This is a genomic window from Amycolatopsis sp. lyj-23 (assembly GCF_046549135.1).
Taxonomy (GTDB): Bacteria; Actinomycetota; Actinomycetes; order Mycobacteriales; family Pseudonocardiaceae; genus Amycolatopsis.
Genome location: NZ_JAJPWN010000018.1, coordinates 1 through 110462 on the forward strand (window position 1 = coordinate 1; position 110462 = coordinate 110462).

General features: G+C 70.6%; 114 protein-coding genes, 1 tRNA gene and 2 pseudogenes (1 of these 117 running past the window's edge). 64 read left to right on the plus strand and 53 right to left on the minus strand.

Annotation, left to right across the window (positions count from 1 at the left end):
• Positions 1-122 precede the first annotated feature (122 nt).
• Complete coding sequence (locus tag ACLJPY_RS37025; RefSeq protein WP_410595660.1) at positions 123-500, minus strand: nitroreductase family deazaflavin-dependent oxidoreductase; 378 nt, start codon at positions 498-500, stop codon at positions 123-125.
• An 87-nt stretch (positions 501-587) separates the two neighbouring features.
• Here ACLJPY_RS37025 and ACLJPY_RS37030 point away from each other — a divergent pair, with 87 nt between their 5' ends.
• Entirely contained in the window at positions 588-1238 is a 651-nt protein-coding gene (locus tag ACLJPY_RS37030) for a hypothetical protein (protein ID WP_410595661.1), read from the plus strand.
• Here the strand turns inward: ACLJPY_RS37030 and ACLJPY_RS37035 are convergent.
• Both ACLJPY_RS37035 and ACLJPY_RS37040 read right to left on the minus strand, forming a co-directional pair.
• Positions 1184-1576 (minus strand): cytochrome P450, encoded by a 393-nt coding sequence (locus tag ACLJPY_RS37035; protein ID WP_410595892.1) that lies wholly within the window; start codon positions 1574-1576, stop codon positions 1184-1186. The two genes, ACLJPY_RS37030 and ACLJPY_RS37035, sit on opposite strands and share 55 nt — an antisense overlap.
• Positions 1522-1689, minus strand: a pseudogene (locus tag ACLJPY_RS37040) (cytochrome P450); the annotation flags it as partial. The pseudogene ACLJPY_RS37040 and the gene ACLJPY_RS37035, both read right to left, overlap by 55 nt.
• 32 nt (positions 1690-1721) lie before the next feature.
• On the opposite strand from ACLJPY_RS37040, the gene ACLJPY_RS37045 reads away from it, so the two are divergent.
• The 4 genes from ACLJPY_RS37045 (at position 1722) to ACLJPY_RS37060 (ending at position 4603) form a co-directional block, all read left to right on the plus strand.
• Entirely contained in the window at positions 1722-2093 is a 372-nt protein-coding gene (locus tag ACLJPY_RS37045; RefSeq protein ID WP_410595662.1) for a hypothetical protein, read from the plus strand.
• 339 nt (positions 2094-2432) lie between these two features.
• Complete coding sequence (locus ACLJPY_RS37050; RefSeq protein ID WP_410595663.1) at positions 2433-2783, plus strand: YciI family protein; 351 nt, start codon at positions 2433-2435, stop codon at positions 2781-2783.
• A complete protein-coding gene (locus ACLJPY_RS37055; RefSeq protein ID WP_410595664.1) occupies positions 2780-3988 on the plus strand; it encodes an RNA polymerase sigma factor in 1209 nt (402 codons plus the stop codon). Before ACLJPY_RS37050 ends, ACLJPY_RS37055 begins: the two co-directional genes overlap by 4 nt.
• A 126-nt stretch (positions 3989-4114) precedes the next feature.
• Entirely contained in the window at positions 4115-4603 is a 489-nt protein-coding gene (locus ACLJPY_RS37060) for a hypothetical protein (protein ID WP_410595665.1), read from the plus strand.
• 5 nt (positions 4604-4608) lie between these two features.
• Here ACLJPY_RS37060 and ACLJPY_RS37065 read toward each other — a convergent pair whose 3' ends face one another.
• A complete protein-coding gene (locus ACLJPY_RS37065; RefSeq protein ID WP_410595666.1) occupies positions 4609-6093 on the minus strand; it encodes an SEFIR domain-containing protein in 1485 nt (494 codons plus the stop codon).
• Positions 6094-6787: 694 nt separating this feature from the next.
• A tRNA-Gly gene (locus ACLJPY_RS37070) sits at positions 6788-6858 on the minus strand.
• 111 nt (positions 6859-6969) lie between these two features.
• Here ACLJPY_RS37070 and ACLJPY_RS37075 point away from each other — a divergent pair.
• Together ACLJPY_RS37075 and dcd are read left to right on the plus strand one after the other, a co-directional pair.
• Positions 6970-8163: an oxygenase MpaB family protein gene (locus ACLJPY_RS37075; protein ID WP_410595667.1), complete on the plus strand. Its 1194-nt coding sequence runs from the start codon at positions 6970-6972 to the stop codon at positions 8161-8163.
• A 22-nt stretch (positions 8164-8185) separates the two neighbouring features.
• Positions 8186-8767 (plus strand): dCTP deaminase, encoded by a 582-nt coding sequence (dcd, locus tag ACLJPY_RS37080; RefSeq protein ID WP_410595668.1) that lies wholly within the window; start codon positions 8186-8188, stop codon positions 8765-8767.
• 36 nt (positions 8768-8803) lie between these two features.
• Here dcd and ACLJPY_RS37085 read toward each other — a convergent pair whose 3' ends face one another.
• Complete coding sequence (locus tag ACLJPY_RS37085) at positions 8804-9994, minus strand: FAD-dependent oxidoreductase (protein ID WP_410595669.1); 1191 nt, start codon at positions 9992-9994, stop codon at positions 8804-8806.
• A 73-nt stretch (positions 9995-10067) separates the two neighbouring features.
• Between ACLJPY_RS37085 and ACLJPY_RS37090 the strand changes: the two genes are divergently transcribed.
• Together ACLJPY_RS37090 and ACLJPY_RS37095 are read left to right on the plus strand one after the other, a co-directional pair.
• Positions 10068-10535 carry a MarR family transcriptional regulator gene (locus ACLJPY_RS37090; protein WP_410595670.1) on the plus strand — a complete coding sequence of 156 codons (468 nt, stop codon included), beginning with the start codon at positions 10068-10070 and terminating at the stop codon, positions 10533-10535.
• Positions 10536-10740: 205 nt separating this feature from the next.
• Positions 10741-11445 (plus strand): CAP domain-containing protein, encoded by a 705-nt coding sequence (locus ACLJPY_RS37095; RefSeq protein WP_410595671.1) that lies wholly within the window; start codon positions 10741-10743, stop codon positions 11443-11445.
• On the opposite strand, the gene ACLJPY_RS37100 is transcribed toward ACLJPY_RS37095, so the two are convergent.
• The 3 genes from ACLJPY_RS37100 to ACLJPY_RS37110 all read right to left on the minus strand — a co-directional run bounded on the left by ACLJPY_RS37100 (position 11439) and on the right by ACLJPY_RS37110 (position 15430).
• On the minus strand, positions 11439-12452 hold the full coding sequence (locus ACLJPY_RS37100) for a cation diffusion facilitator family transporter (RefSeq protein ID WP_410595672.1): 1014 nt from the start codon (positions 12450-12452) through the stop codon (positions 11439-11441). The two genes, ACLJPY_RS37095 and ACLJPY_RS37100, sit on opposite strands and share 7 nt — an antisense overlap.
• A 17-nt stretch (positions 12453-12469) precedes the next feature.
• A complete protein-coding gene (locus ACLJPY_RS37105; RefSeq protein WP_410595673.1) occupies positions 12470-12898 on the minus strand; it encodes a DUF742 domain-containing protein in 429 nt (142 codons plus the stop codon).
• A 318-nt stretch (positions 12899-13216) separates the two neighbouring features.
• Positions 13217-15430 carry a (Fe-S)-binding protein gene (locus ACLJPY_RS37110; RefSeq protein ID WP_410595674.1) on the minus strand — a complete coding sequence of 738 codons (2214 nt, stop codon included), beginning with the start codon at positions 15428-15430 and terminating at the stop codon, positions 13217-13219.
• A gap of 156 nt (positions 15431-15586) precedes the next feature.
• Between ACLJPY_RS37110 and ACLJPY_RS37115 the strand changes: the two genes are divergently transcribed.
• Positions 15587-16147, plus strand: coding sequence for a TetR/AcrR family transcriptional regulator (locus tag ACLJPY_RS37115; protein ID WP_354811512.1), 561 nt, complete (start codon positions 15587-15589; stop codon positions 16145-16147).
• A gap of 75 nt (positions 16148-16222) precedes the next feature.
• A complete protein-coding gene (locus ACLJPY_RS37120) occupies positions 16223-16660 on the plus strand; it encodes a GNAT family N-acetyltransferase (RefSeq protein WP_410595675.1) in 438 nt (145 codons plus the stop codon).
• Here ACLJPY_RS37120 and ACLJPY_RS37125 read toward each other — a convergent pair.
• The 3 genes from ACLJPY_RS37125 to ACLJPY_RS37135 all read right to left on the minus strand — a co-directional run bounded on the left by ACLJPY_RS37125 (position 16657) and on the right by ACLJPY_RS37135 (position 18276).
• Positions 16657-16818, minus strand: a complete 162-nt coding sequence (locus ACLJPY_RS37125) for a DUF397 domain-containing protein (RefSeq protein WP_410595676.1) — start codon at positions 16816-16818, stop codon at positions 16657-16659. The genes ACLJPY_RS37120 and ACLJPY_RS37125 overlap by 4 nt on opposite strands.
• 1 nt (position 16819) lies before the next feature.
• The gene (locus ACLJPY_RS37130; RefSeq protein WP_410595677.1) at positions 16820-17659 is read right to left on the minus strand and encodes a helix-turn-helix domain-containing protein; all 840 of its coding nucleotides are present in this window, start codon (positions 17657-17659) and stop codon (positions 16820-16822) included.
• A gap of 83 nt (positions 17660-17742) precedes the next feature.
• Positions 17743-18276 (minus strand): YbhB/YbcL family Raf kinase inhibitor-like protein, encoded by a 534-nt coding sequence (locus ACLJPY_RS37135; protein WP_410595678.1) that lies wholly within the window; start codon positions 18274-18276, stop codon positions 17743-17745.
• A 174-nt stretch (positions 18277-18450) separates the two neighbouring features.
• On the opposite strand from ACLJPY_RS37135, the gene ACLJPY_RS37140 reads away from it, so the two are divergent.
• The 5 genes from ACLJPY_RS37140 (at position 18451) to ACLJPY_RS37160 (ending at position 23727) form a co-directional block, all read left to right on the plus strand.
• Positions 18451-19221 carry a DUF4097 family beta strand repeat-containing protein gene (locus tag ACLJPY_RS37140; RefSeq protein ID WP_410595679.1) on the plus strand — a complete coding sequence of 257 codons (771 nt, stop codon included), beginning with the start codon at positions 18451-18453 and terminating at the stop codon, positions 19219-19221.
• Between the two features lie 290 nt (positions 19222-19511).
• The gene (gene dnaK / locus ACLJPY_RS37145) at positions 19512-21386 is read left to right on the plus strand and encodes a molecular chaperone DnaK (RefSeq protein ID WP_410595680.1); all 1875 of its coding nucleotides are present in this window, start codon (positions 19512-19514) and stop codon (positions 21384-21386) included.
• Positions 21383-22090: a nucleotide exchange factor GrpE gene (grpE, locus tag ACLJPY_RS37150; protein ID WP_410595681.1), complete on the plus strand. Its 708-nt coding sequence runs from the start codon at positions 21383-21385 to the stop codon at positions 22088-22090. Before dnaK ends, grpE begins: the two co-directional genes overlap by 4 nt.
• Positions 22091-22123: 33 nt before the next feature.
• Complete coding sequence (gene dnaJ / locus ACLJPY_RS37155; protein ID WP_410595682.1) at positions 22124-23296, plus strand: molecular chaperone DnaJ; 1173 nt, start codon at positions 22124-22126, stop codon at positions 23294-23296.
• Positions 23297-23301: 5 nt separating this feature from the next.
• Positions 23302-23727 carry a heat shock protein transcriptional repressor HspR gene (locus ACLJPY_RS37160; RefSeq protein ID WP_308677897.1) on the plus strand — a complete coding sequence of 142 codons (426 nt, stop codon included), beginning with the start codon at positions 23302-23304 and terminating at the stop codon, positions 23725-23727.
• Positions 23728-23832: 105 nt separating this feature from the next.
• Here the strand turns inward: ACLJPY_RS37160 and ACLJPY_RS37165 are convergent, their stop codons facing one another.
• The 5 genes from ACLJPY_RS37165 to ACLJPY_RS37185 all read right to left on the minus strand — a co-directional run bounded on the left by ACLJPY_RS37165 (position 23833) and on the right by ACLJPY_RS37185 (position 28693).
• Positions 23833-24366, minus strand: a complete 534-nt coding sequence (locus ACLJPY_RS37165) for a DUF305 domain-containing protein (RefSeq protein ID WP_410595683.1) — start codon at positions 24364-24366, stop codon at positions 23833-23835.
• Positions 24363-25133 (minus strand): lytic polysaccharide monooxygenase, encoded by a 771-nt coding sequence (locus ACLJPY_RS37170; protein WP_410595684.1) that lies wholly within the window; start codon positions 25131-25133, stop codon positions 24363-24365. The genes ACLJPY_RS37165 and ACLJPY_RS37170 overlap by 4 nt, the downstream gene beginning before the upstream one ends.
• 146 nt (positions 25134-25279) lie before the next feature.
• Complete coding sequence (locus tag ACLJPY_RS37175; RefSeq protein ID WP_410595685.1) at positions 25280-25996, minus strand: dienelactone hydrolase family protein; 717 nt, start codon at positions 25994-25996, stop codon at positions 25280-25282.
• A gap of 74 nt (positions 25997-26070) precedes the next feature.
• The gene (locus ACLJPY_RS37180; RefSeq protein ID WP_410595686.1) at positions 26071-27174 is read right to left on the minus strand and encodes a globin domain-containing protein; all 1104 of its coding nucleotides are present in this window, start codon (positions 27172-27174) and stop codon (positions 26071-26073) included.
• Between the two features lie 343 nt (positions 27175-27517).
• Positions 27518-28693, minus strand: coding sequence for a globin domain-containing protein (locus ACLJPY_RS37185; protein ID WP_410595687.1), 1176 nt, complete (start codon positions 28691-28693; stop codon positions 27518-27520).
• Positions 28694-28947: 254 nt separating this feature from the next.
• Here ACLJPY_RS37185 and ACLJPY_RS37190 point away from each other — a divergent pair, with 254 nt between their 5' ends.
• From ACLJPY_RS37190 to ACLJPY_RS37205, 4 genes are all read left to right on the plus strand, one after another.
• Entirely contained in the window at positions 28948-29433 is a 486-nt protein-coding gene (locus ACLJPY_RS37190; protein WP_410595893.1) for a MarR family winged helix-turn-helix transcriptional regulator, read from the plus strand.
• A gap of 100 nt (positions 29434-29533) precedes the next feature.
• The gene (locus tag ACLJPY_RS37195) at positions 29534-30721 is read left to right on the plus strand and encodes an MFS transporter (RefSeq protein WP_410595688.1); all 1188 of its coding nucleotides are present in this window, start codon (positions 29534-29536) and stop codon (positions 30719-30721) included.
• A 96-nt stretch (positions 30722-30817) separates the two neighbouring features.
• Positions 30818-33412 carry an ATP-dependent chaperone ClpB gene (clpB, locus tag ACLJPY_RS37200; protein WP_410595689.1) on the plus strand — a complete coding sequence of 865 codons (2595 nt, stop codon included), beginning with the start codon at positions 30818-30820 and terminating at the stop codon, positions 33410-33412.
• 162 nt (positions 33413-33574) lie between these two features.
• Positions 33575-34357, plus strand: coding sequence for a hypothetical protein (locus ACLJPY_RS37205; protein ID WP_410595690.1), 783 nt, complete (start codon positions 33575-33577; stop codon positions 34355-34357).
• Here the strand turns inward: ACLJPY_RS37205 and ACLJPY_RS37210 are convergent.
• The gene (locus ACLJPY_RS37210; protein WP_410595691.1) at positions 34354-35295 is read right to left on the minus strand and encodes a hypothetical protein; all 942 of its coding nucleotides are present in this window, start codon (positions 35293-35295) and stop codon (positions 34354-34356) included. The two genes, ACLJPY_RS37205 and ACLJPY_RS37210, sit on opposite strands and share 4 nt — an antisense overlap.
• 69 nt (positions 35296-35364) lie before the next feature.
• Between ACLJPY_RS37210 and ACLJPY_RS37215 the strand changes: the two genes are divergently transcribed.
• The 10 genes and pseudogenes from ACLJPY_RS37215 (at position 35365) to ACLJPY_RS37260 (ending at position 43348) form a co-directional block, all read left to right on the plus strand.
• Positions 35365-36132 (plus strand): SDR family NAD(P)-dependent oxidoreductase, encoded by a 768-nt coding sequence (locus ACLJPY_RS37215; RefSeq protein WP_410595692.1) that lies wholly within the window; start codon positions 35365-35367, stop codon positions 36130-36132.
• Positions 36133-36241: 109 nt separating this feature from the next.
• Positions 36242-36997 (plus strand): ABC transporter ATP-binding protein, encoded by a 756-nt coding sequence (locus ACLJPY_RS37220; protein WP_410595693.1) that lies wholly within the window; start codon positions 36242-36244, stop codon positions 36995-36997.
• A pseudogene (locus ACLJPY_RS37225) lies at positions 36997-39445 on the plus strand (FtsX-like permease family protein). The gene ACLJPY_RS37220 and the pseudogene ACLJPY_RS37225 overlap by 1 nt, the downstream one beginning before the upstream one ends.
• A gap of 27 nt (positions 39446-39472) precedes the next feature.
• Complete coding sequence (gene pyrE / locus ACLJPY_RS37230; RefSeq protein WP_410595694.1) at positions 39473-40036, plus strand: orotate phosphoribosyltransferase; 564 nt, start codon at positions 39473-39475, stop codon at positions 40034-40036.
• Between the two features lie 105 nt (positions 40037-40141).
• Positions 40142-40693, plus strand: coding sequence for an RNA polymerase sigma factor (locus ACLJPY_RS37235; protein WP_410595695.1), 552 nt, complete (start codon positions 40142-40144; stop codon positions 40691-40693).
• On the plus strand, positions 40684-41238 hold the full coding sequence (locus tag ACLJPY_RS37240; RefSeq protein WP_410595696.1) for an Asp23/Gls24 family envelope stress response protein: 555 nt from the start codon (positions 40684-40686) through the stop codon (positions 41236-41238). Before ACLJPY_RS37235 ends, ACLJPY_RS37240 begins: the two co-directional genes overlap by 10 nt.
• A complete protein-coding gene (locus ACLJPY_RS37245; RefSeq protein ID WP_410595697.1) occupies positions 41235-41606 on the plus strand; it encodes an Asp23/Gls24 family envelope stress response protein in 372 nt (123 codons plus the stop codon). The genes ACLJPY_RS37240 and ACLJPY_RS37245 overlap by 4 nt, the downstream gene beginning before the upstream one ends.
• Positions 41603-41914 (plus strand): hypothetical protein, encoded by a 312-nt coding sequence (locus ACLJPY_RS37250; protein WP_410595698.1) that lies wholly within the window; start codon positions 41603-41605, stop codon positions 41912-41914. Before ACLJPY_RS37245 ends, ACLJPY_RS37250 begins: the two co-directional genes overlap by 4 nt.
• A 379-nt stretch (positions 41915-42293) precedes the next feature.
• Positions 42294-42683, plus strand: coding sequence for a DUF2784 domain-containing protein (locus tag ACLJPY_RS37255; RefSeq protein ID WP_410595699.1), 390 nt, complete (start codon positions 42294-42296; stop codon positions 42681-42683).
• Positions 42684-42697: 14 nt separating this feature from the next.
• Positions 42698-43348 (plus strand): TrmH family RNA methyltransferase, encoded by a 651-nt coding sequence (locus ACLJPY_RS37260; RefSeq protein WP_410595700.1) that lies wholly within the window; start codon positions 42698-42700, stop codon positions 43346-43348.
• Positions 43349-43351: 3 nt separating this feature from the next.
• On the opposite strand, the gene ACLJPY_RS37265 is transcribed toward ACLJPY_RS37260, so the two are convergent.
• Entirely contained in the window at positions 43352-44320 is a 969-nt protein-coding gene (locus ACLJPY_RS37265) for a cellulase family glycosylhydrolase (protein WP_410595701.1), read from the minus strand.
• Between the two features lie 68 nt (positions 44321-44388).
• Positions 44389-46527 (minus strand): molybdopterin-dependent oxidoreductase, encoded by a 2139-nt coding sequence (locus ACLJPY_RS37270; protein WP_410595702.1) that lies wholly within the window; start codon positions 46525-46527, stop codon positions 44389-44391.
• Positions 46528-46578: 51 nt separating this feature from the next.
• Between ACLJPY_RS37270 and ACLJPY_RS37275 the strand changes: the two genes are divergently transcribed.
• On the plus strand, positions 46579-47568 hold the full coding sequence (locus ACLJPY_RS37275; RefSeq protein WP_410595703.1) for a glycoside hydrolase family 76 protein: 990 nt from the start codon (positions 46579-46581) through the stop codon (positions 47566-47568).
• A 1-nt stretch (position 47569) separates the two neighbouring features.
• On the opposite strand, the gene ACLJPY_RS37280 is transcribed toward ACLJPY_RS37275, so the two are convergent.
• Positions 47570-48436, minus strand: a complete 867-nt coding sequence (locus ACLJPY_RS37280; protein ID WP_410595704.1) for a LacI family DNA-binding transcriptional regulator — start codon at positions 48434-48436, stop codon at positions 47570-47572.
• 69 nt (positions 48437-48505) lie between these two features.
• Positions 48506-49543, minus strand: a complete 1038-nt coding sequence (locus ACLJPY_RS37285) for a LacI family DNA-binding transcriptional regulator (protein ID WP_410595705.1) — start codon at positions 49541-49543, stop codon at positions 48506-48508.
• A gap of 107 nt (positions 49544-49650) precedes the next feature.
• On the opposite strand from ACLJPY_RS37285, the gene ACLJPY_RS37290 reads away from it, so the two are divergent.
• The 8 genes from ACLJPY_RS37290 to ACLJPY_RS37325 all read left to right on the plus strand — a co-directional run bounded on the left by ACLJPY_RS37290 (position 49651) and on the right by ACLJPY_RS37325 (position 55796).
• A complete protein-coding gene (locus ACLJPY_RS37290; RefSeq protein ID WP_410595706.1) occupies positions 49651-50667 on the plus strand; it encodes a substrate-binding domain-containing protein in 1017 nt (338 codons plus the stop codon).
• Entirely contained in the window at positions 50664-51659 is a 996-nt protein-coding gene (locus ACLJPY_RS37295) for an ABC transporter permease (protein WP_410595707.1), read from the plus strand. Before ACLJPY_RS37290 ends, ACLJPY_RS37295 begins: the two co-directional genes overlap by 4 nt.
• On the plus strand, positions 51656-52465 hold the full coding sequence (locus ACLJPY_RS37300; protein WP_410595708.1) for an ATP-binding cassette domain-containing protein: 810 nt from the start codon (positions 51656-51658) through the stop codon (positions 52463-52465). The genes ACLJPY_RS37295 and ACLJPY_RS37300 overlap by 4 nt, the downstream gene beginning before the upstream one ends.
• Positions 52466-52467: 2 nt before the next feature.
• Positions 52468-53295 carry a PfkB family carbohydrate kinase gene (locus ACLJPY_RS37305; protein ID WP_410595709.1) on the plus strand — a complete coding sequence of 276 codons (828 nt, stop codon included), beginning with the start codon at positions 52468-52470 and terminating at the stop codon, positions 53293-53295.
• The gene (locus tag ACLJPY_RS37310) at positions 53292-53927 is read left to right on the plus strand and encodes a nucleoside/nucleotide kinase family protein (protein WP_043787338.1); all 636 of its coding nucleotides are present in this window, start codon (positions 53292-53294) and stop codon (positions 53925-53927) included. Before ACLJPY_RS37305 ends, ACLJPY_RS37310 begins: the two co-directional genes overlap by 4 nt.
• Positions 53924-54664: an SDR family oxidoreductase gene (locus ACLJPY_RS37315; protein WP_410595710.1), complete on the plus strand. Its 741-nt coding sequence runs from the start codon at positions 53924-53926 to the stop codon at positions 54662-54664. The genes ACLJPY_RS37310 and ACLJPY_RS37315 overlap by 4 nt, the downstream gene beginning before the upstream one ends.
• A 136-nt stretch (positions 54665-54800) precedes the next feature.
• On the plus strand, positions 54801-55217 hold the full coding sequence (locus ACLJPY_RS37320) for a hypothetical protein (protein WP_410595711.1): 417 nt from the start codon (positions 54801-54803) through the stop codon (positions 55215-55217).
• 165 nt (positions 55218-55382) lie between these two features.
• Complete coding sequence (locus tag ACLJPY_RS37325; protein ID WP_410595712.1) at positions 55383-55796, plus strand: VOC family protein; 414 nt, start codon at positions 55383-55385, stop codon at positions 55794-55796.
• 1 nt (position 55797) lies between these two features.
• On the opposite strand, the gene ACLJPY_RS37330 is transcribed toward ACLJPY_RS37325, so the two are convergent.
• The 4 genes from ACLJPY_RS37330 to ACLJPY_RS37345 form a co-directional block, all read right to left on the minus strand.
• Positions 55798-56466, minus strand: coding sequence for a DedA family protein (locus ACLJPY_RS37330; protein WP_410595713.1), 669 nt, complete (start codon positions 56464-56466; stop codon positions 55798-55800).
• A gap of 130 nt (positions 56467-56596) precedes the next feature.
• On the minus strand, positions 56597-57418 hold the full coding sequence (locus tag ACLJPY_RS37335) for a YceI family protein (protein WP_410595714.1): 822 nt from the start codon (positions 57416-57418) through the stop codon (positions 56597-56599).
• Positions 57415-60012: an MFS transporter gene (locus tag ACLJPY_RS37340; protein WP_410595715.1), complete on the minus strand. Its 2598-nt coding sequence runs from the start codon at positions 60010-60012 to the stop codon at positions 57415-57417. Before ACLJPY_RS37340 ends, ACLJPY_RS37335 begins: the two co-directional genes overlap by 4 nt.
• Complete coding sequence (locus ACLJPY_RS37345; protein WP_410595716.1) at positions 60009-60539, minus strand: MarR family winged helix-turn-helix transcriptional regulator; 531 nt, start codon at positions 60537-60539, stop codon at positions 60009-60011. The genes ACLJPY_RS37340 and ACLJPY_RS37345 overlap by 4 nt, the downstream gene beginning before the upstream one ends.
• A 187-nt stretch (positions 60540-60726) precedes the next feature.
• Between ACLJPY_RS37345 and ACLJPY_RS37350 the strand changes: the two genes are divergently transcribed.
• Positions 60727-61152: a PPOX class F420-dependent oxidoreductase gene (locus ACLJPY_RS37350; protein ID WP_410595717.1), complete on the plus strand. Its 426-nt coding sequence runs from the start codon at positions 60727-60729 to the stop codon at positions 61150-61152.
• An 87-nt stretch (positions 61153-61239) separates the two neighbouring features.
• Complete coding sequence (locus tag ACLJPY_RS37355) at positions 61240-62631, plus strand: FAD-binding oxidoreductase (protein ID WP_410595718.1); 1392 nt, start codon at positions 61240-61242, stop codon at positions 62629-62631.
• Between the two features lie 158 nt (positions 62632-62789).
• Here the strand turns inward: ACLJPY_RS37355 and ACLJPY_RS37360 are convergent, their stop codons facing one another.
• The 4 genes from ACLJPY_RS37360 to ACLJPY_RS37375 all read right to left on the minus strand — a co-directional run bounded on the left by ACLJPY_RS37360 (position 62790) and on the right by ACLJPY_RS37375 (position 65773).
• Complete coding sequence (locus tag ACLJPY_RS37360) at positions 62790-63491, minus strand: DedA family protein (RefSeq protein WP_410595719.1); 702 nt, start codon at positions 63489-63491, stop codon at positions 62790-62792.
• Between the two features lie 46 nt (positions 63492-63537).
• A complete protein-coding gene (locus tag ACLJPY_RS37365) occupies positions 63538-63930 on the minus strand; it encodes a hypothetical protein (RefSeq protein ID WP_410595720.1) in 393 nt (130 codons plus the stop codon).
• Positions 63931-63954: 24 nt separating this feature from the next.
• Complete coding sequence (nagA, locus tag ACLJPY_RS37370) at positions 63955-65106, minus strand: N-acetylglucosamine-6-phosphate deacetylase (protein WP_410595894.1); 1152 nt, start codon at positions 65104-65106, stop codon at positions 63955-63957.
• 91 nt (positions 65107-65197) lie between these two features.
• Positions 65198-65773, minus strand: a complete 576-nt coding sequence (locus ACLJPY_RS37375) for a SigE family RNA polymerase sigma factor (protein WP_410595895.1) — start codon at positions 65771-65773, stop codon at positions 65198-65200.
• A 201-nt stretch (positions 65774-65974) separates the two neighbouring features.
• On the opposite strand from ACLJPY_RS37375, the gene ACLJPY_RS37380 reads away from it, so the two are divergent.
• Positions 65975-66259, plus strand: a complete 285-nt coding sequence (locus ACLJPY_RS37380) for a YciI family protein (protein ID WP_410595721.1) — start codon at positions 65975-65977, stop codon at positions 66257-66259.
• Between the two features lie 6 nt (positions 66260-66265).
• On the opposite strand, the gene ACLJPY_RS37385 is transcribed toward ACLJPY_RS37380, so the two are convergent.
• From ACLJPY_RS37385 to ACLJPY_RS37400, 4 genes are all read right to left on the minus strand, one after another.
• The gene (locus tag ACLJPY_RS37385) at positions 66266-67735 is read right to left on the minus strand and encodes a flavin-containing monooxygenase (RefSeq protein WP_410595722.1); all 1470 of its coding nucleotides are present in this window, start codon (positions 67733-67735) and stop codon (positions 66266-66268) included.
• 80 nt (positions 67736-67815) lie between these two features.
• Positions 67816-68289 (minus strand): pyridoxamine 5'-phosphate oxidase family protein, encoded by a 474-nt coding sequence (locus ACLJPY_RS37390; RefSeq protein ID WP_410595723.1) that lies wholly within the window; start codon positions 68287-68289, stop codon positions 67816-67818.
• Between the two features lie 2 nt (positions 68290-68291).
• The gene (locus ACLJPY_RS37395; protein ID WP_410595724.1) at positions 68292-69203 is read right to left on the minus strand and encodes an SDR family oxidoreductase; all 912 of its coding nucleotides are present in this window, start codon (positions 69201-69203) and stop codon (positions 68292-68294) included.
• A gap of 55 nt (positions 69204-69258) precedes the next feature.
• The gene (locus tag ACLJPY_RS37400) at positions 69259-70185 is read right to left on the minus strand and encodes an aldo/keto reductase (protein WP_410595725.1); all 927 of its coding nucleotides are present in this window, start codon (positions 70183-70185) and stop codon (positions 69259-69261) included.
• A 63-nt stretch (positions 70186-70248) separates the two neighbouring features.
• Here ACLJPY_RS37400 and ACLJPY_RS37405 point away from each other — a divergent pair, with 63 nt between their 5' ends.
• Both ACLJPY_RS37405 and fbaA read left to right on the plus strand, forming a co-directional pair.
• On the plus strand, positions 70249-71073 hold the full coding sequence (locus ACLJPY_RS37405) for an LLM class F420-dependent oxidoreductase (protein ID WP_410595726.1): 825 nt from the start codon (positions 70249-70251) through the stop codon (positions 71071-71073).
• A 154-nt stretch (positions 71074-71227) separates the two neighbouring features.
• Positions 71228-72259, plus strand: a complete 1032-nt coding sequence (fbaA, locus tag ACLJPY_RS37410) for a class II fructose-bisphosphate aldolase (RefSeq protein ID WP_410595727.1) — start codon at positions 71228-71230, stop codon at positions 72257-72259.
• Positions 72260-72310: 51 nt separating this feature from the next.
• Here the strand turns inward: fbaA and ACLJPY_RS37415 are convergent, their stop codons facing one another.
• Entirely contained in the window at positions 72311-73492 is a 1182-nt protein-coding gene (locus ACLJPY_RS37415; protein WP_410595728.1) for a hypothetical protein, read from the minus strand.
• Positions 73493-73778: 286 nt separating this feature from the next.
• Here ACLJPY_RS37415 and ACLJPY_RS37420 point away from each other — a divergent pair, with 286 nt between their 5' ends.
• Positions 73779-74189, plus strand: coding sequence for a DUF3151 domain-containing protein (locus tag ACLJPY_RS37420; protein ID WP_410595729.1), 411 nt, complete (start codon positions 73779-73781; stop codon positions 74187-74189).
• A gap of 42 nt (positions 74190-74231) precedes the next feature.
• Here the strand turns inward: ACLJPY_RS37420 and ACLJPY_RS37425 are convergent, their stop codons facing one another.
• Positions 74232-75455, minus strand: a complete 1224-nt coding sequence (locus ACLJPY_RS37425; RefSeq protein WP_410595730.1) for a lipase family protein — start codon at positions 75453-75455, stop codon at positions 74232-74234.
• A gap of 87 nt (positions 75456-75542) precedes the next feature.
• On the opposite strand from ACLJPY_RS37425, the gene ACLJPY_RS37430 reads away from it, so the two are divergent.
• Positions 75543-76187, plus strand: coding sequence for a TetR/AcrR family transcriptional regulator (locus ACLJPY_RS37430; RefSeq protein WP_410595731.1), 645 nt, complete (start codon positions 75543-75545; stop codon positions 76185-76187).
• A 13-nt stretch (positions 76188-76200) separates the two neighbouring features.
• On the opposite strand, the gene ACLJPY_RS37435 is transcribed toward ACLJPY_RS37430, so the two are convergent.
• From ACLJPY_RS37435 to ACLJPY_RS37445, 3 genes are all read right to left on the minus strand, one after another.
• Entirely contained in the window at positions 76201-77364 is a 1164-nt protein-coding gene (locus ACLJPY_RS37435) for a GGDEF domain-containing protein (RefSeq protein ID WP_410595896.1), read from the minus strand.
• Between the two features lie 322 nt (positions 77365-77686).
• Positions 77687-78946, minus strand: coding sequence for an MFS transporter (locus ACLJPY_RS37440; RefSeq protein ID WP_410595732.1), 1260 nt, complete (start codon positions 78944-78946; stop codon positions 77687-77689).
• A gap of 314 nt (positions 78947-79260) precedes the next feature.
• Complete coding sequence (locus ACLJPY_RS37445; protein ID WP_410595733.1) at positions 79261-80406, minus strand: LLM class flavin-dependent oxidoreductase; 1146 nt, start codon at positions 80404-80406, stop codon at positions 79261-79263.
• A 159-nt stretch (positions 80407-80565) separates the two neighbouring features.
• On the opposite strand from ACLJPY_RS37445, the gene ACLJPY_RS37450 reads away from it, so the two are divergent.
• Positions 80566-82446, plus strand: a complete 1881-nt coding sequence (locus tag ACLJPY_RS37450) for an FAD/NAD(P)-binding protein (RefSeq protein ID WP_410595734.1) — start codon at positions 80566-80568, stop codon at positions 82444-82446.
• Here the strand turns inward: ACLJPY_RS37450 and ACLJPY_RS37455 are convergent.
• From ACLJPY_RS37455 to ACLJPY_RS37465, 3 genes are all read right to left on the minus strand, one after another.
• Positions 82430-83536 (minus strand): glycosyltransferase, encoded by a 1107-nt coding sequence (locus ACLJPY_RS37455; protein WP_410595735.1) that lies wholly within the window; start codon positions 83534-83536, stop codon positions 82430-82432. The two genes, ACLJPY_RS37450 and ACLJPY_RS37455, sit on opposite strands and share 17 nt — an antisense overlap.
• A gap of 18 nt (positions 83537-83554) precedes the next feature.
• Positions 83555-84193, minus strand: a complete 639-nt coding sequence (locus ACLJPY_RS37460) for an HNH endonuclease family protein (RefSeq protein WP_410595736.1) — start codon at positions 84191-84193, stop codon at positions 83555-83557.
• A 90-nt stretch (positions 84194-84283) separates the two neighbouring features.
• Positions 84284-84928, minus strand: a complete 645-nt coding sequence (locus ACLJPY_RS37465) for a hypothetical protein (RefSeq protein WP_410595897.1) — start codon at positions 84926-84928, stop codon at positions 84284-84286.
• Positions 84929-85040: 112 nt separating this feature from the next.
• On the opposite strand from ACLJPY_RS37465, the gene ACLJPY_RS37470 reads away from it, so the two are divergent.
• Positions 85041-86327 carry an adenylosuccinate synthase gene (locus tag ACLJPY_RS37470; RefSeq protein ID WP_410595737.1) on the plus strand — a complete coding sequence of 429 codons (1287 nt, stop codon included), beginning with the start codon at positions 85041-85043 and terminating at the stop codon, positions 86325-86327.
• Here the strand turns inward: ACLJPY_RS37470 and ACLJPY_RS37475 are convergent.
• Positions 86324-86821 carry an OsmC family protein gene (locus tag ACLJPY_RS37475; RefSeq protein ID WP_410595738.1) on the minus strand — a complete coding sequence of 166 codons (498 nt, stop codon included), beginning with the start codon at positions 86819-86821 and terminating at the stop codon, positions 86324-86326. The two genes, ACLJPY_RS37470 and ACLJPY_RS37475, sit on opposite strands and share 4 nt — an antisense overlap.
• A 116-nt stretch (positions 86822-86937) precedes the next feature.
• On the opposite strand from ACLJPY_RS37475, the gene ACLJPY_RS37480 reads away from it, so the two are divergent.
• The gene (locus tag ACLJPY_RS37480; RefSeq protein ID WP_410595739.1) at positions 86938-87846 is read left to right on the plus strand and encodes a TIGR03564 family F420-dependent LLM class oxidoreductase; all 909 of its coding nucleotides are present in this window, start codon (positions 86938-86940) and stop codon (positions 87844-87846) included.
• Here the strand turns inward: ACLJPY_RS37480 and ACLJPY_RS37485 are convergent.
• From ACLJPY_RS37485 to ACLJPY_RS37500, 4 genes are all read right to left on the minus strand, one after another.
• Entirely contained in the window at positions 87827-89461 is a 1635-nt protein-coding gene (locus tag ACLJPY_RS37485) for a Na+/H+ antiporter (protein WP_410595740.1), read from the minus strand. The two genes, ACLJPY_RS37480 and ACLJPY_RS37485, sit on opposite strands and share 20 nt — an antisense overlap.
• A gap of 106 nt (positions 89462-89567) precedes the next feature.
• Positions 89568-91109: an amino acid permease gene (locus tag ACLJPY_RS37490; protein WP_410595741.1), complete on the minus strand. Its 1542-nt coding sequence runs from the start codon at positions 91107-91109 to the stop codon at positions 89568-89570.
• A gap of 70 nt (positions 91110-91179) precedes the next feature.
• The gene (locus ACLJPY_RS37495) at positions 91180-92100 is read right to left on the minus strand and encodes a serine hydrolase domain-containing protein (RefSeq protein ID WP_410595742.1); all 921 of its coding nucleotides are present in this window, start codon (positions 92098-92100) and stop codon (positions 91180-91182) included.
• A gap of 40 nt (positions 92101-92140) precedes the next feature.
• Positions 92141-93277, minus strand: coding sequence for a glycerophosphodiester phosphodiesterase (locus ACLJPY_RS37500; protein ID WP_410595743.1), 1137 nt, complete (start codon positions 93275-93277; stop codon positions 92141-92143).
• 371 nt (positions 93278-93648) lie between these two features.
• On the opposite strand from ACLJPY_RS37500, the gene purD reads away from it, so the two are divergent.
• From purD to ACLJPY_RS37545, 9 genes are all read left to right on the plus strand, one after another.
• Positions 93649-94923 carry a phosphoribosylamine--glycine ligase gene (gene purD, locus ACLJPY_RS37505; protein ID WP_410595744.1) on the plus strand — a complete coding sequence of 425 codons (1275 nt, stop codon included), beginning with the start codon at positions 93649-93651 and terminating at the stop codon, positions 94921-94923.
• A gap of 123 nt (positions 94924-95046) precedes the next feature.
• Positions 95047-95427 (plus strand): hypothetical protein, encoded by a 381-nt coding sequence (locus tag ACLJPY_RS37510; protein WP_410595745.1) that lies wholly within the window; start codon positions 95047-95049, stop codon positions 95425-95427.
• A gap of 16 nt (positions 95428-95443) precedes the next feature.
• The gene (locus ACLJPY_RS37515; protein WP_410595898.1) at positions 95444-96010 is read left to right on the plus strand and encodes a DUF3558 domain-containing protein; all 567 of its coding nucleotides are present in this window, start codon (positions 95444-95446) and stop codon (positions 96008-96010) included.
• 9 nt (positions 96011-96019) lie between these two features.
• Positions 96020-97633 carry a hypothetical protein gene (locus ACLJPY_RS37520; protein ID WP_410595746.1) on the plus strand — a complete coding sequence of 538 codons (1614 nt, stop codon included), beginning with the start codon at positions 96020-96022 and terminating at the stop codon, positions 97631-97633.
• 2 nt (positions 97634-97635) lie between these two features.
• Positions 97636-98394: an ESX secretion-associated protein EspG gene (locus tag ACLJPY_RS37525; protein ID WP_410595747.1), complete on the plus strand. Its 759-nt coding sequence runs from the start codon at positions 97636-97638 to the stop codon at positions 98392-98394.
• Positions 98395-98524: 130 nt separating this feature from the next.
• Positions 98525-98836 carry a hypothetical protein gene (locus ACLJPY_RS37530; protein ID WP_410595748.1) on the plus strand — a complete coding sequence of 104 codons (312 nt, stop codon included), beginning with the start codon at positions 98525-98527 and terminating at the stop codon, positions 98834-98836.
• A gap of 13 nt (positions 98837-98849) precedes the next feature.
• Complete coding sequence (locus ACLJPY_RS37535) at positions 98850-99995, plus strand: transglycosylase SLT domain-containing protein (protein WP_410595749.1); 1146 nt, start codon at positions 98850-98852, stop codon at positions 99993-99995.
• Positions 99996-100004: 9 nt separating this feature from the next.
• The gene (locus ACLJPY_RS37540; protein WP_410595750.1) at positions 100005-101186 is read left to right on the plus strand and encodes a pyridoxal phosphate-dependent aminotransferase; all 1182 of its coding nucleotides are present in this window, start codon (positions 100005-100007) and stop codon (positions 101184-101186) included.
• 97 nt (positions 101187-101283) lie between these two features.
• Positions 101284-101475, plus strand: coding sequence for a hypothetical protein (locus ACLJPY_RS37545; RefSeq protein ID WP_410595751.1), 192 nt, complete (start codon positions 101284-101286; stop codon positions 101473-101475).
• Here ACLJPY_RS37545 and ACLJPY_RS37550 read toward each other — a convergent pair.
• The 3 genes from ACLJPY_RS37550 to ACLJPY_RS37560 form a co-directional block, all read right to left on the minus strand.
• Positions 101472-102287 (minus strand): SAM-dependent methyltransferase, encoded by an 816-nt coding sequence (locus tag ACLJPY_RS37550; RefSeq protein WP_410595752.1) that lies wholly within the window; start codon positions 102285-102287, stop codon positions 101472-101474. The genes ACLJPY_RS37545 and ACLJPY_RS37550 overlap by 4 nt on opposite strands.
• Before the next feature lie 86 nt (positions 102288-102373).
• A complete protein-coding gene (locus tag ACLJPY_RS37555) occupies positions 102374-102952 on the minus strand; it encodes an HAD family hydrolase (protein ID WP_410595753.1) in 579 nt (192 codons plus the stop codon).
• Positions 102953-102968: 16 nt separating this feature from the next.
• Positions 102969-103991, minus strand: coding sequence for a threonine aldolase family protein (locus tag ACLJPY_RS37560; RefSeq protein ID WP_410595754.1), 1023 nt, complete (start codon positions 103989-103991; stop codon positions 102969-102971).
• Between the two features lie 136 nt (positions 103992-104127).
• On the opposite strand from ACLJPY_RS37560, the gene ACLJPY_RS37565 reads away from it, so the two are divergent.
• Genes ACLJPY_RS37565 through ACLJPY_RS37575 form a run of 3 tightly spaced genes read left to right on the plus strand, consistent with a single transcriptional unit; the run spans position 104128 to position 105968 of the window.
• Positions 104128-104637 (plus strand): SigE family RNA polymerase sigma factor, encoded by a 510-nt coding sequence (locus tag ACLJPY_RS37565; RefSeq protein ID WP_410595755.1) that lies wholly within the window; start codon positions 104128-104130, stop codon positions 104635-104637.
• Complete coding sequence (locus tag ACLJPY_RS37570) at positions 104630-105340, plus strand: hypothetical protein (protein WP_410595756.1); 711 nt, start codon at positions 104630-104632, stop codon at positions 105338-105340. Before ACLJPY_RS37565 ends, ACLJPY_RS37570 begins: the two co-directional genes overlap by 8 nt.
• Positions 105341-105374: 34 nt before the next feature.
• On the plus strand, positions 105375-105968 hold the full coding sequence (locus ACLJPY_RS37575) for a TetR/AcrR family transcriptional regulator (protein ID WP_410595757.1): 594 nt from the start codon (positions 105375-105377) through the stop codon (positions 105966-105968).
• 7 nt (positions 105969-105975) lie between these two features.
• On the opposite strand, the gene ACLJPY_RS37580 is transcribed toward ACLJPY_RS37575, so the two are convergent.
• Genes ACLJPY_RS37580 through ACLJPY_RS37590 form a run of 3 tightly spaced genes read right to left on the minus strand, consistent with a single transcriptional unit; the run spans position 105976 to position 108336 of the window.
• Entirely contained in the window at positions 105976-106674 is a 699-nt protein-coding gene (locus ACLJPY_RS37580; RefSeq protein WP_410595758.1) for a FadR/GntR family transcriptional regulator, read from the minus strand.
• 47 nt (positions 106675-106721) lie between these two features.
• The gene (locus ACLJPY_RS37585) at positions 106722-107726 is read right to left on the minus strand and encodes a lactonase family protein (protein WP_410595759.1); all 1005 of its coding nucleotides are present in this window, start codon (positions 107724-107726) and stop codon (positions 106722-106724) included.
• Positions 107719-108336 (minus strand): bifunctional 4-hydroxy-2-oxoglutarate aldolase/2-dehydro-3-deoxy-phosphogluconate aldolase, encoded by a 618-nt coding sequence (locus ACLJPY_RS37590; RefSeq protein WP_410595760.1) that lies wholly within the window; start codon positions 108334-108336, stop codon positions 107719-107721. Before ACLJPY_RS37590 ends, ACLJPY_RS37585 begins: the two co-directional genes overlap by 8 nt.
• Positions 108337-108403: 67 nt before the next feature.
• Between ACLJPY_RS37590 and ACLJPY_RS37595 the strand changes: the two genes are divergently transcribed.
• The 3 genes in view from ACLJPY_RS37595 to ACLJPY_RS37605 are tightly spaced (at most 40 nt apart) and all read left to right on the plus strand, a layout consistent with a single transcriptional unit that may run on beyond the window.
• The gene (locus ACLJPY_RS37595; RefSeq protein WP_410595761.1) at positions 108404-109081 is read left to right on the plus strand and encodes an SDR family NAD(P)-dependent oxidoreductase; all 678 of its coding nucleotides are present in this window, start codon (positions 108404-108406) and stop codon (positions 109079-109081) included.
• A gap of 14 nt (positions 109082-109095) precedes the next feature.
• Positions 109096-110241 (plus strand): galactonate dehydratase, encoded by a 1146-nt coding sequence (gene dgoD, locus ACLJPY_RS37600; RefSeq protein ID WP_410595762.1) that lies wholly within the window; start codon positions 109096-109098, stop codon positions 110239-110241.
• Between the two features lie 40 nt (positions 110242-110281).
• A protein-coding gene (locus ACLJPY_RS37605) for an N-acetylmuramoyl-L-alanine amidase (protein ID WP_410595763.1) crosses the window boundary here: on the plus strand, positions 110282-110462 show its beginning. It continues 1157 nt past the right edge of the window; 181 of the gene's 1338 nt are visible here — the first part of the coding sequence; the start codon lies at positions 110282-110284; its stop codon lies beyond the right edge, outside the window.

A 110462-nucleotide genomic window follows, 5' to 3' on the forward strand; every position in this document is an offset into this window, starting at 1 on the left:
TCAACCGCCTCAAACGCCACCGCGGGGTGGCCACCCGCTATGACAAACTCGCCGCCCGCTACGAAGCCATCATCCACATCGCCGCCATCAACGAATGGCTCTGACCCACTTCGATACAGGCCCTAGTCCCGCTTCAGCAGCAGGAAGTCGTGGACGTTCAGCAGGCCGAGGAACTGGCGCACGGGCGCCGGCATCGCTCCGCGTGACTCATCATGCGCGAGCTCCGGGGAGTGCACGCGGTAATTTTTCCGCTGCGTGATGAGGGTGCAACTCTCCGCGGCCAGTACGTTCTTCACCCAGTCGGAGTCCGGGCCGTAGGTGAGCGCGACGACGAAGCCGTTGTCGGTGCGGAAGACGTTGAGCGGCGTGCGGTACTCCTTGCCGGACTTCCGTCCTTTGTGGACGAGCAGGCCGAAGCCCGGCGCCCAGTTCACGAAGTACTTGTTGATCCGGTTCGTCACCACGCGGTTGAAGCGGGCGAGTCCTTTGGGCAGCACCATGACCCGACAATATCTACGTCCGATGAATTTATCGAGCGGTGACCCCCGGCTCGCGGCCCGAGGTCGCCCGATGGTGGGATATGGCGCATGTCGACCGATTGGCTGCTGCGCCAGGACCCGGAAGGGCCGGTCATCATCGCGCTGGCCCTGGTGAACGACCCCGACGCGCTGGGCTTCGTCGTGCTGGACGACGAGGACGACTGGTTCATCAGCGACGGCACCGAGCTGTCCGACGACGTGCTGGTCAACCGCGAAAGCTTCGGCAAGATGTCGCTGCGCGAGGCCGTCGAACTGCTGCCGCAGCTGGCCGCGCTGGCCGCCCTGCCGACCGGGATGGCCGCCGACTGGGACCCCGAGCGCCGCACGTGGCTGCTGTCGTCGGTGACCGGCTCCGACGACGAAGACGAGGACGTCCGGCTGCTCGCCCAGCGCCGGGCGAACTGGAAGTACGAAGGCTCGCCGGACGACGAGGCCCAGGTCAGCACCGGCCTGACCGAGATCCCGACCGGGCCGCAGCAGCCGGTGCGCGCGGTCCGCCAGGTCGTGCGCGAGCAGGACGGCACCTGGCTGTTCGTCGGCTTCGAGGTGCCCGAGGCGGAGGACTTCGAGGTCGAGGGCCTGGAGCTGGAGCACGTGGCGAACCTGTACCCGGACGTGCGGACGGTCCTGAAGGCCGCGCCGGGTCAGGTGTACGACCGCGAGACGCCGGAGTCGGATTGGGAGCTCGTCGAGGGCTGAACCTCGATCGGCAGGTGGAAGAGCCCGCGCGTGATCGGGCTCGGCCACCAGGTCAGTTCGTCTTCGGGGACCGCGAGCCGGGCCGTCGGCAGACGGCGGAGCAGGGTCTCGAAGGCGACGTCGGCCTGCAGCCGGGCCAGCGCCGCGCCGATGCACAGGTGCGGGCCCGCGCCGAAGGCGATGTGCCGCCGTTCCGCTGTCCGCTGTCCCGGCCGGAAGGCGTCGGGTTCGCGAAGACCGCAGGATCGCGGTCGGCGGCCAGCACGGAGACGAGGATCGGGTCGCCTGGCCGCATGAGCCGGCCGCCGATCTCGACGTCCTCGGTGGGGAACCGCCAGGTCGCGTTCTGCAGCGGCGCGTGCAGCCGGAGCGTCTCCTCGATGACGGCGGCGCGGTGGGCGGGGTCGGTCCGCGCTTTCGCGGCTGCGCCGCAGGTCGCAATCAGGCCCACGGTGACCTCGTGGCCGCCGATGAGGATCAGGAATGTCTTCGTCCGGGGAGAGCATGCCGGTGGCCTCCTGCGCGACGAGGTCGCTGATCAGGTCGGTGCCGCGCGTCGCGCTTGGCCTCGACGACCTCGGTGACCAGTTGTTCCAGCACGTCCGTGGCTTCGCGGACCTCGCAGCCGTCACGTCGTCGCGGTTGGACTCGGGTACGCCGAGTAGGTCGCAGGTGATCGCGATCGGCGGGGTAGGCGAGGTCTGTGACCAGGTTGCGGTGCCCGCGCGCTTCGAGGGCGTCGCGCAGCCCGTCGGTCACGTGTTGGCCGCGTTCGCGCAGCTTCTGTGCCGGCGCGGGCCGAACGCGCCGGCACAGGCGCGGCGCAACCGCGTGTGCTCGTGCAGTCGGTGTTGATCATGCCGGCGGCAAGCGAGGGCCGGTGGTCCAGCGGCAGGTCAATGCTCGAGCGCCACTCCACGTTGCCGGCGGACGGGCTCTCGACCAGGTCAGCGTGGTTGAGCGCGGCGACGGCGTCGGCGTACCGGGTGATCAGCCACGCCCAGGTGCCGGTCGGGAACTCGAGCAGGTGCGGGGTCGCGGTCGAAGTCCGGACCGAACAGCGCGGGCTCCCCCATGACCCTCACCCTGCCCGCCGGACTTTCTCCGCGACAAGTGTCCCGGCGCGGCTTCGCCCGTTCGTCCTTACAGTGAGACAGGCGATCGGCGCCGGTCAGGACCCGCGAGGAGCACCTCATGCCCAAGTACGCCGCGATCATCTACGCCACGGACATCGACCCGACCACGCCCGAGGCCACGGACATGATGAAGGACTACGACGAGTTCGGCGCGGGCGCGGCCGCGGTGATCCGCGGCGGCGCGGCGCTGTACCCGACGGCGACCGCGACGACGGTCCGCGTCACCGGCGGCAAGGGCGGCGACGTCGTCACCAGCGACGGCCCGTACGCGGAGACGAAGGAAGCGCTCACCGGCTTCTACCTGCTCGAATGCGCGGACCTCGACGAAGCGGTCAAGGTCGCGGCCCGGATCCCGGGCGCCTGGGACGGCGCGATCGAGGTCCGCCCGGTCGTCGACTTCGGCCAGTGACCGGCGCCGGGGACGCGGTCGCGCGGCTGGTCCGGGACGAGGGCACCCGGGTACTGGCCACGCTGGTCCGCGTCACCGGCAGCGTCGACCTGGCCGAGGACGCGGTCCAGGACGCCGTCGTGCGCGCGCTGGAGACGTGGCCGCGCGACGGCGTCCCGGCCAACCCCCGTGGCTGGCTGCTGGTCGCGGCCCGCCACCGCGCGGTGGACGTGCTCCGCCGCGAGGCGAAGCGGCTCGGGAAGGAGGCGGTGGCGATGCCCGCGGTCGACCCGTCCCCGGACCCGCCCTCGGTCCGCGACGACCTCCTGCGGCTGGTGTTCACGTGCTGCCACCCGGCGTTGTCCCTGGACGCGCAGGTGGCTTTGGCGCTTCGGACATTGGGCGGTTTGTCGACCGCGGACGTGGCGCGGGGGTTGCTGGTCCCCGAAGCGACGATGGCGAAGCGCCTGACGCGGGCGAAGCAGAAGATCGCCACGGCTTGCATCCCTTATCGCGTGCCTTCGGCGGACGAACTGCCCGCTCGCTTGGCCGGCGTGGCGTCGACGATCTACTTGATCTTCAACGAGGGCTACACGGGCCGGCTCTCGCTGCTCGCGGAGGGCGTCCGGCTGGCGCGCCTGCTGGTGTCACTGATGCCGGACGAGCCGACGGCGTTGGGCCTGCTGGCGTTGGTGCTGCTCCAGGACGCCCGCCGCGCGGCGCGGTTCCGCCCGGACGGCTCGCCGGTGTTGCTCGCTTCGCAGGACCGTTCGTCATGGGACTTCGCGCTGATCAAGGAGGGCGTCGAGCTGGTGGGCCAAGGGCTGCGCCGGACGCCGTCGACCCCGAACGCGTACGTGGTCCAGGCGGCGATCGCGGCATGCCACGACTTGGCGCCTTCGTACGCGGAGACGAACTGGAACGCGGTGATTTCCTGGTACGACGTGCTGTTGACGGTCACGGACACGCCGGTGGTCAGGTTGAACCGCGCGGCGGCGGTGGCGGAACGGGATGGTCCTGCTGCGGGGTTGGCGCTCGTGGACGCGTTGACCGGCCTGGAGGATTACCCGTGGTGGCACGCGTCTCGGGCGGAGTTGTTGCACCGCTTGGGTTCGGCGTCGGCCTTCGAAGCGTTGGAGCGTGCGCAGGAGTCGGGCCTACCGGCCGCGCACGTGGCGCATTTGCGAGCCCGGGTACGACCGTGTGGCTCCCGGCGTGTCAACTGACGTATCAATTGACGCCCGTGCCACCATGTCCCCGAGCGGGTCGAGCCAGGATTTCATATGCTGATCTTGATCTGAACGGTGCAGGAGGTTGTTTTGCCGAGTACTGGACCCGAAGGGGGTTCACACGTGGCCGGTGGTCGCCGTCAGCGTGGAACCGTGGTCATCTGCGGATCGATGAAGTCACTCGATCTCATGTCGCGGATAGCCTCAGTGATCGAAGACGCTGGTGTTCAGGTTGTCATCCCGTCTCCGGACAACTTTCACGCGGACTCGAGCGCCGAGGTCAGGAATAGTCGCAAAAGGAAAGCGTCGCGGGACCATATGAATAAAATCCGCAGCGAAGATACTGCCGCAATACTTGTCGTTAATGTGCATCGGCCTGACGCGGCCAATTACATCGGTCCGAACTCGTTCGCCGAGATTAGCGTCGCTTTCGCGGACGATCGAAAGGTGTTCCTCTTGCACGGGATGCCGGACGCATATCTTGAAGAGCTCAGCGCGTGGGGCGTTCATTGTCTCAATGGCGACGTTCAACCATTGCTGGCGGAAGTATCCGCGCCCCGCCCGGTTGATCTCGACACCTGGCAGACGGCACTTCAACCGGAATTGGTGTGAATCGCTTATCTGAGAGTGTTGATGAATGATCGGGTGATCAGGCTGTCCGCTCGTAAATTGACCAGTTCGATCGAAGAAGCATTGAACACCTTCTCTGCGGCTCGAGCCTCTGTTAGTGCGCGAACCGCAGCTTTGAAAGGCAAGTCCACGCCTGCCGAAGGCACGTGTGGACTGTGCAAGTAATTGAGGTCGGTCACTACGCCGACCTGTAGTTCATCGACGTAGCTTTGCGTGTAGTTGCGGTTGATGTACGAGCCGGCGCGTTTGGCTATGATTGCTTGCGCGCTTGAAACCTGAGGTGCTTCGTAGAGTGCCAATATGGCGTACTCTGGCGTAAATGCTCGTCCAGTCAGCGCTGCAGGTACGTCGGCCCAACGCCCTTCGAGGTCTGATACCTGAGAGGGATCTATTCCCTCCGTGAATCGCCCGAGATCGTTGAGACCGTGCCACCAGGCGCTACGTATATCGGCGGTCGCTGACCTTTGTCGTGTTCGAAAGGGCGGAGTTCCCTCTTGTCGTTCAAGTGCTGCTCGGTACTTCGAATGGCGCTGCCCGCCTTCTTCGTACTGGAGCATCTTCATGGTTGCGAAATCGATCAAGTTTGCTTCGCTGCCCACTAGGACGATCTGCCCGAACTCGAACAGTGGTTGATAGTTGTCGACGATTTTCGTGCACAAATCTGATTCCAGATAGCTTGCGGCCGGTATGTACACCGTCTGTGCCGCCAGGACGGCCAGCTGGGTAGCTCGTGTCGCTTCGGCAGCGACTCGATCGACGTTCCTGCCTGCGGAGACCTCATGAAGGAAATGTGGATCAAAATAATGCAAGAATATTCCGGCAAGTGGGGCTATCAGGCTGGGATCTTCGGTCGCATGGATGGCCCTCTGCAGCGTTTTCCTGTGCTCTTGAGGTGTGATGGAAGGTGGGCTCAATCTGGGAGTGATCGCGCCAATGTCGATCGCTTGGTCTTCTGGCTGATCGGTTATGACTCGAAGAAGTTCTACTACTCCGTTGTAGCTCAGCTCTTCGACTGAGTATGAAGTCGCGGTCCTCGGATTGAGCCAGGCTGGTAGGTCGTCGACCGAGTGGCCCGGCAAGACGACTGGAAGATACTTTCGCAACGCGACTTGACGATCACGATAGATATCCTCGCGAATCAGGAGAGATTCCCAGGAAACGCTGCGTCCTTGGCTTGGTGGGCCCTGGCCTTCAGCTTGTTCTTTGTATTCGGGAGACGCGATGACAAGAACGAAGTCTGCCCTGGTGATTTGCTGCTGGTACCAAGCTGCCCAGTCTTGCCGGTGTCGCGCTGCGTAAAGATCGAGTTCTGCCTCGACACCGTTGCTCCGAAGAAGTTGCGCCAAATGCCGCACCGCTTCGTTGTGGGTTTCGTCCTCCTGTGCATAGGAGATTAAGACGTAAGGTATCGCGGTCTGTTCGGTGCTCGGACGGTGACGGCTTCTTGATTCTTCCGCGCCTTCGCCGGCCATCGCACCACCTCCCTACGAGGATGGTACCTCGGCTGCGGTTCGACCGCGATCGTTAGCTCAGTGTGCCCAACTGTCAAGTGTCCAGGTAATCGCCAGTGAGGAGGCGCCTTTCCCATTCGGCGTGGGGCCCGGGTTCATCTACGTAGAGGGGTTGAATCTCCCTGCGTAGGACCAGATCGGCCAGCTGCGATGGCGTAGCGACTCGGTCTGGACCCACTCGTACGGGGAGATCGTTCGGCAACTCGCTGAAGTAGAGTGCTTTCCGGGCCTGAATTATCCGCCCGATTTCGTAGCAGGTTGTTCTTCCGACGTAGCCGGAGGGTGCGACGACATAAACGACGTCGGCGCGCAGGATTCGATGGAGAGCCAGCGTTTGGATCGTAGCGTCGTCCAACGCTTCGTTATCGCTCTCGAAGCGAACGAAGGGAATTCCTGCTGTTGTTATTCGTGAGCCGAGAGGGCTGGTAACGGTTATGCCGCTGGTGCTGATGGTTCGCCACGCATCCAGTACCTGCTCGTAGAACTGGCGAAAACTACCGATTATGGCGGCGGTGGGGGCGCGATCGGCAGACGGCATGATCCTCCGGTCATGGGCGGTCCTTCACCGTAGCGCCTGTTCGATGTCCGGTCTGGATAGGAGCGCTCACTAGAAGACCCCGACCGGCGTTGGCTCGGTCGGGGTCTTCTCTATGAGAGCGGATGACGGGAATCGAACCCGCGTATTCAGCTTGGGAAGCTGATGTTCTACCATTGAACTACATCCGCAGTGCGCTGTAAGCATACACGGCACCGTGATCCCCTTGTCCAGGACCCTCCTCCTTGACTCCTGCTCCTCAAGTGACAACACTTGTTGTCGACTGGCGGAGGTGAGCTGTCGTGGATGAGCCAGAGCTGTTCCGGCAAGGCGGGTTCCGGCTGGCCCAGCGGCTGTTCATCGAGGGTGACATCCGCGGTGACGAGCGCCAGCTCGCCCGGATCCGGGAGTTCGCGCAGGTGCAGGACAGGCTCGCGGACGACGTCGTCGCCTGGATGGCGCAGCAGCCCAAGGGGCAGGGCCGCGCCCTCTTCGAAGAGGCGCTCAACGACCGGAGCAAGGCCGGCGGGCCGCTCAAGGACTTCTTCGAGCAGGTCGACGCCAAGCCCTACTGGGTCGATGACGAGCGGCTCGAGCGCGGCGCGAAAGCCATCACCCGGGCCGGGCTGCTCGGGCTCTTCCCGCTCGGCGACATGTCGCTGATGGGCGGCTACCTCGCCTCGCGCGCCACGAAATCGCTGGTCGGGACCGGTGAGATCGAATACAAGGCGACGCGGCGGCTCGTCGAAACCGCCGCCTGGTGGATCGACGTCACCACGCCCGGTGCCCTCAAGCACGGCGGGAAGGGGTACGCCGCCGCGCTGCGGATCCGGCTCGTGCACGCCCACGTCCGCGCCGCCATGAACCGGCGGGAGGACTGGGACTACGCCGCCTGGGATCGGCCGGTCAACCAGGTGCAGACCGCTGGGACGTTGCTGCTCTTCTCGCTCGTCTACGTCTTCGGCACGCAGCTGCTCGGCCTCCGGTACTCCGCGCGCGAACGCGGCGACATCCTGCACCTCTGGCGCTACATCGGCTGGCTCATGGGCGTCGACGACGAGCTGCTGCCCACCTCCGAGGAGGACGCCTGGCGCCTGCTGTGGCTGCTCGCCGCCACCGAGTTCATCCCGGACGACGACTCGAAGCGCCTCGCCAAGGCCTTGATCGAGGCCAACGCCGCCGTCGGTGAGGGGCGCGGTGCCGTCGGGAAGGTGCTTTCGCACGTCTCCGTCGCCGTGCATTCTTCGATCAGCCGGCTCGTGCTCGGGAAGACCAACGCCGACTTCCTCGGGCTGCCGAACGACCCGGTCGCGCAGGCCGCGATCGTTGCCGTCGCCGGGGTCAACTTCGCCGCCGAGACCGTGCGGCGGTTCATCCCCGGCGCCACCGCGCTGCAGGAACGGCTCGGTGAGGCCGGGCGGCGCGGGTACGTCAAGCGGCTCGAGAAGATCTTCTCGCCCGATACCACCTACGCGCAGCACATGCGAGCCGCCTGAGCCCACCGGATAGGCTTCGGCCGTGCTGCTCAGTGACCGTGACCTCCGCAAAGAGCTCGACGCCGGCCGGCTCGGCATCGACCCCTTCGATGCCGGCATGGTCCAGCCGTCGAGCATCGATGTCCGGCTCGACCGGTTCTTCCGCGTCTTCGACAACAGCAAGTACACCCACATCGACCCGCAGCTGCAGCAAGACGAGCTCACCTCCCTGGTCGAGAAGGAGGGCGATGAGCCCTTCGTGCTGCACCCCGGCGAGTTCGTGCTCGGGTCGACGTTCGAGCTCGTCACCCTCGCCGACGACCTGGCCGGCCGCCTCGAGGGGAAGTCGTCGCTCGGCCGGCTCGGGCTGCTCACGCACTCGACCGCCGGGTTCATCGACCCCGGCTTCTCCGGGCACATCACCCTGGAACTGTCGAACGTCGCGAACCTGCCGATCACGCTCTGGCCCGGCATGAAGATCGGCCAGCTCTGCATCTTCCGGCTCTCCAGCTCGGCCGAGCACCCGTACGGCTCCACCGAAGCCGGGTCCCGCTACCAGGGGCAGCGCGGCCCGACCCCGAGCCGGGCGTACAAGAACTTCCACCGCGTCGACACCTGGCGGTAGTGGATTCGCCCTCGGCGGGGAAGAGTGCCTCGGGCGCTAAACGCTGACCTTCTCGTCCCAGTCGATGCGGTGGTTCCACATGAAGGCGTTCGGGTCCTCCTCGAACGGCTTCGCGAACGCCCGCTTGATGAAGAAGTCACGGACGACGCGCCCGACCGGGCCGATCACCTTCTGCTCGCCGTTGCGCTTGCCGGCCGCGACCACGGCCTCCACGCGCCCGCGGCGCAGACGCTCGTACGTCGTCAGCGCGCGCTCGAGGTCAGGCACGTCACGCAGGCATTTGCCCAGCGTGACGGCGTCTTCGATGGCCATCGAGGCGCCCTGGCCCGCCGCCGGTGACGTCGCGTGCGCCGCGTCGCCGATGATCACCATGCGGCCGCGGTGCCAGACCGGGACCGTCGGGAAGTCGTACGTCGGCCAGGCCGGGTAGATCTCGCGCGTCGCGCGGATGATCTCGGTGGCCGGCGTCCGGTCGGGGGCCACCAGGTGCAGGAGCTCGGCGCGCAGTTTCTCCCCGGCGAGCGTGACGAGCTCGGACGCGGTCGGCTCGGTCTTGCGGGCCGGGTTCGCGAACCACCAGACACGGCCGTCCGCGCTGACGACGTGGCAGAAGAACACGCGCTTGCCGAAGACCATGTTCAGCACGCCCGGCTCGTCCGGCAGGTCCAGCCCTTCGGCGAAGCCGCCGGTGTTCAGCAGCGGGACGTACCGCGGTGCCGGCGCGTCCGGGTCGATGATCGTGCGGACGCGGGAGCGGAGACCGTCGGCGCCGATCAGCAGGTCGCCCTCCGTGTGCGAGCCGTTGGCGAAGTCCGCTCTGACGTGCGTGCCCGTCTGGCTCGCGCCGATCAGGCGCTTCCCGAACTCGATGCGGATGCCGCGCCGCTCGGCCTCGTCGCGCAACGCGACGTAGAGGTCGGAGCGCAGGACGGTCCGGCTCACCGTGCCGTTCGCGAGGGCGCCGCCGGTGAGTTCGGCCAGCCGGGTGCCGTTGCCGAGCCCGATGGACATCCGCGGCGAGTCGAAGCCCAGGCGGCGGACCACGTCCTTGAGGCCCAGCGGGTCCAGCGCCTCCAAGCCGTTGACCGCCAGCGTGAGGAACGCGCCGACGCCCTCGGCGTCGCGGTCGTAAGCCTCGAACACCACCGGCTCGTGCCCGGCTTCGTGCAGGGCGATGGCCGTGATCGTGCCCGCGACGCCGCCCCCGATGATCAGTGCCAGTGTCATGTCGTTCGTCCCCTCGAAACTCTTAGAAAGTAATTCGTTCTATCGAACTAAAGAGTGGGCTAGGCTGGTCGGCGTGTCAAGCGAGCGCGCGAAACTGGTCGAAGAGGTCCTGCTCAGGTCGCGGGAGCTGTCGACGGAGACGGTCATGTTCCACACCGCGATCGCCGAGACACGGGGGCTGTCGGCGGTGGAGACCAAAGTCCTGGACTACCTCGCGCGGTTCGGCTCGCAGACGCCGAAGGACCTGGCGCGGCTGTCGGGTCTCGCACCCGCGTCGGTGACGGCGATGATCGACCGGCTGGAGCGCAAGGGCATCGTCAACCGCGAGCGGCACCCCGAAGACCGGCGCAAGGTCCTCATCGCCCTGGACGTGCAGTCCCTCGCGAGCGGCGCGCACCTGTGGGACCACCTGATCAAGGGCATGCACGAACTCTGCGACCGCTACACCGAAGACGAGCTGCGGGCGATCATCGGGTTCGTTCAGGGGGCGACTGTCCTCACCCACGAATCGACGGCGAAGCTGACCGCCGCCGCGCACTGACCGCACTGTCCGTTGTGGACACGTCACGGCCCGGAAAGGACCTTTGCTTAAATAGGCTGAATGGAGTAACGGGGCAGCGGCCGATTGCCCGGAATTACTTACCTGTCGCCGACGGGAAATGTGACCAGTGCGTTCGTAGGGTTCTCGTCGTAATTGTCCCGTGATACGTTCCTGCGCCGTGTCCCCCATTGGTGAACGTGCTCGCGTGGTGATGGTGTCACTCAGTGTGCTGCTCGGCGTTTTCTCCGCCGCCGCAGGCACCTGGATGGCCACCGCGGAAGGAAACACCGCCGAGCTCGGCGCCGCGGCGCTGGTCCTGCCGAACGCGCCCGCCGGTGCCGGGGCCGGCAGCGGAACCGATCTCGCCGGTGGCAAGGTCCAGACCACCACCCCCGGTCAGCCCGCCGCTCCCACGACCTCGGCCGCCGCCCCGGCGACGACGTCCAGCGCGACGCCCACGCCGACCGAGACCTCCACGGCCCCGCCGCCGACGACGTCCGCGGCCCCGCCGCCGACCACCAAGGCCGCGGCCCGCGTTGCGACCTCCACCGCGGCGCAGGTCCTCTCGCTCGTCAACGACGAGCGCGCGAAGGCCGGCTGTGACCCGCTGACCGAGGAATCGCACCTCACCAAGGCCGCGCAGGACTACAGCGACCAGATGTCGGCCGGGAACTTCTTCTCGCACACCAGCCCGGACGGCACCACGTTCGACCAGCGCATCAAGCAGGCCGGCTACCCGAAGCCGGGCGCGGAGAACATCGCGAAGGGGCAGACGTCCGCCGCGCAGGTGATGGACGCCTGGATGAATTCCGAGGGCCACCGCGCCAACATCCTGAACTGCTCGCTCAAGAAGCTCGGCGTCGGCGTCACCACCGCGGGCTGGTACTGGGTCCAGGACTTCGGCTACTGAGGCGGCCGGACGCTGCTCCAGCGCTCGGCGATGTCGCCGTACCGCGCGAGCACCGTCGCCCGCAGCTCCGGATCGGAGCGCGGCACCGGCTCGATGAACACCTCGGTGACGTCGTGGAACGTCTCGGCCAGCTCGGACGCGAGCCGCACGCAGGCGCGCTCGAGGTCGGCGGCGCCGAGCGAGTCGTCGAAGTCGACGCGGGTGCAGACCAGCACCTGGTCGGTGCCCATAAGCATGGTCTGCAGGTCGACGACGGCCTCGATCTCCGGCGCGCCGACGAGGTGCTCGCGGATCTCGCGCACCAGCCGCGGGTGGGCCTGCCGCCCGACGAGCAGGCCGCGGTTGGTCCGCCCGAGCAGGTAGGCGACGCAGGCGAGCAGCAGGCCGATGGCGATCGACGCGATGCCGTCCCAGATCTCCGAACCGGTGAGCTGGTGCAGCCCGATGCCGCCGAACGCCAGGAGCAGGCCGATCAGCGCTGCCGAGTCCTCGAACAGGACCGTCTTCGGCGTCGGGTCGTCGATCAGCCGCAAGTACGTCGCCAGCGACTGGTTCTCGGCCTTCGACTCGCGGACGACCTGGCGCACGGCCTGCACCCAGGACGTGCCTTCGAGCACGAACGCCACCGCCAGGACGATGTAGCTGAGCAGCGACGTGCTTTGCGCTTCCCCGTGCCCGAACAGCGTCGAGACGCCTTCGTAGAGCGCGAACATCGCGCCCGAGGCGAAGATCGAGACGGCGGCGAGCAGCGACCAGAAGTAGCGCTCCTTGCCGTAGCCGAAGGGGTGCACGCGGTCGGCCGGGCGCGCCGAGCGCTTCAGCGCGGTCAGCAGCAGGACCTCGGTGATCGTGTCGGCCACCGAGTGCGCCGCTTCGGACAGCATCGCGCCCGAGCCGGTGATGATGCCCGCGATCAGCTTCATCACCGCGATCGCCAGGTTCACCCCGCCGGCGAGCAGGACGGTCAGGGTGCTTTCGCCGCCGGACTTGCCGGATTCCTCGCTCACCCTGCTGAGCGTAATGCTCAGAGGCGGCGCAGGCCGTGCAGAACGCGTTCCATGAGCGCCATCGCGGGACGGCCGTCGGCGCCGGTCCGGCTGTCGTGGATGGTGACCAGCCCCTGTTCGGCCATGTCGTCCAGCAGGACGCGTGCGACGCCGAGCGGCACGCTCAGCGTGGCCGCGACTTCGGCGACCGAACGCGGGTGCAGGCACAGTGAGTGCACCGAGCGGAACTCACCGGTGACCCGGGCGCCGTCCCAGTGCGCGCCGGCCCGCGTCGAAACCATCGCTTCGATCGCGAGGTGCCGCTTCGACTGCGTCCGGCCGCGCGTGAGGACGTACGGGCGCACGAGCGTGCGCTGGATGGGGACGTAGTCCGCGGCGGGCCTGTCGTCGGGTATGGGGTGGAGAGCGTGTCGGCCGGTCGTGGTGGTCCGCCGGTCCTCGGCCATCCGTGCCGCCCCCTGATTCCGTGATCGACAATAGTGCCCTCGCTGGCAACGGCGGCGGCGAGGAAAGGCCAGGATACGCCGCTTGTCCATGGTTCAGGCCGGTGTTTCTCCCCAACCTGATGGGCCATTTCGGTGATTATCATGAACATCTTTCAAGAAAACGATTACCGCGACGAATCCCCAGCTAGCGAGCATGTTGGACAGGACAAAGTTGTGACAACGGGTAGTGGAATGGCTACGAGACCACCAATCTTCGCGATCACGAAAACGGCCCCGGTCAGCGGTGCTGACCGGGGCCGTGCGTTCTGTGAAAACGTGTCACTCCTGCGCGAGTGACGGCGCTCCGAGCGCGATCGGCTTCGGTTCCGGCTTGCGCTTGACCGACTCCAGCAGCATCTGCGCGACGTCGACGATCTCGACCTTCTCGCTCGCGGCACCGTCGCTCTGGCGGGCGGTGAGGCCGTCGTTCAGCATCACCTTGCAGAACGGGCAGCCGGTGGCGATCTTCGACGGCGCGGTGCCGAGCGCCTCGTCGACGCGCTCGACGTTGATCCGCTTGCCGATCTTCTCTTCCATCCACATCCGCGCGCCGCCGGCGCCGCAGCACATCGACTTGTCGCCGTGCCGCGGCATCTCGCGCAGCCGCGCGCCGGTCGCGCCGACCAGCTCGCGCGGCGCCTCGTACACCTTGTTGTGGCGGCCGAGGTAGCACGGGTCGTGGTAGGTGACGTCCTCGGCGACCGGCGCCACCGGCACCAGCTGCTTCTCGCGCACCAGGCGGTTCAGCAGCTGCGTGTGGTGCACGACGTCGAACTGGCCGCCCAGCTCCGGGTACTCGTTGGCGAGGGTGTTGAAGCAGTGCGCGCAGGTCACGACGACCTTGCGGGCCTTGCGCTCACGCCCTTCGAACACCGAGTTCAGCACCTCGACGTTCTGCTGGGCCAGCATCTGGAACAGGAACTCGTTGCCGGCGCGGCGGGCCGGGTCACCGGTGCAGGACTCCTCCGAGCCCAGCACCTTGTACTTGACGTCGGCCATGTGCAGCAGCTCGGCGACCGCCCGGGTCGTCTTCTTCGCCCGGTCCTCGAACGCGCCGGCGCAGCCGACCCAGAACAGGTACTCGGCGTCGCCCATGTCGCCGTCGAACACCGGCACCTCGAAGTCGAGGTCCTCGGTCCAGGCCAGCCGGTCCTTGGCGTTCTGGCCCCACGGGTTGCCCTTGTTCTCCAGGTTCTTGAACATGCCGTTCAGCTCGCTCGGGAACGACGACTCGATCATCACCTGGTAGCGGCGCATGTCGACGATGTGGTCGACGTGCTCGATGTCGACCGGGCACTGCTCGACGCAGGCGCCGCAGCTGGTGCAGGACCACAAGACGTCGGGGTCGATGACGCCGCCGTCGTCGCCCACCAGTGCCTTCTGCGACTCCGCGATCGCCAGGACGTCGATCCCGGCGTACATGTTGTCCCCGGACAGGCCGATCTCATCGCCCGCCATGTCGCGCTTGCCGCCGGCCATCAGGTACGGCGCCTTCGCGTAGGCGTGGTCGCGCAGCTGCGTGATGACCAGCTTCGGCGACAGCGGCTTGCCGGTGTTCCACGCCGGGCACTGCTCCTGGCAGCGGCCGCATTCGGTGCACGTCGAGAAGTCCAGCCAGCCCTTCCAGCTGAAGTCCTCGATCTTGCCGACGCCGAAGGTGTCCTCGTCCGGGTCGGCTTCCTCGAGGTCGAGGACCTTGCCGCCGCTCATCATCGGCTTGAGCGCGCCGAGGGCGACGCCGCCGTCGTCCTCGCGCTTGAAGTAGATGTTGAAGAACGCGCTGAACCGGTGCCACGCGATGCCCATGGTCATGGTGCGCGCGACGACGATCAGCCAGACCGTGGCGCTCATCAGCTTGACGAACGCGAAGACCGTCACCAGGTTCGGGCTGGCCGGCAGCAGCTGGCCGATCGGGTTCGAGACGAAGGACGCCCACAGCGGCCCCTCGTGCGTGTTCAGCGCGGACTTCGCGGCGCGGACGCCGATGATGCCGATGCCCTCGATCAGGACGACGGCCTCGACGAAGTACGCCCACTTGAAGTTCGAGCCCGCGAAGCGCGACTGGCGGTCGGCGCGGCGCGGGTGGTTGCGCTGCCGGATCGCCATCAGCACCAGGACGCCGACGATCGTGCCGAGCCCGAGCAGCTCCATGAGCAGCTGGAACGGCGGGAAGTCGTCGAGGTACGGCCAGCCCCACGTCGGGACGAAGACCTCGCCGTAGGCCTCGAACAGGGCGAGCGACCCGAGCAGGAAGCCCCACATCACCAGCCAGTGCGCGGGCCCGACGCTGCGCTTGCGGTTCATCCGCGTGTGCGCGGCGAACTCCTTGACCAGCGTCTTCATGCGCGGCCAGAACGGGCCGTTGCGAGTCGAGTCGGGCTGCCCGAGACGGATGACTCGCACGAAACGCGCGATCGTCGCGGCGAACATCCCCCAGGCGACGACGCCGAGGACGACGGAGATGCCGCCCAGCGTCAGTTGTAGAGCGCCCATCGTTCGGGTGCCTTTCGTCCGGATGATTCGTGGTGGTAGCCGGCAGACTAATGCTTACTACCGATGAGTAACCCGTTGAGTGGCCTTAAGTCCCACCGATGTGGTGTACGTCGCTCTTTGTTTCGGGACGATCGTTCAGGTAGTTTTCACCCTATGGTGAAGCTCCAAGTCGACGGCCGGAAGGCGCGCGGCGAGAAGCGGCGCGCCGAACTCATCGAGGCCACGCTGCGGATCATCGAGCGCGACGGCGTCGCCGGCGTCACCCACCGGACCGTCGCGGCCGAGGCCGGCGTGCCGACGACGTCCACGACCTACCACTTCTCGTCGCTGGACGACCTGCTGGTCGCGACCCTCATCTCGTGCGCCCGCGACATGGCGACCGAGGTCTACTGGATGATCGACCGCGCCCGCTCCCGCGGGTCACGCGGGGCCGAGGAGGTCGCGGGCTTGCTCGCCGAGGCGCTCGGGCCGCGGCGCGGGCGCACGATGGCGGAGTACGAGCTGTACCTGCTGGCCGCGCGCAAGCCGGAGCTGCGGCCGGCCGCCCGGCGCTGGCTGGACGTCCTGACGTCGATGGTCCGCCACGACGACGAAGTGGCCTTCCGGGTCTTCCTCGCGGGCATCGACGGGCTGCTCATCCAGGGCCTGATCGACGACGAGCCGCCGTCGGCCGAGGAGCTGCGGCCCGTGGTGGACTACCTGCTGAAACCGCGTTGACGGCTCGGTTACTCCGCCTTCCTCCCCACCGCCGCCCTCAACGGAGGCGCTCCGCGCCGCTGCTACTTTTCGGTCATGCGGAGCTATGGCGACTTCGAACTCGACGACGACCGCGCGCGGCTGGACCTCGACGTGGTGTGGAAGTTCCTCTCCACCGAGGCCTACTGGGGCCGCTGGCGCACGCGTGCGCAGGTCGAAGCCGCGGTCGCCGGTTCGTGGCGGGTCATCGGGGCCTACCGCGGTGGCGAGCAGGTCGGGTTCGCCCGCGCGTTCTCCGACGGCGTCTCCTCGGCCTACCTCGCCGACGTCTTCGTCGTCGACTCCGCGCGCGGGACCGGCCTCGGCCAGGAGATCGTGCGCGAGATGATCGACAACGGTCCCGGCGCGCAGTTCCGCTGGATGCTCCACACCGCCGACGCGCACGGGCTGTACCGGCAGTTCGGCTTCGCCGAGCACACCAAGGGCCACTACCTGGAGCGCGAAGGGCCCAACGCGGGGAACTTCGTCGGCTAACGCAGGTCGGTGAGGAGGGCGTCCCACGATCGGGTGGTGATTTCGAGGGTGCCGCCCGGGCGGTCCTTCGTGTCGCGGATCCGCACCACCTGGGCCAGCGCGACTTCGACGCACTCGGCCTCGGGGCCGCTGTAGCTGGACTTCCGCCAGTTGTGCACGTCAGGCCTCCAAGTCGGCGATCACCCCCTCGACGAAGACGCGCGATTCCGCCGTGCTCAGCGCCAGGGATGCCATGGTCTGCGCGGCGGACTTGTAGTCCGCCACCTGATTCTCATCGTAGATGTAGGCGCTCCCGCGGTACTGGTCCAGGAAGACGATGGCGGGCAGGTCCGAGTACTCGAAGACGCTGAACGAGCCGTTGAGCCCCGGGTGGTAGTCGCCGCCGGACGGCACCACCCGCACCTCGAACCGGCGCGGCAGGTCGAGAAGGTGACGAAGCTGGTCGAGCAGCGTCTCCGTGCCGCCGATCTCCTGCCGGAGCGCCGTCTCCCCGAGCACGAACGAGCACTCGGGCGCGCGGTGTTCGTGCAGCGCTGACTGGCGGATCATCCGCACCTTCAGCCGCTGTTCGATCAGCTGCGCCGGGGTGCCACCGCGCGCCAGGATCGCTCGGGCGTAGTCAGGCGTCTGCAGCAGGCCGTGCACCAGCATCGGCTGCCAGCTGAAGATCGCGGCCGCGGTGCGCTCGTACTCGGCCAGCGTCGTCAGGATCGCCGGCGCGTCCGGCATCTCCTTCTCGGCCCAGTTCGGCTCGCGGGCGGTGCGGACCAGCTCGAACAGGCGGGCGCGCTCCACGGCGGGCACCCGGAGCTGACCGAGCAGGACCGCGACGTCCTCGATCCGCGGCACCCGCAGGCCCAGCTCCCAATTGGACAGTTCGGCCGGGTGCAAGCCGGTGGCGCGGGCCAGCTCCCGCAGCCCGTACCCCCGCGCCTTCCGCGCTTTCCGCAGTCCGAACCCCAGCGCTCTCGACCGGGGTGTCGCTATCGGTGGTGGCATGAGCGCAGTGTGTCAGCGGGGTCCGACAAAAACGGGCCCGGCTCCGTTGCCGATCGGCAACAGCGCCGGGCCCTGAAGGAAATTCAGCCCTTGTTCTCGTACACCGGCGTGAGCACCGCGCGGGCGAGCGTGTGCCCGAACATGTTGAAGCCGAGGAACGCCGGCGTCGCGTCCTCCGGCACGTCGAGCCGGTCGACGTCGAGGGCGTGCACCGCGAAGTAGTAGCGGTGCGGTCCGTGCCCGGGCGGGGGCGCCGCGCCGAGGAACTGCTTGACCCCGCCGTCGCCCTTCAGCGTCACCGCGCCTTCGGGGAGGCCGGAGCCGTCTCCCGCGCCGGACGCCAGCTCGGTCACCGAAACCGGGACGTTGAACACCGCCCAGTGCCAGAACCCGCTGCCGGTCGGGGCGTCCGGGTCGTAGCAGGTGATCGCGAAGCTCTTCGTCTCCGCCGGGAAGCCGTCCCACGCCAGGTGCGGCGACCGGTCCTCGCCGCCGGCGCCGAAGATGCCGGACAAGTGGGGCGTGGCCAGGGTTTCGCCATCGGCGACGTCGTCGCTGCGGAGGGTGAAGGACGGCACGTCGGGCAGGGATTCGTACGGGCCGGGTGCTTGCGGCATGGATCCTCCTGATCATGGAACTGGAGACTTCGCCAGGCTAGGCCCCGGATCCCGCCCGCGCGTCTCAGGGCGGGATCTCAGGGTCTTTCGGGGGGTTACCCCCATGTACCGCTCGTGCACCCGGCCATAACGTCTCTCACGCAGGGGAAAACCACACTGAGGGGACCAACGAGCATGGCGCGCCCGCTTCTGGCTCTGGGAGGCATCGTCCTGATCGGCGTCGGCCTGGCGACCGCGCTCGGGTGGGGCTGGGGTGCGGACTTCAAGACCACCGACACCCTCTCGCAGACCATCCGCAGCGTGAAGCTGGAGGCCGACTCGGGGTCGGTGAAGATCCGCGCCGGCTCGGGGCCGTCGACGGTGCACCAGGAGATCGGCTACCACTGGCGCAGCAAGCCGGAGGGGTCCTTCTACCGCGTCGAGGGCGACCAGCTGGTGCTCGGGTCGTGCGGCACGAACTGCACGGTCGACTTCGAGGTCGTCGTGCCCGCGGGCGTGCCGGTCACGGGGAACATCGACTCCGGCGGGCTGGACGTCGCCGGGACGTCGAGCGTGGACGTCCACGTCGATTCCGGGCACGCGCGCGTCGAAGACGTCGCCGGTGCGGTGAAGCTGTTCATGGACAGCGGTTCGATCGACCTGGCCAACGTCGGCGCGGTCCAGCTGCAGAGCGGTTCCGGCAGCATCACCGGCGACGGGGTGCACGGCCCGGTCGACGTGACTTCCGCCAGCGGCAGCGTCGACTTCACGCTGGCGCAGGCGAACGACGTGAAGGTGCACGCCGAAAGCGGCAGCATCGACCTGAAGGTGCCGGGCGGGCCGTACCGCGTCCAGGGCGGCAGCGACAGCGGGCACCGCGACATCGGCGTGCCGACCGACGGCTCGGCCCAGCACCTGCTGGACCTGACGACCGAGAGCGGCAGCGTCACGGTCCGCGCGGCCTGACTTCTTCTTGCTACTGCGGCTTGGGGCCGACGCGGGGCGGAACCCGGCGCGCGGCTCGGTCTGGGCGCCAGTGAGCGCCGTCACACCCCATTCGGGCACGATCGACCGCCGGACCCGGGAACAAGAACCCGGATCGCCTCGTTAGGCTGGGTACAGAGGTTGAGCGCAGTCGACTCAAGTCCGGCTTGACGGAGTGCGCGAAGGCCGGATAGAACTTGACAGGGCCTCGCTCAAGGCGGGAACGAACCTGCAGGTCACGAACATAGCAGCCGTACACAGGAGGAAGCACCATGGCGCGAGCGGTCGGCATCGACCTCGGCACGACCAACTCGGTCGTCGCCGTCCTTGAGGGCGGCGAGCCGACGGTCATCGCCAACTCGGAAGGCTCCCGGACCACCCCTTCGATCGTCGCCTTCGCCAAGAACGGTGAAGTGCTGACCGGCCAGCCGGCGAAGAACCAGGCCGTCACGAACGTCGACCGGACGATCCGGTCCGTGAAGCGGCACATCGGCACCGACTGGAAGACCGAGATCGACGGGAAGAACTACACCTCCCAGGAAATCAGCGCGCGCGTGCTGATGAAGCTGAAGCGCGACGCCGAGGCGTACCTGGGTGAGACGATCACCGACGCGGTCATCACCGTCCCGGCGTACTTCGAGGACGCCCAGCGGCAGGCCACCAAGGAAGCCGGCCAGATCGCCGGCCTGAACGTGCTCCGCATCGTCAACGAGCCGACCGCCGCCGCGCTGGCGTACGGCCTGGACAAGGGCGAGAAGGAGCAGACCATCCTGGTCTTCGACCTCGGTGGTGGCACCTTCGACGTCTCGCTGCTGGAGATCGGCGAGGGCGTCGTCGAGGTCCGCGCGACCTCCGGTGACAACCACCTCGGTGGTGACGACTGGGACGAGCGCATCGTCAAGTGGCTGGTCGACAAGTTCAAGGCCACGAACGGCATCGACCTGACCAAGGACAAGATGGCGTTGCAGCGCATCCGCGAGGCGGCGGAGAAGGCGAAGATCGAGCTGTCCAGCTCGAACTCGGCCAGCATCAACCTGCCGTACATCACCGTGGACGCGGACAAGAACCCGCTGTTCCTCGACGAGACGCTCTCGCGCGCCGAGTTCCAGAAGATCACCGCGGACCTGCTCGAGCGCACCCGGAACCCGTTCAACAACGTGATCCGGGACGCGGGCATCGCCGTCGGCGACATCGACCACGTCGTGCTCGTCGGTGGTTCCACCCGCATGCCGGCCGTGTCGGACCTGGTCAAGGAGCTGACCGGCGGCCGTGAGCCGAACAAGGGCGTGAACCCGGACGAGGTCGTCGCCGTCGGTGCGGCGCTGCAGGCCGGTGTGCTGAAGGGCGAGGTCAAGGACGTCCTGCTGCTGGACGTCACGCCGCTGTCGCTCGGCATCGAGACCAAGGGTGGCGTCTTCACCAAGCTCATCGAGCGCAACACCACGATCCCGACCAAGCGTTCGGAGATCTTCTCCACCGCGGACGACAACCAGCCGTCGGTGCAGATCCAGGTGTTCCAGGGTGAGCGCGAGATCGCCGCGCACAACAAGAAGCTCGGCATGTTCGAGCTGACCGGTCTCCCGCCGGCCCCGCGTGGCGTGCCGCAGATCGAGGTCACCTTCGACATCGACGCCAACGGCATCGTGCACGTGACCGCGAAGGACCTGGGCACGAACAAGGAGCAGTCGATGACGATCACCGGTGGCTCCGCGCTGCCGAAGGACGACATCGAGCGCATGGTCAAGGACGCCGAGGCCCACGCCGAGGAAGACAAGAAGCGCCGCGAGGAAGCGGAGACCCGCAACCAGGCGGAGACGCTGGTCTACCAGACCGAGAAGTTCGTCAAGGACAACGACGACAAGCTGCCCGAGGACCTCAAGAGCAAGGTCAAGTCGGCGATCGACGAGGCCAACGAGTCGCTGAAGGGCACGGACTCGACCAAGATCCGCGAGGCGATCGAGAAGCTGAACGCCGCTTCGCAGGAGCTGGGCACCGCCCTGTACGCCAACGCGAACGCCGACGCGGCGGCCGGTGCGGCCGGTGGCGCGGGTGCGGGTGCGGCCGGGGACGCCGGTGCGGCCGGCGGCCAGGCCAAGGCCGATGACGTGGTGGACGCCGAGATCGTCGAAGAGGACGAGAAGAAGTGACCCACAGCTACGACGAATCCGAGAACTCCGGCCGCGGGCCCGAGGAGCCGGTGGTCGTGCGGGACCGTCGCCGGGTGGACCCCCAGACCGGGCAGGTCCGCCCGCCCGGTCCGGCCCACGCCGCGCCGGAACCCGATGAGGCGCCCGTGGAGCACGCGGGCCCCTCGCTGGGCGAGTCCATTGTGGACGACGCGGTGTCGGTCGTCTCCGGCGTGGAGAAGGAGCTGGCCGAGCGCACCGCCGACCTCCAGCGCCTGCAGGCCGAGTACGCCAACTACCGCAAGCGCGTCGAGCGTGACCGCGAAGCGGTCGTGATCGGCGCCAAGGCGACCGTGGTGAACGACCTGCTGCCCCTGCTCGACGACCTCGAGCGGGCCGAGCAGCACGGCGACCTCACCGGCGCGTTCAAGGCCGTCGGCGACAAGCTGATCAGCGGTCTGCAGCGCGCGGGCCTCGAGTCGTTCGGTGCCGAAGGCGAGCCCTTCGACCCGAGCGTGCACGAGGCCGTGCAGCACAACACCTCGCCGGACGTGGCGGGCCCGACGGTCACCGTGGTCATGCGCCGCGGGTACCGCTTCGGGGACCGCGTACTGCGGGCGGCGCTGGTCGGCGTGACCGACCACGAGCCCGGAGCGGCCCCGGGGGACCCGTCCGTCGGTGGCGAGCTGCCACTCGGCGGCGGAGTCGATGAACAGCAGCAGTAAGAAGAGGAACCAAGTGGGAGGAGGAGACGCCCGATGAGCGCACGGGAATGGATCGGTAAGGACTTCTACCGTGAGCTGGGCGTCTCCTCCGACGCCACCGCGGACGAGATCAAGAAGGCCTACCGGAAGCTGGCCAAGGAGAACCACCCGGACGCGAACGCCGGCAACGCGGAGGCGGAGCAGAAGTTCAAGGCGGTCTCCGAGGCCTACGGCGTGCTCTCCGACGCGAGCAAGCGCAAGGAGTACGACGAGGCGCGGCGGCTGTTCGGCGGCGCGGGCGGATTCAACTTCCCCGGCGGCGGAAGCGGCACCGGCAGCTTCGACATGGGCGACATCTTCAGCCAGGCCGGCGCCGGTCAGCAGGGCGGTTTCGGCGGGCTCGGCGACATCCTCGGCGGGCTCTTCGGCCGCGGCCGGACGTCGGCGGGTGCGGCGGCGAACCGGCCGCAGCGCGGTGCCGACGTCGAAACGGACGTCCGGATCGACTTCACCGAGGCGGTCAAGGGCGCGACCCTGCCGCTGCGGCTGTCGAGCCCGGCGACCTGTGCGACGTGCGGCGGCAACGGCGCGCGGCCGGGGACGTCGCCGCGGACCTGCCCGACCTGTTCCGGTTCGGGGCTGGTCAGCCGCAGCCAGGGCGCCTTCGCGTTCTCGGAGCCGTGCCGCGACTGCCGCGGCCGCGGGCAGATCATCGACGACCCGTGCCCGGAGTGCGGCGGCGAAGGCATCAGCACGCGGACCCGCACGCTGACCGTCCGGATCCCGCCGGGCGTCGACGACGACCAGCGGATCCGGCTGGCCGGCCAGGGCGAACCGGGCCGGGGCGGCGCGCAGGCGGGCGACCTGTACGTCCGGGTGCACGTGGCTCCGCACGCGCTGTTCGGGCGCAAGGGCCTCGACCTGACGATCACCGTGCCGGTGGACTTCACGGAGCTGGCGCTCGGCACCACGATCACGGTGCCGACGCTGGAAGGCAAGGTCTCGCTCAAGGTGCCGCCGGGTACCGCGAGCGGACGGGTGCTGCGCGTGCGCGGCAAGGGCATCGCCAAGCGCGACGGTGCACAAGGTGACCTGCTCGTCACCCTCCAGGCGGCGATTCCCGCCAAACTGGACGACAAGGCGCGCGAAGCACTGCAGGCGTACGCCGAGGCGATGGCCGGGCACGACCCCCGGCCCGAGATCACCGAGCTGCTGCAAGGTAGGTGAGAGTGGTGTTCGGCGGGATCCCCCAGGAAGGGGACGAGGAAACCCCGGTGTTCGTCATCTCGGTGGCGGCCCAGCTCGCCGGGATGCACGCGCAGACGTTGCGCACGTACGACCGGCAGGGCCTGGTCTCACCGGGCCGCACCCCCGGCGGCGGGCGGCGCTACTCGATGCGGGACATCGCGCTGCTGCGCGAGGTCCAGCGCCTGTCGCAAGAGGACGGCGTGAACCTCGCGGGCATCAAGCGCATCATCGAGCTGGAGAACCAGGTCGACGCCCTCCGGGCCCGGATCACCGAGCTGACGGAGGAACTGACCGCGGCGTACGTGGCGGCGGAGCAGGCGGCGGCCGCGGCGCACGCGTCCTACCGCCGGGACCTGGTGCCGCTCAACCAGCAGACGGCGTTGGTGGTCTGGCGCCCCAAGCGCCGCTGACCAGCTGAGCGAAGCAGGGCCTCCCCGGGTGACCGGGGAGGCCCTGCTCTCGTTAGTGGGGCCGCGAGCAGTCCCTCCCCGGCTGCTCGCGGCCGCGCCGCGGGGTTACGTCTTCGTGTTCAGCAACTGCTTGACCTCGGCCGTCCGGGACTCGATCACCCGGCGGGCCAGATCACGGGCCTGCCCGTTGACCCCGCCTGCCGTGCCGTTCTCGGTCTGGGCCAGCTCGACGGCTCCCTGCTGCTGGCCCGTCAGGACGTCCAGGAACCGGCGGGTGAACTCGCCGTCCGGGACCGCCCGCAACGCTCCCACCAGGTCCGGCGAGGTCATCTTCATGCCGCCGTGGCCCGCGTGGGCCTGGGGGTTCATGTCCATCGTCTCGGGCTGGTCCCAGTCGTGGAGCCAGCGCCGCATGTCCGCGACCTCCGTCTGCTGCGTCAGCTCGATCGCCTTCGCCAGCTCTTTCAGCGACGCCGGCACCGGGCGGTCCGAAGCCAGGCGGACGATCTCGATCCCCTGCTCGTTCTGGGGGATCAGCATCTGCAGGAACATCACGTCGGCCGCGTTGTACTGCGGTGGAGCGGCCGTCGCCGCGCAGCCGGTCAGCAGCAGCGCGACGACGGCCAAGACCACTCTCACTGGCGCTGCCACAGCGCCGGCGTGTTCGGCGGCTCCCAGCCCGCGATCGCCGTGTGCGGCTGGAGGCAGCGGTAGCTCACGCCGTTGTACGTCACGACGTCGCCCGCTTTGTACGCCGTGCCCGCCGACCACGTTCCGCTGGACGGCGGGGTGGTCGTCGTGCTGGGCGGCGGGGTCGTCGTGCTCGGCGGCGGCGTGGTGGTGCTCGGCGGGGTCGTCGTGGTCGGCGGCGTGGTGGTGCCGCCTCCGCCGACCTGCAGGTCGATGCAGCTGTAGAACGCGTTGGCCGTGTCCGAGATGTTCCAGATGGCCAGCACCTTGATCCGGCCCGAGTAGCCGGCCAGGTTCACCGTGTGCGACAGCGTCGACGGCGGCTGCTGGTTGTTGCCGTTGAACAGCGCGACGCGCGTGTTGCCGACGTAGTACTCGTAGCTCGACGTCGAGTGCCGGGCGGTGAAGACCCAGTTGAACGTCACCGTGGTGCCCACCGACTTCGCGGGCCACGGCTTCGACTCGTCGTTCAGCTCGGCGAACTGGGACAGTCCGCCGTTGCAGCTGCGCAGCCCCTTCGGGCCTTCGACGCTCTGGGGTTCGTAGATGATTTCGCCGCAGTTGGGCACCTTCCCGGCCGCGCAGTTGGCCTGCCGGCTGGGCGGGTCCGATACGTAACCGTGGGCACTGGCGCTGGTGGCGGGGAGGACGACGACCAGCACCGGTGCGAGCAACGCACCGGCCGCGGCCGCGAAGAGCTTGCGCTTCAGGGTCATTTCGGCTCCTCGAAGGGGAACAGCGTCGTTCCGCCAGGAAGGACGAACGAGCACATCCGGGGGAGATGTGGTCTAGACCATAAGTTGATTCGGGCACAACGGTCAACGAACTACCGCCGTTCGACGAATCCGCTGCTCCGCTCGGCTCAGTGCGAAGGTGGGGCCGGCTGCTGCAGGTGTTCGCCGAAGAACGCCGTCACCCGGCGCCACGCGTCCTCGGCCGATGCCTCGTGGTAGGTGAAGCCGACCACCTTGAGCAGCAGGTTCACCGGTGCGACCGTGTCGATCCGGTTGGCGAAACCGTGGCTGGCGTCCGGGTACTCCTTGACGTCGTGCGGGATGCCGCGCTCGGTGAGCGCCGTCTCGAGCTCGGCCGCGGCGCCGCGCAGCCCGAAGTCCTTCTTGCCGAAGCTGGCGACGACCGGGCAGGCGTCGTCGAGCACCGACAGGTTCTTCGGCAGCCGCCCGTAGTACGGCGCGGACGCCTCGAACCCGCGTGAAGCCGCGACGAGCGCGAAGCCGCCGCCCATGCAGAACCCGGCGATGCCGATCCGGCCCGAGCAGTCCGGCCGCGCGGCGAGGAGCGCGCGGGACGCCTCGATGTCGTCGAACGCCCGGCCGCGGTTGGCGAACATGTCCGAGAACACCCGCCGCACGCAGCGGAACATCCCGCCGCGCGCATACAGGTCCGGGCTGAGCGCGAGGTATCCCTCACGGGCGAAGCGGTCGGTGATGTTCTTCACGTCCTGGCTCAGCCCGAAAACGTCGTGGACGAGCACCACGCCCGGGTGCGGCCCGGCGCCGCCGGGTTCCGCCAGGTAGCCGTCGATGGTGCCGTCCGAAACCGGAATAGTCATCTCCATATCGGCAAAGATAGCGAGCCGCTGCCGGTTCCGCGTTCGACGCTGAGAGTTCCTCAGCGCATTCCGGACAAATCTCAGTCCAGGGTGAACGGGTCGTAGGAAATTCGCGCCAGCTCGATCCCCTTGGCCAGCAGCTGGGCGACGGTCGCCTGGATCATCGCCGGTGAACCGGAAACGAGGACGTCGTGGTTCTGCCACGAGCCGCGCTGCGTGACGGCGTGGGCGAGCGTCCCGCGGTCGCCGCCGGCCAGCGCGCCCTCCTCGGTGACCGGGGTGACCGTCAGCCACTTCGCCGTCGCGGCCATCCTGCGCAGCTCCTCCAGCGCGTACAGGTCCTCCGGTCGCTTGCCGCCGAAGAACAGGTGCACGGGCGGGTTCCGCTTCCAGTGCGAAAGGTCGTCGAGGATCGCCAGCAGCGGCGTGATCCCGGTGCCGCCGCCGACCATCAGCAGCCGCCGCTTCGCCGAACTCGGAAGCACGTTCAGCACGCCCATCGACGGCCCGAGCCGCCAGACGTCGCCCGGCTTCGTGTGGTTGACGATGCTTCCGCTGACCCAGCCGCCGGGCACCGCGCGCACGTGGAAGGTGAGCTGCCCGTCGCCGCGCGGCGCGTTCGCCGGGGACAGGTACCGCCAGAACCGGGGCCGCTGCGGCACTTCCACGCTGACGTACCCGCCGGCGCGGTAGGGCAGGAGGCCCTCGGTGCGCACCTTCACCAGCGCGACGTCACGGCTGAGCTTCCGGTGCTCGAGCACGGTCGCCGACCACGCCGCCGGCCCCGTCTCCGCTTGGGCGGCCTCGCGCATCGTCTTGGCGATGAGCCCGAAGGCCGACGTCCACGCGGCTTCGACTTCGGCGGTCCAGTTCTCCTTGAGGAACCGTTTCAGCGCGGCGATCAGCGCGACGCCGACGGCGTCGTAGTGGCGGGGAAGAACGGCGAACTTCCGGTGGTCGCGGCCCAGCTGCCCGAGGAAGGTGGCCAGCTCGTCGGGCCGGTCGACCATTTGCACCACGTACACCAGTGCACGCAGCAGCCTGCTCCGCTGCGTCGTCATGGTGACCGGGAACAGCTCCCGGCAATCGGGGGCGACCACGAACAACGCGCCGTAGAAGTACTGTGCCAGTTCGTCTGCTTTCGGTTCGACCTCCGCAAAACTCGCACGAATCAACCGGGCCATCTCTCGACCTGCCACAGCCGAAACGGGAAGTGTCTCGGGCACGGTGGAGATCCTCACGGATTCAGCACTCATCGGGAACGGTATTTCTCCAGTAGGGCAAAGATTTTCGCGCCGTGCGTGCGGCGTCGCTGTGGCGGTGCCGCCCCCGAGGGTTCCCGACTGTAGGCGAATTCCCGTGCAGATGCGCGTGATTCCGCGCGTTCCCGCTCGAACGGAGCAATTCGGCCACGCGCGGTCAACCCCGCCTGGCATAGCGTAAAAATGATCACGCCGCCGGATTGATCCGTTACCCGTTACTGATTCTTCGAACGTAACAAAAAGCGCCGCCGGAACGACCGGCGCGCTAGTCGATCGTGAACGGGTCGTACTGGATCTGGTCCAGCGCGCTGCCCGCGACCAGCATCCGCGACACCGTTGCGCGGATCATCGCCGGTGAGCCGGACACGAGGATGTCGTGGCCGGGCCAGGAGCCGTACCGCGTGACGGCCTCGGCCAGCGTCCCCTGCTCGAACCCCGGGACCTCGCCGCCGCGCTCGACCACCGGCGTCACGCTCAGCCACGGGTTCGTCGCGGCGAGCGCGCGCAGTTCTTCGAGGTCGTACAGGTCTTCGCGCGCCGGGCCGCCGTAGAACAGGTGGGTCTTCGGGTTCTCGCCCCACAGCGCGAGGTGGTCGAGGATGGCCCGCAGCGGCGCGACACCCGTGCCGCCGGCGACCATCAGCACGCCCCGCGACGCTTCCCGGTCGACCGTCATCCGGCCCAGCGGCGGCCCGAGCCGCCAGACGTCCCCGGGCTGGGTGTGGCTGACGATGGCGCGCGACACCCAGCCGCCGTCGATCGCCCGGACGTGGAATTCGATGCCGCCGTCCTCGCGCGGCGCGTTCGCCGGCGAAAGGTACCGCCACAGCCGCGGCCGTTGTGGCACTTCGACGCTCACGTACTGGCCGGGGTGGTACGGCACGGGCTGGTCGGGCACGAGCCGGACCAGCGCGAGGTCCCAGGTGAGCCGCCGGTGCTCGACCACGGTGGCCGACCACGACGGCGGGTTCGTGTCCGACGCGGCGGCGTCCTGCATGGCCCGCGCGGCGATGGTGAACGCCTCCGCCCACGCCCGTTCGACCTCGGGCGTCCACGCCGGGCCCAGGTGGTTCTTGAGCGACGCCAGCAGCGCGGTCCCGACGGCTTCGTAGTGCCGGGGCACCACGCCGAACTTGCGGTGGTCGCGGCCCAGCTGGCGCAGGAACGGCGCCAGGTCGTCGGGCCGGTCGACCATCTGCACGATGTGCACCAGCGCGCGCACCAGCCTGCCGCGCTGGATCTCCATGTTGATCGGGAAGAAGTCGCGCGTGGTCGGGGCGAGGGTGAACAGCATCCCGTAGAAGAACTGCGAGATCTCCGCGATGTACGGCTCGGACCTGGCCCAGCTGTCCCGGATGAGCCGGACCATCGCGGTCACGGCCGCGGGGGCTTCGCGCGGGGCCGAAGACCTGGGGAGCGGGCTGACGGAATCGGCTGTCATGAGCGGTTGTTCACGGGTCGGGGACCGCCTCCTGGGTCCTTCGCCACTGCTGCCACCTCGTCACTCAACGTCACCGGAATGTGCTGCGCGCACGGCCCGTCCGCAGGGTATCCGCCGACCGCCCTTTTGCCCGCATTGTTGCTCCGACCGGGTGTATTCGGCCGGCTCGGGCGTGGGGGACCTCACCGGCGAGATGGTTGTCGAGAGCAAGTGTCCCGCAATATGCTTGTATGGCACAACTAAGAGAGGTGCTTATGGGCTTCGACAACATCGACGACGACGTCCGCGTCGAGCTCATGCGCGAGCTGAAAACCGCTTCCCAGCTGCAGCACGCCTGGATCATGCAGGCCTGGCAGAGCGAGCCCGGGCTGCACCCGGCGGCCGCGATGCTGCTGTCCGACCTGGCGAAGAACGGCGAGACGCGGCCGTCCGAGCTGGCCAAGCGCCGGTTCGTCGACCTTTCCGTCGTCAGCAGGCAGATCACCCAGCTCTCCGCGGCCGGGCTGGTCGACCGCCGCCCCGCGCCCGAAGACGGCCGGGCGTCCCTGGTCAGCGTGTCCGAGAAGGGCCGGGCCGAGCTCGCCCGCTGGCGGGCCAACTACATTGAGTTCATGGAGAAGGCGCTCGGCGACTGGGACGACGAGCGCGTCTCCGACCTCACCGCGCGGCTGGCGGAGATGAACACCGCGCTCCGCCGCGTCCTGGGCAGCGACGCCTGCCTGGCTGACACGAACAAGTGACACCGGGGCGTCCAGGCCCACCGGAAGTGTTACTTCGCGCTGCGGAAAGTGTCCGTTCGGTCCTGACTTAGCGGCGTTGGCCGGGGTTAACGTCGGTGGGGTGACGCGTGACCGGGTCGCACTGCTGTGCGCGCTGGGGATCGACAACTTCGGCTCAGGTCTGTTCCTCCCGTTGGCGCTGGTCTACGTGACGCAGGTGCTCGGGGTGCCGCTGGCCGTGGCCGGCACCGCCGTCACGCTGGGCGCCGTCGGCGGGCTCGTCGTGCCGCCGCTCGCGGGCCGGCTCGTCGACCGCGTCGGACCACGCACCGTGGTCGTCGGCGCCCAGCTGCTGCAGGCCGCGGGCGCCGCGGGGTACCTGCTCGCCGGGGGCGCGGGCGCGGTGGTGGCCGCCGCCGTCCTGCTGTCCGCCGGGCAGCAGCTGTTCTACAGCTCCCTGTTCGTGCTCATCGCCGACGTCGCCGGCGACGGCCCGAAGGACCGGCCGTTCGCCGAAGCGGGGATGGTGCGGGCCGCCTGCTTCGGATTGGGCGGCCTGACGGCGGGGGCGCTGCTGACGTGGCTCGGGGACGGCGGGTACCGCATCGCGCTCGTCGTGGACGCACTGACGTTCTTCCTGGCCGCGTTGATCCTCGTCTTCTTCGTCCGGCTCGTGCGGCCGTGCCGGCCCGTCCGCGAACGGTCGGTCCGGGTGCTGCGCGACCGGCCGTACCTCGCCCTGATCCTGTTCAGCGGGCTCTTCGGGCTTTCGCTGGACTTCTTCCTGATCGGCACGCCGGTGTTCGTGCTCGACCGGCTGCACGGCCCGGCCTGGCTGCCGGGCGCGATCCTCGCGTTGCTGACCGTGCTGACCAGCGTCGGCGGCACGCTCGCGCTGCGGCTCACCGCCCGGTTGACGCGGATCGCGGCGATGCGCGTCGGTTCGGCGTTGTTCTCCGCGTGGTGCCTGGTCAGCCTGGGCGTGCTGCTCGTGCCCGACGGCTGGCAGGTGGCGTACCTGCTCGGTTCGACGCTGGTGTTCGCCGCCGGCGACCTGGTCTTCGGGCCCCGATCGGGGGCGCTCGCCGAAGCCGCGGCACCTCCGGTGGCCCGCGGCCGTTATCTGGCTGCCTACCAGTACGCGTTCACCGTGGCGCAGGTGATCGCGCCCGCGGTGGTGGCCTTGTTCTCGGTCGCCGACTGGTTACCCTGGGTGCTGGTGGGAGCCTGCGCCGGCGTCGCCGTGGCCGGGCTCGGGCCGCTCGGTTCGCGGTTGCCGGCCAGCGCGGTCGCGCCCGGACAGAGTTGAGCGGAACAGACTCAAGTTTTCGTGCGTTAGAGATGGTGACGGGTCTCGGTCAGACCTGTCACCTGGACTTTTGGTGTACCGAGCATGAGGTGAGGGATGGACGCTTTCAACCCGACCACGAAGACCCAGCAGGCGATCTCGTCCGCGGCGCAGGCGGCCACCATGGCCGGCAACCCGCACGTGTCGGCCGCCCACCTGCTGGGCGCCCTGCTGGCGCAGGGTGAGGGGCTGACCGCACCGCTGCTGACCGCGGTCGGGGCCGACCCGGAGGTGGTGCACAAGGAGCTCGAGCCGCTCATCGCGGCGCTGCCGTCCGCGACCGGCGCCACGGTGTCGAGCCCGCAGTTCGACACGTACGCGGTCAAGTCGCTGACGCGCGCCCAGAAGCTCGCCACCGAGCTGGGCGACGAGTACGTCTCGACCGAGCACCTGCTCGTCGGGCTCGCGACCGAGGGCGGGCAGGTCGCCGACCTGCTCAAGCGCCACGGCGCGACGCCGGACGCGCTGCAGGAGGCGTTCGCCAAGGTCCGCGGCTCGGCCCGGATCACCAGCGCGGACCCCGAGAGCACGTTCAAGGCGCTGGAGAAGTACGGCGTCGACCTCACCGAGCGCGCCCGCGCCGGCGAGCTCGACCCGGTCATCGGCCGCGACACCGAGATCCGCCGCGTCGTGCAGGTGCTGTCGCGGCGCACGAAGAACAACCCGGTCCTGATCGGCGAGCCGGGCGTCGGCAAGACGGCCATCGTCGAGGGCCTTGCCCAGCGCATCGTCGCCGGTGACGTGCCCGAGTCGCTGCGCGGGAAGCGCGTCGTCGCCCTCGACCTCGGGTCGATGGTGGCCGGCGCGAAGTACCGCGGCGAGTTCGAAGAGCGGCTGAAGGCCGTGCTCAAGGAGATCACCGACTCCGCGGGCCAGGTCATCACCTTCATCGACGAGCTGCACACCATCGTCGGCGCCGGCGCGACCGGCGAAGGCGCGATGGACGCGGGCAACATGATCAAGCCGATGCTCGCCCGCGGCGAGCTGCGGATGGTCGGCGCGACCACGCTCGACGAGTACCGCCAGCACATCGAGAAGGACGCCGCCCTGGAGCGGCGCTTCCAGCAGGTGCTCGTCGGCGAGCCGTCGCCGGAGGACACGATCGCGATCCTGCGCGGGCTGAAGGAGCGCTACGAGGTGCACCACGGTGTCCGGATCACGGACGCCGCGCTGGTCGCCGCCGCGACGCTGTCGGACCGCTACATCACCGCGCGCTTCCTCCCGGACAAGGCGATCGACCTGGTCGACGAGGCCGCGTCGAAGCTGCGCATGGAGATCGACTCGCGGCCGGTGGAGATCGACGAGGTCGAGCGGGCCGTGCGCCGGCTCGAGATCGAGGAGATGGCGCTCGCGAAGGAGAGCGACGCCGCTTCGAAGGAGCGTCTCAACAACCTGCGTGCCGAACTGGCCGAAAAGCGCGAGACGCTGACGGCCCTGACCGCCCGCTGGCAGAACGAGAAGGGCTCGATCGAGCGTGTCCGCGAGCTCAAGGAGCAGCTCGAACAGCTGCGCGGCGAGTCCGAGCGCGCCGAGCGTGACGGCGACCTCGGCAAGGCCGCCGAGCTGCGCTACGGCCGGATCCCGGCGCTGGAGAAGGAGTTCGAAGCGGCCACCGCGGCGAGCGAGGCCAGCCAGCAGAACGTCATGCTCAAGGAGGAGGTCGGCGCCGACGACGTCGCGGACGTCGTGAGCGCGTGGACCGGCATCCCGGCGGGACGGCTGCTGGAGGGCGAGACCGGCAAGCTGCTCCGGATGGAGGAGGAGCTGACCCGGCGGGTCATCGGGCAGGCCGAGGCCGTGCAGGTCGTCGCGGACGCGGTGCGCCGCAGCCGGGCCGGCGTCGCCGACCCCGACCGGCCGACCGGCTCGTTCCTGTTCCTCGGCCCGACCGGCGTCGGCAAGACCGAGCTGGCGAAGGCGCTGGCGGAGTTCCTGTTCGACGACGAGCGCGCGATGCAGCGCATCGACATGAGCGAGTACGCCGAGAAGCACTCGGTGGCGCGCCTGGTCGGTGCCCCGCCGGGGTACGTCGGCTACGACCAGGGCGGCCAGCTGACCGAGGCCGTCCGGCGCCGCCCGTACTCGGTGGTGCTGCTCGACGAGGTCGAGAAGGCCCACCCGGACGTCTTCGACGTGCTCCTGCAGGTCCTCGACGACGGGCGGCTGACCGACGGGCAGGGCCGGACGGTGGACTTCCGGAACACCATCCTCATCCTGACCTCGAACCTCGGTTCGCAGGCCATCGCTGACCCGGGGCTCGACGAGCGCCAGCGGCGGGACGCCGTCCTGGACGTGGTGCAGCGGCAGTTCAAGCCGGAGTTCCTCAACCGGCTCGACGACATCGTCGTGTTCCACTCGCTCGGCACCGAGCAGCTGACGTCCATTGTGGACATCCAGGTGGCCCGGCTCGCCAAGCGGCTGGCCCAGCGGCGGCTGCACCTGGACGTCACCGACGGCGCCCGCGAGTGGCTCGCGCTCAACGGCTTCGACCCGATCTACGGCGCCCGGCCGCTGCGGCGGCTGGTCCAGTCGGCGATCGGCGACAAGCTGGCGAAGGAGCTGCTGTCGGGTGAGATCCGGGACGGCGACACCGTGCGCGTCGACAGCCCGGAGCTCGAAGCCGGTGACTCGCTGACCGTCACCCGCGTCTGACCGTTCGTGAAGGCCACCTCTCCGGAGGTGGCCTTCACGGCTGTCCACAGTGGCTCGTGGCGATTTGTCGACCCGGCGGCGCCGGAAAATGCTCCGAATGGGCCCGGCGACACGGGGACCGGCGATCATCCCTCCGGCGTAACAGGCGATACCCTGGCCGTCGTGGGTATTCCGGCGTGGATCTGGTTCGTCATCGCGGCCGTCGCCCTGGTGGCGGGGCTGGGGCTGCTCGCGGCCGACCGGGCGAAGGAGGGCTCGCGCAACCGCGAGCGGATGCGCTGGGCGCAGTTGCGCGGCTGGCAGTTCGTCGAGGAGGACGAACGGCTGCCGCAGCAGTGGTCCAACGGCGCGATCGGCTACTTCGGCGCGGACGCGGCCGTGAACGTCGTCGCGGGGTCCACCTTCACCTCCGACGGCCGCCGCCCGGTGTTCATCTTCGACATCGAGACCGAGGGCCAGATCCCCGCCGTCGTCGTCGCGGTGCGCTGCAACAAGAAGCACCGCATCCCGATCGAGATGTGGCTGTCCAGCGTCCCGTTCCAGCGCGCGGACATGCCTGAGATGCTCGGCCCGATCGGCGCGCGTTACGCGTTCGCGGACGACGCGGAAGGCGCCCGCGTGGTGATCACGCAAGAGCTCGTCGACGCGGCGGACCAGCTCGGCGGCGACGTCGGCGTGGCCTGGCTGGAGAACGAATGGGTGCTGGCCAGCGTGGTCCCGACCGCCGGGCCGTCCCGGCTCGAGCGCCTGCTGCGCGACCTGGGCGAGATCGCGGACATCGTCGACCCGTTCGACGAGGACTACGACGCGGGCCGCCACCAGGCGAGCGCCCCGGTGCCGTCGGAGGCCACGGCCACGGCTCCGGCCGCCCCGGTCGCCCCGGCGGCGGGCACGCCGGTGCAGCAGCCGCCCGCGGACGCGGAACCGAAGCCGAGCGAGAGCTAGAAGCCGAGCACCGGCCGGTCGAACGCGCTCAGCGCCGCCGACCGGTCGAGCCGGCCGCGTACCGAGGTCACGCCGCCTTCGGCGGCAACCACGCGGTCCACGCCGAGGTCGCCGCGGATCGAGCCGGCCGGGCTTTCCGGGTCGAGGGACTGGCTCGTTTTCACCAGGCCCCAGACCGGGCCCAGCTGGCCGCCTGCTTCGTGCTTCTGGTCCAGGTCGAGGACACCGGCGAGCCGGCCGGTCGCGTACTGCTCGGACGTCGCGCCGACGCCGCCCAGGACGCCGAGGTCGACCGCCTGGCCGGACGACCGGCGGGCCGACAGCCCGCTCTGGAGGTCGCCGGCGAAGCTGCCCTGCAGGCCCGTGTCGAGCTGTTCGTCGTTTTGGCTCAGCACGTCGGCGCCCGCGGGCAGCCAGACCCCGTGGCTGGTGCCTTCGCCCAGGCCGGCCCGGCGCTCGGTGTAGCCGCCGAGGGGCGAGAAGGACACGTTGTGGCCCGCGCCCTGACCGAGGCGCTGGTCGTTCGCCGTCACCGCGCGGACTTCGCCGATGCGGAGGGTGTGCCGGCCGGTGCGGCCGAGCGAGTCGAACTCCCGCGATGCGGCCGACGTCTCCGTCTGCCACGCTTCGCGGTGGGTCACCGCGTGCTCGGTGAAGTCGCTGGTGAGCACCGCGCCGGCGATGTCCTTCGCGAGGAAGTCGTGGCGCGTCGCGAGCACCGTCCCGCGCACCACCGACGAGCCGTCCTCGCCCGACGTGGAGACGTCCCGCCCGAACGTGCTGTCGTCGCGGTGGTCGAGCGGCAGGGTCAGCTCGGCCGGGGTCTGGGCGGGGATCGCCAGCGCCGTGGCGGGAGCCGCCAAGAGCAGCGCGACGGGCGCCGCGCCCACGGCGACTTTGGGCAGGTAGCCGCTTTTGCGCCTGGTGTGCTTACCCATGCGGCGGACGATACTTCCCCGCCGAATCGAACGCACGTCCGCCCGTGACCAGCGAGTATGTTCACCCACATGACCACCACCGCCCTCATAACCGGCGCCACCGCCGGCATCGGCGCGCAGTTCGCGCGCACGCTCGCCGCCGAAAAGCACGACCTGGTGCTCGTCGCCAGGGACGTCGCGCGGCTCGAGTCCTACGCCGCTGAGCTGCGGGAAGAGCACGGGGTGGCGGTCGAGGTGCTGCCCGCCGACTTGTCCGAAGTGGACGGACGGGCGGCCGTCGAGGAGCGGCTCGCCGCCCGGCCGGTGGACCTCCTGGTGAACAACGCCGGCTTCGGGCTGAACGGGGACTTCTGGACCATCCCGCCGGACGCGCTGCAGCGCCAGCTCGACGTCAACGTCACGGCGGTCCTGCGGCTCACCCGGGCCGCGCTGCCCGGCATGATCGAGCGCGGTCACGGCGAAATCATCCAGGTCAGCAGCGTCGCGGGCTTCTTCAGCGGCCGCGGCTCGACGTACACGGCCAGCAAGAACTGGGTCACTTCGTTCACCGAAGGGATCGCCGCGTCGCTGCCGAAGGGTGTCCGGATGATGGCCCTTTGCCCCGGCTTCACGGCGACGGAGTTCCACCAGCGGGCCGGCATCGGCAAACCGGGTCCGAAAATCGCCTGGTTGGGTGTCGAACAGGTGGTCAGCGAGGCGCTCGCGGACCTGCGCCGCGGCAAGGTGATCTCCGTGCCGAGCCTGCAGTACAAGGCCGTCGTCGCGATCGGCGGCCTGCTGCCGCGCGCGGTGCTGCGCCGGATCAGCGGCGGCTTCGGCGGCAAGGGCCGCACCTGACGCCCCCGGGGCGCTTTCACGTGGAAGTGCCCCGGTAGGGCTGTCCCTACCCCGAAGACGCGCGTGCGCACCAGGGTGGTCCGGGGGCGGGCTCAATAGCGTTTTCCCCATGACAACTGGGTGGCACGAGGCAGCCGACGCGGTCCGGCTGGAGGCCGTGCGCAAGGAGTACGGCGACGGCGTGGTCGCGCTGGACGGGATTTCGATCGCGTTCCCGCGCGGCGGCTTCACCGCGGTGATGGGCCCGTCCGGGTCCGGCAAGAGCACCTTCCTGCACTGCGCGGCCGGCCTCGACCGGCCCACGTCCGGCCGGGTCGTGCTCGACGGCCAGGACCTCGACGGCAAGAACGAGACGTACCTGACGAAGCTGCGGCGCGACCGCGTCGGCTTCGTCTTCCAGGCGTTCAACCTGCTCCCGGCCCTGACGGTCGAGCAGAACGTGGTGCTGCCGCTGCAGCTGGCCGGGAAGCGCGCGGACAAGCGGCTGGTGGAACGGATCCTGGCGCACGTCGGGCTCGACGGACGCCGCAAGCACCTGCCCGGCCAGCTCTCCGGTGGCCAGCAGCAGCGCGTCGCGATCGCCCGTGCCCTGGTCACCGACCCCGCCGTGCTCTTCGCCGACGAGCCGACCGGCGCCCTCGACACGCGCACCGCCGCCGAGGTGCTCGGCCTGCTGCGCGACTCCGTCCGCTCGTCGGGCCAGACGGTGATCATGGTGACGCACGACCCGGTCGCCGCGTCCCACGCCGACGAGGTCGTCTTCCTGGCCGACGGCCGGATCGCCGGTCGGCTGGCCCGGCCGACCGCGGAAGCCGTCGCCGAGCGGATGACCCACCTCGGCGAATGGGGCCGGGTGGCGGCGTGATGATCAAGCTGGCGTTGCGGACCCTCCGCCTGCGCAAGGGCGGCTTCCTGGCGACGTTCGTCGCCGTGTTCTTCGGCGCGCTCGTCATCTCGGCGTGCGGTGGCCTGATGGAGACCGGCATCCGGGCCGAGACGCCGGTGCAGCGGCTGGCCGCGGCGCCGATCGTCGTCGGCGGGCACCAGACGTTCCAGCTGCCGCGTGAGGACCCGGCGACCCTCGATCCCGAGGACAAGCACAAGTCCGAGACCGCGAGCCTGCCCGAGCGCGTCCGGCTGGACGCGGCGCTCGCGGACCGCCTGCGCGCGGTTCCGGGCGTGACGAACGTGGTCGGCGAGGTCACCTTCCCCGCGCAGGTCGGCGCGACGAGCGTGCTCGGCCACGCGTGGGACTCCGCCGTCCTGACGCCGTACACGCTGAGGGGACAGGCGCCGAAGCCGGGCGAAGTCGTCGTCGACGCCGGGCTCGGGCTCGCCGTCGGGGACACGGTGCCGGTCGCCGCGCACGGCCGCGTCAGCCCGTACCGGATCTCCGGGATCGCCGAGGCGCCGCAGGTCATGCGCGACGCCGCGCTGTTCTTCGCGCCTTCGGACGCGGACCTGCTCTCCGGGCACCCGGGCCGCTTCGACACCCTTGGGGTCTTCGGCGGCGACGTCGCCGCGGTGTCGGCGGCCGTCGGGGACGCCGGTGTGGTGACGACCGGCGTCGACCGCGGTGCCCTGGAGTTCCCGGAGACCGGCAAGAGCGGTGAGAACCTGATCGTGCTCTCCGCCGTGTCCGGCGGGCTGTCGGCGCTGGTCATGGTGTTCGTCGTGGCCGGCACGCTCACGCTGTCGACGCAGCAGCGCCAGCGCGAACTCGCGCTCCTGCGGGCGGTCGGGACGACCCCCCGCCAGCTGCGGCGGATGGTGCTGGGCGAGGCGTTCGTCGTCGGGCTGCTCGCCGTCGGCGTCGCCGTGGTGCTCGGCCCGGTGCTCGGCAACGGGCTGTTCGGGCAGCTCACCGGCCACCACGTCGTGCCCGACGTCCTGCAGTACGAGCAGGGCTGGGTGCCGGCGACGGTCGCCGCGGGCGCATCGCTGCTGGCCGTACTGGCCGCGTCCTTCGTGGCGGGCCGGCGCGCTTCGCGGGTGCGGCCGACCGAGGGCGCTCGCCGAGGCCGCCGTCGAACGGCGCTGGCTGACGCCGATCCGGCTGATCACCGCGATCCTGTGCTTCGGCGGCGGGACCGCGCTGGCGATCGTGACGGTCGCCGTGATGACCGGCCCGGTCGCGGCCAGCACGGCCGGCCCGGCGGTGATGCTGTGGGCGTTCGGCCTCGCGGCGATCAGCCCCGGCGTCACGAAGCTGGTGGCGACCCTGCTGCGCTGGCCGGTGGAGGCGCTGACCGGCGTCAACGGCCGGGTCGCGCTGCGCAACACCCGCGTCGGCGCGGTGCGGGCGGCCGGCGCGGTCACCCCGATCATGCTCGCGGTCGGCATCGCGACCGCCAACATCTACCTGCAGACGACCCAGGAAGCGGCCTCGAACCAGGCCTTCACCGAAGACCTGCGCGCGGACGCCGTCGTGGGCGCGCCGGGCGGGCTCGACCCGGCGGTCCTGGACCGGGTGCGTGCGGTGCCGGGCGTCGCCGGCGCGTCGGAGTACGTGACGAGCACGGTGTTCGTGCAGAAGCCGTTCGACTCCGGCCAGAACGACGACGGCCGGCCCGCGCTGGGCGTCAGCGAACTGACCGGGAACGCCGTCGAGGTGCCGGCGACCCTCGGCCACCACGTCGGCGACACGCTTTCGCTGAAGCTCGGCGACGGCACCCCGGTGGACGTCCGCGTGACCGCCGTCGTGAACCAGCGCCCCGGCTTCGAACGGCTCGTGCTGCCCGCCGGGCTGCTGGCCCCGCACACGACGCTCGGGCTCGCCCCGCAGCTGCTGGTCCGCGCCGCTCCCGGCGTCGACCCGGCGACGCTGACGGCCCGCCTCCGCGAGGCGACCGCCGGGCTGCCGGTGGCCGTCGGTGACCGGGAGGCGCTCATCGCGGCGCACGCGAAGGGCAACGAGGTCGGCGCCTGGGTCAACTACCTGCTCGTCGGGATGATCCTCGCGTACACGATCATCTCCGTGGTGAACACGCTGGTGACGGCCACCGCGCGGCGGCGCCGCGAGTTCGGGGTCCAGCGGCTGAGCGGCTTCACCCGCGGTCAGGTGCTGCGCATGGCGGGTGTCGAAGGCGGCCTGATCGCCACCATCGCGGTGCTGCTCGGGACGCTGACCGCGGCCGGCGCGATCGTGCCGTTCTGCCTGGTGGTCACCGGGTCGCCGCTGCCGTCGGGTCCGGTGACGATCTACCTGGCCGTGCTCGCGATCGCCGTGGTGCTCTCGCTCGTGGCGATCCTGGTCCCGGCCTGGGCCGCGACGCGCGGGCGTGCGGTCGACGCCACATCCGTCGGTGAGTGAGCCCGGCCGTGTGTCAGACTCACGGCCGTGGCGAACCCCGGGTTGGATCAAGCGGCGAAACTCGAACTGGCCAGGCTGGTCACCGATCTTTCCGTGGTGCACGGAAAAGTGACCCTGGCGTCCGGCAAGGAAGCCGACTACTACATCGACCTCCGGCGGGCGACGCTGCACCACGCGGCCGCGCCGCTGATCGGCAAGCTCCTGCGCCAGCTCACGGCGGACTGGGACTACGTGGCGGCCGGCGGCCTGACCCTCGGCGCCGACCCGGTCGCGCTGGCGATGCTGCACTCCGCGGCCAACGACGGGGTCGTGCTGGACGCGTTCGTGGTCCGGAAGTCGGTCAAGGAACACGGCATGCAGCGGCGCATCGAGGGCATGGAGGTCCGCGGCCAGCGCGTCCTGGCGGTCGAGGACACGTCCACGACCGGCGGCAGCGTGCTCACGGCGGTCGAGGCGCTGCGCGAAGCGGGCGCGGACGTCGTCGGCGTCGTGACGGTCGTCGACCGCGACACCGGCGCGCGCGAGGCGATCGAGAAGGAAGGCCTGGAGTACCGGTACGTCCTCGGCAAGGACGACCTCGGCCTGGACTGACCGCCATCGGAGCGGATCCCGCGGATTCGCCCCGGTGACCGTCGTCACCCAGAATCGGTGCGTGACGATTTCCGCCCGCCGGTGTCCTCCTCGTGAGGAGGTGCCGTGACGACGACTACGCCGCTGGACGACGTGACCCTCGTCGGCCGGGCGCGCGACGGCGACGTGCGGGCGTACGAGCAGCTCGTGCTCCGCTACCAGGGGCCGATGTTCCGGCTCGCCGTCAAGATGCTCGCCCACCGCGGCGACGCCGAAGACGTCGTGCAGGAGGTGTTCCTCAACGCCTGGCGCAAGCTCGGCCAGCTCGGCGAGGACGCCGCGTTCGTCGGCTGGCTCTACCGGGCCACGACGAACCGCTGCCTCAACGCGATCCGCGCGCGCAGGCCCCAGGCCGACGTCGACCTCGACACGGCCGAGTCGCCGCGAACCGACCTGCAGCCGGAGCGGGCGGTCCAGGTGCGCAGCCAGCTCGCGGCGTTGACCGCGGCGCTGGCGCAGCTGACCCCCGAGCAGCGGGCGTGCTGGCTGCTGCGCGAAGTGCACGGCCGGTCCTACGGAGAGATCGGCGAAATCGTCGGCGCGAACGCGACCGCGGTCCGCGGCCGGATCGCCCGCGCCCGGGCCCAGCTGGCGGAGGTGATGAAGCCATGGCGATGACGGACTACGAGCTGCCCTGCGAACGCGATGTGGAGCAGGTCTGGGAACGGCTCGACGCGGTCGGCGCCGGGCTGGCCGACGAACACGAACTGACCTGCCCGCACTGCCGGGCCGCGCGCGAGAGCCTGCTGGCGTTGCGCGAGGCCACTTCGGAGCTGGCGGCCGAGGAAGACGTGCCGTCGCCGGACCTGTTCGCGCGGATCATGTCGGCGGTGCGCGCCGAGGTGCGGCGCGGCTCGATGGTGCCGCTGCCGACCCCGGAACCCGGGTTCGTCGAGGTCAGCGAGCAGGCGGTGGCGGCGGTGCTGCGGTACGCGGCCGACACCGTCGACGGCGTCCGGGCGCGGCGCTGCCGGGTCCGGACCGTCGACGGCGGGATCGAGGTGGACCTGACCCTCGCGGTGAGCCTGCGCACCGCCGCGGGCGGCGAGGCGCTGGCGAAGGTGCGGGAGCGGGTGACGGCGGCGGCCGCGGCCCGGGTGGGCCTGACGCTGGTGAAGCTCGACGTGTTTGTGGACGACGTTTACGGGGAGCCGGGGGGATGAGCGTGGAGAGCGCCGACTACGTCATCGCCGACCCGGTGATCGCCAGCGTGGCGGCGCGGGCGGCGATCGCTACGCCGGGGGTGGTGCGGCTCGAGCCGGGCCTGCGCGGCCTGGTGACGGCGTGGACGCGTGCGGCCCGGCAGCGGTGGAAGGGCCTCGACCCGGCGCCGGCGGACGGCGTCCGGGTCCGCACCGCGGACGGCCGGGTGAGCGTGCACATCGACCTCGTCACGGCGGCGGCCGACCAGGCCGCCGCGGTGGGCCGGGCGGTCCAGCGCGCGGTGACGCGGTTCGTGGCCGAGCAGACCGGCCTGGTCGTCGACGAAGTGTCGGTGTCCATCATGGACATAGAGCCGGAAACCCGGTGAACGCGGGAGAAGCCGTCGAGAAGATCGTCGGCGCCCTCGGCCGGGTGGACGGCCTGCGCCCGGCGACGCCGGTCGCCCCGGAAACCTCGTGGCTGCCGGTGGACTGGGACGGCATGGCGGTGGAGCTGAGCCCGGACGTCGTCCGGATCCGCCTGATCGCGACCCGGCTGCCGATCCCGCCGCTGCTGGACCGGGCGGCCGCCGCCGTGCGCCCGGTGCTGGCGGGCACGGCGTGGGCGGACGCGCGGCTGCACCTGGTGGTCACCGATCTCGACGGCGCGGCGTTCGCGAGACCCACGTCACAGTGACGGTGGGCCGTCCTTTGTGTCCATAGCTGCGAACGGGCCGCCCCGCCCGCCGGTGATCGCGTCGAGCGAAATCCGGCTGCCGGGAGCGCGGGCCGGGCGTACCGTCGGGGCATGGAGGAGCCGCCGGAACCGCAGCGACCAGCCGATCCGAACCGGAAGAAACCGGACGGCGCGCCCGACCAGTACCCGCACGAGGAGCCGACGCAGTACCCCGCGAAGCGGCCGCCGGAATTCCCACCCGGTGTAACCCCTCCGTCACCGCGGAGGTGAACAGGTTGCTCCGCTGGGTTAAACATCACACGGATGGGCATCCATAAGGGGGAACGGCCCTGGCCGGCGGAGTAAAGTCGCTGGTAGGGGGATCGGTGGAGGGGGTGCGATGGCGAAGTTCCTGGCCGACGTGACCGTCGTGGTGCACATCCTGGCCTTGCTGCTCATCGGCTTCGGCGGGTTCGTCGCCTGGCGCTGGCCCAAACTCATCTTCATCCACCTGCTCGGGCTGGCCTGGGGCATCCTGGTCAACGTGGCGCCGGTGGCGTGCCCGTTCACCGCGCTGGAGAACTACTTCCGGCACCAGCAGGGCCTCGGCGACCTGCCCGGCGGGTTCAACGCCTACTACCTGTACGGGACGGTGTTCCCGCAGTCGTGGCTGCCGGCGATCGGCATCGGCGCGATCGCGGTGGTCGCCTACTCCTACGTCGGCGTGTACCACCGCTGGCGCCACCGCCACGACGAGGAAACCCACGTGCGTCCGGTCCACCTGGGCTGAGCGAGAATCACCGGGTGAACAGCACACCCGGACCCACCGAGTGGGTGAGCCGCGAAGAGGTCGGCGTCGGCCCGTGGCCGGGTGCGTGGCCCGCGGACGAGCGGTACGACCCCGAGCTGCTGCGCGACGGCGACCGCCGCAACGTCGTCGACGCCTACCGCTATTGGCGCCGCGAGGCGATCGTGTCCGATGTGGACAGCCGGCGGCACCCGTTCCACGTCGCGATCGAGAACTTCCAGCACGACCACAACATCGGCACCGTGGTCCGCACGGCCAACGCGTTCGCCGCGGCCGAGGTGCACATCGTCGGACGGCGCCGCTGGAACCGGCGCGGCGCTATGGTGACCGACCGGTACCAGCACCTGCGCCACCACGACGACGTCGACGGCCTGATCGCCTTCGCGGGCGAGCACGGCCTCGCCGTCGTCGCGGTGGACAACACGCCGGGGTCCCAGCCGGTCGAGACGGCCGAGCTCCCGCGCGAGTGCGTCCTGCTGTTCGGGCAGGAAGGGCCGGGGCTTTCGCGGCCGGCGCAGGAAGCGGCGTCGCTGGTCGTCTCGATCGCCCAGTTCGGCACGACCCGGTCGATCAACGCCGGCGTCGCGGCCGGGATCGTCATGCACGCCTGGATCCGGCAGCACGCCGACCTCGGCCGCGCCTGGTGACGCCTACAGGCCCCAGCCCCAGCGCAGCTGGACCACGCCGGTCGCGTTGTTCGTCTCCAGGCCGCTGCCGCTCTGCCGCGTGATCGAGTACGTGTCCCCGGACCGCAGCCCGGGCCAGTAGACGACCCCCATCTGCCGTGACCGCGCCAAGTCCGTGGTGGCGGCGAAGTACGCGGTGAAGTTGTTGCCGTCCTGGTGCCCGGCGGAGTAGTCCAGCCCCGTCGTCATCGGGGCACCGGCTTCGTCGATGACCGTCCGGGACGAGTACGACCCGAGCCGGTTGCTGAGGTTCGTGGTCCACGCCGAGCGGGTCGTGTCGGACGCCCAGAAGCCGTAGAAGTGCAGCGACAGCAGCGTGCCGTCGAGGGCGCTCGCCGCGCCGACACCCGTCACGTCGTCGTTGTAGCCGGTGCCGCTGATCAGCACGCGACCACGCGGGATGTTCGAGTGCCGGGACAGCCAGGTCGAGCACAGCGACACCCAGGCGTTCAGGCTGTAGCCGAAGGGCTCGTTCATCGGCTCGAAGTAGACGTTGCCGTTGCCGCCGTAGCCGACGGTGACCGTGTCCCACATGGTGTTCCACGCGGTCACGTCGTCGACGAACCCGTCCTTGTTCGCTTCCCAGTAGCCGAAGACGACCTTCATGCCGTGGGCCAGCGCGGAGTCGGCGGCTCCCCGGTACCGGCCCCACCAGTCGGAGTTGACGCTCTGCGGGTTGATCGGCAGCCGCACGGTGTTCGCGCCCAGCTTCTGCTGGAAGCCGGTGAGGATGCCGTCGGCCTTGCTGCGCACGCTCGCGTAGCTGTCTCCGGCGGTGAGGCCGGTGGGGATGACCCAGCCGTCGACGTAGTTGTCACGGGCGTCCGCCCAGTTCACGCCGCGAAACCCGTTCGTCGCGGCGGTGGCGCTCTGCGGAAGGGCGAAGAGGGGAACGAGCAGGAGGACCAGCAGGTAGCGACGAAGGCGAGCCATGCGAACTCCGATGTTCACGTAAACATGCCGGGTCGAGAATCCCCGACGGCTCGCGGCGGCGTCAAGGGTCAGACGGGGGTGACCTCCACCGGGATGCCGTTCAGCACCGACGTTCCGGACGGCACGTCCAGCAGCGTCTCGTCGGCGACCAGGTTCGAGTTGACGCCGGGGTTGGCGCGCGCCACCCGCGTCCGGGCGCCGTCGACGTCGTGGCCCCAGCCGTGCGGGATGCTGACCACGCCGGGGCGGACCTCGTCGGTGACCTCGACCGGGACTTCCAGCTTGCCCGCACGGGACGTCACCGAGGCGAGGGCGCCGTCGGTGAGGCCCAGCCGGGCGGCGTCTTCGGGGTGCACCTGGGCCGTGCAGCGGTTCCCGCCGCGGACCAGCGGCGCGAGGTTGTGCATCCACGAGTTGTTCGAGCTCAGGTGCCGCCGCCCGATCAGCACGAGACCCTCTTGCGGGGCTTTCGCGAGTTCTTCCCGCAACCGCGGGACGTCGGCGACGATCGGCTCGGGCGCGAGTTCGATCCGCCCGGACGCGGTGCACAGCACCTCGGGGATCCGCGGCTGCAACGGCCCGAAGTCCACGCCGTGCGGCGCGGCTTCGAGGTCGGCGAGCGTGACGTCGTACGGCCCCGCGCGCAGCATCAGGTCGACCAGGCGCGCGGGCCCGGTCCGGTCGTGGGTGACTTCCAGCCCGGCGCGGCGGGCGACGTCGGCGGCGACGAAGTCGTCGAGCGCGGCGACGTCAGCCTCGGGCCCCTGACCGGCGACGATGCCGGTGAGCCGCAGCATGGTCTCCCACTCCTGCGGCAGGTCCGACGGCAGCGTCGCCGGGGTCCAGTTGGCGACGTTGCGGATCGACAGCTGGTAGAAGGCCAGGTCGAAGTGCGGGCGCTCCAGCGGTGACGGCCCGGGCAGGATGACGTCGGCGTGGCGGGACGTCTCGTTGAGGTAGACGTCGACGGAGATCATGAAGTCGAGGCGGTCGAGGGCCGCGGCGAGCCGTCCGGCGTTCGGCGTGCTGAGGCAGGGGTTGCCGCTGACCGTGATCAACGCACGGACCTGGCCCTCGCCCGGGGTCTCGATCTCGTCGGCGAGTGTCGCGACCGGCAGTTCGCCGACGACCTCCGGCAGGCCGCGCACGCGGCTGCGCCAGCGTCCGACGGCGAACGGCCGCCGGTTCCCGGTGGGCTGGCACGCGGCCAGCGGGAACATCGCGCCGCCCGGGGTGTCGAGGTGGCCGGTGAGCACGTTGAGGACGTCGACCAGCCAGCTCGCGACGGTGCCGAACGCCTGGGTCGTGGTGCCGATCCGGCCGTAGACCACGGCGTTCTCGGCGGCGGCCAGCTCCCGGGCCATCCGGCGGATCTCCGGCGCGTCGATGCCGGTGCGCGGGGCGACGGCCTCCGGCGTGAACGGCCCGGCCAGCGCGCGGACGTCGTCGAGGCCGTTGAGGTGGCCGGCCAGGCGTCCGGGGGCGACGAGGTCTTCCGCGAACAGGACGTTGACCAGGGCGAACAGCAGCAGCGCATCGGTGCCGGGCCGGATGGCGTGGTGCTCGTCGGCGAACTCGGCGGTGCGCGTGCGGCGCGGGTCGACGACGACGATCTTGCCGCCGCGCGCGCGGATCCCGCGCAGCCGGCCGCGGATGTCCGGCGCGGTCATCAGGCTGCCGTTGGAGACGAGCGGGTTGGCGCCGAGGATCAGCAGGTGCCGCGTCCGGTCGAGGTCGGGCACGGGGATGGCCAGCGGGTCGCCGAACATGGTGCCGGCGGAGTAGTGCTTGGGCAGCTGGTCGACCGAGGTGGCGCTGTAGAAGTTCTTGGTGCCCAACGCTTTGTAGAGCACACGGCCGTAGAGGGTCAGCGCGATGTTGTGCACGCCGGGGTTGCCCGCGTACACCGCGACGGCGTCCCGGCCGTGTTGTTCGAGGATCGGCGGGAGGCGGCGAGCGATCTCGTCGTAGGCCTCCTGCCAGCTGACCTCGACGAACTCGCCGTCGCGCTTGAGCAGCGGCGCGGTCAGCCGGTCGGGGTCGTGGTGCAGGGCGCCGAGCGACGCGCCCTTGGGGCAGATGTAGCCCCGCGAGAAGACGTCCTTGTCGTCACCTTTGACGCGGGTGACCTGCTGGTTCGCGTCGAGCGTCACTTCCAGGCCGCAGGTGGCTTCGCACAGCGGGCAGGTGACGTGGGCCGTCGTCATGACCACCGAACATACCGAGCGGTATGTCGATGGGCAAGGCACGATTGCGGCATGGACGTTTCGGCCGCCGAACGCGCGGTGACCTCGCGGCACCTCCGGCGGGTGTGGGCGCTGCCCGGCACGGTGCTCGGCCGCAGCGGCTGGCCCCCGTCGGCCGGGCAGCGGCTGCACTGGCACTGGAACTACTGGTGGCAGGCGCACCTGCTGGACACGCTGGTCGACGCCCAGCTGCGTTCGCCTTCTTCCGACCGGCTCGCCTTGATCCGGTCGTTCGCGCGATCGGTGCGGCTGCGCAACTTCGGCCGCTGGACCAACGACTACTACGACGACATCGCGTGGCTGGGCCTTGCCCTGCAACGGGTATCGGCGCTCGGCATCGAGGTGGGCCCGGCACTGGCGGCGATCGACACGCAGTTGCTGTCGGGCTGGACGTCGGCGGCGGGCGGCGGGATCTGGTGGCGCCGCGGCGACGACTTCAAGAACGCCCCGGCCAACGGCCCGGCCGCGATCTTCCACGCCCGGTCGGGAAACCTCGCCAGGGCGCGCGCGATGACTTCGTGGCTGACGTCCACTTTGGTCGATCCGGCGTCCGGTCTGGTCTGGGACGGCATCCGCGCGGACACGGGCGAGCTGGTGAAGCACATTTTCACGTACTGCCAGGGGGTTTACCTCGGCGCTTGCCTGGAGTTGTCCTTAATGGACGATGCAGCTCGCACTGTGCGGGCGGTGGCGGAGCACTGCGCACCGGACGGAGTGCTCCGCGGCCAGGGCGGCGGCGACGGCGGCTTGTTCGCGGCGATCCTGGCCCGCTACCTGGCGTTGGCGGCTCGCGCGTTGCCGGGTCCGGAAGCCTCGGTGGCGCGATCGCTGGTCCTGACGTCGGCGGAGGCGTGCTGGTCGGGCGCGGCACCGGGCCCGGTGTTCAGCGCGGAGTGGGCCCGCCCGGCCCCGTGGCCGCTCCCGGAGGACGCCCCGGAACGGGACATGTCGGTCCAGGTGGGCGGCTGGATGCTCCTGGAAGCCGCGGCGACACTGGGTTGACTCAGCACCCGCAGGAAGCGCCGTGGAGGAACTTCGGGGTCAGCCACACCGACTCCGGGGGCCGGTCCGGGTCGGTCATGCGGGACATCAGGAGCTGGACCGCGCGCCGGCCGATGTCGGCGATCGGCTGGACCAGCGTTGTCACCGCCGGGCTCACGCGGCGGGCCCAGTCCATGTCGCCGTAGCCGACCACCGCCAGCTCCGAGCCGATGCGGATGCCGCGGCGGTGGGCTTCGTACTGGACGCCCACCAGCATCGACTCGTCCGCCACCACCAGGGCCGTCGGGGACGGCCAGCCGTCGAGGAGCTTGGCCGTCGCCCGGGTGGCGCCGCCCGAAGTCGACAAACCGCACTCCACCAGCTCGCGGTTGAAGCGCAGGCCCGCCTGCTCCAGCCCGAGCCGGTAGCCGCGGACGCGCTCGCGGCTGACCTCCAGGCCCTCGTCGCCCGAAACCAGGCCGATCTTCCGGTGGCGCCGGTCGGTCAGGTGCCGGACCAGCGACGCCACCGCGTGCACGTTCTCGGTACCGACCTGGTCGACGTCGTTGCGCGCGGCCACCCGGTCCACCAGCACCGTCGGGACGCCCATCCGGACCAGGCCGTTGACCACCGCTTCGTCGCCGGCCGACGGCACCAGCAGCACGCCGTCCACCAGGTCGGCGCGCAGTGCCCGCACCACGGCGGCCTCTTCGCCCACCGCGTCCGCGGTGTCGGCCAGCACGACGTCACACCCCGCCTGCGCCGCGGCCGCCCTGATGGCGCGCAGCAGCTCGGCCGAGTACGGGTTCGCGGCAACCCCCATGGCGACGCCGATCCGGTAGGTGACCGGGGGGTCCCACAACCGGAGGTCCGGCGAAAGTGCGGTCATAAGCCCTCGCAGACGCTCAGCCGAAACGTATCCGCTGAACGGCCGCAAGACGGCGTCCTTTCCGCAGAATCACTGAAGTGAGTGAACCGGCGGACAGCCGCACGACTCACGGTGACGCAGAGTGGGTGCCAGCCGCACCGTCTCGGCCTTGCGGGCCGGGTCGTTGATCCGGGCCAGCAGCAGCCGCACCGCCTGCCGGCCGATCTCCTCGATCGGCTGCGCCATCGTCGTCAGCGGCGGGTCGACCAGGTCGGCCCACTCGACGTCGTCGTAAACGACCACCGGCAGGTCGGTCCCGATCCGCAGCCCGCGCCGGCGCGCCTCGTGCAGCACGCCGACCATCATGCTGTCGTTGCCGACCACCAGCGCCGTCGGCGGCTCGGGCAGCGCCAGCAGCGTGCTCAGCGCCAGCGCGCCGCCCTCGCGCGAGGAGTTTCCGCAGGCCACGAGGTCGGACGCCCACGTCAGCCCGGAGCGGCCGAGCCCCAGTCGGTAGCCGAGCACGCGCTCCTCGCTGGTCGACAGCCCGGGCACGCCGCTGATCATCCCGATCCGCCGGTGCCCGAGCGTGGCCAGGTGCGCGGTCAGCGCCGACGTCGCCTGGATGTTCTCCGAGCCGACCTGGTCGACGTCGGTGCGGGTGGCCAGCCGGTCGATCAGCACGGTCGGCACGTCCAGGGAGACCAGCTCGCCGATCACCGGCCCGTCGCCGGGGGCCGGGGTGATGAGCAGGCCGTCGACGCGACGGGAGCGCAGCGCCCGCACGGTGTCACGCTCCGTGTCCGCCGCGTCGTGCGTGTCGGCGAGCAGGACGGTGTACCCGTGGGCCGACGCCTCCCGCTCGATCGCCTGCATCAGCGTCGCGAAGTACGGGTTCGCCACCAGGGAGATCGCCATCCCGATGGACCGCGTGCCGCCCGTGACCAGCGAACGCGCGATGGCGTCGCCGGTGTAGCCGGTCGTCTCGATCGCGCGCAGCACCGCCGCCTTGGTCTCCTCGGCGACCGCGCGGGTCCCGTTGACCACGTGCGAAACGGTCGTGATCGACACGCCCGCGAGTTCGGCGATGTCCCGCTGGGTCGGCCGCGAAGACTTCGGCTGGGCCATTCCGATCCTTTCCGGCAAGCGTTTGCGCAAACGCTTGCGCGTACCGAGCAGTCTGTCTACCTTCCCGTCCATCGGCAAGCCTCGACACGAACAAAGGCTGGGAATCCATGAGACAGCGAAGTCTCACCGCGCTCACGCTGGCCGCCGTCCTCGCCGCGACGACCGGCTGCACGGTCGAACGCCACTGGGGTGGCAACACGAACACCGGCGGGAGCGGCAAGGCGAAGGTCGGCCTGGTCACCAAGACCGACACCAACCCCTACTTCGTGGAACTCCGCAACGCCGCCAGAGCCGCCGCGCAGGCCAACGGCGCCGACTTCAGCGCGCTCGCCGGCCAGTTCGACGGCGACAACGACGGCCAGGTCCGCGCCATCGAGAACCTCCGCCAGCAGGGCGCGAACACCATCCTGATCACGCCCAGCTCGTCCACCGGCGTGCTCAAGGCGATCAAGGACGCGCGTGACGCCGGCGTCCTGGTCATCGCCCTCGACACCGCCACCGAACCGGCGGACGCGGTCGACGCCACCTTCGCCACCGACAACTTCGCGGCCGGCGAGCAGCAGGGCGCCTACGTGAAGGCGGCGCTGAACGGCACCCCGCCCAAGCTGCTGATGGTCGACGGGACCGCCGGCAGCACGGTCGACACCCAGCGCCACGGCGGGTTCCTCAAGGGCATCGGGCTCACCGACGGCTCGCCGGAGATCAAGGGCCACACCGCGGCCAACGGCGACCAGAGCCTCGCCCAGCAGGGCATGGAGAACCTGCTGCAGCGCAGCACCGACATCAACGCCGTCTACTCGATGAACGAGCCGATGGGCCGCGGCGCGTACGCGGCGCTCAAGGCCCGCGGGCTGACGAACCGGATCGTCATGGGTTCGATCGACGGCGGCTGCGAAGGCGTCCAGAACGTCAAGGACGGCCAGTTCGCCGCCACCGTCATGCAGTTCCCGAAGAAGATGGCCGAGCAGGGGGTGCTCGCCGCCGTCGAGTACGCGAAGACCGGCAAGAAGCCGTCCGGCTTCGTCAACACCGGGTCCGCCGTGATCACCGACAAGCCCCTGCCCGGCGTCGAAAGCCACGATTCCGCCTGGGGCCTGCAGAACTGCTGGGGAGGCCACAAATGACCACCGCGACCGCCACCCCGGCGAGGGACCGCGAATCCCTCGGTGAATTCCTCCTGCGCGCGCCCGCGGTCGGCCCGGCGCTCGCGCTGGTCGTCGCGATCGTGGTGTTCTCGCTGGCCACGGACACCTTCTTCGACCTCGACAACCTGTCGACGGTGGTCCAGCAGTCGCTGGTCGTCGGGACGCTCGCGCTGGGCCAGACGCTCGTCATCCTGATCGCGGGCATCGACCTGTCCAACGCGGCCTCGATGGTCGTGGCGACGCTGATCATGGCCAAGCTCGCCGCGGCCGGCACCAACGGCTTCGTCGCGCTGCTCGCCGGCGTCGTGCTGACGGTCGTCGTCGGCCTCTTCATCGGCGGCCTCACCACGCGGATCAAGCTGCCCGCGTTCATCATCACGCTCGGCACGTTCACCATGCTCACCGCGGTGTCGAAGCTGATCGCGGGCGGCCAGGCGGTGCCGGTGACCGACGGGCTGCTGCAGTGGCTCGGCACCAAGCGCTACCTCTTCGGCGGCATCCCCATCACCTACGGCATGACGCTGGCGCTGCTGATGTACCTCGGCATCTGGTACGCGCTGACGAAAACCGCGTGGGGCAAGCACGTCTACGCGGTCGGCAACGCGCCGGAGTCCGCGCGGCTGTCCGGCATCAAGGTCAACCGCACGGTCCTGTCGGTCTACATCGTGGCCGGCCTTACTTTCGGCATCGCCGCCTGGCAGGCGCTCGGCCGGACGCCGAACGCCGACCCGAACCAGTTCCAGCTCGGCAACCTCGACTCGATCACCGCCGTCGTCCTCGGCGGGACGAGCCTCTTCGGCGGCCGCGGCTCGGTGCTCGGGACGCTGATGGGCGCGCTGGTCGTGGCGGTGCTGCGGTCGGGCCTGACGCAGATGAACGTCGACGGCAACTACCAGGACCTCGCCACCGGCGCCCTGCTCATCGCCGCCGTCGTGGTGGACCGGATCGCGAGGAGGCAGCAGCAGTCATGACCGAACCGATCCTCCAGGCCCGTGGCCTGGTCAAGCGCTACGGCCGGGTCACCGCCATCGACGGCGCCGACTTCGACCTGCTGCCCGGCGAGGTGCTCGCCGTGGTCGGCGACAACGGTGCCGGCAAGTCGTCGCTCATCAAAGCCCTGTCCGGCGCGGTGGTCCCCGACGAGGGTGAGATCAAAGTGGACGGTCGCACTGTCCACTTCAAGTCCCCGTTGGACGCTCGCCACTACGGCATCGAGACGGTGTACCAGGACCTCGCCGTCGCACCCGCGCTCGACATCGCGTCGAACATGTTCCTGGGCCGGGAAAAGCGGCTCAAGGGCCCGTTCGGGCTGTTCCGCAAGCTCGACACCGCGACCATGCGGTCGGAGGCGCAGCGGATCCTCGACGAGCTCGGCATCAACATCAAGTCGATCAGCCAGCCCGTCGAGACGCTGTCGGGCGGCCAGCGCCAGGGTGTCGCGGTGGCCCGCGCGGCCGCGTTCGGCACCAAGGCGGTGATCATGGACGAGCCGACCGCCGCCCTCGGCGTCGCCGAGTCCGGCAAGGTGCTCGACCTGATCGGCCGGATCCGCGACCGCGGCCTGCCGGTGGTGCTGATCAGCCACAACATGCCGCACGTGTTCGACATCGCCGACCGCATCCACGTGCACCGCCTCGGCAAGCGCGTCGCGGTGGTCTCGCCGAAGACGCACTCGATGAACCAGGTCGTCGGCCTGCTCACCGGGGCCCTGCGCCTGAAGGAGAACGGCGAAGTCGAGGAAGCCGCGGCGGCGACCCACGTGGCCGGGTTGAGTTGAGAGTGCTGCTGGCGGGACTGTGCACGGTGGACGTCGTCCAGCGGGTCGAGGAGCTTCCGGCGCCGGGCGAGAAGGTGCAGTCGCTGCAGGTGGACGTCGCCGCGGGTGGGCCCGCGACGAACGCCGCGGTGACGGCGGCCGCGCTCGGCGCCGAAGCGACCCTGCTGACCGTCCTCGGCGCACACCCGCTGGCGGCCCTCGCCCGCGCCGACCTCGAGGCCCACGGCGTCCGGGTCGTCGACCTCGCCCCGGACCTGGCCGACCCGCCCCCGGTCAGCGCGGCCACCGTCCGGGAACGCGACGGCGAGCGCACCGTCGTCTCCCGCAACGCCGGAGGGCGGCACTTTCACGTGAAAGTGCCCCTTTTGGCAGCTGATGTCATTTTGCTCGACGGGCATTATCCGGAACTGGCGCTGGCGGTGGCGCGGGAGGCCGAGGCGCCGGTGGTGCTGGACGCCGGGAGCTGGAAGCCGGTGCTCGACGAGCTGCTGCCGCTGGTGGACATCGCCGCGTGCTCGGCGCACTTCACCGCGCCGGAACCCGGCCTGCACGAGCGCGGTGTCCCGACCGTGATCACCACCGCGGGCCCCCGCCCGGTGCGGTGGTCCACTGCGGACGGCGGCTCGGGTGAGGTGCCTGTGCCCGCCGTCGAAGCGCGGGACACACTAGGGGCGGGCGACGTCTGGCACGGCGCGCTCGCCGTGGCCGTGACGCGCGAACGGACGGTGCCGGGCCGGATCCGCTTCGCCAACGAGGTGGCCGCCGAACGGGTGCGGCATGTGGGACCGCGGTCGTGGACGACCGCGATCGCAGGAAGGAACAGGACATGACGGCGTTCGACGACCTGCTGGCCCGGGCCGAGGGCCTGACCGTGCGCGGCCAGCGCAACGTGCTGGGCATCGTGGGCGCGCCCGCGTCCGGCAAGACCACGCTCGCCTGGGCGCTGGCCAACGCGCTCGGCTCGCGCGCGGCGGTGGTCGGCATGGACGGCTTCCACCTCGCGCAGGTCGAGCTGCGCCGGCTGGGCCGCACCGAGCGCAAGGGCGCCCCGGACACCTTCGACGCCGCGGGCTACTACCACCTGATCCGCCGCCTCGCCGAAGGCCGCGAGACGGTGTACGCGCCGGAGTTCCGCCGGGAGATCGAGGAGCCGATCGCCGGGGCCGTCGCCGTGCCGCCGGAGGTCCAGCTCGTCATCACCGAGGGCAACTACCTGCTGCTGCCGGACGACCCGTGGAGCGCGATCCGGCCGCTGCTCACCGAGGCCTGGTTCCTCGCGCCGGACGAGCCCGAGCGCATCGAACGGCTCGTGTCGCGCCACCGCCGCTACGGCCGGTCGCTGGTCGAGGCCCGCCAGCGTGCCCTGGGTTCGGACCAGCGCAACGCGGACCTCATTTCGCAGACGCGCGACCGCGCCGACCTGGTGCTGGAGAACCTGCCGCTGGCGAACTTCGCGATTTGACGCTCGTCGTCACCGGCGGCAGCCGCGGGATCGGTGCGGCGATCTGCGCGCTGGCCGCCGCCCGCGGGCACGACGTCGTCGTCAACTACTCGGGTGATCCCGCGCCCGCCGAGGCCGTCGCTTCGCAGGTGCGGGACCACGGCCGGCAGGCGCTGGCGTTCCGCGCGGACGTCTCGGCCGAGGACGACGTCCGCGCGCTGTTCGACGCGGCCGCCCAGCTGGGCCCGGTGACCGGGCTGGTCAACAACGCGGCCATCGTCGGCAACACGCCGGGCCGGCTCGAGGACTACGAGGTCGACGTCGTCCGGCGCACCCTCGACGTCAACGTGACGGGCGTGTTCCTGTGCTGCCGCGAGGCGGTCCGCCGGATGTCCACCCGCCACGGCGGCGGAGGCGGCGCGATCGTCAACATCTCCTCGACGGCCGCCCGCACCGGCTCGGCCGGCGAGTGGGTGCACTACGCGGCGTCGAAGGCCGCGGTGGACACGCTGACGTTCGGGCTGGCGCAGGAGGTCGCGGCGGACGGGATCCGGGTCAACGCGGTCCGGCCCGGCATGGTCGAAACCGGCCTGCACGCGGCCGCGGGCCTGCCGGACCGGATGGCGAAGTACGCGCCGCAGATCCCGCTGGGCCGGCCCGGGCAGCCCGCGGAAATCGCCGAGGCGGTGTTGTTCCTGTTGTCGGCGGCTTCGTCGTTCACCACCGGCGCGGTGCTCGACGTCGGTGGCGGCCGCTGATCCTTGTGAACCGGCATTTCCCGGCCTTCGTGTGGTGAGCGTTCCCACCACCGCGCGAAAGGGGAGACAACCATGCGTACGTTCGAGCTGCCCGAAACCGTGTGCGGCCGGCCCTCGCCGAAGCCGCCGCTCGGCGATGACCGCCCACCTCCGGGAGGTCGGGAGCATCGGCGAGCGGCTGCTGCAGCTGGTGGCGCTCGGGCTGGAGGTGGAGATCGACCGGCTGACCCGGCTCACCCGCGAAGGCTGGCACCACATGCGCGTGCTGCGGTTCCCCGCCCGGTCCGCGACCACCGAACGCGGGATCGGCGCGCACACCGACTACGGACTGCTCGTGATCGCCGCCCAGGACGACGTCGGCGCGCTCTTCGTCCGGCCGCCGGTGCCGGGGGAACACCGCAACCGCAACTGGCTGCCGGAGAGGAGCACGGCCGGGATGTACCAGGACGACGAGCCGTGGCACTTCGTCGAGCCCGAGCCGGGGGTGTTCACCGTCTTCCCCGGCGACATCCAACCGCGAAGGACGATTGGCCGTACTGGATCGTATCCGTGACCCGCTGTGAGAGGCCGAGCGCGCTGAGTGGGTTTTGTCCGCCTGCTGAGACGGCCGGAGACGGCGAGATCACGATCGGACGGGGAACTTGGTCACTCGGGTTTTGCGCGGCGAACGCTGTGCAACTCTGGGAAGCCGCCACGCGAAAGGACGGCTTCGGAAGCCATGGCCAAACTCATGTCCGTGCACCACCTCGCGCTCACCGTGACCGATGTGGACCGCAGCGTGCCGTGGTACGTGCGCGTCCTCGACCTCGAGGAGGTCACCCGGCGCGAAGAGCCGGACACGGGGCTGCGCAAGGTCGTACTGCGCTCGGCCGGTGACGAGTTCGCCGTGGTCCTGGTGCAGCACGCGGACACCGGGCGCCGCGGGTTCGACGAGCGCCGGACCGGGCTGGACCACGTGGCCTTCCGGGTGCATTCGGCCGCCGAGCTGGCCGAATGGGAGAGCCGGCTCCAGGAGTTCGGCGTCTCGTACCTGCCGGCGGCGCCGTCACGGACCTTCGAAGGCTCGCGCGTGATCGTGTTCCGCGACCCGGACGGCATCCAGCTCGAAATCTGGACCGACCCGGAGCTCTGACTCAGGCGCGGGCGTCGTCGCGTTCGTCCACCGGGCGGCGCATCTCCTGGCGGTAGCGCAGCACGCCGTACCCGGTGCCGACCACGAAGAACGCGATGCTCATCCACAGCGCCGCCGTCTTCAGCCACGGCAGGGCGTCCAGCAGGCCGGCGCCGTAGTAGCCGAGCAGCACCAGCGTCGGCACCCACAGCAGGCCGCCCAGCGTCGTCGCCGCCAGGAACCGGCGCGGGTCCATCCGGGCCGCGCCGGCGATCAGCGGGGCCAGCGTGCGGATCCAGGGGATCCAGCGGGCCGCCACGATCGCGAAGAAACCCTTGCGGTCCAGGAAGCGCTGCGCTCGCTCGAGGGCCTGCCGGTTCAGCACCTTGCCGTCGCGCCGGGCGATCAGCTTCGTCCCGCTGGTGCGGCCGATGTAGTAGCCGATCTGGTTGCCCAGGACCGCGACGATCAGCGCGGCTCCCGAGAGGAACCACGCGTTGGCGTCCGAACCGTGCTGCGCCAGCACCACACCGGCGCCGAACAGGAGCGAATCACCGGGCAGGAACAGCCCGATGATCAGCGCGCACTCGACCAGCACGAAGCTCAGCACGATCACCCAGACGAGCAGCGGTCCGGCGGTGTCCAGCCAGCTCACGCCGACGCCCGCGGCCTCGATGCTCACGACGTTCACCCTGCGAGCCTACGTGGCCCGGGTGAACGGCCCGCGGCGAACGGTCAAATCGCGCGCTGCGGAAGTTCCAGTTCTCACGAACGGTGCAGGCCCCCTCACCCAGGGGTGAGGGGGCCTGCACATCAGAACCTCAGAACTGCGGCAGCGTCTCGCCCTGCACCGCTTCGACGTCGAGCTCGACCTTGACGGTCGTGCCGACCGCCGCCACCCCGGCGCGGACCATCGCGTTGTAGTTGATCGCGAAGTCGTTCCGGTGCAGCGTCGTCTCGGCGTGGAAGGCCACGCGCACGCCGCCCCACGGGTCCGGGCCCCAGCCGCCGTAGGTCAGCTCGAGCTCGATCTCGCGGCGCTCGCCGTGCAGCGTCAGCTCGCCCAGCAGCGTCCACGAGTCCACGCCGCGCTGGCGCAGCCCGGTGCTGGTGAACGTGATCACCGGGTGCACGTCGACGTCGAGGAAGTCCGGCGAGCGCAGGTGGTCGTCGCGCATCTTGATGCCGGTTTCGATGCTCGCCGCCTTGATCTCGGCGTGCACCGAGGACCGCTCGGCCGGGCGGCCGATCTCGATCCGGCCCGAGACGTCCGGGAACCGCGCCTTGATGCTCGCGATGCCCAGGTGCCGGGCGGTCGCGACCACCGACGAGTGGATCGGGTCGATCACCCACGGCCCGGCGGGCGGCAGCTCGATCGCTTCGGCGACCGGGGCCAGCACGACGTCGCCGAGCGAGCCGCTGCCGTCCGAAGCGACCTGGGCCGTCCGGGCGACCGGGGTGTACCCGGCCGCCGTGACGACGGCGGTGTAGACCCCCGGCGCGAGGGCGTCGGTGACGACCTCGCCGCGGACGTCCGCCGCCTGCCGGGCGACCTGGCGCCCGGCCGGGTCGGTGACGGTGAGCACGGCGTGCTCCACCACCCACCCCTCGGCCGTGCGCAGGGTTGCGCGCAGCCCGGTCATGACCGGTCGACCAGCTCGTCGAGGGCCTGGTCGTAGCTCAGCCGGACGTCGTGGTCGGCCTCGCCGCCGGTCAGTTCCACCTGGCTGGTCGCCGGCGGGTAGCCGCTCGCGACCACGGTGTACGCGCCCGCGGGCAGGTCGCTGACCACGTACCGGCCTTCGCCGTCGGTCCGCGCGACCGCGGCCACGTTGCCTTCGGCGTCGAGCACGGTGATCCGCGCGTCCGGCACGATCCGGTCGCCCTCGGTCCGCGCGGTGCCGGTGAGCAGCACCGAGCTGGCGAGCTCGACGTCGTGGCGCAGCACGCCGCTGTCGGGCACGGTGAGCGTCAGCGCGACCGGCCGGTAGCCCCCGCCGCTGGCGACCAGGGTGTACGCCCCGGCACCGACCCCGACGAAGGCGTACGTGCCGTCCGCGGTGGTGATGAACGCGCCGTTCACCTCGCCGCGGCCGTCGGTGAGCGTCACCGTCACGTTCGGCAGCGGCTCGCCGGTGGCGGCCGCCCGCACGGTGCCGGTCAGCTCGCCGGAGCCGGTGAGCGTGACGTCGACCGTCGCCGGCCCGTTGCTGATCACGACGCTGGAGGCCTGCGGCTGGTGGCCGTGGGCCGCCACGATGAGGACGTACTGGCCCGGGCCCTGGCTGGGCACCGAGTAGCTGCCGTCGGCGGCCCCGGTGGCCCGCGCGACCTGGCGGCCGCGCTGGTCGATTAGGGTCAGGGCCGCGCCGGAGACGTGGCTGCCGTCCTGGCGCCGGATGTGGCCGATCACCGGCGCGCCACCCGAGGCGACCGGAGCGGCCGGCTCGGACTCCGCGACGGAGTTCGTGATCGGCATCGGCAGCGCACCCGACACGGCCTGGTAGTCACCGTGGCCGTTGGTGTTGAGCGCGTGCTTGCCGCTGCCGACCAGGGCCGGCTCGCGGTCGGCCGGCCGGACCGGCTCGACGATCTCGGTGGGCTCGTCGGCGAAGTCGTGCTCGTGCTCGTCCGCGTCGAGCAGCGCCTCGCCGCCCTCCACGGCCGCCGCGGCCGGGGCCGCGTTGAGCAGCGGGATCTCCTTCATGAACAGCAGGACCAGCGTGGCCAGCAGGGCCACCGCACCCGCGATGTAGAACACCGTGGTGATCGAGTCGGTGAAGCCGACCAGCACCGGCGTCCGGATCGCCTCCGGCAGGCTCTGGATGCCGCTGGTGTTCTCCGACAGGTTGCCGATGCCGGCACCGGCGCCGGGCGGGAGCTGCCCGCCGAACGCCTTGGTGATGTTCGGCAGCAGGGTGTTGAACAGGACCGTCAGGAAGATCGCGACACCGGCGGTACCACCGATCTGGCGGAAGAAGGTCGCCGCCGCGGTCGAGACGCCCATGTCGCTGCGCGGGCCCGCGTTCTGCACCGCGATGATCAGCGTCTGCATGCACTGGCCGAGGCCGAGGCCGATGATGGCCGCCGCGACCAGCGGGTGCCACAGCGCCGAGTCGTACTTGACCTGGGCGAAGAAGAACGCGCCCGCGGCGATCAGGATGGTGCCGATGATCGGGAAGATCTTGTAGCGCCCGGTCTTCCCGGTGAGCCGGCCGGACACGATCGAGCTGAGCATGATGCCCGCCATCAGCGGCAGCATCAGCAGACCGGATTCGGTCGGCGTGTAGCCCTGCACGACCTGCATGAACTGCGGGATCATCGTGATCGCGCCGAACATCGCGACACCGACGATGACACCGCCGATGATCGCCACGGTGAAGGTGGAGTTCTTGAACAGCCGCAGCGGGATCAGCGCGGCGTCCTTCATCCACCTCTCGACGGCGATGAACGCGATCACGCCGACGCCGCCGACGACGTAGCAGAGGATGGCCTTCTGGTCGCCCCAGCCCCACTTCTGGCCCTGCTCGGCCACGATCAGGAACGGCACGACCGCGACGACCATCGTCAGCGCGCCCCACCAGTCGATCTTGTGCTTGTGCGGCGTGTGCGGCACGTTCAGCACCTTGGCCACGACGAACAGCGCGATGACGCCGATCGGGACGTTGATCAGGAAGACCCAGCGCCAGCCGTGCAGGCCGGCCAGCGAGTCGATGCCCGCGAAGAAGCCGCCCAGCACCGGGCCGAGCACGGTCGACAGGCCGAACACGGCCAAGATGTAACCCTGGTACTTGGCCCGCTCACGCGGCGGCACGATGTCGCCGAGGATGGTCATGGCCAGCGACATCAGACCGCCGGCGCCGAGGCCCTGCACCGCGCGGAACGCGGCCAGCTGGTACATCGACTGCGCGAAGGTGGAGGCCAGCGAACCGGCGACGAAGATGCCGATCGCGGTCAGGTAGAACGGCTTGCGCCCGTAGATGTCGGAGAGCTTGCCGTAGATCGGCGTGACGATCGTCGAGGTGATCAGGTACGCCGTGGTCGCCCAGGCCTGCAGGTCGAAGCCGTGCAGGTCGTTGGCGATCTTGACGATCGACGTGCCGACGATCGTCTGGTCGAGCGCGGCGAGGAACATGCCGCACATCAGGCCGCTCAGGATCGTGACGATCTGGCGGTGGCTCAGCCGTGGTGGTTGCTTCGCCTCGGGCTGGGCCGGGGCTTCGGTGGTGGAACTCATGCGTTGGCCCCCTTGGCCGGTGCACCGGCGGACGCGTGCGCGTCGGCCAGCTGTGGAGAGTGGTTCTCGATACCTGTGTTGAGCCGGCCGAAGAGGCGGTTCAGGGTCTGGATTTCCCCGTCCGTCCAGTCCCCGAGCACTTCGGCCAGCCACTGGTTGCGCTGCTTGCGGTTCTCTTCGAACACCCGCATGCCCTCGGCCGTCGGCGCGAGCAGGCAGGCCCGGCCGTCTTCCGGATCGGCCTGGCGCTCGACCAGGCCGTGCTGCACGAGCGAGCTCGACTGCCTGCTGATCGTGGAGATCTCCGAGTGGAGCGACTCGGCGAGCCTGCTGGTGCGCTGCGGGCCCTCGTGGATGAGGGTGAAGAGGATCGCGTACGCCGCTCGCTCGATGCCGTCCGGACCCTGCTTGGAGACCTGCGACTTCGCCTTGTTGACCAGCCGGACCAGGCGCACGAGTTCGTGCCCGAGCTGGTCGGCGAGGTCCAGCTCGGCCGTGGGCCGGGTGGCGGAGTTGTTCGGTGCCATGGTGATCCTTCGAGCCGTTGGTTGGCGGCTGCAACTAGTTGCCTCAGGCAAGGATGTGCCTCAACTGGCGGTTGTGCAAGCGGAGTACCTCGCGATGTGGCAGAACACACTTTAGTTGTCGTATGCAAGCACATTTCTCCCAGGCTGCTCTCGGAACAACGGCGGCCGGGATCGGCTTACCAGGGGTATGACCGACGACACAGCTCTCAAGGATTTTCTCGCTGGCCACCGCCACGGGGTCCTCGCCACGATCCGCCGCGACGGCCGGCCGCAGCTGTCCACGATCACCTACCTGTACGACCCGGAGCGGGCCGAATTCATCGCGTCGGTCACCGAAACCCGCGCGAAGACGAAGAACATGCGCCGCGACCCGCGGGTGACGTTCCACGTGAGCAGCGAGGACGGCTGGAGCTACGTCGTCGTGGAGGGCCGGGCGTCGCTGACGGAACCGGCGGCCGCGCCGGACGACGCGACGGTCGAGGCGCTCGTCGGCTACTACCGGCGGGCGTCCGGCGAGCACCCGGACTGGGCCGAGTACCGCCAGGCCATGGTCACCGACCAGCGGGTGCTGCTGACCGTCCACGTCGAGAAGCTGCTGGGGCTGGTCCGCTGACCCGCTGCTCCGATCACGCTGCTCCGATCCGGCTGGTTTCGAAACAAACTTTCCGCAGTGCGGACTGCGCGGGCTTACCATGAGGCCATGAGCGACGAAGCTTTGGTCACCCGGCTGCGCGACCTGCTCGGCAAGAGCGCCGTGCTCACCGACACCGACGTCACCGCGTCCTACGCGCGCGACATGATGCCGCTGGCGCCGTCGGGCACGCCGCTCGCCGTCGTGCTGCCGGCGAACACCGAGCAGGTGCAGGCCGTGGTCAAGGCGTGCGCCGAGGCGAAGGTGCCGATCGTGCCGCGCGGGGCGGGCAGCGGCCTGTCCGGCGCCGCGAACGCGGTCGACGGGTGCATCGTGCTGTCGCTGACCAAGCTGAACGAGATCGTCGAGATCGACGCGGGCAACCGGCTCGCGGTCGTCCAGCCGGGCGTGGTCAACCTGGACTTCCGCAACGCCGTGGAGAAGCACGGGCTGTTCTACCCGCCGGACCCGTCGAGCTACGACTGGTGCACGATCGGCGGCAACCTCTCGACCAACGCGGGCGGCCTCTGCTGCGTGAAGTACGGCGTGACGACGGACTCGGTCCTCGGCCTGGAGGTCGTCCTGGCCGACGGCTCCCTGCTGAAGACCGGACGGCGCACGGTGAAGGGCGTCGCGGGCTACGACCTGGCCCGGCTGTTCGTGGGCAGCGAGGGCACGCTCGGGGTGATCACCCAGGCCACGGTCCAGCTCAAGCCGCTGCCCCAGGCCCCGGCGACGCTCGTCGCGGGCTTCGGCACCACGGAGGCGGCCGGCGAGGCGGTGGCCCGGGTGGTCCGCGAAGGCTTGGTGCCGTCGCTGCTGGAGATCATGGACGCGTCGTCGATCAAGGCGTCCGAGGCGTACCTGAAGACGGACCTCGGCGCGGGTTCGGACTGCCAGGCGCTGCTGCTGGGCCAGTCGGACGCGGGCGGCGAGGTGGCCCGCCGCGAGCTGGCGGCCCTGGAGCAGATCTGCGTCGACTGCGGAGCGGACCTGGCGTACACGACGGAGGACCTCGAGGAGGGCCGCATGTTGCTGCAGGCCCGCCGCGTGGTGCTGACAGCACTGGAGACGTACGGCCAGTGGCTGACCGACGACGTGTGCGTGCCCCGCACGCGGATCGCCGAGCTGATCCGGGGCTGCGAAAAGATCAGCGCCGAAGTGGGCTTGCGCATCGCGGTGGTCGGCCACGCCGGCGACGGCAACATGCACCCGACGATCGTGTACCAACCGGACGACCCGGACGAGTTCGCCCGGGCGCAGCGGGCGTTCGACGAGATCCTCGAGGTGGGGCTCTCGCTGGGCGGGACGGTGACCGGGGAGCACGGGGTCGGGAAGATCAAGCGCGAGTGGCTGGCCCGGGAGATCGGGCCCGTGGGGCTGCGGGTGCACCAGGAGATCAAGCGGGCTCTTGATCCGGAGAACCTGTTCAACCCCGGGTCGATGTTCTCGATGCCCTGAGTCTCGATGCCCTGAGCGGCGCGGGTAGCGCTCGCAGAGGTCCCCGCCCGGGGGACCCCTGCTTTTACGTTACCGCGGGGGTCCGACAGTTTTGGCTGGTTGCGGGCCGGTACGTGCTGGATCGGGGCCGGGCTGTGCCCGCGCTCGGCGGACTGCCCTCACTCCTTGATGCGCGGGATCCGCTGCGTGACCTCGGGGTCCGCCTCCGCGAGCGCCTTCTTCTCGCGCCGCGACTTCAGGTACTCCAGCCCGATCGGGACCACCGACACCAGCACGATCAGCACGAAGATCGCGTCGACGTTGTTGCGGATGAACGAGATGTTGCCCAGCAGCGAACCCAGGATCGTGATGCCCGCGGCCCACAGGACGCCGCCGATCACCGTGTACGTGAAGTAGCGCTTCGGGTCCATGCGGCCGATGCCCGCGATCCACGTGATGAACGTGCGGACGAACGGGACGAACCGGGCCAGGACGACCGCCTTCGGGCCGTGCTTGTCCAGGAACTCGTGCGTTTTGTCGACGTACTCGCGCTTGAAGAACTTCGAGTCCGGGCGGTTGAACAGCTTCGGCCCGGCGAAGTACCCGAGGTAGTAGCCGACCACGTTGCCGAGCAGGGCCGCCGCCGTCACCAGGACGCAGACCAGCCACAGCGGCGCGTTCAGCGTGCCGTTCGCGATGAACAGGCCCGCCGTGAACAGCAGGGAATCACCCGGCAGCACCGGGAAGATGCTGCTTTCGATGAAGATGATCAGGCACAGCACCGCGATGACCGGTGTCGTCAGCCCGCTCAGCAGGTGCTGCGGGTCCAGCCATGACGGCAGCAGCGACATCGTGTTGACCGTGCTCTGGGCGAGAATCACCTCGAAAACGGTACAGGGTCACCCTGAGTCGTGACTGAGACCCGCCTCAGACCAGCGTCAGCAGGCCGACCACGGACCCCGCCGCCAAGCCCAGCAGCACCGCCAGCATCAAGATCCAGTACGCCGGCAGCTGCGCGGACTGGCGCGGGGGCGGCAGTGGCGAGTACGCCGTCGGTGCCGAGGCCGCGTCCAAGGCCGCGCGCTCGCGCTCCAGTGAGTCCGCGCCGGCGCCCGACAGCAGTCCGTACGCCGACGGCAGCTCGTTGATCGCGCTGGTCGGGACGGCTTCCGTACCCGGCTCGGCGTCCGGCGCAGGCGACGCGGCAGCAGGTGCCGGGGCGGGCGCCGGTGCCGCGGCGGGCGACGCCTGCGGGGCGAAGACGGCTTGCGCGCGAAGGGCGTCCGCCAGCAGCTGCTCGGGGTCCTTCGGCTCGCTCATCTCCGCCCGTCCGCTCGCTCTCGGCTACGTGCTCACGGTAGCCGTTCCCACCTCGGCGACCCATTCTCCCCGGCGCAGCACCTTCGCCGGCCGCAGGTCCTGGTCGAGGACCACGATGTCGGCCTGGTACCCGGCGCACAGCATCCCGGTGCGGTCGGCGATGCCGAGCAGCTCCGCGGGCCGTTGCGACGTCGCGTGCACCGCGTCGAGGATGCCGAGTTTCGCACCCCGGACCAGATTGCGGAAGGCGGTGTCCATCGTCAGGGTGCTGCCGGCCAGCGAGCCGTTGTCGGCGAGGGTGGCGACGCCGTCGTGGACGTCGACCTCCAGGCGGCCCAGCGTGTAGCGGCCGTCCGCCGCGTCGGTCGCCGACATCGCGTCGGTGATCAGCACCGTCCGGTTGCGGCCCGCGTGCTTCGCCGCCAGGCGCACCACCGTCGGGTGCAGGTGGACGAGGTCGCAGATGAGCTCGATCGTGATGCGCTCGTCGTCCAGCAGCGCCCCGATCGGGCCGGGCTCGCGGTGGTGCAGCGGGCGCATGCCGTTGAACAGGTGGGTCGCCACCGTCGCGCCCGCGTCGATCGCCGGCAGCAGCTGCTCCTCGACGCCGTCCGTGTGGCCGATCGCGGCGATGACGCCGGATTCGGCCAGCTGCCGGACCGCCTTCACGCCGCCGTGCAGCTCGGGGGCGATCGTGACCATCCGGATCGCGCCCTGGCCCGCGCGCAGGAGCTTCTCGACCGTGCCGGTGTCCGGTTCGAGCAGTGTCTCCGGGTCGTGCGCGCCGCAGCGGGCCTTCGAAATGAACGGCCCCTCCAGGTGGATGCCCGCGACCTCGCCGTCCTGGACGAGCTCACGCAGCGCCGCGACCTGCTCACGCAGGATGTCCACCGGGTCGGACACCAGGCTGGCCAGCATGGTCGTGGTGCCGTGACGGCGGTGCGCCCGCACCGCCGTCACGAGTTCGTCGGGATCGAGGGAGGTGAACGAAGCACCTCCCCCGCCGTGGCAGTGGGTGTCCACGAAACCAGGTACGACCAGTGCCCCGCCGACGTCCACGTGCTCGCCGGACGGCGGGGTCCCCGAACCCACGCCGGCGATCCGCCCGTCGGAGACGGCTACCCAGCCGTCGTCGAGTACACGGTCCGGGGCGGCGACCCGGCCGCCCATGATCACGAAATCTCCGGCGCCTCTCACGCACCCCAGCATATATTGGTCTGGACCAAGCATGGTGCTACGACTCAGTGATCGGGATGGTCCACCCGGGTCACTGTGGGGCTTGCATGGCCTTCTGGAGCGCCTCCAGGGCCCGGCTGGCGGTCGATTTCACGGTACCCTTGGAGATACCTGCGGCCTCAGAGATCTCGGCCTCGCTCAGCCCGCCGTAGTAGCGCAGCACGAGCACTTCGCGCTGGCGGGGCGGCAGCTTGGACAGCGCGCTGACCACGGCCTGGTGCTCGCTGGAGAGCATCGCGAGGCTCTCGGCGGAGCGGGCGTTCACCGCGTGCGGCGGCACGTACTCGCGGGCGGTCTTGCGGCGGCGCAACACGCTGCGCGACCCGTTGACCACGGCGGTGCGCAGGTAGCCGACGGCGGCCGCGGCGTCCCGGAGCCTGCCCCAGTTGCGGTGCAGGCCGGTGAAGGCCTCCTGGACCACGTCTTCCGCCGTCGCGGGCTCGTCGACCAGCAGAATCGCCAGCCGGACCAGCCGCATGCGGTGCTGGCGGTAGAGGTCTTCGAGGGTCAGCGGCGCGGCGGCGGTCTGCGCCGGGGCCGGACCGTCCATGACCCGCAGGTGGCCGAGGGTCGCCTCGACACTGCGTTCCGCATTGCCCTCGAGCATGGACCCCTGCCTGTTCTCGACCCCGGTTTGCACGGTGTGCCGCGTCAGCAGGTTCACGGTGTTCACAGCGCTCACACAGGTACTGACGCGTGCCCAGCCTATCGGGTTCGGATGCCGGTGCCACAGATCGGCTGCTGGTACAGAACCGTGACACGGGTAGCGTCGGCAGCAGTCCGCCCACGCCGACCACCGGAGATCCACATGGCCTGGTTCCTCGTCGAAATCACCTACGTCCAGGAGAAGATGCCGGACGTCCGGCCGCGCCACCGCGAGTTCCTGAGCAAGCTGGCCGAAGAGGGCCGCGTCGCGGTCGCCGGGCCGCTCGGCGACGGCACCGGCGGCGTCACGCTGTACCGGGCCGACGACGAGGCGCACCTCAAGGAGACGATCGACCGGGACCCCTACTTCCTGGAGGGCGTCATCGCCGAGCGGAGCGTGCGTGAGTTCAAGCCGGTGATCGGCGCCTGGCTGCCCGCGGAGTCCTAGACGAGGTCAGGCCCGGCCGCTCAGCTCGTAGTCGGCCGGGTCGACCTTGCGGGTCTCCAGCCAGTAGCGCCAGGTGAAGCCGGGCCAGATGGTCCGGTTCACGCCCTGGGCGTCGAGGTACCAGCTCTTGCAGCCGCCCTGGGTCCAGACGCCCTTGACCAGCTTGTCCTGGATCTCCCGCTGGAACTCGTCCTGCACGCCCGGCCGGACGTCGAGCGCCGCGGCGCCGCGCGAATCGGCGAGCTTGATCGCGTCGACGACGTACCGCGCCTGCGACTCGATCATGAACACCACCGAGTTGTGGCCCAGCGCGGTGTTCGGCCCGAGCAGGAAGAAGAGGTTCGGGAAACCGGACACCGTGATGCCCTTGTGCGTCCGCATGCCCTCGGTCGCCCACTCCTTGGCGAGGTTGCGGCCGTCGACGCCGGTGATGTCCAGGTACTCCAGCGCGTCGGTCACCTTGAAGCCGGTGCCGTAGACGATCGCGTCCACCTCGTGCTCCACGCCCGCGGAGTCGACGATGGAGTGCGCCCTGACCTCCCGGACGCCGTCGGTGACGACGTCGACGTTCGGCCGGGCCAGCGCCGGGTAGTAGTCGTTGGAGATCAGGACGCGCTTGCAGCCCATCGTGTAGCCGGGCGTGACCTTCTTGCGCAGCGCGCGGTCGTGGATGCCCTTCGCGATGTTCCGCTTCGCGATCAGCTCGCCGGCCTTCATGATCGCCGGGTGGCCGTTGAAGCCGATGGCCCGCGCTTCGAGCAGCCAGTACAGCGCGTTGCGGTAGAGGCGCTGGGCGCCCGGCACGCGCTTGAACAGCGTCTGCGCCCACGACGGCATCGCGTGGTCGGGCTTGGGCATGACCCACGGCGGCGTCCGCTGGAAGAGCGTCAGCTCGGCGACCTCGGGCGCGATCTTCGGGACGAACTGGACGGCGCTGGCGCCGGTCCCGACCACGGCGACCCGCTTGCCGCGCAGGTCGTACTCGTGGTTCCAGCGCGCGGAGTGCCAGGTCTGCCCCCGGAACGCCTCGATCCCGGGCAGCTCGGGGATCTGCGGGATGTGGAGACCGCCGACGCCGGAGACGAGGAACTGCGCGACGAACTCGCGGCCGTCCTTCGTCGTCGCCGTCCAGCGGCGCTCCCGCTCGTCCCAGTGGGCGCCGGTCAGCTCGACGCCGAAGCGGATCTTCTCGCGCAGCCGGTACTTGTCCGCGACACCCTTGAGGTACTCGAAGATCTCCGGCTGCGGCGAGAACGACCGCGACCAGTCCGGGTTCTGCTCGTACGAGAACGAGTACATGTGCGACTGCACGTCGCACGCGCACCCGGGGTAGGAGTTGTCGCGCCAGGTGCCGCCCACCTCGTCGGCCTTCTCCAGGAGCACGTAGTCCCGGATGCCGGCCTTTTCGAGCTGGATCGCCTGGCCGAGCCCGGAGAACCCGGTGCCCACGATCACGACCTTGAACCGCTCGGTCATCTGTCGGCCTCCGCTGCGTCGAGTTGGTGCGCAGATGACGTTACCTCAGGTAACAGTTACTTGGAAGTACCGGCTACTGATCAGTACGTCCCGCCGAGCTTGGTGTGGTCCCAGCTGACGACCTTGGTCGGCCGGAAGACCAGCCCGACGCGTTTCGCGGCCTGACCTGCGATGAAGGCCTGGAGTTCGGCGGGCGCGGGATCGCCCGGCTTGGCGCCCGAGTACCGCTGCATCAGCGTGGTGCCCATCCGGGTCACCTCGGCGGTGTCCTCGACGATCTCGACGTCGGCTTCGAACGAGACGCCGCGGAGCTTCTCGTAGCTGTCGCCGTCCTCGACGAGCACGGTCGCCTCCGGCAGCCGCCGGAGGTTCTTCGCCTTCTGCGACGTGCCGTAGGTCCAGGTCGCGACGCCGTCCTCGTGCGGGAAGTACCAGAGCGGCGCCAGGTGCGGGCGGCCGTTCGGGCCGACGCTGGCGACGTTGATGACCTTCTGCTCCGCCAGGTAGGCGCGCACTTCGTCTTCGGTCATCCGGATCTGGTCGCGACGGGACATCTTCACCCCTTGGTGGCGGCCCGGCCGCCGTGGCCGGTCACCGCCGACTCGAACGCGCCGCGGGCCTCGATGTCGGCGAGCGCGGCCTTGTCCGCCGACGGTACCCGGCTGCGGGAGCCGATTTCGATGACCGGCGGCAGGAACGCGCGGAACAGCTTGAGCGCGCCGACCCAGCGCGGCACGTGGATGGTCCGGGCGCGCTTGAGGATGCCCGCTTCGAGGTCGTCGAGGGCGACGTCCAGCGGGTAGGTCTTGCCGATCAAGCCGGGCATGGACGCGCGGAGCTTGCCGAAGACCGGGTGCGCGTCGGCGCTTTCGACCAGGTCGGTGCGGATCCACGTCGGGTGCGCGACGCCGACCTTGACACCCAGGTGGGCGACCTCGGCGCGGAGGCTGTTCGAGAACGCTTCGACGCCGGCCTTGGCGGCGGCGTAGTTGGCCATGCCGGGCGCGTGCGTGATCGCGGCGAGGCTGGAGATGGCCAGCAGGTAGCCCTTGCGCTCGATGACGTGCGGCAGCGTGACGCGGAACGTGCGCCAGACGCCGAGCAGGTCGACCTCGATGACCTTTTCGAACGCGGCCCGGTCGACCGAGCGGACGAAGCCCGCGGTCGCGATGCCGGCGTTGGCGATGACGATGTCGATGCCGCCGAAGTGCTCGACGACCCCCTTGGTGGCGCTTTCGAGCGCGTCCCAGCTGGTGACGTCGGCTTCCCACGCGTGGGCGTTCGGCCCGATCCGGTCGGCGACCTTCTGCTGCTCCTCGGCTTCGAGGCCGACGAGCGCGACCTTCGCCCCGCGGGCGGCCAGCCGTTCGGCCAGCCCGGCGCCGATGCCGCGGGCCGCGCCGGTGATCAGCACGACCTTGCCGTCGACCTTCTTGGTGCCGCTCAGCAGCGAAAACGGGTTGGCCACGGTGCCCTCCTAGACGTCACTTGAGGGCACCGTACCTCAACTTACCCGCAGTAAGCTACTCAGAAGTAGGGGCACTTTCACGGGAAAGTGCCCCTACTTCGCCGGGGGTCAGGTCGAGGGAGACCGACGCGATCAGGTCCGTCAGCTGTTCGGGCGTGCGGGCGCTGGCGATCGGGGCCGCCACCGTCGGCTGCTGCCGGAGCCAGGCGAGCGCCACCGTGGCCACCGAAACGCCGTGCGCGGCCGCCACTTCGTCCAGTGCGGCGAGGACGCGCTCGCCGCCGCTGTCCAAATAGGACTCCGCGCGACCGGCGCGCGGGCTGTCGCTCGCCGCGCCCTTCGTGCGGTACTTGCCGGTGAGAAAACCCCGGGCGAGGGCGAAGTACGGCAGCGTGGCGAGGCCTTCGCGGGCGACGAGCGGGGCGAGGTCGCGCTCGTAGTCCCGCTCGACGAGGTTGTAGTGCGGCTGCAGCACGGCGTACCGCGCGAGGCCGTTCTGGTCCGAAATGGACAGTGCGTCGGCGAGCCGCTCGGCGGAGTAGTTGGACGCGCCGAGGTAGCGGACCTTGCCCGCGCGGACCAGCGCGTCGAACGCCTGGAGCGTCTCTTCGAGCGGGGTGTCCGGGTCGTCCCGGTGCGCGTAGTAGAGGTCGATGTGGTCGGTCTTGAGGCGGCGCAGCGAGTCCTCGGCCGCCGCCTGGATGTTCTTCGCCGACAGGCCGGGCCGGCCGTCCCACAGGCCGACCTTGGTCGCGACGACGACGTCGTCCCGGCGGCCGCGGGCGGCGAGCCAGTTGCCGAGGATCTCCTCGGAGCCGCCCCCGCCGCCGTAGAGGTCGGCGGTGTCCACGAAGTTGCCGCCCGCCGCCGTGTAGGCGTCGAGGACGGCGAAGGACTGCGGCTCGTCCGCCGTCCAGCCGAAGACGTTGCCGCCGAGGTTGAGTCCGTACACGTCGAGGTCGGTGTTCCCGAGCTTGGTCATGCTTTCGACGGTAGTTCGCCGGATCCGGGAGGAAAATCGCCGTCCCACGCGTTGGGGTGTTCCATGGCTATCGAACTGGGCAAACTCGGGATCTGGCGGTACCACGCGAACGTCGATGCTGCGTTCGCCGCGGAGGCGGAGAAGCTCGGCTACCGCGCGATCTGGCTGGGCGGCTCGCCCGGCGCGGCCGACCTCGCGTCCGTGGACGGCATCCTGGAAGCGACGGACTCGCTGGTCGTCGCGACCGGCATCGTGAACATCTGGCAGGACGAGCCCGCGGACATCGCACGCGTCTACGAGCGCATCGCGGGCAAGTACCCGGACCGCTTCCTGCTGGGCGTCGGCGCGGGTCACCGCGAAGCGACGAAGGAGTACAAGAAGCCGTACGCGGCCCTGGTCGACTACCTCGACGGCCTGGACGCGGCGGGCGTTCCGGCGTCCGGGCGCGCGCTGGCGGCCCTGGGCCCCAAGGTGGTGGAGCTGTCGGGTACGCGGACGGCGGGGGCGCACCCCTACCTGACGACGCCGGAGCACACCCGCAGCTCCCGGGAGATCCTGGGCGCGGGCCCGCTGCTGGCGCCGGAGCACAAGGTCGTCTTGTCGACCGACGCGGACGAGGCGCGCGCGATCGGCCGTCAGACGGTGAAGTACTACCTCGGGCTGTCCAACTACGTCGCCAACCTGCGGAAACTAGGCTTCACGGACGCCGACCTGGACGGCGAGGGCAGTGACCGCCTGGTCGACGCGCTGGCCCTGCACGGCGACGCGGCGACGATCGCCCCGGGCCTGGCGGCCCACCTCGAGGCGGGGGCGGACCAGGTGGTGGTCCAGGTCCTGAACGAAGACCCGTGGCCGGCCTACCGCGCACTGGCGTCCGAACTGCTGTGATCCTCGTCCGGCCGCCGGGCGAACCGGCGGCCGGACGCACTCCTTCTGAACCGATTCCACGTGCGGGAAAGTTTCTCGCCGGGGACCGGTGTGCGGCGGCGGTACACCTCGTACGATGCGGTCGGGACCCACCCTGTGCCAAGGAGGAGTAACGATGCCCATCGCCACCCCCGAGGTCTACGCGGAGATGCTCGACCGGGCCAAGGCGAACGAGTTCGCCTACCCGGCCATCAACGTGACCTCGTCCGAGACCGTGAACGCCGCCATCCGCGGCTTCGCCGAGGCGGAGAGCGACGGCATCATCCAGTTCTCCACCGGCGGTGCGGAGTTCGCGTCCGGCCAGAAGGTCAAGGACATGGTCGTCGGCGCGACCGCGCTGGCGGAGTTCGCGCAGGTCGTGGCGGCTCGCTATGACGTGAACGTCGCGCTGCACACCGACCACTGCCCGAAGGACAAGCTGGACGGTTTCGTCCGCCCGCTGATCGAGATCTCGGCCGAGCGCGTCAAGAACGGCCAGAACCCGCTGTTCCAGTCCCACATGTGGGACGGCTCGGCGATCGACCTCGACGAGAACCTCGAGATCGCGGCGGAGCTGCTGGCCAAGACGGCGGCCGCGCACATCATCCTCGAGGTCGAAATCGGCGTCGTCGGCGGCGAGGAAGACGGCGTCGAGGCGGAGATCAACGAGAAGCTGTACACCGCCGAAGGCGACTTCCTGAAGACGATCGACGCGCTGGGCTCGGGCGAGAAGGGCCGCTACCTGCTGGCGGCGACGTTCGGCAACGTCCACGGCGTGTACAAGCCGGGCAACGTGAAGCTGCGCCCGGACGTGCTGAAGGGCGGCCAGGAGGCGGCGGCGAAGAAGCTCGGCCTGGACGCCGGTTCGAAGCCGTTCGAGCTGGTCTTCCACGGCGGCTCGGGCTCGCTCCCGGAGGAGATCCGCGAGGCGGTGTCGTACGGCGTGGTGAAGATGAACGTCGACACGGACACCCAGTACGCGTTCACTCGCCCGATCGTGGACCACTTCTTCAAGAACTACGACGGCGTCCTGAAGATCGACGGCGAGGTCGGGAACAAGAAGGTCTACGACCCCCGCTCGTACCTGAAGGCCGCCGAAGCCGGCATGGCCCAGCGCGTGGTCGAGGCCTGCCAGGCCCTCGGCTCGGCGGGCACGAAGCTCAAGTAGGCACGCGCGAAGGGGGGCACTTTCACGTGAAAGTGCCCCCCTTCGTCGTGTTCAGGCTGCTTCGGGAACCTGCCGTCGAGCGGACCAGCGCCGGGCCGCCGGGCCGGCCGCCGCCCACAGGGCGAACACCCCGCCGAGCACCACCAACGCCGTCCAGTACGCCGCCGGTGGGGCCGACTCCGTGTGCGCGTCACCCAGCACCCACGGCCGGAACTGCGACTGCACCCAGAACGCGCCGTAGCCGAACGCCGTCACCAGCAGCGCGCCCGCGCCGGCTCGGAGGACGCCGGACGTCATGGCGAACGCCAGGTCCACCGCCAGCCCCACGAACAGCAGGTAGAACGGCACCGTCGAGACCGGGAAGCCCAGCCCGAGCAACAGCGGCCACATCATCGACCGGTACGCCACGTACGCCAGCGCCACCGAAGTGGCCGCCCAGCGGAAGCCCAGCGTGCGCCGCGCCAGTACCAGGATCAACGCCATCACCCCGATGCCCCAGAGCGGGTACACCCACTCCGGGATCGGCATCGTGAAGTGCAGGACCGCCGTCCGGTCGACCGGGTGGCCGATCTGGTTGGCCGCGAAGTCCAGCAACGACTTCTCCGCCTCCGGCTGCCCGCGTTCCCAGGCGCGCAGACCCAGGATGCCGTACTCCTGCTGGCCGTTCGGGAAGAACGTGTTCTCCAGGAAGAACGCCCACAGGCCGAGCAGCACGCCGGTCCGGAACCGGCCCGGCGGCGCGTACCGCAGCCAGCCGAGCAGCACACCGGCCTGCATGATGCCCGTGCCCAGGTAGAGCATCATGTGGGACGGGCTCCACGCGGTCAGGTCGAGGCCGTTGACGCGGTGGTTGATCACGTCCAGCGGAGCCGCCACCAGGAACGTCAGCAGGCCGGCCTGCATCAGCCGCAGCGACGTCTTGTCGGCGCCGAGGCCCGTGTAGCTGTGGATCGCCACCAGCACCACGATGATCACCGTGCCGACGGTGTTGATCAGGTGCGGCGGCGCCAGGTCGTCGCGCAGCCAGCGGAAGTGCCACGACATGTCCCACGACGAGCCGAGCAGCTTGAACGCGAACGCCGTCAGCCACATCCCGTAGCAGAACCGGAGCACCCAGTCCGGGGTCGGCTGCCCGGGGGCGCCGCGGTGCCAGTGCCGCGTGAAGAACAGCCGCGTCTTGCCGACGGGGCTGCGCGGGATCACGTCCACCGGGACGTCGACTGCCTTGGCCATGCCGGACATCATGGCCGGTCATGGTCACGAGCGGGCCAAGACCGTGGCAAAGGACGCGAAAAATGGGGGTTCCCCCGACCTTCTTCCCCACCACCACCCTCAACGGAGGCGCTTCGCGCCCGGGTTCACCCCTACGGGTGGACGACTTGCTTCCGGCCCGCCCGGCTTGGCATGGTGTCGCGCCATGATGCCGAAACGAGTTGTCGCGGGCGTGCTCGTCGCCGCCCTGGTGCTGGCCGGAGCCGGGGTGCTCGGGAGCCTCTTCCTCTAGAGGCAGAATGGCCCCATGACGCACAACCTGCTCGGCCCCGAGCCGACGCTGCTGCCCGAGCACACCGCCGCACAGGCCGCGCTCGACGCCGGGACCGACCCGGCCACCGTCGCGGCCGAACACCCCGACTACAGCGAGGCCTGGGCTTCGCTGGCCGAAAAGGCCTTTGACGCGGGCGAGACCGTCGCCGCGTACGCCTACGCCCGCACTGGCTACCACCGGGGGCTCGACCAGCTGCGCCGCGCGGGCTGGAAGGGCTTCGGCCCGGTGCCGTGGTCGCACCGCCCGAACCAGGGCTTCCTGCGCGCGCTCGCAGTCCTGGGCAAGGCCGCCGGCAAGATCGGCGAAACCGAGGAGTTCGAGCGCTGCCGGACCTTCCTCGCCGACTCCGACCCCGCCGCCGCGGAAGCCACCGGCCTGAAGTGACGCCGTGGGCCCGGGACCGCGCGGTCCCGGGCCCGTCCGGCGTCAGAACCAGCCGCAGTTGACCGGCGCGGGAAGGCCAGCGAAGCGGCCCTCGAGCCAGGCGAACGCCTCCGGGTACGCCCGTACCGCGCCGAGCACGTGCGTCGGCACCAGCGACGTGCTGAACTGCACCTTGACGCCCTTGCCGCGCCACGTCCGGCCCAGGTCGCGGTCCTGGGCGTAGGGCACGATGTCGTCGAGTGCGCTGTGGACGATCAGCACCGGCGCCGACGGCTTCAGCGACCCGATCTTCTGCTCGGCCACCCGCGACGCGTACGGCTCTTCGCCGAGGTACGCGGTGAGCGAGCGGCCGTCGGTGGTCAGCGTCGAGGACTGCGTGAACGCGTGCGCGGCGATCGCCTCCACCGTGCACTCGGTCCGGACCTGCTCGAACAGCTGCTTCCCGCGCGCGTTGAGCAGCGCCGGGATGTTCAGCTCCGGGTACGCGTAGTTCATGCTCACCAGCGCGAAGCCGAGGAACCCGACCGCGTAGTGACCGTCGAGGTTCTTGGCGACCTCGGCGAGGTCCGCCGGCACCGCCCCCGCGTACGCGCCCTTCAGCTTCAACTCGGGCGCGTAGCTCGGCTGCAGTTCCGCCGCCGCGGCCGACGCGCCGCCGCCCTGGGAGTAGCCCGCGATGGCGACGGGGCCGTCGTCGGGCAGCCCCGCCTCCGGCAGCCGCTGGGCCGCGCGGATCGCGTCGAGCACCGCGTGGCCCTCCGAAGCGCGGTTGACGTAGGTGTGGTCCCCGGGCGTGCCCAGCCCTTCGTAGTCGGTGACGACGACGCCGTAACCGCGGGTCAGTAGCCCGGCGATGAACGGGCCCTCGTACTCGAAGCCCGCGGCAAGCGCTTTCGACGGGGCGCAGTCGTCGCCCTCGCCCTGGGTCCCGACGGCGTAGGAGACGATCGGGCGCACCCCGGTGCCGTGCCACGTCGAGGTCGGCGTCAGCACCGTGCCGGTGACGGCGATCGGCGAGCCGTGCGTGTCGGTGCTGCGGTACATGATCCGCTGCACGCTCGCGTCGGCCTTGATCAGCTTGACCGGGTCGATGTAGAACGTCGACGCCTCGTGCCGGAGGACGTCGCCGTTGCTCCCGGCGGGCAGCGGGGACGGCGGATCGTAGAAGGACGCGGCCGAGGCGGCGGGCGGGCCCAGCGTCGCCAACGCCAGGACGCAAAGCGTGGCGACGGCCGCGGAGCGGGCGCGGCGGGGGAAGATACGCATGCTTGCTCCTCGTTGAGCAGGTCGAGTGCGCGGGGGACACCTTTTTGGACAGAGGTGTCGGAAAAAGAATCACGTGAGGTGGACCACATGTCAAGCCCGGCTCCGCGTGGGCGGCCGCGCAAGCTCCCGCTCCCGGAGCAGCGTGCCCGCGTGCTGCAGGCGGCCTCCCGGGTCGTCGCGCAGCACGGGATGCAGGGCGCGACGATCGAGCAGATCGCGCGGGAGGCCGGCGTCTCGCGGCAGGCCGTGTACGAGCAGTTCGGCGACCGGGCGACGCTGTTCGCCGAGGTCGTGGCCGAAACCGAGGAGCGGGCCTTCACCGCCATCGCGGGGCCGTCGGTGGCCGACGAGCAGCCCGGTCTGCGGGCCTGGGCACGGGCCAACTACGCCAACATGGTCACCTTCGTCGCCGACCACCCCGAGGGCTACGGCGTGCTCCGCGCGGCCGAGCGCGCGGGCGACCCCGCTCTCACCCGGTTGAGGGAGAGACTCGCCGTCGTCTACGCCGAAGCGAGCCGCAAGCGGTGGGCCGCGCACGGCATCGACTCCGGCCGCGCGGACCGCGCGCTCGTCACGCTCTTCTTCGCGATGACCGAGTCACTGGTCCAGGCCACCTGGGACGGCGAGCCGCCGGACCAGGACGCGCTGATCGACCTGCTCACGGAATTCACCGTCGGCGGCGTCGCCCGCCTCCAGACCAAGGCGAGCGACGTCATCGAGCGGCTGCGGTAGGGCGGTGCGGGCGCTAAGCCGCGGCCAGTGCCGCCGCGGCCGAGCCCACCACCCGGTTGCGCCCGCCGTGCTTGGCCGCGTACACGGCCGCGTCGGCGGACGCCATCACCTCCTCGATGGACGAGCCGTCGAGCGGGTAGGCGGCGACGCCGATGGACGCCGTCTGCCGTTCGATGTCGACGGCCGCGCCCTCGTTGCTCGTGGTGCTGATGATCAGCTCGCTGACCCGCTGCCGGATGCGTTCCGCCGTGACGATCGCGTCTTCCTTGGACGTCGACGGCAGCAGGGCGACGAACTCCTCGCCGCCGAACCGGCCGACCAGGTCGTGCGCCCTGGTCTCCTGCTTGACCACGGCCGCGACCGCCTTGAGCACGTCGTCCCCCGCGAGGTGCCCGTAGGTGTCGTTGATCCGCTTGAAGTGGTCGAGGTCGATCATCATGGCGCCGAAGCTGCCGTTCTCGCGCTCGGCCCGCGAGATCTCGCGCTGGGCGCCGTCCTGCCAGGTGGTGGCGTTGAGCAGCTGCGTCTTCTGGTCGGTGGTGGCCAGCTCTTCCAGCCGCTTGATCAGCACGGACCGCTGCAGCACGTACAGCGGCAGGATGACCAGCACCGAGAGCAGCGGCTCCTCGTTGAGCACCATCACCAGCAGCGCGCCGACGCACAGGGTGGACAGCTCGAGCAGGTTGTCGTCCATGGTGCCGAGGCACGACACCGGGGTCGCGCTCTTCGGGTCGGCCAGGTAGAGGCCGAGGCCGGTCAGCGCGGTGTTGACCGTGAAGAAGGCCAGCCCGGCCAGCGTCACGGTGGCCACGCCGCTGCCGATGGTCATGTGACCGACGACACTCGCGGAGAAGGCCGACAAGATCATCGTGGTCGCGTTCGCGGCCACGCGGTGAAATTCACCCGGACGGGTGCCGGACCAGCTTCGGAAGGCCAAGTAGACGTACAGGACGACGCCGAGCGCGGCGATCAGCTGGGCCGGCAGCAGCAGGCCGGCGGGCAGCAGCCACACCGAAGTCATCGAGATGTAGGGCCCGTTGCTGAGGATCCGGCGCTCCCGTTCGAGTCGCCTGCTGACCTCTGTCTGCGCCACGGCCAGGCCCGTGAGCAGCGAAAACGTGCCCAGTTGGGCGACGGTGACCGGTACGGTCAACAGTGAGACGGCCGTCCAGCTCAGCATGACCGTGATGGCGGTCAGCGTCGCGATGATCCAGTCGCGGGGGCGGGTCCACAGTGCCCAGCCCCGCACGCGAGAAATCAAGTCTTGGCCGCGCTGTTCCCCCGATGTGACCATTTTTCCCCCAGACCCTTGCGCAGATGTACGGTGACAAAGTACTCACGGACAGTTTCAGACCGTTCGCCTGCTGTCCACAAGGGCTTTCGGTGTGTACTTTTTCTTTTGACACCGGAACGAGAGGTGGCCAGCGATGCGCGGCAAAGAACAGTGACCGCACAGCGCACCGCAAGGTCGCGCAGGTCGAGCCCACGCGCGGGGCATGTCAAGCATGTTCGGCGCGTGCGGCTTCTTTGTCGTTCCACCGTCCGGGGTCGCCCGCCACGGCCCGCGCCCACAGCGCCGCCAGCGGGAGCGTGAGCACGAGCCCGATGACGCCGAAGATCCCGACGGTGCTGTGCGGGGACAGCTGATCCGCGAGCAGGCCACCGATCAGCGGGCTGATGCCCATCATCGTGGTGAGGCCCGTGTTGGACAGGCCCATCACCTGCGCCCGCTGCTCGTCGGGCACGGCCAGGGTCAGTGACGCCGTCGCCTGCAGCAGGCAGACCGTGCCCAGGCCGCCGGAGACGATGAACAGCACGATCGACGAGATCGGCCCGGGGTTCAGGAAGCAGAGCACCAGCGGCACGGCGCACAGCGCCGACAGCGGGCCGATCAGCTTCGGGCGCAGCCGCGCCGGCACCCAGCGCGTGTAGGCGAAGGTCGCGATGACGCTGCCGATCGGGTCCGCCGCCAGCAGCAGGCCGATCGCTTCGGGGCCGCCGCCCGCCGCCGAGACGTACGGCGCCGCGATGCCCTCGTAGACCGGCAGCAGGCCCATCAGCCAGGTGAACAGCACCAGCGTCCGCAGCGGGGAGCTCGCGAACGCCGTCCGGCCGCCGCCGCCGAGGGTCGCGAAGAAGGACTTGCGCTGCTCACCGGCGGCCGCGGCCGGCCGGGCCTGGACGCCGAAGCGCACGAAGAGGGCCGAGAGCACGAACGTGGCGGCGTCGACGACCAGCGCCACGTGCGGGTCGAGGGCGATCAGCAGCGCGCCGCCGCCGGCGAAGCCGAGCAGCTGGGCGGTCTGCACGGTCATGCTCCGGATGCCCATCCCGACGACGAACCGGTCGCCTTCGAGCACCTGCGGCAGCAGCGCCAGCTGGGACGCCTTGAACGGCGGGTTGACCAGGGAAACGCCGCCGACCAGGACGCACATCAGCCAGAACGGCATGCCCGGGATGGCCACCAGCAGGATCAGGCCGGCTCGCAGCAGGTCGACGAGCACCATCACGCTGCGGCGGGGGAAGCGGTCGGCGAAGCCGGTGAGGAAGATGCCGCCCAGCAGCGACGGGGCGTAGGTGAGGGCGTAGGTCAGGCCGGTCAGCGCCGCCGAGTTCGTCCCGGTGAACACGAGGATGGACAGCGCGACCCTGGCCAGCTGGTCGCCGGCGATCGAGAGCAGCTCACCGAACCAGAGCGCCCGGAACTCGGCGATCCCGAACACCTCGCGGAACGTGACGCGATCCGGCGGTGCTGCCATGCGTTTCTCCCGACCTCTTGTGCAGACCGCGTCGCGCGCATGACCTCCGGTGACGAGACGACCAGTCGGTCATGAGGCAGTCACGGTACGTGAGTTACCTCAGCCAGTGTCCCGTGACTGTTGGTAAATCTCTAGGTTCTTTCGCTGGTATCGAAGTGTCACGGAGCTTTCCCGAACGGGTCAGACGATAGCCCCCAGTGTCTGACCGGTGGCTCAGGAGTCACCGATCGATCATTCCGTACCGCTTGGTCGGTCGCCAGGGGCAAAAGTAGCCACCTCGCGGTCGCGAGGTGGCTACCAGGGGGAGCAGGAGGTCAGCCGTCGACGGCGAGCGCGTCCTCGGCGGGGGTCCGGGCCGCCTCGGCGGCGCGGACGGCGTCGCGCTTGGCGACCTCCTCGCGGACGATCGGGATGACGTACCGGCCGAAGTCGATCGTGTCGCCGAGCATGTCGTAGCCGCGGGCGGAGAGGATCTCCACGCCGAGGTCGTAGTAGTCGAGCAGGGCCTGCGCGACCGTCTCCGGCGTCCCGACCAGCGCGTTCGAGTTGCCGGCGCCGCCGGTCGCGGCCGCGGTCGGCGTCCACAGCGCGCGGTCGAAGCGCTCACCCGCGGCCGCGATCTCCAGCAGCCGCTGCGAGCCGGTGTTCTCCGGTTCGGTGAGCTTGTGCCGCCGGGTCAGCGGCTGGCCGCCCTTGGTCCGGTCCTTGATCGCCCCCACGGTGGCGTACGCCTTCTCCCAGGCCAGCTCCTCGGTCGGCGCGATGATCGGCCGGAACGCGACCTGGATCCGCGGCACGTCGGTGCGGCCGGCGGCTTTCGCGGCCGCCTTGACCCACTCGATCTGCTCGGCGGTCTGCGCCAGCGGCTCACCCCAGAGGCAGTAGATGTCCGCTTCGGCGCCTCCGGCGGCGTACGCGGCGGGCGACGAGCCGCCGAAAGACACCTTCGGCCGCGGCTGCTGGACAGGCTTGACATCGCTGACGTAGTCGGCAAAGCGGTAGTACTGGCCTTCGAAGTCGAAGGGCTCGTCCGACGTCCAAGCCTGCTTGACGATCTGGATGGCCTCCCGCGTGCGCCCGTAGCGCTCGTCCTTCGTCAGGAAGTCGCCTTCGCGCTGCTGCTCGTGGTCGTTGCCGCCGGTGATGAAGTGCACGGTCAGGCGGCCGTCGGAGATCCGGTCGAGCGTCGCGAACGTCTTCGCCGCGAACGTCGGGTACGAGACGTTCGCGCGGTGCGCGAGCAGGATCTGCAGCTTGTCGAGCTTCGTGGCGACGTACGCGGCCGCCTGCGCGGGGTCGGGCGAGCCGGAGCCGTAGGCGAACAGCACCCGGTCCCAGCCGAAGTCTTCGTGCGCGCGGGCCAGGCGCAGCGTGTACTCCTTGTCGAACACCCCGCCGGAGCGGGCGTGCGTCTCCGACCCGTCGTGCGTGCCCCCGATGCCCAGGAACTCCACCGGCATTCCGTCACCTTCTCTCCCGTCGGTACTGCCCACGGCTACGCCGGGACGGGCGGGCGCGGCAACGGAGTCCGCAGGGTGGAACCAGTGGCGGCCGCGGGGATGGGTTCCGCACTGTGAGAAAGGGTTCGGGCGCCGGAACCCCGGCGTAGCTTCGGATCCGTGGCCGATTCCCCGCCGTTCACCCTGGCTGTCGTGGGCGCCGGACCCCGCGGGGTCGGCGTCCTCGAGCGGCTCGGCGCGAACGCGGCGGAGCTGCTCGGCGGACGGCGGCTCGAGGTGCACCTGATCGACCCGTTCCCGCCGGGGCCCGGCCGGGTGTGGCGCTACGACCAGTCGCCGCTGCTGCGGATGAACTCCATGCCCGAGGACGTCACGATGTTCACCGACGACTCGGTGAAGATGGCCGGCCCGGTGCGGCCGGGGCCGTCGCTGCTGGAGTGGGCGCGGAAGGTGCGTGACGGGGCGCTCGACGCCGACGTGCCGCCCGACGTCGTGGCCGAGCTGACGGCCCTGGACCCCTTCCACTTCCCGACCCGGCGCCTGCAGAGCGCCTACCTCACCTGGGTGTACCGCCAGGTCGTGGCGGACCTGCCGGACGGCGTCGGCGTCGTCGAACACGCGGCCCGCGCGGTCGCGGTCGACGGCCGGACCGTCCGCCTCTCCGACGGGTCGGCGATCGTCGCGGACGCCGTCGTCTTCACGGTCGGGCACCTCGACGCGGAACCCGACGAACGGGAGCGCGAGCTGGTGGCGTTCGCCGCGCGGCACGGGCTGGCCTACTACCCGGCCGGCTACACCGCCGACGTCGACTACGCGGGGGTCGAACCCGGGGAAACCGTGCTGGTGCGCGGGTTCGGGCTGGCGTTCGTCGACCTGATGCTGCTGCTGACCGAGGGGCGCGGCGGCCGGTTCGAGGACCTCCCGTGCGGCGGCCTGCGCTACCACCCGAGCGGCGCCGAGCCGGTGCTGCACGTCGGCTCGCGGCGCGGGGTGCCCTACCACGCGAAGATCGGCTACCGGCTGCGCGGGAAACCGTTGCGGCTGCCCCGGTTCTTCGACGCCCACGCGATCGACGCGCTCGCCGGCGACGTGCTCGACTTCCGCGCGGACGTCTGGCCGCTGATCGCGAAGGAACTCGCGTGGGGTTACTACAGCGAGCTGTTCACCGGCCACCCGGACCGGGTGACCCTGGACTTCGCGGTGTTCGCCGACGCCTTCGCCGACCTGGCCTGGGATTCGCCCGGCATGCGGGAGCTCGTCGCGCGGGCGGTGCCCGCCGAGGCCGACCGGCTCGACCTCGACCGGCTGGACCGGCCGATGGCGGACCGCACCTTCGGCACGGCGGAGGAGTTCGGCAAGGAACTGCGCAAGTACGTGGAGGCCGACCTGGCGCGTCGGGCGGACCAGGAGTTCAGCGCCGACCTGGGCGCCTTCATGGCGTTGCTGTCGGTGTACGGCCAGCTGCCCGGTCTGGTCCAAAGAGGACGGTTGGCGGCCGCGTCCCAGGTGTCCGACATGGACGGCTGGTTCCACGGGTTCTTCTCCTACTACGCCAGCGGGCCGCCGCCGCGCCGGTTGGAAGAGCTGCTGGCGCTGCACGAAGCAGGGCTGGTTTCCTTCGCGGGCGCGGACATGCGGGTGACGGCGGACCGCGGCGTCTTCGCGGCGACGTCGGCGAGCCACCCGGAGACGGTCGAGGCCCGCACGCTGATCGAAGCGCGGCTGCCGGGCCCGAGCGTGACCCGCGCCGCCGACGGCCTCCTCCGGCAGCTGCGCGATGCGGGCGAGCTGGCGGAGGAGACGGTGGCGGACCCGCTGTCGGGCGCGTTGCTGCCGTCGGGCCGGATCCACACCCGCGTGTCGGACTCCCGGGTCCTCGACGGCACCGGACGGCCCCACCCGCACCGGTTCGCGGTGGGCCCCCACACGAGCGCCCGCTCGGCGGCGGCGTTCACGCGGCCGCGGACGAACGCGTTGTCCTTCCGCCAGAACGACGCGGTGGCGCGGGAAATCCTGGCGCTGGTCAGCCCGCCCAGCTGACGAGCTCGCCGAGGACGACCTCGGGCGACGGCAGGTCGGCGATCTCGGCCGCGATGCCCTGGGCGATCTGCCGCGCGGCCGGATCGGCCAGCAGTTCGCGGGCCGCCGCTTCGATCGCGGGCATCCGGACGGCGTCCCCCACCAGCGCCTTCGCCGCACCGAGCGCCGACAGCGCTTCCGCGTTGGCGAACTGGTCGGCACCCTGGGGCAGGACCAGCTGCGGCAGCCCCGCCGCGAGCGCGCCGAGCACCGTCCCCGTGCCGCCGTGGTGCACCACCAGGCCCGCGTGCGCCAGCACCGACGCCTGGGGCACGAACCCGGCGACCCGCACGTTCTCCGGCACCGGGCCCAGCGCCGCGGGATCGCCCGGGCCGACCGCCACGACGACGTCCACCGGCAGCCGCGACAACGCCGCGATCGCCCCGCGCAGCACCTGGGTCGCGCCGAAGACGACCGTGCCCAGCGTCAGGTACACGAAGCCGTCTTCCGGCAGCGGAGGCAGCGGGACGTGGGCGTCGTACGGCGTCGGGCGCATCCGGAACACCTTCGGGACGCCGGCTGTGCCCGGGTCGCGGACGCTGTCCGGCCAGACGTCGATGCAGGTGTCGCCCAGCATCGCGTCCGCGGGCAGCTCGCCCCAGAGCGGTGCGAGCCGTTCGGCCGCGACGGACAGGAGCTCCGGCGGCATCGACCGGCCGATCACGAGCGACACGGCCGGGACGCCCGCCCGCTGGGCCAGTGCGCCGGTGCCGACGTCGCTCTGCTCGTAGACCACCAGATCCGGGCGCAGCGCGGGCAGCAGCGGGCGGAGGTCCGCCATCGTCGCCCGCGGCAGCAGTTCGGCGAACATCGTGATGCCGACGTCGATGAAGCCGGCGTCCGCGCCGTGGCGCCGCTGGGCTTCGGCCTCCGCCTCGCGGATCGAGATGCCGACGCGATGGGCCTCGAAGCCGAGCTCACGCACCTTCGGCACGAACGCCTCGCCGGTGCCGAAGACGACGTCGTGCCCGGCCGCGCGCGCCGCGTCCGCCAAGGGGAGCAGGGGGAAGAGGTGGCCGTACGCCGGGCGGCACGTGAACAGGATCCGCACCGCCCGAGCGTACCGGCGTCAGCAGCGGTTGAGCATGTCCGTCAGCGCGGTCTTCTCGGCGGAGTTGACCGTCAGCTTGAACCGGTACTTCACCGCGACCCACATCTTCGCGTAGGTGCACCAGTAGCTGACCAGCGGCGGCTTCCACGCGTCGGGCGACTTGTCGCCCTTCTCCTGGTTGACGTTGTCCGTCACGGCGATCAGCTGCGGGTCGGTGAGGTCGTTCGCGAACGCCTGCCGCTGCGCGGTCGTCCACGAGGAGGCGCCGGTGCGCCAGGCGTCGGCCAGCGGCACGACGTGGTCGATGTCCACATCGGACGCCGCCGTCCAGGTGGCGCCGTCGTACGGGCTGAACCACTTGCCGGAGGTCGCGGCGCAGCTCGAGTCGGTCACCACGTTCGTGCCGTCGCGCTTGAGCACCACTTCGCGGGTGTTGCAGCTGTTGCCCTGGTCGATCCAGTGCGGGAACTTGTCGCGGCTGTAGCCGGTCTGCGAGCCGTCGGCCTTGACGGTCAGCCCCGCGAGCTCGGACTTCGCCGTCGTGGCCGACGGGATGCCCGCCGGGGTCGCGTCCGCGACCCCGGCCAGGGTGCCGGACAGGACCGCGGTGACGGCCAGCACGGTGAACGAATGACGAACAGCACACCTGGTTGGCATTTTGCTGCCTCCGGGTCAGGGGCGGGGACAGCCCACCCTGAACCACCGGAGTGGCGGGTACAACACGTATAGGTGACGGGTTGCTGTCCGTCAGACGGCGCCCCGGACCAGCCGCAGGTCCTCGGTGTGCCGGTACCAGGTCCACTTGTTGACCGCGCGCTCGAACACCACGTCGTCACGCACCGGCCGGGTCGGGATGCAGCCGATCTGGAACGCCCGCGAGTACAGCGTCGACGGCCGCTTGAAGATCGTGCCCTTCACGACGCGGACGGCGAGGCCGGGGCCGCCCGGGTCCGGTCTCACCTCGATCGACGCGGCGGGGCCCCGCAGCGCCACCTGCTCGTCGGCGTAGGCCACGCCGCGGACCATCCGCAGCTGCCCGCGCCCGACGAGCACACCGCCGACGTCGTCGCGGATCAGGGGCACCGGGTCGACCTCGCCGCGCAACGCCAGCGCGAGCGCCCGCAGCGGCGTCTGCGGCAGGCCCCAGAGGGCGCCGACGACCGAGTCCGGCGAGGACGGCACGAACCCGACCGACACGCCGGAGAGCGCGTCCTTCCGGAGCAGGCGCAGCACGACCGCGGCGAGGTCGGCATCCGTGCCCGAGACGACCAGGTGATCGTGTTCGCCCAGCAAGGGGTCGATTTCCGCCTTGCCGGGCCGGCTCGGCACGCGGATCGACTCGACGTCGTCGACTTCTTCGAAGCCGGCCGCGTCGTCGCCACAGGCCACCACGATTCCGCGCACCCGCGGGTCCTCCGTTACAGTCATGCACCGGCATTTCGTCAGCGCCACCGGTGTCCGTCCGGGACACTAAACCTCAGTCGTCGAACACCTGGAGTGTCACATGCCGGCCATCGTGCTCATCGGTGCCCAATGGGGAGACGAAGGCAAGGGCAAGGCCACCGACCTGATGGGTGACCGCGTCCAGTGGGTCGTCCGCTACCAGGGTGGCAACAACGCCGGTCACACGGTCGTCCTGCCGAACGGCGAGAACTTCGCCCTGCACCTCATCCCGTCCGGCATCCTGACCCCGGGCGTGACGAACGTCATCGGCAACGGCGTGGTGGTCGACCCGGGTGTGCTGCTCGAAGAGCTCTCCGGTCTCGAAGCGCGGGACGTCGACACGTCCAAGCTGCTGATCTCGGCCGACGCGCACCTGATCATGCCGTACCACGTGGCCATCGACAAAGTCACCGAGCGGTACCTCGGCAGCCGCAAGATCGGCACCACCGGCCGCGGCATCGGGCCGTGCTACCAGGACAAGATCGCGCGCGTCGGCGTCCGCGTGCAGGACCTGCTGGACGAGAAGATCTTCCGCCAGAAGGTCGAAGCCGCGCTGGAGTTCAAGAACCAGGTGCTGGTGAAGGTCTACAACCGCAAGGCCCTCGACGCCGACCAGGTCGCCGACGAGGTGCTGGCGGCGGGCGAGAAGTTCGCGCACCGCATCGCCGACACGCGCCTGCAGCTCAACCAGGCCCTCGAGCGCGGCGAAACGGTGCTGCTGGAGGGGTCGCAGGGCACGCTGCTCGACGTCGACCACGGCACCTACCCGTTCGTGACGTCGTCGAACCCGACGTCCGGCGGCGCGAGCGCGGGCTCGGGCATCGGGCCGGGCCGCATCACGACGGTGCTCGGCATCCTCAAGGCCTACACCACGCGCGTCGGCTCCGGCCCGTTCCCGACCGAGCTGCACGACGAGTCCGGCGAGTACCTGCGCAAGCAGGGCGGCGAGTTCGGCGTGACGACCGGCCGCTCCCGGCGCACCGGCTGGTTCGACGCGGTGATCGCGCGGTACGCGGTGCGCGTCAACGGCATCACCGACTACTTCCTCACGAAGCTGGACGTGTTGTCCGGGCTGGAGAAGGTGCCGGTGTGCGTCGGCTACGAAGTCGACGGATTCCGCACGCCGGACATGCCGATGACGCAGACCGACGTGCACCACGCGATCCCGATCTACGAAGAGCACCCGGGCTGGTTCGAGGACATCTCGGGGTGCCGCACGTTCGAGGAGCTCCCGGCGAACGCGCGCGCGTACGTCGAACGCCTGGAAGAGCTTTCAGGCGCCCGGATCTCCGCGATCGGCGTCGGCCCGGGCCGCGACCAGACGATCGTCCGCCACCAGTTCGTCTAGGTCAGCTTGGTGCTGACCGGCGTCTCGTTGCGGAACAGGTCGAGCACCGGGCAGTGCTCGTCGACCTCGCGCTTGAGGTCTTCGTAGCGCTCCCGGCTCGCCGGCCCGTCGAGCTCGACCGACACCCGCACGTCCCCGAAACCGGGGCGGGTGTTGAAGGAGAAGCCGAAGAAGCCGTGCAGGTCGAGGTCGCCGTCCACGGTGACCTTGATGGAGTCGATCGGGATCCCGCGCTTCGCCGCCCAGAACTGGTAGGTGATGACCTGGCAGGACCCGAGGGCAGCCAGCGCGTACTCGACGGGGTTGGCGGCCTGGTCGGTCCCGCCGAGCGCGGCCGGTTCGTCGACGGTGAAGGTGTGGTCCCGCACCTTGACCTCGACCTCGGTCCTGGTGCCGGGCTTGAGAACGTGGCCGACGCTGAAGGAGACGGCAGCGTTGTGCGGATCGGCGTCGACGGCCTTGCGGGTGCCTTCGATGACTTCGGTCAGCGACATGGGGCTCTCCTGGGTGATCGGTTTCGCCACAGAGTGGGCGAATCCCGGGTGCCGCGCTCGGGTTCTCAAGTCCTGGGAAGCCGGAAACCGGTGGCGCGGCTCGCTAGCTTGGGAACATGACCATCGGAGTCACGCTCCCCGCGGGCGACACCGGCTCGGCGCCCAACCTCGTCGACGAGCTGCTCGCCCAGACCCGCCAAGCGGCCGACGCGGGCCTCAAGTCCGTCTGGTTCTCACAGCTCCCGCTCAGCCAGGACGCCATCGCCGTCGCCGCGCTGGCCGGGCGGGAAAACCCCGGCCTCGAGGTCGGCACCTCCGTCGTCCCGACCTACCCGCGCCACCCCCTGCTCGTCGCCAGTGCCGCGGTGACCGCGCAGGCCGCCACCGGCGGGAACTTCACCCTCGGCATCGGGCTGGGGTCGAAGGGCTTCCTCGGGCCCGTCTACGGCGTCGAGTACCCGCCGCCGATCCGGCACCTGCGCGAGTACCTCACCGTCCTGCGGCAGGTCTTCGCCGGGGACGCCGTCGACTTCGACGGCGAGACCGTCCAGGCGCACCCGCCGGGTCCGTCCACTGTGGCCGGTGGCGGGGACATCCCGGTCATCGTCGCCGCGATGGGGCCGCAGGCGCTGCGCGTCACCGGTGAGCTCGCCGACGGCACGCTGCCGTTCCTGGCCGGCCCGAGAGCGCTTTCCCGGGAAATCGTGCCGGCCCTGCCCGAAGGCAAGCGGATCATCGCCGCCGTCCCGGCCATCGTCACCGACGATCCCGACGCCGTCCGTGCGCTCGCCGTGGCGCAGATGGGCTTCTACGCGCAGATCCCGTCGTACCGGCGGATTCTCGAGGTCGAAGGCGTCGGCCACCCGGCGGACCTGGCGCTCATCGGCGACGAGAAGACCGTGCTGAACGGCCTGCAGCGGTACTACGACGCCGGCGCGACCGACGTCCTCGTCTCCCAGACCGGCATCCGGTCGAGCGAAGAGCGGCTCCGGACCTGGGAGGTCGTCAGCTCATTCGGTTCGTGAGGGTCGCCGTCACCGACATCTCCTCCAGGTCCAGCTCCCGCAGCACCTTCCGCAGCACTTCGTCGTCGAGGCGGCCCGCGCGGTTCTCGTCGATCATCGCCTTGCGCTGGGTGATCAGGAGCTCACGCCGGGCCTTCGCGAACTGGGCCTGCGGGCTGCCGGACCGGTCTTCGCCGGACAGCGTGATCGCGGCCTTGGCGAAGCGGTAGCGCGTGTCGATGAGCCGCTGGAGACGCTCCTTCAGCCGGTCGACCTTCTCCTGGGGCAGGTCCAGCGAAGCCAGCCGCTCGCGGCTGATCTCGCGCAGCCGCTCCTGCGCGGCCTTCTTCGCGACTTCGCGTGCGGCGAGCTCTTCCTCTTCGTCGCGCGATACTTCCTCGGGGTCTTCGACCTTGAGCGCCCGGATCAGCAGGGGCAACGTCAGCCCCTGGATGAGCACCGTGCCGATGGCGACGGTGAACGCGAACAGCTGGATCTCCTCGCGGCCCGGGGTGGCGGCCGGGACGCCGGCCGCGGCGGCGAGGGTGACGACGCCGCGCATGCCGGTCCACGACACCACCGCCAGCGTCCGCCAGGACGGCGCCTCGCGGTCGCGGCCGAACAGCCGGACCGTCTGCGGCAGGTAGGCCGACACGAACACCGCGGGGATCCGCACCAGCATCGTCACCACCAGCACCGCCGCGGCGCCCAGCACGAGCGTGCCGTTGTCGCGGGCCGCGTGCTGGGCGCCGTCCAGCACGAAGGGCAGCTGCAGTCCCATCAGCGCGAACACCAGCGCCTCCAGCAGGACGTCGATCGACGCCCACACCGATCTGTCCTGCATGCGGGTCGCGGGTGAGGCGTACAGCGCGCGGTGGCCCAGGAGCAGGCCCGCCGCGACGACGGCGAGCACGCCGGACCCGCTGAAGTCGTCGCTGAAGGGGTGCAGGTGCTCGGCGGTGACGTAGGCGGCGAACGGCACGATGATCCCGAACGCCGACTCCACCAGCGGGTCGTCGAGCTGCCGCCGGATCAGCACCACGAGCGCGCCGATGGCCAGGCCGACGCCGATGCCCAGCACGGTCGCCACCCCGAACACCGCGAACCCGTGCCCGGCCGAGCCCGCGGTGCCCGCGACGGCGGCGAGCGCGACCTTGTACAGCGTCAGCGCGGCGGCGTCGTTCACCAGGCTTTCGCCGGTCAGCACGGTCATCACCCGCCGCGGCAGGCCGAGCTTGCGCCCGATCGCGACGGCGGTCACCGCGTCCGGCGGCGCCACCACCGCGCCGAGGACGAGCGCGGAGGCGAACGGCACGTCCGGCAGCAGCAGGTGCACGACGACCGCGACGACCAGGGCGGTCAGCGCGACCAGCACCACGCCCAGCGCGACGATCGGCCGCAGCGCCCGCTTGAAGTGCGTCAGCGAGCTTTCGAGCGACGTCGAGTAGAGCAGCGGCGGCAGCACGGTGGTGAGCACCAGCTCGGGCTCCAGCTCGAACCGCGGCACACCGGGGATCAGCGCGACGCCGAGCGCGACGACCACCACCAGCAGCGGCGCGGACAGGTTGTAGCGCCGGGCGACCGCCGTCAGCGCCAGCGAACCGGCGAGCACGCCCATCAGCGTCAGAATTTCCACGAGCCTGATCTTTCCGCAGGTCGCGGGCCTCTGCTCGACTTCCGTTCACACCCTGGGCGGAGGACGTGCACCGACGGCACTCCGGCTGCTACGTGTTCACCGAGCGTCAGCCCAGCTCCTTCAGCTCCTGTTCCACCGCGGCCAGTTCCGCCTCCGAACCCTGGACCTTCGGTCCGGTGAACCACTTCCGGGCCGAAACCACCCACCACAGGGCAGCCCCGCCCAGCACCACGAGGAAGGCGATCGGCGTGTAGTTGAACGAATCGGCCGTCACCGGTGACACCTGCGGCAGCATGAACAGCACGAAGATCAGCGCGACCCACACCGTCGCGATGATGCCGACCGGCTTGCCCCAGCGGCCGAGCGTCCACGGGCCCGGCTCGAACGAGTCGCCGCGGCGGACGCGCAGGAACACCGGGATCACGTACGCCACGTACAGCCCGACCACGGCGATCGACGTCACCGCGGCGTAGGCGGTCGCGCTCCACAGGTACGGCAGGGCCAGCACCAGGGCGCCGCCCGCGGCGAGCCACACGGCGTTGGTCGGCGTCTGCGTGCGCTTGTTGATCCGGTGCCAGAAGCCCGAGCCCGGGATCGCGCCGTCCCGGGCGAAGGCGTAGATCATCCGGGAGTTCGCGGTCACCGACGCCATGCCGCAGAACAGCTGGGCGCCGATGCAGATCAGCAGGAGGAACTTGCCGGTGACCGCGCCGGTGGCGTCGATGAAGATCTGCGCGGGCGGGACGCCGGTCGCGGAGTTCACCGCACCGTCGTAGTCCTGGATGGCGAACGTCAGGCCGACCAGCAGGATCCAGCCGGCGACGAGGGAGACCACGATCGACATGACGATGCCGCGCGGCCCGGCGGTCGCCGCGCTCTTCGTCTCCTCGGTCATGTGCGCCGAGGCGTCGTAGCCGGTCAGCGTGTACTGCGCGACCAGCAGGCCGAGCGCGAAGACGTAGAACGTCGAGCCCCAGCCCGTCTGGTTGACGAAGCTGCCGAAGACGAAGGAGGCGTCCTGGTGCTTGGCCGGCACGAAGACCAGCACGCCGACGATCACCAGCACGCCGATCAGGTGCCACCACACGCTGACGTTGTTGAGGATGGCCACGATCCGGACGCCGAAGGTGTTCAGCAGCCCGTGCACCACGAGGATGATCGCCAGCAGCAGGATCGTGTGCCCCGGCGTCGCTGCGAAGCCGAACTGCAGGTCGAGGAACGCGTTGAGGAACAGCGCCGCGCCGAAGTCGATGCCCGCGGTCACCGCGATCTGCCCGATGAGGTTGAACCAGCCGGTGAACCACGACCACGCGGGTCCGTTCTTCGGCGCCAGCTTCGCGGCCCAGTAGTACAGCCCGCCGGCGGTCGGGTAGCTGGAGCAGACCTCGGCCATGCCGAGCCCGACCAGGACCACGAACACCCCGACCAGCGGCCAGCCCCAGATCATCGCGGCCGGGCCGCCGGTCTTCATGCCGAAGCCGTAGAGCGTGAGACAGCCGGAGAGGATCGAAATGATCGTGAAGGAGACGGCGAAGTTCGAGAACGCCGACATCGTCCGCTTGAGCTCCTGCGCGTACCCCAGCTGGTGCAGGCGCGCGCTGTCTTCGTCGGCGTGGTCGGGGGTGGTCTGCTGGTCGGAAACATCCATCGGGCACCTCTTGAAAGGTATGCGGCCAGACCATTGAATTCGCCGAAGGTAGCCCCGGTCCCGGAGGGTGTCAAGCCTCCGTCAAGAACTCGTCCAGCCGGCGCAGCAGGGGCCCGCCACCTCGGTGGTTGTTCGAGATGAGGGTCGCGGTGACACCCGACGACGGCCGGTGCGTGCTCCGGAACGAGACGCCGGAGTCGCCGCCCTCCAGCCGCACCAACCCGGGCCCCGGCAGCCAGAAGCCGAGCCCGTAACGGTCCGTGTGCGGGCGCAGCACCCGGTCCGCCCACGCGGGCGGCACGATCCGGCCCTCGAGCAACGCGGGCCAGAACCTCCGGATGTCGGCGGCGGTCGTGTAGATCCCGCCGTCGCCGTGGCCCACGACCGGCAGGCTGAACACGTTGGTGCGGCCGTCTTCCAGGTAGCCGGTGGCGGTCCGGCCGGGCAGCGCGTCGGAGCGGAGGAACGCCGTGTCGGTCATCCCGGCGGGCTCGGTGACGCGCGTCCGCACGAGGTCGGCGAAAGGTATGCCGGCGATCCGTTCGGCGATCAGGCCGAGCACGACGAACGCACTGTTGTTGTAGCGGAACCGTTCGCCGGGCGCGAACTGCTGCGGGAAGCCGCCGAGCGCGGCGAGGTAGTCGGCCGACGTGGCCAGCAGCGGGGTCGGCGGCGGGTCCGCCTCTTCGTCGCAGTAGTCGCCGATGCCGGACGTGTGCGTCAGCAGGTGCTCGACGGTGACGCGGTCGTCGATCAGCGGCAGGTCGGCACCGAGGACTTCGCGCGCCTTCGTCGTCAGCTCCAGGCGGCCCTCGGCGACCAGGCCGACCACGACCAGAGCCGTGAAACCCTTGGTGCCACTGGCGATCGCGAAGCGGGTGTCGAGGGTGTTTTCGACGCCGTAGCCGACGTGCGCGTACCCGCCCGCTTCGGCGAGCAGGACCTCGTCACCGCGGCTGACCAGCACGACACCGGAAAAGGGCGCTCCCATGGACTCAGGGTCCACGGGAGCGCCCGCCGGGGCAAAGCGATTACCAGCCCAGGAACGCGTGCAGCGACTCGAGCGCGGTGTCCGGCTGGTCGGCGAAGAAGCCGTCGACGCCGGCGTGGAAGAACGCGGCCTCTTCGGTGAAGACGTCACCGTAGGCGTCCGGCTGGGCCGAGGACCGCAGGTTGGCGGGCAGGAACGGGTTCTCGTTCCGGAAGGTGTACGGCTGGACCTTCAGGCCGGCCTGGTGCGCGTCCGCGACGAGCGTCGTCGGTGTGCCCAGGTTGTCGTTCTTGTCCCGCGGGATGACCTGCGCCTTGTCCGGCCCGAGGTACTTCGCGTACTTCGCGACTTCGCGCAGCCCCTGCGGCGTGACGAGGTCGGCGTACGTGCGCTTGTCACCCTTCGCGACGAAGTCCGCCGGAGCACCGCTCGCCGACGTCAGCTGCAGCAGCGGTGTGCGGACCTGCTTGTGCAGCGCGATCAGGTTCGACACCTCGAACGACTGGATGATCGCGGGCGCGTCCGGCCGGTCGAGGCCGTTGCGCTTGAGGATCGCGACCAGCTTCGGCTCGGTCGGGTTGCCGATCGACTGGAAGAACGTCGAGTGCTTGACCTCGGGGTAGGTGCCCAGCGTCCGGTGCAGCTCGCGGCCGAGGCGCCTGGTCAGGTCGAGGACCTCCTGGTAGGAGGCGATCTGGTAGCGCCCGTTGTACAGCGTGTTGTGCGGCCGGTTCTGCGGGATGCGCTCGACCGCGCGCAGCGTCTTCAGCTCGGCGAGGGTGAAGTCCTGGGTGAACCACCCGGTGGTGGTGACCCCGTCGAGCACGACGGTCTTCTTCCGGTTCGCGAACTCGGGGTGCTTCGCGACATCGGTCGTACCGCCGATCTCGGGCTCGTGCCGGGCGACGAGCTGCCCGTCCTTGGTCGGCACCAGGTCGACGTCGACCCAGTCGACCCCCATCCGGAAGGCGAGCTCGTAGGAGGCGAGGGTGTGCTCCGGCCGGTACCCGGGCGCGCCGCGGTGTCCGATGATCACGGGCTCATCGTGGCCCCGCCCCCGCGCGGCCGCATCGCCGGACCCGCTCTCGGCGGCACTCGCCGACCCGACGGCAACCCCGGTGACGCTCAGCAACGCCAGCCCGGCCAGAGCGAGGATGCCGACACGTTTGCGCTTCATCTGGTGACCTCTTTCCTACAGGGTGTGCCCTGACTACCCGCGTCACCCTCGATGTCGCAAGCGTCCGAAGTACGTACCTGACCGGTCAAGGCGGTAAACGGCGCGTGGACTCCTGTTCGCTCGCGGGCCGGCTTGGGGTGGCGGGGGGAGGTCTGGGTGGGGCCGCCGGTGGTGCTTCGGCGCGCCGGTCACGCTGTTCGCCTGGCCGACTGCGGCGGGCGCAGGTCGCTGTGGCGGACGAGCAGGGCCTGCCAAACCCGGCCGAACCCGCCCCACCGCGCCCAGCCGCAGCCGACCAGCACAAGCCCCACGACTGTCCCCGGCGATGGTGCGATGTCCCCCCGCCCACCCGGCCGGATACGCTGTGCGGCGTGCGCGTACTGGTAATCGGCTCCGGCGCCCGGGAGCATGCACTCGTCCTCGCGGCGTCCGGTGATCCCGCCGTCACCGCCCTGGCCTGTGCCCCCGGCAACGCCGGGACCGCCGCGGTCGCCGAACAGCTCGGTGTCGAAGCCGCCGATCCCGAGGCCGTTGCCGGGCTCGCGAAGAGCTGGCAGGCCGATCTCGTCGTGGTCGGGCCCGAGGTTCCGCTCGTCGCCGGTGTGGCCGATGCCGTGCGGAAGGCCGGTATCGCCTGCTTCGGCCCGTCGGCCGCCGCCGCTCGGATCGAGGGGTCGAAGGCCTTCGCGAAGGACGTCATGGCCGCCGCGAACGTGCCCACCGCGCGCTGCGAGGTCGTCGACAACCCCGCGCGCCTCGATGCCGCGCTCGGCCGGTTCGGGCCGACCTGGGTCGTCAAGGACGACGGGCTCGCCGCCGGCAAGGGTGTCGTCGTCACGACCGACTACGACGTCGCCCGCAAACACGCCATCATGCTGCTCGACGGCGGCCACCCGGTCCTCCTGGAGTCCTATTTGGACGGACCGGAAGCCTCTCTGTTCTGCTTCGTCGACGGCGGCACCGTCGTCCCGCTGCTGCCCGCGCAGGACTTCAAGCGCGTCGGCGACGGCGACGCGGGCCCGAACACCGGCGGCATGGGTGCGTACTCGCCGCTGCCGTGGGCGCCGGAAAACCTGGTCGACGAGCTGGTCGAGACGGTCGTCCAGCCGGTCGCCGACGAGCTCGTGAACCGCGGTGCGTCCTTCTCCGGCCTGCTCTACGCCGGCCTGGCGCTCACCTCCGAGGGCCCGCAGGTCATCGAGTTCAACTGCCGCTTCGGCGACCCGGAGACGCAGGTCGTGCTGGCGCTGCTGCGCACGCCGATCGCCGGCCTCATGCACGCCACCGCCACCGGCAAGCTCGCCGAGCACCCGCCGCTGGAGTGGTCCGGCGGCGCCGCGGTCACCGTCGTGATCGCCGCCGACGGCTACCCGGGCAAGCCGCGCACCGGTGACGTCATCACCGGGGCCGAGCTGGAAGGCGTCCTGCACGCCGGCACCCGCCGCCGAGACGACGGCGCCGTCGTCTCCTCCGGCGGCCGCGTGCTCTCGGTCGTCGGCACCGGCAAGACGCTGAAGTCGGCGCGCAAGCACGCCTACGAAACCGTCGAAAAGGTCCACCTCGCCGGCTCCCACCACCGCACGGACATCGCGCTCAAGGCGGCGAACGGCGAGATCAGCGCCCCGACGGCGAAACAGCGCGCCTGATTCCACGGATCGAGGGAACCGGCCGGGCGCACTCATCGTCCAAACTCAGGCTGCCACCACGTCCGCGTTGGTAGCCTCGACGGGAACCGGCCGGTCACTGTCCGTATGACGTCAGGGGAGCGCATGTCAGGACCCTCGTACGACCTCAGCTCGGCTGTCCCCGTAGCACCGGCGGCCGCGGACGTCCTGGTCCACCCGGACAAGCTCCTCGACGTCGCCCGGATCGTCGAAGAGCAGGCCAACGCCCTCGAAGACCAGCTGCTGACCCGGCTCGGCCAGCTGCGGATCGACGCGCCGTCGGCCGACGTGATCAGCACGCAGTCGGTGCAGGCCTGGAACACCCTGATCGCCGACGGCGACCGCTCCTACGCCGGGCAGGTCCGCGAGTACGTCGCCGGCCTCAAGCGCCTGGTCTCCCAGCTGCGCGACGCCGCGAAGGACTACAAGGTCAGCGACGAGGAGAAGGCGGCGGCATTCGGTGACCGCGGCAAGCACGGTGCGTAAGCGGATCGCCGGGGGCGTGCTCGCGACGGCGGCGCTCGCCGGCTGCTCCGCGGGCACCGACGGCACGCCGTACCCGGTCGAAACGGCCGCCACGGCGGCGTCGCAGAGCGCCAAGGCCGCCCAGCTGCCGAAGCGCCCGGCCGAGCTGTCGCTGCAGGGCGTCGACCTGTGCGAGATCTTCCCGCAGGTGCAGCTCGACGCGCTGAAGATCACCAGCAACCCGCGGCCGGCCACGGAGCCGGACGGCCCGGTGTGCGTGTTCGACGCCGACGGCGCCGAGCCGGTGCACTCCTACCACGTCCGGGCGGTGCAGGCGGACCTCGACCAGTGGATCACCGGCAACCGCAAGAAGAACAGCATGACCACCGAGCCGACGGCGATCGGTGGGTACCCGGCGCTGACGAACCACCGCGCGGCCGGCGACCCGGCCGACTGCGAGACGCTCGTCGGCGTCGCGAAGGACCGGACGCTCGCCGTCCAGACCTTCGCCATCACCCGCGGCCGGCTCACGCAGCCGCAGCTGTGCGACATGTCGGCCCACGCCGCCGACCTGGCGTTGCAGACCCTGAAAGCACGCAACTAGGGAGGGCGCGTGGAATTCTCCGAGCTCGCGGCCGGCATCCAGAACCACCGGTTCGACGGCTGGACCAACACCGCGATCGCCGACCAGATCACGCGGATGATCAACGGCGACGGCACCGGCAGCATCGGCACCGCCGTCGACGCGCTGAAGGCCGTCGCGACCGCGCTCGCCCACACCGACCAGACGCTGCGCGCCCAGCTGCTCAAGCTCGGCGTCGAGTGGCAGAGCCAGGCCGGCGGCGCGGCGAGCCAGGTGTTCACCGAGCAGGCCGGCTTCTCCCAGGACGCCACGACGAAGGTCGCGCACGCCGCGGAAATGGTGTTCGAGCAGGGTGAGGCGTTCAACCGGACCAAGTACAAGCTGCCGGACGCCGAAACGGTCCGGAAGGGCGCGGGCGGCTTCACCCTCACCGATAGCGTGCTGCTGAGCCTCATCGGCTTCGAAACCGACCACGCCCGCCAGGTCGAGGCCGCGAACGACGCCAAGGCCCAGGCGCAGCAGGCGTTGAACGAGTACGCGCAGCAGAGCGGCACAAACCTCCTGTCGACGCAGGCGCTGTCCGACCCGGAGTCGCTGAAGCTCGCCGCCCCGGGCATCGCGCCGGGCGTGCTGGACGTCGCCGGCGCCGCGGTCGCGGTGACGCCGGACGGCGGCGTGAAACCGGCCTCGGACCGGGTCCGGTCGGTGCACGTCGACCCGCCGGTCGTGCAGCCGGTGTCCCACACCGTCCACGCCGACCCGCCGACCCCGGTGTACGGCGTCGCGGCGCAGCAGCCCGCCCGCGCGGCCCAGCAGCCGCCGCGGCAGAGCGGCTCGACCGGCTCGGCCGGCGCGGCGGCCGCCCAGCACACGACACCGAGTTCCGCGACGACGCCGTCGGGCGCGAAGCCGCCGACGTCGGCGCCCGCGCCGGGCTGGGTCCACACCCCGGGCCGCGGCTCGTCCGGCGACCCGTCCGGCCGCTTCACCCCCGGCCCGCTGACCGCGGGCCAGGGCGACCAGTTCGTCCCGCCGGGGGCGCCCGGCGCGCTGCCGCCCGGCGGTTTGCCGCCCGGCTCGGCCCCGCCGACCGCGCCGATCAAGTCGCTCGGCGGAAGCGGCGGAAGCGGCGGGGGCGCGGCCGGCGGTTCGACCGGCATCGACAGTTCCGCGGCCGGTCGCGGCCCGGACGGCCTGCTGGCCAAGGGCCGCACGGTCGGCGCGCTCCCGCAGGCCCCGCTCCAGCCCGGCCAGTACACGGCCGAACGCGGCTTCACCGCCAGGCCCGGCGCGACGCCCGGCGAGATCGGCGCCGGTGCGGCGGCGGTCGGCGCGGGCGCGGCCGGCGGCGCGTTGAGCGGCGACAAGGAACGTCAGCGGCGCGAGAAGGGTCAGCCCAAGGGCCCGGTGCGGCCGCTGCCGGTCGGCGAGCTGCCCGAAGAGGAAGCGGTCGCGCTGCGCAAGTCCGAGCAGATCAGCCCGAAGCAGAAGCCGGGCGAGGCGCGGTTCCTGGCCGAGGCGGCACCGCAGGAGGAGGACGCCGAGCACGTCCGCCGCTACGGCGTCGACGACCAGGACCTGTTCGCCGACCAGCGGATGGTTTCTCCTGACGTGCTGGGCGACCACGGCGGGGACGGGCGCTGACCGTGTCGCTCGTCCTGTCGGCCCTCGAGTTCGACGTACTCTGGGAGTCCCTCGAGCTGCCCCGCCGGCACGTCGCGCTCGACGTGCCGAGCGAAGGCACCACCCGCACCGAGCGGCTCCAGCTGGTGGAGTCGGCGTGGGCGTCGCTGAGCGAGCGGCGACTGGCCCGCAACCGGCGGGTGTCCGGCGAGCTGGCCGACTGGCTGCACCTGCTCGCGCGCCCGCAGTCCGGCATCGACGTCTGGGTGTGGGCCGAACGCGAGATCCGCGGCCGCGCGGTCAGCCTGCGCAGCCAAGCGGTGCTCGCGGTGGTCGACCACGGCGAGGTCTGGCTGATCCCGGCCACCGAGGACGGCCTGGCGGAGGCGGCGGTCTCGGTGGCGGGCGAGCTGGGCCCGGGCATCGGCCAGACGGTCAGCCTCCCCTACGACGTCGTGAAAGCCGCCGACGCGGCAGCGAAGGGCGACGCGAAAGCAATGGTCACGGCGTTGGAGGACCGCGGGATACCGCTGTTCCAGGCCCAGGAGCTCGCCGGCATGCTGCTGGGCCAGCAGGCCCGCGGCCAGTTCGGCGCGGAACGCACCACGCGCGACGGGGTGGTGCACCGGGCCGGCCGGGTGGTGGCGTTCTTCGACACGGACTCGGGCCGCTACCTGTTCCAGGTGAGCCGCGACGGCGACGGCCGCGAGTGGGCCACCGTCACCCCGGCGGACAACACGCTGCTCGCGACGCGGATCCGTGAACTGGTGGCGGAGACCTGAGCCCCGCCGGGGGGAAGTTGGCGGAGAGCCGTACCCGCGCCCCGGGTGAAGTCATAAAGTAAGCGCGGAACCGTCCTGGTCGTGACGACGTCCGATCGGCGGAGACAAGTTTCGAAGGGGATGACGAACCGTGCCTGTCTACGACCCGGACTCGATGGCCATCGCGGCCCGCCAGGTGGAGCAGCTGAAGGACGAGTTCGAGAAGTCCAAGCACAAGGTCACGGGCCTGGACCACGAGAAGGAAAGCCCCTTCGGCGGCATGGACGAGACGGGCGAGGCGCACGGCGCGGTCGGCAAGTTCAAGGACGGCGTGCACAGCCAGTTCGACGCCGCGGGCAAGCACATGGAGGCGCTGGGCTTCGTCATGCGCAAGGCCGCCGGCCTGATCGCCGAAACCGACCAGGTCGGGGCGAGCGACCTCAAGCTGCACGTCGACAAGTGAACAGGGGGCACGGGTGGGGCTGAACGCGGTCGGCGCCGGAACGCCGGACAACTGGGACGCCTTCGTGAAGAAGGTGGACCAGGTCGAAAAGGTCGACCTGGAAAAGATTTCGGCGGCGGCGACGCAGTTCCGCGAAGCGGGCAAGAACGCCGGTGACCACAATGCGTCCCTGAAGAATTCGACCGACGCGCTCAACGGCAGCGTGTGGGCCGGTCCGGCGGCGGACCAGTTCTTCCAGTACGTCCGCCAGGTCCGCGACGCCGGCACCAAGGTGCAGACCCACCTCGAGGACGTCGCCAAGGACCTCGACGACCTGCAGTCGAGCCTGGCGCAGATCAAGAAGACGGTGCAGGACAAGCAGCTGGCCGCGGAGAAGGCGGTCAACGAGCGCAACGCCAAGGCCGAGACCGACATCAACAACGCGCTCGCCGCGGCCAAGAAGGCCCACGACGAAGGCAAGCCGGGTCCCAGCCCCAGCGCCGACGAGCTCCTGGCCACCGCGAAGACGGACATCCACACCATCACGGCCGGCTTCGACGGCGACGTGACGGGCCTGCAGACCCAGGCGGACACGGCGATCAAGGCGTCGCAGAACCTGATGTCCCAGCAGATCGAGGGCGGCTACGACCAGGTGCCCCTGCCGAGCAGTGCGGCCGCGGCCCCGAAGAGCACGGGCGGCATCCACAGCAACGGCTCGTCCCACCACGGCGGTGGCGGCGGCGGGGGTGGCGGTGGCGGAGGAGGCGGCGGTGGTGGCGGCGGCCTCGGGCCGAGCGGCGGGCCGCCTTCCTCGCCGCCTCCCGGGAACGTCCAGCAGTGGATCCAGGAGGCCATGAAGGCGCTGCAGGCCGCGGGAATTCCGGTGACCGATGCGGATATCCCCAAGATTTGGGCAATCATCCAGCACGAATCCGGCGGAAATCCCAACGCCATCAACAACTGGGATTCGAATGCGGCCGCCGGGCACCCGTCCAAGGGGCTCATGCAGTGCATCGACTCCACGTTCAACGCGCACAAGCTCCCCGGGCACGACAACATCTACAACCCGGTCGACAACATCATCGCCGGTGTCCGGTACTCCTTCGACCGGTACGGCGGCCTCGACAACGTGCCCGGGATCAAGGCCATGGCCCACGGGGGTGCCTACCGCGGCTACTAGCCTGGCCCCATGGCCGACCTCGGAGCTTTCGCCGGGCCCGCGCTGCGGGCCGGTGTGCCGCCCTTCCACGTCATGGACGTCCTCTCCGCGGCGGGGGCCCGGCAGCGCAGTCACGGCGACCTCGTGTCCCTCGCCGCCGGGCAGCCGTCCGCGCCCGCGCCGGAGCCCGTGCTCGAGGCCGCGCGAAAGGCGCTGGAAGGCAGCACCCTCGGGTACACCGAGCAGCTCGGCATCCCGGAACTGCGCGAGGCCGTGGCCGGGCACTACCGGAAGCGGTACGACGTCGACGTCCAGGCGCACGACGTCGTCCTGACCACCGGCTCCTCGGGTGGTTTCCTGCTCGCCTTCCTCAGCGCCTTCGACCCCGGCGCCAAGGTGGCCATGGCGCGGCCCGGCTATCCCGCCTACCGCAACCTGCTCGCCGTCCTCGGCTGCGAGGTCGTCGAGTTCGCCACCACCGCGGAAACGAACTTCCAGCCGACGGTGGCACTGCTCGACGAGCTCGGGCCGATCGACGGCCTGATCGTCGCCAGCCCGAGCAACCCCACCGGCACCGTGCTGCCGCCCGGGGAGCTCGCCGCCATCACGGGCTGGTGCGCGTCGCACGGGGTCCAGCTGATCAGCGACGAGATCTACCACGGCATCTCCTACGGCGCCGAGCTCGACTGCGCGTGGCAGTACGGCCGTGAGCCGATCGTGCTCGGCAGCTTCTCGAAGTACTTCGCGATGACCGGCTGGCGGCTCGGCTGGATGATCGTGCCGCAGCGCCTGCACCGCGCCGTCGACGTCCTGACCGGCAACTTCACCATCTGCCCGCCCGCGGTTTCGCAGTACGCGGCCCTCGCCGCCTTCACGCCCGAGGCGTACTCGGAAGCCGACGCCCACGTCGAGCGGTACCGCGCCAACCGCGACCGGCTCTTCGCCGGCCTGCAGCGCATCGGCCTCGACAAGCTCGCGCCGGCCGACGGCGCCTTCTACGCGTACGCCGACGTCAGCGCGTACACGCACGACAGCCTGAGCTGGTGCCAGCGGCTGCTCGCCGACACCGGGGTCGCCATCACCCCGGGCGTCGACTTCGACCCGGTCGACGGCGGCAAGTACGTCCGGTTCTCCTTCGCCGGCAGCGCCGAGGACATCGACGAGGCGCTCCGCCGACTGGGGGCGTGGCTGCCCAGGGGGAACCCTGAATAAACCCCGAACGTTGGCCGGGCGAGGGGAGTTTCACCGCGCCGGGTGGCACTGTGGAGGCATCGGGCCGGTGGGGCCACGGGGAAACATCGGAGGAACCATGTTCTGGAAGATCGTCGGCGGCCTGATCGTCGCCTGGGTGGCGTTCATGGTGCTGGGCGCCGTGCTCGGCTTCGTGTTCAAGGCCGTCCTGTGGATCGCCGTCATCGGCGGCATCGCCTTCCTCGGCGCGGCCGGCTACAAGGCGGTCACCGGTGGCCGCAAGGACCCGCGGCGCATCAACCGCTACTAGGGGATCCGCGCCACGCCGCCCAGCGCCGTCCAGTTGACCGGCGTCAGCGGCGCCAGGCGCGGCCCGTCCGGCCACCACTCGTGCGGCGCGGTCAGCCCGGGTTCGAGCAGGTCGAGGCCGTCGAAGAACGACGTGATCCCGGCCCGCGACCGGTAGCGCGTGTCGAGGCCGGTGCCGCTCAAGCGGTCCTGCAGGGACGCCGCGACGGCGGCCGCCTCGGAGCCGTCGGCCGGGTCGTGCCGGTGCAGCAGGAGCAGGTACGAGCCCGGCGCCAGCGCGCCGACGTAGGACTTGACCACCTGCTGCGCCTGCTGGAGGTCGGCGATGTGGTCGACGACCCCGCAGAGCACGAGCCCGGCGGGCCGGTCGAAGTCGATGAACCGCGCGACCCCGGCGAGCGTCTCGCCGGGGTTCAGCGGGTCGGTGCCGCAGATGTGCGTGAAGTCGTTGTCCACGAGCAGCGCCCGGCCGTGCGCTTCCACCACCGGGTCGTCGCCGACGTAGACGACGTGCGCTTCCGGGTTGTACTTCTGCGCCACCTGGTGGGTGTTCTCCGCCGTCGGGAAGCCGGACCCGAGGTCGAGGAACTGGTCGACGGCCAGCCGCTCGGTCAGGTAGCGGACCGCGCGCACCAGCCACTGCCGGACTTCCCGCGCCATGGCCGGTGCTCCCGGGGCGATGGCCGTCAGCTGCCGCACCACGGCGCGGTCGGGCTCGTAGTGGTTCTGCCCGCCCAGCAGCGCGTCGGTGACGCGCGCGATGCTCGGCCGCTCGAAGTCGACGTGGGCCGACGGTCGTTCGCTCGTCGCCATGCGCACCTACCGGGGAGTCGGGGGACGCCCCAGCCTAGGACATGGAGATCACGTCGGGTAGGCGGCCGTGCGGTGCGGGTGAGTGGTCAGTCCAGCCAGGCGCGGGCCGCGTCGGCGCCGTTCCACACGTGGGCCCGCAGCCCGACCGCCCGTGCTCCCTCCACATTGGACTCGCGGTCGTCGAAGAACAGGCAGTCGGCCGGTTCGGCGCCGAGCTCGTCGAGCAGCAGGCGGAAGATCTTCGCGTCCGGCTTCACGCAGCGGACGTCGCCCGAGAACAGCGTCACGCGGAAGTGCCGCGCCCAGTCCTGCGCGCGGGCCCACTCGCCGAAGGCGATCGGCGCGTTCGAGAGCAGCGCCAGGTTCGCGCCGGCCTCGGAGAGCGCTTCGAGCAGCGCCTTCGACGACGGCTCCAGGTGACCCCAGCCCTCGACGTCGACGCGGGTCAGCTCGGCCGACAGCGCCTCGTCGACCGGCGCCCCCACGGCGTTGCCGACCGCCTGCCAGTACTCGAGCGGGGTGCTGCCGGCGTCGAAGGGAATGCGGTACTCCCAGTACGCCTCGAGGAACTCCGGCAGCGGCGCGCCCATCGCCGCGGCGAGGTCCGGGAGGGCGGCGCTCGGCTTGCTGAGCACGTCGCCGTAGTCGAACACGATCCAGTTCACGAGGTCCCCCGCGTTCTCAGGCGCCGGTCTTGATCCGGCGCAGGGCTTCTTCGACGTCGGTCGCGCTGAGGTCCCGGTGGGTGACGAACCGGACCTTGCCCGCCATCGGCACCGCGCGGATGCCGAGCGAGTCGAGCCAGGCGAGCGCGGTCGGGATGTCGGGGACCTCGGCGAGCACGATGTTGGTGTCGGGCGTGTTGGTGGGCCAGCCGTGCTCGCGCAGGCCTTCGGCGAGCCGCTGCGCGTTCTCGTGCGACTCGGCCAGCTCCGGGATCCGGTCCAGGGCGATCAGGCACGCCGCGGCCAGCACGCCGCCCTGGCGGACGCCGCCGCCGAGCATCTGCCGCATCCGGCGGGCCCGCTCGACGAACGCCGCGCTGCCCGCGACGACCGACCCGACCGGCGCGCCGAGGCCCTTGCTGAAGCAGGCGGACACGGTGTCGACGCCGACGGTCAGCGCGGCCGGCGGCACTTCGAGCGCGACCGCGGCCTGCCACAGCCGGGCGCCGTCGAGGTGCACGGTCAGGCCCGCTTCCTTGGCGACGGACAGCAGCTGGGCGTGCTCGTCCGGCGGCGTCACCGCGCCACCGGCCGCGTTGTGCGTGTTCTCGAGGCAGAGGAGCGATGTCCGTAATGTGAAGTACGGCCCGGGTTGCCCGATCGCGGCTGCGAGGGCGTCGGGCGATGGGCGGCCCGGGCCGCCGTCGTGCTCGAGGATGTCCGGCATGCCGCCGGCCAGCCACGCCGCCGAGCCCAGCTCGTTGGCCAGCACGTGCGCGCCGCGGGTGGCGAGGAACCGGTCACCGCGCTGCAGGTGCAGGCTCAGCGCGATGAGGTTGGCCATGGTGCCGCTCGGCACCCAGAGCGCGGCCGGCATGCCGAGGACGTGCGCCGCCCGCTCCTCCAGCGCCGCGATGGTCGGGTCGCGCTCGAGGACGTTGTCCCCGACCTCGGCGGAGGCCATCGCCGCCCGCATCGCGTCATCCGGGCGGGTGACGGTGTCGGAGCGGAAGTCCAGTACGGGCGGGGTGAAGGTCACGGAGCGATCACATCACACCCACGTCGTGGGGATCAATCAGTCTTCGAGTGGTCGAACCCACTCCGTCCGTGCAACCGTGGACGCCCCTGATTCCGTCTTACCGGCCGGACGACCACAGAGCGGAGCACGACTGCGCGTGGACCAGCGCGACGAGCAGGAGTTCGCGGAGTACTTCGCCGCCCGGCGGGACGCCGTGCGCCGGACCGCGTACATGCTCTGCGGCGACTGGCACCGGGCGGACGACCTCGCGCAGACGGCGTTCGTCGCACTGCACCGGAGGTGGACGAAGATCAGGGATCGCGCGGCGACCGACGCGTACGTCCGCAAGACGCTCGTCCGGGCGTCGATCGACGAATCACGCCGTCCGTGGCGGCGCGAGTGGCAGACCGAGACGCTGCCGGAGCCGTCCGACGACACGCCCGGCCTCGACGACCTCGTCGCGACCAGGGAGGACCTGCTCGCGGCGTTGAAGGAAGTGCCGCCCAAGCAGCGGGCGGTGCTGGTCATGCGGTTCTTCGAAGGACTCGACGTGACCAGCGCGGCGAAGGCGCTGGGCTGCAGCGAAGGCAACGTGAAGAGCCAGACCGCCCGCGGGCTGGCGAACCTGAGGCAGGTCCTCGAACGGGAGGTGGAGACCAATGGATGAGCAGGAGCTGCGCTCGTTGTTCTCCGCCGCGCCCCCGGACGCGCCGTCGCCGACGTTCAGCCGCGACGACGTCGTCCGCGAATCCCGCCGCCAGACCGTGCGGCGCCGCAACCGGATCACCGCCGGGGTGAGCGCCGCCGCGCTGGTCGTCGCCGGGTTCGGTGCGTACGGGCTGACCTCCGGGGGTACCCCCGGCCTGCTCACCGCGGCGAAGGACAACGCCGCGCAATCGGGGCCGGGCTCCGCGCAACCGGGAGACGGCCCGGTACGTCCTGAAATCGGTGGGGGGTCACCGAACTTCTCGTCCCAGGCACCTCAGCAGGGGGGTGTCGGGGAGGGGAAGACCGGCCAGCTGGCCGAAGGCGCCTCCGGGTGCGAACAGGTGGACGGGGAGCTCGCCATCGCCCTCGCTGGCGAGCTCCCCGGCCACGTCGACCCCGCCCGAGCCGTTCCGGGCGGTGCCTGTTCGACGGTGTCGCGGTCCGCTGGGTTCCCGGTCGAGGGCGGCGAAGTCGCCGCGGCGGTGTACCCGAAGGGCATCCCGGAGGTCTTCAAGTCCCAGCCGGCCGGCACGGTCACGGCGCGGGCCGGTACCGCGTCCGGCGGGGTGCTGGTGCTGATCAGCGTGCCTGCCGCGGGCGCGGCGGCGCCGTACGCGGGCGAGGTCGGCCGGTTCGCCCAGCGTCTCGCGCCCCGCTTCTGAGCCCGCGTCCGCCCGGTTGGCAGAATGACCGGCCATGACCGCTGCGACCACCCCGAAGGGGGAGCGACGGCGCGCCGCGCTCGTCGAGGCCGCCGCGAAGCTGCTCGTCGAAGGCGGGTTCGACGCCGTCCGGCACCGGGCGGTCGCCGAGCGGGCCGGCTTGCCGCTCGCGTCGACGACGTACTACTTCGACTCGCTGGAAGACCTGGTCACGGCGGCCGTCGAGCACCATTCGAACGCCGAGCTGGCGACCGGCCGCGCCCGGCTGGACGAGCTCGCGACCCGCAACCGCGGGGTGCAGGCGACCGTCGGCCTGGTGCTGGACCTGCTGCTCGGCCCGGAGAGCGGTGACCCGGCGGCCGACGCCGAAGCCGTCCTCCTGCGGTACGAGCGGCTGGTCGCGACCGGCCGCCGCCCGTATCTGCGGCCGCTGATGCGGACGCTGTCGGCCCAGCTCAACGAGCTGCTGACGGAGATCTTCGCCCGCTCCGGCACCCCGGTCACCGCCACCGAGCTGGAGCGGCTGGTCGCACTGGTCGACGGCGCGGTCGTCAACGCGCTGATCGCGGTCGACCCGGAACCCCGCGCGGCGGCGGCCCGGATGCTGCAGGCGGCTCTCGCCGGCTGAGCGGCGATCACTGGCGCTGGGCCTTCTCCAGGTCCTCGCGGGCCTTCGTGACCAGGGCGAGCATCGCCTGTTCGGCCGCGGCGGGGTCGCCGGCGACGATCGCGTCGAAGACCTTCCGGTGGTTCGGCACGGGGTCTTCCGCTGCCGCGGAGCCGTGCACGACCTTGTCGCGCTCGGCCAGCCCGATCGCGATGATCCGTTCCACCCGCACCAGGAAGTTGTTGTGCGTGGCGGCCATCAGCCGCCGGTGGAAGGCGAGGTCGGCCTGGACGCTCGCCTCCGGGTCGGTGCCCGCCGCGGCCATGTCGGCCAGCGCTTCCCGCAGCGCTTCGAGGTCTTCGTCCGTCGCGCGCGCGGCCGCGATGCGAGCGGCGGCGGGCTCGACGACCGCCCGCACCTCGGTGAGCTCGTCGAGCAGCCCGGGGTCGTCGGCGGCCGCGGTCTGCCACCGCATGACGTCGGCGTCGAGCATGTTCCACTTCTCGCGCGGCTGCACGAAGGTGCCCCGCTTCTGCCGGGCGTCGATCATCCCCTTGGCGGCCAGCACCTTCAGCGCCTCCCGCAGTGCGGTCAGGCTGATGTCGAGCTCTTCGCGCAGGGCGGGCAGGTCGAGCACGGTGCCCTCGCCCCACTCGTCGGAGAGGATCCGGCTGGCCAGGGTCTCCACGGTCTGGCCGTGCAACCCGCGTGGCCGGTGTTCGCTCAATGGAGACCCTCTCAGCCGGCCGGTCGTGACCGCTGCATCCTACGTAGTCACGGCAGGGAAACCGGCAGCACGAAAGTCGGTGAGCCCGTCGGGTGGTACCGCAGCTCGGCCTCGCCGGAGGCGCTCAGCGTGAACGCCGTGATGGCGTCTTCCGACTGCGCGGCCACGTAACAAGTGCCGTCCACCAGCGCGAAGTGCCGCGGGTTGGCGCCGCACGGCTGGTCCGCCACCGCGGCCGCGTCGTCGAGCGCGAACTCCGTCACGCAGTCCGGGCCGCGGTTGGACACGTACAGGCGCGAATCGGCCAGTTCCAGGTGGGCCACCAGGTTCGGCTTCACCGAGGACAGGGTCGACGGCGTCGACGACACGACCTCGAACGCGCCCGGCGACTTCTCGCGGACCGTCACGAGCGTCCCGGCCAGCTCGCCGACGACGTACGCCAGGTCCGTGCCCGGACGGCGCACCAGCTGACGCGGCCCGGTGCCCGGCGGCAGCGCGGACACCGCCAGCGGTTCCAGCGCACCCGACGACGTCAGGGTGTAGCTGCGGATTTCGTCGGTGCCCAGGTCGACCGCGCTGACGAGCGAACCGTCCGGCGACGGGACCGCCATGTGGACGTGCGCCGCCTCCTGGCGGTCGGCCACCGGGCCGCTGCCGCGGTGCCGGACCAGGGCCGTGCGGGCGACCGGCTCGCCGGTGCCGGACAGCGAAAACACCGCCACGCTGCCGCCGGAGTAGTTGGCGCACAACAGGAACTTCCCGTCCGGGGTCACCGCCAGGTGGCACGGGTGCGCGCCGCCCGTCTCCGCCGTGCCCAGCACCGACAGCGCACCCGAGGCGGCGATGGCCAACGCCGTCACGCGGCCGTCCGCGGTTTCGTTGGCCGCGTACAGCACCGGCAACGACGGGTGGCGCACCAGCCACGACGGCGACTCCAGCGGCAGCGAAGCCACTTCGCGCAGCGCGCCGGACGGCGACCGCGAGAGCGTCGTGATCCCCGTGCCGTTCCCCGCGTCCCCCGTGTAGCACCCGACGAAGACCAGCTCAGCCATGCGCGCTCCTCAACAGCGTCCCGACCCGGGCGGCGATCTCCGCGGCGGTGCCGCGGGTCAGCGCCGAGCCGATCCCGCAGGCGACCGCACCCGCCGAGAGCCAGCCTGGCACGTCTCCGGGGCCGATGCCGCCGGTGGGTACCAGCGGGGCCTGCGGCAGCGCCGCCCGCACGTCCGAAACCCACGACGGCCCCAGCGCCGACGCCGGGAACACCTTCACCGCGTCGGCGCCTTCCTCCAGCGCACGCACGATTTCGGTCACCGAACCGGCGCCGGGCAGCGCGGCCACGCCGTACCGGTGCGCGGTCCGGATCACCGCGCTGTCCACCGACGGGGACACCAGGAACCGGGCGCCCGCGCGGATCGCGAGCACCGCGGACGTCTCGTCGAGCACCGTGCCCGCGCCGATCGTCGCGTCCGGGTAGGCGGCGGCGAGCCCGGAAATCGCGTCCAGCGCGCCGGGGTTCGTCAGCGGTAGTTCAATCGAACGCAGCCCCGCTTCGAGAGCCGCACGGGCTGCCTCCACCGCGGACTCCGCGTCGCGGGTGCGCACGATTCCGACGACCCCTTGGCGCAGCGCGTCGGCCATGATCTCCCACCGGTACCTCATGGCGGCAGGTTACCTTGTGAAACCCTAATTTAGGATTTATTGTCGGAGTTCGAGGAGGCTGAAGGCGATGCCCACAGCGGTGGTGACCGGAGCGGCGTCCGGGATCGGGGCGGCGACCGCCCGGAAACTCCTGGCCGACGGCTACCGGGTGCTCGGCGTGGACGTCGCCGAGCTGCCCGACGGCGTCACGCCGATCCGCGGTTCGGTGGCCGACGAGACGACGTGGGCGGCCGTCGGCGAGGTGGACGCGCTGGTCAGCAACGCCTACGTGCCGAGCACCGGGCCGCTGCACGAGATCGGCCGGGCCGAGTGGCAGCGCCAGCTCGACGTCAACCTGACCGGCGCCTACCTCGCCGTGAAGGCCTGCCTGCCGTCGCTGCGGGACCGGCGCGGCGCGATCGTGCTGGTGTCCTCGGTGCACGCGCACTTCGGCCTGCCGGGGCACCCCGCGTACGCCGCCAGCAAGGGCGCGCTCGTCGCCCTCGCCCGGCAGCTGGCCGTCGAGTACGCCCCCGAGGTGCGGGTCAACTCCGTGCTGCCGGGGCCGGTGCTCACCGAGGCCTGGCGCCGCATCTCGCCCGAGGACCGCGAACGCAGTGCGCGGGCGACGCCGGCCGGCCGGCTGGGCCGTCCGGAGGAGGTCGCGGACGTGATCGCGTTCCTGCTCTCGCCGGCCGCGTCGTTCGTCACCGGCGCCGAGCTGACCGTCGACGGCGGCTGGTCGGCCGCCAAGGACTCCGCGTAGAAACGAGGGCACGGGTGAAGATCACCGCGGTCGAAACGTTCCTGGTCGCGCCGCGCTGGCTGTTCCTCAAGGTCAGCACGGACGAGGGCATCAGCGGCTGGGGCGAGCCCGTGGTCGAGGGCCGCGCGGGGACCGTCCGCGCGGCCGTGCACGAGCTGTCCGAGCTGCTGCTCGGCCAGGACCCGCTGCGCATCGAGGACCACTGGCAGGTGTTGCGGCGCGGCGGCTTCTACCGCGGCGGCCCGGTGCTCTCCAGCGCGCTCGCCGGGTTCGACCAGGCGCTGTGGGACATCGCGGGCAAGGTCCGCGACGCGCCGGTGCACGAACTGCTCGGCGGTCCGGTCCGCGACCGCGTCCGGGTCTACAGCTGGGTCGGCGGCGACCGGCCGTCCGGGATCCGCGAGGCCGTGGCCGCGCAGGTGGAAGCCGGGTTCACGGCGGTGAAGATGAACGTCGCCGGCCCGCTGGCGGCGATCGCGTCGCCGGCCGAGGCCGACGCGGCGGTGGCGCGCGCGTGGGAAGCGCGGGAGGCGCTCGGCCCGCACCGCGACCTCGCCATCGACTTCCACGGCCGCGTCTCGCCCGCGATGGCGCGCCGGCTGGTGCGGCTGCTGGAGGACGTCCAGCCGATGTTCGTCGAGGAGCCGGTGCTGCCGGAACTCCAGGGCGACGCCCTGCGCTCGGTCGTCGAGGCGTCCTCGGTGCCGATCGCGCTCGGCGAGCGGCTGTACTCGCGCTGGGAGTTCAAGCCGGTGCTCGACGCCGGGGTCGCGGTGGTGCAGCCGGATCCCTCGCACGCCGGCGGCATTTCCGAGCTGCGGCGGATCGGCGCCCTGGCGGAGGTGTACGGCGCTTCGCTCGCGCCGCACTGCCCGCTCGGGCCCATTTCGCTGGCGGCGTCGCTGCAGGTGGCGTTCGCGACGCCGAACTTCCTGATTCAGGAACAAAGCGTGGGCATGCACTACCACGAAGGCCGCGAGCACGCGTACCTCGCCGATCCGTCGATCTTCACCTTCCAGGACGGCTACGCGGCCCGGCCGCTGAAGCCCGGGCTCGGCATCGAGGTCGACGAGGAAGCCGTGCGCCGCGCGGACGAGGCCGGGCACGCCTGGCGCTCTCCGGTGTGGCGCCACGACGACGGCAGCTTCGCCGAGTGGTGACCGGGTTGAACGAACTCGTCGTGATCGGGCAACATGACGTGTGGCCTTTCCCGTCAGAAACCTGACCGCCGCGGTGTTCGCGCTGGTGATCACCGCCGCCGTGCCCGTCACCGCGTCCGCACAGGACACCCCGTCGCCCGAATGCCCGGCCGACCTGGACTGCCGGTTCGTGCCGGCCGCCTACGACTGGTCGAGCGCGGACCACAGCGATCCCAACGACT

What these genes read in the sequence shown, in the direction of transcription:
- ACLJPY_RS37240 (WP_410595696.1), top strand. Translation starts at nt 40,684, where the DNA reads ATGGCGATGACGGACTACGAGCTGCCCTGCGAACGCGATGTGGAGCAG.
- ACLJPY_RS37320 (WP_410595711.1), top strand. Translation starts at nt 54,801, where the DNA reads ATGACCGCCCACCTCCGGGAGGTCGGGAGCATCGGCGAGCGGCTGCTG.
- ACLJPY_RS37425 (WP_410595730.1), bottom strand. Translation starts at nt 75,455, where the DNA reads ATGCGTATCTTCCCCCGCCGCGCCCGCTCCGCGGCCGTCGCCACGCTT.
- ACLJPY_RS37380 (WP_410595721.1), top strand. Translation starts at nt 65,975, where the DNA reads ATGGCCTGGTTCCTCGTCGAAATCACCTACGTCCAGGAGAAGATGCCG.
- ACLJPY_RS37265 (WP_410595701.1), bottom strand. Translation starts at nt 44,320, where the DNA reads ATGGCTCGCCTTCGTCGCTACCTGCTGGTCCTCCTGCTCGTTCCCCTC.
- dnaK (WP_410595680.1), top strand. Translation starts at nt 19,512, where the DNA reads ATGGCGCGAGCGGTCGGCATCGACCTCGGCACGACCAACTCGGTCGTC.
- ACLJPY_RS37575 (WP_410595757.1), top strand. Translation starts at nt 105,375, where the DNA reads ATGACCGCTGCGACCACCCCGAAGGGGGAGCGACGGCGCGCCGCGCTC.
- ACLJPY_RS37510 (WP_410595745.1), top strand. Translation starts at nt 95,047, where the DNA reads ATGTCAGGACCCTCGTACGACCTCAGCTCGGCTGTCCCCGTAGCACCG.
- ACLJPY_RS37030 (WP_410595661.1), top strand. Translation starts at nt 588, where the DNA reads ATGTCGACCGATTGGCTGCTGCGCCAGGACCCGGAAGGGCCGGTCATC.
- ACLJPY_RS37545 (WP_410595751.1), top strand. Translation starts at nt 101,284, where the DNA reads ATGTTCTGGAAGATCGTCGGCGGCCTGATCGTCGCCTGGGTGGCGTTC.
- ACLJPY_RS37350 (WP_410595717.1), top strand. Translation starts at nt 60,727, where the DNA reads ATGACCGACGACACAGCTCTCAAGGATTTTCTCGCTGGCCACCGCCAC.
- ACLJPY_RS37050 (WP_410595663.1), top strand. Translation starts at nt 2,433, where the DNA reads ATGCCCAAGTACGCCGCGATCATCTACGCCACGGACATCGACCCGACC.
- ACLJPY_RS37180 (WP_410595686.1), bottom strand. Translation starts at nt 27,174, where the DNA reads ATGGCCCGGTTGATTCGTGCGAGTTTTGCGGAGGTCGAACCGAAAGCA.
- ACLJPY_RS37045 (WP_410595662.1), top strand. Translation starts at nt 1,722, where the DNA reads ATGTCTTCGTCCGGGGAGAGCATGCCGGTGGCCTCCTGCGCGACGAGG.
- ACLJPY_RS37175 (WP_410595685.1), bottom strand. Translation starts at nt 25,996, where the DNA reads ATGGAGATGACTATTCCGGTTTCGGACGGCACCATCGACGGCTACCTG.
- ACLJPY_RS37290 (WP_410595706.1), top strand. Translation starts at nt 49,651, where the DNA reads ATGAGACAGCGAAGTCTCACCGCGCTCACGCTGGCCGCCGTCCTCGCC.
- ACLJPY_RS37275 (WP_410595703.1), top strand. Translation starts at nt 46,579, where the DNA reads ATGGACGTTTCGGCCGCCGAACGCGCGGTGACCTCGCGGCACCTCCGG.
- ACLJPY_RS37340 (WP_410595715.1), bottom strand. Translation starts at nt 60,012, where the DNA reads ATGAGTTCCACCACCGAAGCCCCGGCCCAGCCCGAGGCGAAGCAACCA.
- ACLJPY_RS37280 (WP_410595704.1), bottom strand. Translation starts at nt 48,436, where the DNA reads ATGACCGCACTTTCGCCGGACCTCCGGTTGTGGGACCCCCCGGTCACC.
- ACLJPY_RS37185 (WP_410595687.1), bottom strand. Translation starts at nt 28,693, where the DNA reads ATGACAGCCGATTCCGTCAGCCCGCTCCCCAGGTCTTCGGCCCCGCGC.
- ACLJPY_RS37295 (WP_410595707.1), top strand. Translation starts at nt 50,664, where the DNA reads ATGACCACCGCGACCGCCACCCCGGCGAGGGACCGCGAATCCCTCGGT.
- ACLJPY_RS37345 (WP_410595716.1), bottom strand. Translation starts at nt 60,539, where the DNA reads ATGGCACCGAACAACTCCGCCACCCGGCCCACGGCCGAGCTGGACCTC.
- ACLJPY_RS37335 (WP_410595714.1), bottom strand. Translation starts at nt 57,418, where the DNA reads ATGACCGGGCTGCGCGCAACCCTGCGCACGGCCGAGGGGTGGGTGGTG.
- ACLJPY_RS37430 (WP_410595731.1), top strand. Translation starts at nt 75,543, where the DNA reads ATGTCAAGCCCGGCTCCGCGTGGGCGGCCGCGCAAGCTCCCGCTCCCG.
- ACLJPY_RS37110 (WP_410595674.1), bottom strand. Translation starts at nt 15,430, where the DNA reads ATGGGCGCTCTACAACTGACGCTGGGCGGCATCTCCGTCGTCCTCGGC.
- ACLJPY_RS37385 (WP_410595722.1), bottom strand. Translation starts at nt 67,735, where the DNA reads ATGACCGAGCGGTTCAAGGTCGTGATCGTGGGCACCGGGTTCTCCGGG.
- ACLJPY_RS37375 (WP_410595895.1), bottom strand. Translation starts at nt 65,773, where the DNA reads ATGCTCGAGGGCAATGCGGAACGCAGTGTCGAGGCGACCCTCGGCCAC.
- ACLJPY_RS37595 (WP_410595761.1), top strand. Translation starts at nt 108,404, where the DNA reads ATGCCCACAGCGGTGGTGACCGGAGCGGCGTCCGGGATCGGGGCGGCG.
- ACLJPY_RS37300 (WP_410595708.1), top strand. Translation starts at nt 51,656, where the DNA reads ATGACCGAACCGATCCTCCAGGCCCGTGGCCTGGTCAAGCGCTACGGC.
- dnaJ (WP_410595682.1), top strand. Translation starts at nt 22,124, where the DNA reads ATGAGCGCACGGGAATGGATCGGTAAGGACTTCTACCGTGAGCTGGGC.
- ACLJPY_RS37550 (WP_410595752.1), bottom strand. Translation starts at nt 102,287, where the DNA reads ATGGCGACGAGCGAACGACCGTCGGCCCACGTCGACTTCGAGCGGCCG.
- ACLJPY_RS37135 (WP_410595678.1), bottom strand. Translation starts at nt 18,276, where the DNA reads ATGCCGCAAGCACCCGGCCCGTACGAATCCCTGCCCGACGTGCCGTCC.
- ACLJPY_RS37570 (WP_410595756.1), top strand. Translation starts at nt 104,630, where the DNA reads ATGGATGAGCAGGAGCTGCGCTCGTTGTTCTCCGCCGCGCCCCCGGAC.
- ACLJPY_RS37170 (WP_410595684.1), bottom strand. Translation starts at nt 25,133, where the DNA reads ATGACCCTGAAGCGCAAGCTCTTCGCGGCCGCGGCCGGTGCGTTGCTC.
- clpB (WP_410595689.1), top strand. Translation starts at nt 30,818, where the DNA reads ATGGACGCTTTCAACCCGACCACGAAGACCCAGCAGGCGATCTCGTCC.
- ACLJPY_RS37190 (WP_410595893.1), top strand. Translation starts at nt 28,948, where the DNA reads ATGGGCTTCGACAACATCGACGACGACGTCCGCGTCGAGCTCATGCGC.
- ACLJPY_RS37270 (WP_410595702.1), bottom strand. Translation starts at nt 46,527, where the DNA reads ATGACGACGGCCCACGTCACCTGCCCGCTGTGCGAAGCCACCTGCGGC.
- ACLJPY_RS37245 (WP_410595697.1), top strand. Translation starts at nt 41,235, where the DNA reads ATGAGCGTGGAGAGCGCCGACTACGTCATCGCCGACCCGGTGATCGCC.
- ACLJPY_RS37500 (WP_410595743.1), bottom strand. Translation starts at nt 93,277, where the DNA reads ATGAAGCGCAAACGTGTCGGCATCCTCGCTCTGGCCGGGCTGGCGTTG.
- ACLJPY_RS37445 (WP_410595733.1), bottom strand. Translation starts at nt 80,406, where the DNA reads ATGCCGGTGGAGTTCCTGGGCATCGGGGGCACGCACGACGGGTCGGAG.
- ACLJPY_RS37310 (WP_043787338.1), top strand. Translation starts at nt 53,292, where the DNA reads ATGACGGCGTTCGACGACCTGCTGGCCCGGGCCGAGGGCCTGACCGTG.
- ACLJPY_RS37590 (WP_410595760.1), bottom strand. Translation starts at nt 108,336, where the DNA reads ATGAGGTACCGGTGGGAGATCATGGCCGACGCGCTGCGCCAAGGGGTC.
- ACLJPY_RS37130 (WP_410595677.1), bottom strand. Translation starts at nt 17,659, where the DNA reads ATGCCACCACCGATAGCGACACCCCGGTCGAGAGCGCTGGGGTTCGGA.
- ACLJPY_RS37025 (WP_410595660.1), bottom strand. Translation starts at nt 500, where the DNA reads ATGGTGCTGCCCAAAGGACTCGCCCGCTTCAACCGCGTGGTGACGAAC.
- ACLJPY_RS37255 (WP_410595699.1), top strand. Translation starts at nt 42,294, where the DNA reads ATGGCGAAGTTCCTGGCCGACGTGACCGTCGTGGTGCACATCCTGGCC.
- ACLJPY_RS37440 (WP_410595732.1), bottom strand. Translation starts at nt 78,946, where the DNA reads ATGGCAGCACCGCCGGATCGCGTCACGTTCCGCGAGGTGTTCGGGATC.
- ACLJPY_RS37390 (WP_410595723.1), bottom strand. Translation starts at nt 68,289, where the DNA reads ATGTCCCGTCGCGACCAGATCCGGATGACCGAAGACGAAGTGCGCGCC.
- ACLJPY_RS37490 (WP_410595741.1), bottom strand. Translation starts at nt 91,109, where the DNA reads ATGGATGTTTCCGACCAGCAGACCACCCCCGACCACGCCGACGAAGAC.
- ACLJPY_RS37285 (WP_410595705.1), bottom strand. Translation starts at nt 49,543, where the DNA reads ATGGCCCAGCCGAAGTCTTCGCGGCCGACCCAGCGGGACATCGCCGAA.
- ACLJPY_RS37215 (WP_410595692.1), top strand. Translation starts at nt 35,365, where the DNA reads ATGACCACCACCGCCCTCATAACCGGCGCCACCGCCGGCATCGGCGCG.
- ACLJPY_RS37140 (WP_410595679.1), top strand. Translation starts at nt 18,451, where the DNA reads ATGGCGCGCCCGCTTCTGGCTCTGGGAGGCATCGTCCTGATCGGCGTC.
- ACLJPY_RS37585 (WP_410595759.1), bottom strand. Translation starts at nt 107,726, where the DNA reads ATGGCTGAGCTGGTCTTCGTCGGGTGCTACACGGGGGACGCGGGGAAC.
- ACLJPY_RS37120 (WP_410595675.1), top strand. Translation starts at nt 16,223, where the DNA reads ATGCGGAGCTATGGCGACTTCGAACTCGACGACGACCGCGCGCGGCTG.
- ACLJPY_RS37105 (WP_410595673.1), bottom strand. Translation starts at nt 12,898, where the DNA reads ATGGCCGAGGACCGGCGGACCACCACGACCGGCCGACACGCTCTCCAC.
- ACLJPY_RS37475 (WP_410595738.1), bottom strand. Translation starts at nt 86,821, where the DNA reads ATGTCGCTGACCGAAGTCATCGAAGGCACCCGCAAGGCCGTCGACGCC.
- ACLJPY_RS37415 (WP_410595728.1), bottom strand. Translation starts at nt 73,492, where the DNA reads ATGGCCAAGGCAGTCGACGTCCCGGTGGACGTGATCCCGCGCAGCCCC.
- ACLJPY_RS37480 (WP_410595739.1), top strand. Translation starts at nt 86,938, where the DNA reads ATGACCATCGGAGTCACGCTCCCCGCGGGCGACACCGGCTCGGCGCCC.
- ACLJPY_RS37220 (WP_410595693.1), top strand. Translation starts at nt 36,242, where the DNA reads ATGACAACTGGGTGGCACGAGGCAGCCGACGCGGTCCGGCTGGAGGCC.
- ACLJPY_RS37400 (WP_410595725.1), bottom strand. Translation starts at nt 70,185, where the DNA reads ATGACCAAGCTCGGGAACACCGACCTCGACGTGTACGGACTCAACCTC.
- ACLJPY_RS37325 (WP_410595712.1), top strand. Translation starts at nt 55,383, where the DNA reads ATGGCCAAACTCATGTCCGTGCACCACCTCGCGCTCACCGTGACCGAT.
- ACLJPY_RS37470 (WP_410595737.1), top strand. Translation starts at nt 85,041, where the DNA reads ATGCCGGCCATCGTGCTCATCGGTGCCCAATGGGGAGACGAAGGCAAG.
- ACLJPY_RS37405 (WP_410595726.1), top strand. Translation starts at nt 70,249, where the DNA reads ATGGCTATCGAACTGGGCAAACTCGGGATCTGGCGGTACCACGCGAAC.
- ACLJPY_RS37495 (WP_410595742.1), bottom strand. Translation starts at nt 92,100, where the DNA reads ATGGGAGCGCCCTTTTCCGGTGTCGTGCTGGTCAGCCGCGGTGACGAG.
- ACLJPY_RS37085 (WP_410595669.1), bottom strand. Translation starts at nt 9,994, where the DNA reads ATGACACTGGCACTGATCATCGGGGGCGGCGTCGCGGGCACGATCACG.
- ACLJPY_RS37210 (WP_410595691.1), bottom strand. Translation starts at nt 35,295, where the DNA reads ATGGGTAAGCACACCAGGCGCAAAAGCGGCTACCTGCCCAAAGTCGCC.
- ACLJPY_RS37065 (WP_410595666.1), bottom strand. Translation starts at nt 6,093, where the DNA reads ATGGCCGGCGAAGGCGCGGAAGAATCAAGAAGCCGTCACCGTCCGAGC.
- ACLJPY_RS37355 (WP_410595718.1), top strand. Translation starts at nt 61,240, where the DNA reads ATGAGCGACGAAGCTTTGGTCACCCGGCTGCGCGACCTGCTCGGCAAG.
- ACLJPY_RS37540 (WP_410595750.1), top strand. Translation starts at nt 100,005, where the DNA reads ATGGCCGACCTCGGAGCTTTCGCCGGGCCCGCGCTGCGGGCCGGTGTG.
- ACLJPY_RS37460 (WP_410595736.1), bottom strand. Translation starts at nt 84,193, where the DNA reads ATGCCAACCAGGTGTGCTGTTCGTCATTCGTTCACCGTGCTGGCCGTC.
- ACLJPY_RS37365 (WP_410595720.1), bottom strand. Translation starts at nt 63,930, where the DNA reads ATGAGCGAGCCGAAGGACCCCGAGCAGCTGCTGGCGGACGCCCTTCGC.
- fbaA (WP_410595727.1), top strand. Translation starts at nt 71,228, where the DNA reads ATGCCCATCGCCACCCCCGAGGTCTACGCGGAGATGCTCGACCGGGCC.
- ACLJPY_RS37420 (WP_410595729.1), top strand. Translation starts at nt 73,779, where the DNA reads ATGACGCACAACCTGCTCGGCCCCGAGCCGACGCTGCTGCCCGAGCAC.